We start from the raw sequence: 114,446 nt of genomic DNA, 5'->3' as shown, positions 1-114,446 counted from the left end.
GGTCTGCTCAATCGTCCATTCGATTTCGGCAGCGGCCGGACCGGCGCCCGCCATGCACCAGGCATGAGCCATGGCGCATGACGAGAGGAAAATGGCGGCCAGACAGAGCAGCGGGCGGTGGCGGAACCGGGTGCCCCCGGATCGGTCAAGGTGCCGGCCGGACCGGTGTTCAGAATAGGTATCCAACTGAAACGAATACCGATGTCTGGCTGCTTTCAGACTCTTCGTCAAGGGTGCCGATCGGGATACCCCAGCCGTATTCCTGGGTCTGGTTGCCGTCGACTTCGATTTTCACGTATTGCAGACCGAGTTCCATGTACAGGGCCGGGGTGAACGTGTATGTACCGGAAATGTCGAGCATGAAGGCGTCTCCATCCATATCGCCGGCGCTGATCTTGCCGCCGTATTCACGGAGCAGATGATGGTCGGTGTCCTCGGCCTCGACGATCGGCGAATAGGCGACACTGCCCTCGAGGGACAGATTGGGACCGACCTGCAGATCCGCCCCGAGCTTGAGATAGGGTATCGAGTAGGTCATGTCGTAGGTAATGCCGACCCGGCCGTCCCCGTAGTAGTCGAATCCTGGAAGTCCTGACGGTGAATTCTGGTACAGGGGTTTCGCCTCGTAATCGAAATCCTGATACAGATAGCCGACCCCGGCATACACTGCCAGCCCGTTGCGGCGGAGGAACGACCACTCGATATCGGCATCGAAGATGAAGGCGTCGAAACTGGAGATCTCCGATTCGGAGTAGATATCGAGGCGGGAAGGGTGCGCGGGGGTCATCCAGTCGGAATCTTCCATATCGTCGCCGGGGGTGCTCACGTCCTTTTTAATCGTGGCGTTGATGCGCCACTCGTCGTTGAAGGCGATCCGGCCGTCAATCCTGGCCAGCCAGAAATCAAGGGGCCAGACCAGTTCGCTGAGCGGGAAATAGCCCTGGTACACGACACCAGCGGGATCGACTACCGGGTAGCCAATCCGGTAGGTGGTGTCGCCGGACATCAATTCGGGGCCGATCGACAGCGAATAGTTCGCGGTATTGGCCGACGTCACCGGGGCCTGTGCGGGACTGCTTACCGGTCCTGCTCCAGCTCCCAGAACCGCACCGTCCGATGCGGTCGCCGTCCCTGCGCCGGCCGCCATAATCACCCCAAGTCCGAAGGCGATAATCCTGTTGTTCGTCAGCATTTGCATAGGTGGTTCCTCTGATTTTGTTGGGGTAGCGTTGTGAAGAGACGGTGGAAATCACGACCCCGCGCCCGCTCATTCCCGGTGGCGGAAATTCTGAATCGATCAACCTGAGAATATTCTAGCTACTTTTACCTATCCGGAAAAGGAAAAACCGGTCCAGTGATCGAGGCAGGATTGCCGTGATGGCCCGGTGTGGATGCAACTCTTTGTTGTCATTGGTAAATAAATGGTATGTCGATGAAATCAATCGATAGATTTCTCCGGCGGCGCCGATCAGGAATTTTCCTCGTGGCCGCTGTTGACCGACCTTACCCTGTCCTCCATCCTGCCGAGATTCCAGGTTCTGCGCAGCAGCTGAAGCCCGGTGTGGTTGGTCAGGTCGAGATGGATGGGGGTGATGGAGACGAGTCCCTTGCGGATGGCGGCGACATCGGTGTCTTCGCCATGGTCCCGGAGCGGGGTGCCGCCGCCGATCCAGTAGTGGCGTCGACCCCAGGGGTCGAAGGTCTCCTGGATGCTGTTCTCCCACAACCGCCTCCCCTGCCGGGTGATTTCCATTCCCGCGCACGCCTTTCCTGCCGGAATGTTGATATTGAGCAGGGTGTTGTCCGGCAGTCCGTCGGTCAGGACCGCTTCCGCCAGCATGATCGCGATACGCATGGCGAGGGAATAGTCGTACGGTGGTTCGCCGACCAGGGAGAACGCCACCGAGGGGATGCCGTACATTGTGCCCTCGATGGCGGCCGAGACCGTGCCGGAGTAGGAGATATCGTCGCCGAGGTTCGGTCCGGGGTTGATCCCCGACACCAGCAGATCGGGTTTTGTCTCGAGCAGCTTGCCGAGGCCGATCACGACACAGTCGGTCGGGGTCCCGTCGAGGGTATAGGTGTCCTGCCCCCGTCGGCGGATGCGCAGGGGACGATTCATCGTCAGGGCGTGGGAAACGGCGGAATTGTCGCGTTCCGGCGCGACCATGATCGTGCGGCCGACTGCGGTCATGGCGTCCCGCAGCGCCACGATGCCGGGACTGTCGATCCCGTCGTCGTTGGTGACCATGATCAAGGGCATGGCAGGTGTGATTGGCATGATTTGATACCCCCTTGTGGGGAGAAGGTTGTTCAGGACGTGGTGGCGGTGGCTTTCCTCGCCGCAACCTCGGCCTCGATGATCCGCCAGAATGACTGGACGACCGGGTTGCGCCGACTCCGGGCCAGGGTGCAGGCGCCGACACGGAACGGTTCGAGCTCCGGCGTGACCGCGAGGATGGCGACCTGGTCCTGCTGGGGACTCTTGTCGAGAACGAGCCGGGGAACGATGCCGACCCCGCAACCCATGCCTACCATGGCGATGATGGCCTCGTTGCCGGCTACCTGGGAATAGATGTTGGGCTGGATGCCCTTCTCGCTGAACCAGCGATCGGCCCGCTGCCGGCTCAGGCCGCGTTCGGCCACGATCAGCGGGGTCTGCTGCCAATCGATGGAACCATGGTCATAGACCACCGAATCCGGGAAATGACTGGGACGAATGAAGATCAGCGGGGTCCGGATAATCTCGATGAACTCCAAAGACTCCGGCAGGTGATCCGGCAGGGCGGCGATCGCGATGTCGGCCTCGCCGTTCTGCAGCTTGCCGATCGCCATCGCCGCATCGCCGGTCTGGAGGTGAATCAGGACCTCGGGGTGGGCCTTGCGGAAGCGGGAAAAAATGTCCGGGAGGATACTGAGAATGGCCGTCACCGAACAGTAGAGGGAGATCTCGCCGGCGAGGGTGTTGTTCCCGGCGAGACTGGCCTGCAGCTTGCTCCAGTGCTGGATCGCCTCTTCGGCATACTCCCGGAAGATCATGCCCGCCGGGGTGAGACTGACCGACCGTCGATCACGGAGCAGCAGCTGACGGCCCAACTCGTTCTCGAGGCGCTGAACGGTCCGGGTGAGGCCGGATGGCGTGATATTGCAGGCCTGGCTGGTCCGGCCGAAATGGAGCGAACGGGCCAGATGCCTGAAGATTTTCAGTTCATGAATATCCATCGGCGATGGGACGGGCAGGTGGGGATTTTCTGTTGCGAGAGATGCAATACAGTATCACGAACAAATCACTTGACGCAATAGATCTTTGCCAATATATCCTCTTGACAGGTATGATCCCTGGCAGTGACCGAAAATTATCCAAAAACGAGGAGATAAAAACATGAGTACCAACTATTTCAATACCCTGCCGCTGCGTCGGCAACTGGAGGAGCTGTCCCAGTGCCGGTTCATGGACGCCTCCGAGTTCAACGGCGTCGAGGCCTTGAAAGGAAAGAAGATTGTCATCGTCGGCTGTGGCGCCCAGGGGCTCAACCAGGGACTCAATCTCCGCGACAGCGGTCTCGATGTCGCCTATGCCCTGCGTGATAATGCAATTGCCGAAAAGCGGCAGTCGTGGAAGAACGCCACCGACAACAACTTCAAGGTCGGGACCTACCAGGAATTGATCCCGAAGGCCGATCTGGTGATCAACCTCACCCCCGACAAGCAGCACAGCAAGGTGATAGCGGCGGTCATGCCGCTGATGAAGAAGGGGGCCTGCCTGTCCTACTCGCACGGTTTCAACATCGTCGAGGAGGGGATGAAGATCCGCGACGACCTGACGGTCATCATGATGGCCCCGAAGGCCCCCGGGACCGAGGTCCGGGAGGAGTATAAACGCGGCTTCGGCGTGCCGACCCTGATTGCCGTCCATGGCGAGAACGATCCGCGGGGCGAGGGATGGGAACTGGCCAAAGCCTACTGCTGCGGTACCGGCGGCGACCGGGCCGGGGTCCTGCAATCGTCGTTTATCGCCGAGGTCAAGTCCGACCTCATGGGTGAGCAGACTATCCTCTGCGGTATGCTGCAGGCCGGTTCGCTGCTCTGCTACGACAAGATGATCGAAAAGGGCATCGATTCCGGCTATGCCTCGAAACTGGTGCAGAACGGCTGGGAGATCGTCACCGAGGCCCTGAAGCACGGCGGTATCACCAATATGATGGATCGTCTGTCGAACCCGGCGAAGATCAGTGCCTTCTACCTGGCCGAGGACCTCAAAGAGATTCTCAAGCCGTTGTTTGAGAAGCACATGGACGACATCATGTCGGGCAAATTTTCGAAGACGATGATGAAGGACTGGGACAACGACGACGTCAAACTGTTGAAATGGAGAAAAGAATCACGTGAAACCGCCTTCGAGAGGGCGGTCTCGATGACGACCGGCATCCCCGAGCAGGAGTACTTCGACCACGGCATCCTGATGATCGCCATGGTCAAGGCCGGTGTCGAGCTGGCCTTCGACACGATGGTCTCGGCTGGGATCAAGGAAGAGTCGGCGTATTACGAATCGCTCCACGAGGTGCCGCTGATCGCCAATACCATCGCCCGCAAAAAACTGTACGAAATGAACGTCGTCATCTCCGATACCGCCGAATACGGCAATTATCTGTTCGCCCATGCCGCGGTGCCGCTGCTGAAGGACTTCATGAAGACCCTCGACACCGATGTCATCGGCAGCGGTCTGGAGTTGCAGGACTGCGGAGTCGACAATATCGAACTGATCCAGGTCAATGAGGCGATCCGCTATACCACCGTCGAGGCCGTCGGCGAGGAACTGCGTTCGCATATGCGGTCGATGAAGTCGATCTTCTGACAACACGACAGTTTTTCACATCACCATCACTTGCTGATGCCCGGAAAAGGAGCCTGGATCCTTTCCGGGCATTTTTTTTGAGAGGAATTTGATTCCTTCAGCAAGTTGTTATGAAATTGTCAGATTGTTTCTCTATCCTCCCATGGTTTCAGGAGATAGATCTGAAGACGGGATATGCAGCTTCATTCTCGGATTCTCCTCTCATATTTCCTGAAATCCCTTCCTGGCCGGGATTGTGTGTAATGGGTGCGGTGCTGTAAACAAGGAGATCAATTCAGAGGACAATTTTATGAACAGAATGACGACGGTTGTTGCGATACTGCTTTCCCTGATGGTCGTATTCTCATTTTCTCCGGCAATGGCTGCGGGCAATGATGACAGGCAACAGGTGGCTACGGAGGAGGCAAAGCCGGAAGTTTCGGCCAAGATCAATATCAACACGGCGGATGTCGAGGCGCTGACGACAATACCCGGTATCGGGCCGAAGACCGCAGAGGCCATTGTCGCTTATCGCAACGACAAGGGACAGTTCAAGAAGGTTGATGACCTGATCGAGGTCAAAGGGATTGGAGAGAAAAAGCTGGAGCAGATCCGTCCCTACGTCCAGAATATCTAAGATTCTTCTGCCCCGGCGGATGGGGGCGGTCCTGTCCGTCGGGCTTGTATCGACTTCGACCCGTGTCGATTTCAAGGCTGTCAGCTCTGCGCCGGCGCCTTCCTGTGTCTTTCGGCTGCCAACGGCAGAGAAAGGCCCAGCCCTGCCGTAGATCAACCTGTCGCCATTCTGATCGGCTTGGCAGACGATGCGTCTTTCCGGCTGCATGATGATCACATCCGCAAAGGTCGTTTTCAACTCCCGCTTTACCACCAGCCGTCGGCAGTCGGTTTCGTCGGCAGCTCCCGATGACTGTTTTCTCACCGCAAGTATCACTCCTGACTGGTAGAAAGCCACACCGACTCCGGACGATGTTCCGGATTTCACCCACCGTCATTGCCGGAGCCAGGGCATTGCCTTCCGCTGATACAGGGTTGATATAATTTTGACGCTCTTTCGGCGCTATCAGGAAGTGTGCTATACTGGGGCAAGGGCCGGTAGAGGCCCGGTCGGTTGGAGACGAAAAGCGATCAACAGGGAGGCGATGTCCATGTCCTGTTTGCTATGGCGGTCGTGGCAGGAGGATGGAATCCGCAAACATGTGGGGGGGAGGATGGCGTATGGGTAAAAAAATTTCTGCGATCCTGGTGCCGACCGATTATTCCAACTGTACCGGTGAAGCAATCAGCTGGGCGGTGGCCCTCGCCGCACCGTTGAGTGCCGACCTCCTGCTTCTGCACGTCATTCGCCGTGAAACAGCCGATGAAATGCTTTCCATTCCCGGGATGTCATGGGAAATGATTGTGCGACAGGAGGAAAAGGCGCTGGTCGAGATGTTCAGGACCTGGATGACGGAAGAGGGAGAGATTTCTCTGTTGCGGGAAACGCTTGTCACCGTCGGCGAACCGGTGGAAAAGATTGTCACTACCGCCTTCGAACGGCAGGTGGATCTTATCGTCATACCGACTTACGGCCGCAAGGACTCTCCGGAGGAAGGCGTCAGTGTCAGCGATCGGGTGGTGCGGATGGCGACCTGCCCGGTGATGACGATCCAGGCAGCCTGCTGCGAGGACCCATGTTTCTGAGCGATCGATTTGAGCCGGGCTTATAGAGGCCCCCGCCCCCCTGTCGTCCCATCACCGCGTCTACAGGCATGACGATGGAAAACACGATCTTCGTCGTCGAAATCCATGGTTGATGGGAACCACCGTCGGCATCACTGTATTTAGCAAGAGCACACGTCAGGAGATACGGTCGGATAATCCGGAAGAAAATCTGACCTTACCCTCCGCTTCCTGTTGTCTGGCGCCGGCGAGACAGACATCCGGCCGATTGACCGTCACAACCGGGAGGGTCGCCGATAGAGCAATCCATCCGGGGCAATAACCTCGATACGCAGGTTGGGGAATGGAATTTCTGTGACCTGTGGACCGTTATGCGGTAAAAGATTATGTTCGACAACGCTTTCCTCGACGGCAAAATCGGGACCAGATCCTCTTCAGCGATGATGATTCTTCTCACAGCACTTTTGGGCAGTCTGTTAACGGCGCTCCAGGCCGTACTTATCCTTTTTACCGGTGATGCCATCTGCATCGGTGATGGCTGCAGGATCGTCGAAAACCTGACGACAGTTCCCCCGCTCGTCTTTCATCTTGCCGGCCTCGTTTTCTTTCAGGCCATTTTCTGGGGAATGCTGTTGGAGAAAAAAAATCCCGGCACGGTCATGAAGGCGATGAAGGTGGTCCTCCTTGCCGGCATGGCCTGTGAGGGAGTTCTTGTCTCCTTTCAGTTTTACATCTCGGAATCATTCTGTCTGTACTGCGTGGTGATTCTGGCGCTGATTGTTTTCCTGAACCTTGCGGTCGGGACCAGACAGGTCGGCACCGGTCTTTTGATATTAGCCAGCGTCTTCGTCGTTTTTTCCGGTCTGCAGTTCAAATCAGCCGCTGCCGGCCAGGCCGAGGACACCTCCCTGACGGCAGGGACGTACGGCTTGCGCCCAGGGACGGAGCCGGGACCGAAGATTTCCCTCTTTTTCTCCTCCTCTTGCCTGTACTGCGAGAAAATCATTGCGACCCTGAAGGAGCGGCATGGCTGCACGGTCCGCTTTCAACCGGTCGATCGCATCCCGGGATTCGATTTTCCCGGCCTGCAACCGGCCCCTTCCTATTCTCCGGAGGTCAACCGCAATTTCCTCCGGACACTCGACATCGACGAGATCCCTGTCCTGCTGGCGAAAGATGCCGACGGTATCCTGATCTTGAAAGGAGAAGGGCCGATTCGCGGCTATCTTGATCGGAACTGTCCGCAGGACCAGCCTGCTGACAATGCCGCCGGCTCTGCGCCGGGGATGACTGGTGAGCGATTCATCCCCCAACCGGCGGACGATTCCTGTTCCGCCTTCGACGGGTGTGAGGAGAGTACGTCACGTCAACCCGCCGGTACGGCCTGGTAGGCACTTCATAGATACTGGATACTCCCGGATCAGGTATGACCTACATTCTCGGCATGCTGGCCATCGCGGTCTTTGCCGTCACCGGCGTGGTCGCCGGCGGCAGAAAGGGCATGGATATTCTTACCATCGTCATCCTCGGCAATGTAACGGCTATTGGCGGCGGCACCTTGCGCGATATCATCCTCGATGTCAACCCGATCTACTGGATTGCCGATCTCACCTATCTCTGGGTGTCGACCGGCGCCTCCATCGCCGCGTTCTTTCTGGTTCCGAAAATAAGCAGAACCTTCCGGCTGCTCGAATATGCCGATGGGCTCGGATTGGCGATGTTTGCGGTGCTGGCGACCGAAAAAACATTGTTACTGGGATTTTCCGGTCCGGTGGCAGTACTGATGGGCATGATCACTGGCATCTCCGGCGGTATGCTGCGCGATATCCTGACGGCCCGGATGCCGCTGCTCTTCGGCCGTGAGCTCTATGCCACCCCGGTCATCGTCGGTTGCTCGTTGTATGTCGTCTGTCACGGCTCGGTTGGTGCCGGTTGGTATGATCAACTTTTTGCTATTTCAGTGATTTTCGCCTTCAGGGCCGCTGCCATCCGGTGGGGATTGTATTATCCCGGTTGGCTGACCTACACTGGAAACAGGTGAAAAATTCCTGCTTGTATTCTGAAAGACTATTTGTTAAAGGTTGAAATGGGCGTCACAGCCGGCTCGTAAAGGCGGGCCGGACCTCCGGCGCTTTTCCCTCCTCTGGTGCTTTGGGTGATACCTACGTCAGCCTGGCAGGTAGCAGACCGCGTAATCTTGTTATCCTTCGTCACCATTATGTGTTAGACGCGTCTCTTGCCGGCAGTCAGCTGTGAGCCGGCGTCAGACTCGAACGGACCCATTATCAGCATCATCTGTGAGAGCAAACATGACACTGACAATTACCGCCCAGACTATTTCAATCACATCGATCGAGCAACTCAACGAGCTCAGCGGCGAAAACGTGAAACTCTGCATGCAGTGTGCGACCTGCACCGGTATGTGTCCGATGACGGCGGAGATGGACCTTTCCCCCCGCACGGTCATGCACCTGGTTCAGTTCGGGATGCTGGACAGGCTCGGCGACAGCAATACCTGCTGGAAGTGTGCCTCCTGCCATGCCTGTACGGTGAAATGCCCGCGGGGTATCGATATCGCCAAGGTGATGGAGGCCCTCAGACAACATGTGCTGCGTACCAACAGGAACTATATCGAGCCATCGGCGCTGCCGGCGGAGAGGATCGCCGAACTTCCTCAGATCGCCTTGGTCGCCGCTTTCAGAAAACTGACGAGTTAAGGGAGACCCATGAAAATCAGCTATTATCCCGGATGTACCCTGAAATCCAAGGCCGCCAATCTCGAGGCGGCGGCGGTGGCCGCTCTCGCGACCCTCGGTATCGACGTGGAAGAGATCGACAGGTGGAACTGCTGCGGTGCGGTTTTTTCATTGACGGCCGATGACCTCATTCATCAGGTCGGACCGGTGCGTAACCTGGTCCGGGCGAAGGAACAGGGCGCGACGCAGCTGGTGACCCTGTGTTCGATGTGCTACAACACCCTTGCCCGGGCCAACCGGATCATGCGCGATGACGCGGTGAAACGGGACACCATCAACCGTTTCATGGACGAGGAGATCGATTACGCCGGCGAGGTGGAAGTTGTCCACTTGCTGACCTTTCTCGAGCGCGAGGTCGGCTGGCAGAAGATACGGGAGAAGGTCAAGGTACCCTTGGAGGGGCTGCGGGTGGCCCCATATTACGGTTGCACCCTGCAGCGCCCCGCCGATGTCGGTATCGAGCCGTTCGGCAGTTTCCATCTGATGACCGGGCTGCTCGAGGCCCTCGGGGCGACGGTGACACCGTTCGCTGCGGCCGACACATGTTGCGGTTCCTACCAGGTGCTGAACGGTGAGGCCGGGGCGAGGAGTACCGCGGCGGTCATTCTCGACAATGCGGCGGCCTCCGGAGCCGAGGCCCTGGCGACCAGCTGCCCGCTGTGCGAATACAACCTCGGCAAGCAGCAGGGACGGCTGCTGGAGGCGGGGCAGATCACCACGGCGGTGCCGACCTTCTATTTCACCCAGCTGCTGGCGGTGGCCCTGGGTGTGGCCCCGGAATCCTGTCTGTTCGATCTTAACTCTGCGGCATCGCTTGATCTGCTGAAAACCAAGAACTGCCTGGTCGCTGCCTGAGCGGCGTGACGCCGGTTTCCGGCAATACCGGGATATCATCGAGATACTGGAGAAACGACAATGTGTGACGCTGACAACACGACGACGAAGAAGACCATCCGTGTGGCGACCGGCGACCGGGCGATCCTGCCGGAAGGGGCGAAGACGATTCCGATCTACATCATGGGCAAGAAGTACGATGTGCCGGAGACCCTGACCATCATGAAGGCGATGGAGTTTGCCGGCTTCAAGTTCCTGCGCGGCGCCGGCTGCCGCGGCGGCATCTGCGGCGCCTGCCCGACCGTCTACCGGATGGCCGGCGACTACAAGCTCCACTACGGCCTGGCCTGCCAGACGGTGGTGGAGGCCAACATGTACCTGGCCCAGATCCCGTTCTTCCCGGCCAACCGCGCCGAATACAACATCGAGGAGATCGGCGGCGCCGCCGAGGCCATCCACGCCCTCTATCCCGAGCTGTTCCGCTGCGTCGCCTGCAACCTCTGTACCAAGGCCTGCCCGATGGATGTCGATGTCCTCGGCTACATCTCGGCGCTGAAGCAGGGCAACATCAAGAAGGCGGCGCAACTGTCCTTCGACTGCATCCAGTGCGGCCTCTGCGCCAGCCGCTGCATGGGCGAGATCCCGCAGTACCATATCGCCCAGCTGGCCCGCCGGGTCTACGGCCGCTACATCCAGCCGCGGGCCGAGCACCTGGCGAAGCGGGTGGAGGAAATCGAATCCGGCAAGTACGATGCCATGCTCCAGGACCTGAGTGCGATGAGCAAGGAGGAGCTGGAGAAATGTTATGTCGAGCGGGAACGGGAACCGGATATGACCGCCCCCGGCGCCTGGCAGCCCAAAGAGACCCGCTACCTGTAGAAGCACCGATAATCGTCTGGGATCAAGGAGAACGACAATGGCATATACCCCGGAAATGAAGGAACTGATCAAGAGAGTTGAGGCGACCCGTCCCGAACGGCTCGCCCGGGCCCGTCGCGGCGAGAACTATCCGGCCCTGACCATGGCCGAGCGCGAGGAGGTGCTGAGCAAATACCATCCCGACTACCAGTCCGACGCCAAGCGAACGGTCCAGGTCGGACCGAACAAGGGCGACACCTTCCAGGAAGGCGTGGCCCGGCTGCTGGAATCACGCTCCATCGTCAGACCGGACAAGGTCAACCTGAGCACGGTCGATTTCGACACCGACGTCCTGGTGCTCGGCGGCGGCGGGGCCGGGACTTCGGCGGCGATCATGGCCAGCCAGGGCGGTTGCCGGGTCATCATCGCCACCAAGCTGCGCCACGGCGATTCGAACACGATCATGGCCGAAGGCGGCATCCAGGGGGCGACCCAGGAGTGCGACTCGCCCTATTATCACTACCTCGACACCATCGGCGGCGGCCATTTCACCAACCAGCGCGACCTGGTGGCGGCCCTGGCCCACGATGCACCCTTGTCGATCGCCTGGCTCGAGAGCCTGGGGATGATCTTCAACAAGCTGCCCGACGGCCGGATGGACTCCCGCCACTTCGGCGGCTCCAGCCGCAAGCGGATGCAGTCGGCCGGCGACATGACCGGGGCCGAGATCATGCGGGTCATCCGCGACGAGGTCCGCAACCGCTCGAATCTGATCACCACCCTCGAGTTCCATCCGGCGGTGGAGCTGCTGCTCGACGAGGAGGGCAAGTGTGCCGGCGCCATCCTGATGAACATGGAGACCCGCGAGTTCTCCATCGTCCGGGCCAAGGCGGTGGTCATCGCCACCGGCGGCTTCGGCCGTCTCCATATCAAGGGCTTCGCCACCACCAATCACTACGGGGCGACGATGGACGGAGTGGTCATGGCCTACCGGGCCGGGGTCGGCAACAAATGCCTGCACTCGACCCAGTACCATCCCACCGGGGTCGCCTATCCCGAGCAGAACGTCGGTCTGCTGATCACCGAGAAGGTCCGCGGCCTCGGCGCCCACGTCCTCAACATCGACGGCGAGCAGTTCTGCTTCCCGCTCGAGCCGCGTGACGTCGAGTCGGCCGAGCTGATCCGCGAGGCGATGGATGTCGGCAAGGGCATCATCACCCCGACCGGCCGGGTCGGCCTCTGGCTCGACTCGCCGATGATCGAGGAGCTGCACGGACCGGGCACGGTCAAGAAGGAACTGCCGGCCAAGTTCATCCAGTTCGAGCGCCACGGCATCGACATCAGCAAGGAGCCGATGCTGGTCTACCCGACCCTGCACTACCAGAATGGCGGCATCAACGTCAACGGCGATTCCGAGACGATCATCCCCGGGCTGTACGGCGCCGGCGAGGCGATCGGCGGCGTCCACGGCGAGAACCGGCTGATGGGCAACAGTCTCCAGGACATCATCACCTTCGGCCGCCGGGCCGGACGGAATGCCGCCAGCTACATCCAGGGCGGCGTCACCCTCAAGGGGCTGACCCTCGACCATGTGGTCAAGTTCGAGAAGGAACTGGCCGAGGCCGGTATAGAGGACCCGGCGATCGCCCCGATCCTGCTGCCCGACTACGCCACCGAAGAGGTCGTCGAGCGGCGCTGGACCGAGGCCCTGACCGACCGGGCCGCCCTCCGCTGAACGGCGGCGGACAATCCGACATACGCAAAGCCGTCCCGCCGCCAGGCCGGACGGCTTTTCATTTTCAGGCTTCCGAGGAATCGGACTCGAATACCGCCCTCCGCTAATTTCTTGCCGATTTTCAGGACCTGTACTATACAGTACGAAGCTGGTAAACGGAGTTGATGGCGTACACGTTGTGCGGATCGTTCTATTTCAGAGGAGGAAATGACCATGCGATTGTTGAAACTGGCGGTTCCCCGGTGTCTGTTGTCTGTTGCTGTCCTGTTCGTCCTTGCCTTACCGTTGCAGGCCGCCGAACTGAAGATCGGCGTGATCCTGGCCGAGACCGGACCGGCCTCGCTGCTCGGCGGCCCGGGCGTTCGTTCGCTGCAGTTGCTGTCGGAAGAGATGAATGCCAGGGGAGGCATCCAGGGCAACCCCATCAAGCTGGTGATCCGGGACAGCGGCGGCAGTCCGGAGAAGGCGATCTCCTTTGCCAAACAGCTGATCGAAGAGGAACAGGTCTTCGCCATCATCGGTCCGTCGACCAGTGGTGAGACCCTGAAGATCAAGGACATCTGCGAGAAGGCCGGAACGATCCTGATCTCCTGCGCCTCGGCGGAGGTGATCATCAACCCGGTCGCCCGCTACGTCTTCAAGACCGCCCCCAACGACAGCCTGGCGGCGCGGCAGATCTACCAGACGATGCAGCAGAAGGGGATCAGCAAGGTGGCGGTGCTGGCCGGCAACGACGGCTTCGGCAACGCCGGCAAGGCCCAGCTGACCAAACTGGCGCCGGAATACGGGATCGAGATCCTCGCCACCGAGGTCTACGACAAGGATGCCAAGGATCTGAGTGCCGTTGTGGCCAAAATCAAGGCCATCGAGGGACTGCAGGCCGTCGTCAACTGGTCGATCGTTCCGGCCCAGTCGATCCTGGCCAAGAATATCCGCCAGGCCGGATGGGATATCCCGCTCTATCAGAGCCATGGTTTCGCCAATGTCAAGTATGTCGCGGTGGCTGGGGAAGCGGCGGAGGGGATCATCTTCCCGGCCAGCCGACTCATCGTCGCCGAGAGTCTGCCCGACGGCCCGCAGAAGGAGTTCCTGCTCAAGTACAAGCAGGGGTATGAGTCTCGGTTCAAAGAGGATATCAGCACCTTCGGCGGCCATTCCTACGACGCGTTGATGATTCTCGATCTGGCGATCGCCAAGGCGGGGATCGACAAGGCGAAGGTCAGGGACGCCATCGAGAACCTGACCGGCTATTTCGGCACTGCCGGCGAGTTCAACTTCTCGGCGCAGGACCATAGCGGCCTGCAGCAGGACGCCTTCACGATGATCACCGTCAAGGATGGGCGCTTCGTCCCGTATCAGGGCCAGTGATCATTGCCGTCGACGTTTGACAACAAACGGGAAGGGCTGTACGACGAAGGCCTTTCCCGTTTGCCGTTTGCAGATACCAACCCTGGTGCCGTGTCCCAATCCTCAGGATGACAATGGAATTCAACCCGATCGACATCTTCCTTCATCTCGACATCTACCTGGCGCAACTGGTGGACAGTTACGGCATCTGGGTCTATGCCATCCTCTTCGCCGTCATCTTCTGCGAGACCGGTCTGGTGGTGACCCCTTTTCTGCCTGGAGATTCGCTGCTGTTCGTCGCCGGCACCATCGCCGCCACCGGCGGCATGGACCTGCCGGTGCTGATCGTCTGCCTGATGGCCGCCGCCATCCTCGGCGATACCTGCAACTACTTCATCGGCCGGTTCATCGGCGAAAAACTTTTTGCCAATCCGCAATCGAAGATCTTTCGTCGCGATTATCTCGAACGGACTCATGCCTTCTACGCTCGTCATGGCGGCAAGACCGTGACGATGGCGCGCTTCGTTCCGATCGTCCGCACCTTCGCCCCCTTTGTCGCCGGGGTCGGGGTGATGCCGTATCTCCGCTTTCTTGCCTTCAGCGTCTTCGGCACCGTGCTCTGGGTCGGCGGACTGACGACTCTCGGCTATCTGTTCGGCAATGTAGAATTCATCAAGAAAAATCTGTCCGTCGTACTGATCGGCATCGTCGCCCTGTCGTTCATGCCGGCCGGCATCGAGTACCTGCGAGGTCGCCTGGCCCCGGCCGGCAGGGAATAGCTGGGACAGTACGCCATTGTACAGGAGGTACCCATGGATCGACCGTTGTTCATAGGCCTGGGAGAACTGCTCTGGGATGTCCTGCCCGGCGGTGACCAACTGGGCGGGGCGCCGGCCAATTTCAGCTACCATGCCGCCGCCCTCGGTGCGGTCAGTCTGCCGGTGTCGACGGTCGGGATGGACGAGCGCGGCGAGCGGGCCCTGCGGGAACTTGAGGACAAAGGGCTGTCGACCGTCGGTATCGCCGTCACCGATCGCTGTCCGACGGGGTATGTCGAGGCGATCGTCGATGATCGGGGCGTTGCGACCTATTTTTTCCCCGACGATGTCGCCTGGGATCATCTGGAGATCAACGAGGCGGCCCGGGATGCCGCGACCAGGGCGGCCGCGGTCTGTTTCGGCACCCTGTGCCAGCGTTCCGCCGATTCACGGCGGGTGATCGAAGATTTCCTCCGCCGGTTGCCGCCGGAGGCTGTCAAGGTCTTCGACGTCAACCTCCGTCAGCACTTCTATTCGCCGGAGATCGTGCGGACCTCCCTCGAACAGGCCGATATCGTCAAACTCAACGACGATGAGCTGGTGGTGTTGTCCGGTTATTTCCAGTTGACCGGCGACGCTTCGAATCAACTCCGGCAACTGCGGGAGCGATTCGGCCTGGAGCTGGCCATCCTCACCAGAGGGGGGCAAGGCAGCCTGCTGGTGAGTGCGACGGAAATTTCCGATCACCCGGGCATCACCGCCAGTCTTGTCGACACCATCGGGGCCGGCGACAGCTTCACCGCCATGGTGACCGTCGGCATTCTTCTCGGCCTGCCGCTGACCGAGATCAATGACCGGGCCAATCGTCTCGCCGCCTGGGTCTGCAGCCGGCCCGGGGCGATGCCGGCGATTCCGGCCGAGTTCCGCCTGATCGGCTGATCCTTTCCCTCCGTGAGGAGGGGATACCGTGATTGAACCGGAGATGCCATGGTCTGGGGCTTTATTCTCCATCTGCTCTACGGTCTCGCCTTTTTCACCCTGGGGGTGGCGATTTTCTCCCGGGATATCCGTTTGAGCGAGCTGGGAATCGCCAAAATCATCCGATTGCTGGCGCTATTCGGCATCATCCATGGTTTCCATGAGTGGCTGGAACTGCTGGAACTGCTGTTTCCGGCCATCGGCGACAGCACTTTCAAAACCTTCCGTCTTGCCGTCGTCAGCCTCTCGTTTCTGCCGCTCCTGTACTTCGGGATTTTTCTCAATTTCATCACCTTTCGCGGCGATCAGGCCCTGACGAACACCCCGCTTCTCGTCAAGGCGCTGGTCGGGACCCTTGCCCTGTCGATGCTCCTCTTCGCCGCCTACCTCGATCTCGGCAGCGGCAAAGACACCAGCACCAGAATCCTGGTGGCCTTTCCCGGCGCCCTGTTGTCGGGGATCGGCCTGGTCTGCTACTCCCGGACAGTGCGGGCTTTCTCCCACAGCACCGCGATCCATTTCATCCTCGCCGGCGGCTGCATGACCGGCTATGCCGTCGTCGCCGGTCTGGTGCCCTCCGACGTCGTGGTCCCGGTCGTCGGGGTCAAGATCATCCTTTTCAGGGGATTGTGCGCCTTTTTCATCATGTTTTTCACGATCAGGGCCCTGTCACTGTTCAATATCGAGCAGCGGGAGTTGATCAGGGAGCAGTTGCAGCGATTTTCCCAGTCGGAGAAATTGACCTCGATGGGAGTCATGGCGGCGGGGATCGCCCACGAGATCAACACCCCCCTGACCAATATCTCACTGAATATCGAGATGCTCAAGGATCTGGTGGGTGAAGACGGCCGGGTCGGCCGGAAAATCGCGGCCATCGAGCGCAATATCGATCGGGCGTCGCGGATCGCCAGGGAGCTGCTGCATTTCTCCAGGGAGAAGGAAACGACCCTCGAACCGATCAGCATCAACCAGATCCTGAGCAGTGCTCTCCACCTGCTCCAGCACCAGCGGCTTTCCTACATCATCCACCTCAAGCTGCAGGAGGTTCCTGCAGTGATGGGGATTCCATGGAAACTCGAGGAGGTGTTCGTCAATCTGCTTCTGAACAGCCTCGATGCCTGCGGCGAGGGGGACCGGATCGAGGTCACGACCGCAGTGGCAGGGAATCGGGTTATCATCGTCATCGCCGACAGCGGTCATGGTATCGGCGAGGAGCATCTGGCTAGGGTGTTCGATCCATTTTTCACCACGAAAGAAATCGGCAAGGGTACAGGCCTGGGCCTGTCGGTGTGCTATACTATAATCAAACAGCATGGAGGCGATATAAATTTGAAGAGCAGCGAGGAGAGGGGGACGCAGGTAACCGTCTCTTTCCCGGGAGTGGCCGATGATAACTGAAACAATCATGGTGATCGATGACGATCAGGACCTACGCGAGAGTATTGTCGAGATTCTTGAGGATGACGGTTACACGGTAACCGCCTGCGCAACGGCGGAGGCCGCTCTGCAGGTTCTTGCGGAAAAAACCCCCCGCCTGGTCCTGGTCGACAACATGATGCCGGGGATGGGAGGGATGGCCCTGCTGCCGTTGTTGAAAAGAGAATATCCGGCGACGAAAATCATCATGATCACCGCCTTCTCCACCGTCGACAATGCGGTGGCGGCGATGCGCGGCGGGGCGGACGATTACCTCAGCAAACCTTTCAGAAGGGACGATCTCTTGGTGGCTGTGCGCCGGGCGCTGGAGGTTCTGAAATTCGACCTGCAGCACGAGGAACCGTGCATGGACGAGGCCCTGACCTGCCTGTCCAATCCGATCAGGAGGCAGATCCTCGCCGCCTTGTCGGTCAATGGTCACATGCGGTTCATGGATATCACCCGCACCCTCGGAATCAGTGACCACACCAAGGTCAATTTCCACCTTAAAAATCTCAAGACCAACAATCTGATCAGCCAGAACCGGGAAAAAACGTATCGTTTGACACCGCAAGGTGAAAAAATCATCGATTGTCTGCACCTGCTGTCGAAAAGAATTTCATCGTAATTCAACCCGGTACGTTCCAGTTGTGAAGTACTGTTCACAAACAGCCTGTTGTCAGTAGGAATCATTATCTGGAATCATTGATGGCCGTTGCCTATAGTCCCATCATGGGAAGTGTTTTGAGTCCATAACGGACAAACCGCCAACAATGGAGGACAGTATGAACAAGATAGGGATACTGGCAATGGCCGGCGTGGTCGCTTTGGGGACATCGGCATATGCCGCTGACAACACGTTGATCAGCAGCAAGACCGGGTCACCGGTAGTATTGGACGGCAAGGCCGAAAAGGCCTGGGATGCGGCAGCACCATTCACCGTCACCCTCGATCAGCTGCCCTATGAGCCGAGCAACGGCTATCCGGGGATGACCAGCACCGAGGTGACAATCAAGTCCCTCTATGACGACCAGAACGTCTACTTTCTGATCAGCTACAAGGATCCGACCAAGAGCCTGGCCCGGTTCCCGTGGGTCAAGCAGGCCGACGGCTCCTGGAAGAAACTGGCCAACAAGGACAGCACCGGCCACGACAATACCTACTATGAAGACAAGCTGGCGATGTTCTGGAACATCAACACCAAGGGCTTCGAGACCGAAGGCTGCATGATCGCCTGCCATCTCGACGAGCCGGGCGACACGTCGCCGGGCCGCAAATATACCGCCTCGGCCGCCGAGACCATCGACATGTGGCACGCCAAGTTTGTCCGCACCATGCCGATGGGAATGTTCGACGACCAGTATGTCGACAACACTACCGATCCCAAGGCCAACGCGGGCTGGGGCCGGCGCAACGACACCGCCCCCAAGGGCGGCGGTTACAAGGACAACGCCAATGCCGACAAGACCGGTCCGGCTTTCATGAACAGCAATCCGAGCGCCGACGAGCAGTACTATGTGGTGCCGGATAAGAAAACCGCGTTCGTCGATACCTTTAAAACCGGCGACATCGTCCCCGGCATCGAGATTTCACCGCTGGTCGGCGGCCGGGCCGATGTCCTCGCTCGCAACCATTACGACAACGGGGTGTGGACTGTCGAGGTCATGCGGTCGCTGAAGACGGAAGGGGAGAATGTCGAGACCCAGGACGTCCAGTTCACCGACAGGAGCAAGAGCTATCCTTTCGGTATCGCAGTATTCGACAATTCCCAGATCAACCACCTCTACCACGAGGGCGTCTTCAACCTCATTTTCAAATAGGCTGCCGCTGGAAGGGCGATCCCGCCCCACCACTCGGTGCCCTGTTGAACGGCAAACGGCCGACATCCCCTGACAGGGATGTCGGCCGTTTGTTTTTGCAGCGAGATCCTCGTCCCCCGGTCAGCTCTTTGCCTTCCAGCCGCCGCCCAGGACCTTGTAGAGGTTGACCTTGTTCGCCAGCATCGCCAGGCGGATGACGACGACGCTCTGGCGGGCCCGGTAGAGCGAGCGCTGGGCGTCGAGCAGGACCAGGTAGCTGTCGACCCCCTGGTCGTAGCGCTCCCGGGCCAGGGCGTAGTAGGTCTGGTTGGCCTGCAGGCCCAGTTCCGCGGCCTGCAACTGCTCGGCGAAGGTGCCGATGCCGGCCAGCGCGTCGGCGGTCTCGCGGAAGGCGGTCTGGATGGCCTTCTCGTAACGGGTCACGGCGATCTCCTTGCGGATTTCGGCCAGGTCGAGCTGCGCCGACAGCCGGCCGCCGGTGAAGATCGGCAGGCGGATGGAGGGCGCAAACAACCAGGTGCCGGAGTCGCCGTCGAACAGGTCGGCGGCGTCGGCGCTCATCACGCCGGCGTCGGCGGTCAGGCTGATTGCCGGCAGAAAAGCGGCCCGGGCCGCGCCGATGCTGGCGTTGGCTGCCCGCAGCCCGTGCTCGGCGGCCATGATGTCCGGGCGCTGGAGGAGCAGGTCGGAATGCAGGCCGGACGGCACCGGCCCGAGCAGGGCCTGCTCGGCCAGGTCGGTGGAAGGGGGCAGGTCGCCCGGCAGCGGCCCGCCGGCCAGCAGGGTCAGCAGGTTCTCGTCCTGTTCCACCATGCGGCGGTACTGGGACAGGTTGGCGCGGGCCGTCTGCAGGCTGGTCTGGGCCTGGGCGAGGTCGATCCGGGTCGCCACGCCCTCCTCGAAGCGCCGCTTGATCAGGTCATAGGAGGCCTGCTCGGTGGCTGCGGTGTCCTCGGTGATGGCCAGCAGCTGCCGGTCGGCGAGCCAGGTGAGGTAGGCGCGCGCCACCTCGGCCACCAGGCTGATGTGGGCGCCGCGGCGGTTTTCCTCCATCGCCAGATATTCTTCCAGGGCCTGGTCGCGGAGGCTGCGGATGCGGCCGAAGAAGTCGAGTTCCCAGGCGGTGATTCCCACCGAGGCCGAATAGGCCTCGCCGGTGGCGTAGCCGCTCCCGCTCATGGTCCGCTGCTTGACGTAGCCACCGCCGCCGTTTACGGCCGGCAGCAGCGGCGCCCGCTGGATGCGGTACTGGGCCTGGTAGGCCTCGACGTTGAGGGCCGTCTCGCGCAGGTCGCGGTTGTTGGCCAGGGCCATGCCGATGATCGTCTGCAGCCGCGCGTCGGCAAAGAATTCCTGCCAGCCGAGGTCCGCAGCCTGCACCTCGGCCTGGCCAGCGACAGTTGTGCCGGGCAGGACCGCGGCGATCGGCGCCATCGGCCGGTTGAACCCGGGTGCCAGCGAGCAGCCGCCGAGGGCGAGCGCCAGCAGCAGGGCCACGGAAAGGGTACGTTTGTCGGTCTTCATGGACATCACTCCTTGGTGACGGCGGAGCTGCTGTCCGCCTCCCGCCGCCGGGGTTTGAAAATGCGCAGCACCACTACGAAAAAGAGCGGGATGAAGAGAATCGCCAGCACCGTGGCCAGGGTCATGCCGCCGAGGACGCCGGTGCCGATCGCGTGACGGCTGTTGGCGCCGGCGCCGGTGCTGATCGCCAGCGGCAGCACGCCGAGCATGAAGGCCAGCGAGGTCATCAGGATCGGCCGCAGCCGCTGGCGGGCGGCCCGCAGGGCGCTGTCGACCAGGTCGCGGCCGCGATCGTACCGCCGCTTGGCGAACTCGACGATGAGGATGGCGTTTTTGGCCGACAGGCCGATGGTGGTCAGCAGACCGACCTGGAAATAGACGTCGTTGGTCAGGCCGCGGGTGTACACGGCGGCCAGCGCCCCGAGGACGCCGATGGGCACGGCGAGGATGACCGAGAACGGCACCGACCAGCTTTCGTACAGGGCTGCCAGGCAGAGGAACACCACCAGGATGGAGATGGCGTAGAGGAACGGCGCCTGGGTGCCGGCCCGCATTTCCTGGAAGGAGGCCCCGGTCCACTCGTAGCCGAAGCCGGGGGGCAGTTGCGCCACGAGTTCGCCGATGGTCTTCATCGCATCGCCGCTGGACAGGCCTGGCGCCGCCTCGCCGACGATATTGATCGCCGGGTTGCCGTTGTAGCGCTCCAGCCGCGGCGAGCCGTAGCTCCAGTAGCCGCTGGCGAACGCGGAGAAGGGCACCATCTCGCCGCGGTCGTTGCGCACGTACCAGAGGTTGAGGTCTTCCGGATTCATCCGGAAGGGTGCGTCCGCCTGGACGTAGACCTTCTTCACCCGGCCCTGGTTGAGGAAGTCGTTGACGTACATCGAGCCCCAGGCCGTACCCAGGGTGGTGTTGATGTCGCTGACGGTGACGCCGAGCGCCATGGCCTTTTCATAATCCACGTCGACGTTGTACTCGGGGGCATCCTCCATGCCGTTGGGGCGGACCCGGGTCAGGCTCGGGTTCTGGGCCGCCATGCCGAGCAGCTGGTTGCGGGCTTCGACGAGTTTGTCATGGCCGAGGCCGGAGCGGTCCTGGAGGAAGAAGTCGAAGCCGGTGGAGGTGCCCAGGGCCGGGATCGGCGGGATGTTGAACGGGAAGACCATGGCCTCCTTGATCTGGGAGAAGGTGCCCATGGCCCGGCCGATGATCGCCTTGACCTCCTGGTCCGGCCGGGTGCGCTCGTCCCAGTGCTTGAGATCGACGAAGGCCATGCCCATGTTCTGGCCCATGCCGGCAAAGCTGAAGCCGGCGACGGTGAAGACGCCATCGATGTTCTCCTCCTCCGCAGCCTGGTAGTGGTCGCGGACCCGGTCCAGTACCCCCTGAGTGCGCTCGATGGTGGCGCCGGTGGGCAACTGCACCAGGGTGAGGAACACCCCCTGGTCCTCTTCAGGGATGAAACTGGTGGGCAGCTTGACGAAGAACCAGCCGACTACGAAAATCATCGCCAGGTAGATGATGCTGAAGCGGCCGGTACGCTTGAGCACGTAGCCGACGCAGTTGCGGTAGGTGTCGGCACCGCCCTCGAAGGTACGGTTGAACCAGCCGAAGAAGCCGCGCTTCTCCAGGTTGTGGCCCTTGGTCACCGGTTTGAGCAGGGTGGCGCAGAGGGCCGGGGTGAGGATCAGGGCGACCAGCACCGACAGCAGCATGGCCGAGACGATCGTCAGTGAGAACTGGCGGTAGATGGCGCCGGTGGAGCCGCCGAAGAAGGCCATCGGCACGAATACTGCGGAGAGCACCAGGGCGATGCCGATCAGGGCGCCGGTGATCTGGTCCATCGATTTGCGGGTGGCCTCGAGCGGCGACAACCCCTCCTCGGCCATGATCCGCTCGACGTTCTCGACGACGACGATGGCGTCGTCGACGAGCAGGCCGATGGCCAGCACCAGGCCGAACATGGTCAGGGTGTTGATCGAGAAGCCGAACAGCGCCATGATCGCGAAGGTGCCCAGGAGGACCACCGGCACGGCGATGGTGGGGATCAGCGTCGCCCGGAAATTCTGGAGGAACAGGTACATGACCAGGAAGACGAGGATGATCGCCTCGACCAGGGTCTTGACCACCTCCTTGATGGAGATGCGGATGAAGGTCGTCGTGTCGTAGGGGAAGATCACCTCCACGCCCGGCGGGAAATAGGGCTTCAGCTCCTTGATCTTGGCGTGAACGGCGTCCGAGGTCGCCAGGGCGTTGGCGCCGGTGGCGAGCATGATCGCCATGCCCGAAGAGGTCTGGCCGTTGAAGGTGGTCTCGGCGAAGTAGTTTTCGGCGCCGATCTCCACCCGGGCCACGTCCTTGAGTCGCACCTGGGAGCCGTCGGGGAGCACCCGGAGCATGATCTGGCTGAACTGCTCCGGCGAACTCATCATGGTCTGGGCCATCATCGAGTAGCTGAGCTGCTGGTCCGGCACCGAGGGCGAGCCGCCCAGTTCCCCCACTGCCACCTGGTTGTTCTGGGCACGGATGGCATTGGCCACATCCGTCGGAGTCAGCTGGAAGCTGTTGAGCTTGCCCGGGTCGAGCCAGATCCGCATCGCGTACTGGCCGCCGAACACCTGGATGGTGCCGACGCCGGGGGTGCGGCTGAGCGGGTCGCGCAGGGTGTTGACCATGAAGTCGGCGAGATCGTAGTTCTTTACGGTCGGGTCGGAGGAGATCAGACCGACGATCATCAGGAAGGTCGAGTTGGACTTGGCCACCTGCACGCCTTCCTTCTGCACCGCGTCGGGCAGCAGCTTCAGTGCCTGCTGGAGCTTGTTCTGCACCTGGACCTGGGCGATGTCCGGGTCGGTGCCGGCCTCGAAGAACAGGGTGATGGTGACGTTGCCGGTGGAGGAGCTTTCCGATTTCATGTAGAGGAAGTTGTCCAGACCGGTCAAGTTCTGCTCGATGATCTGGGTGACCGAGTTCTCGATGGTCTCGGCCGATGCCCCGGTGTACCTCGTGGTGATGCGCACCGAGGGCGGGGCGATTTCGGGGTACTGGGAAATCGGCAGTTCGACTACGGCGAGGGCGCCGGCGAGCATGATGACGATGGCGATGACCCAGGCGAAGATGGGCCGGTCGATGAAATAACGTGCCATGGCTTCTTACTCCGCCTTGTTCTGGGTTGCGGGCTGGCCGCCCTCGGCTGAAGCGGCGGAGGCGGCACCGGCCTCGACGGCCTTGACCGCCGCGCCGGGGCGGACCTTCTGCAGCCCGGCGACGATCACCCGGTCGCCGGCCTGCAGGCCGGATTCGACCACGATGCTGTCGCCGATGATCTGGCCGGTAACGAGCCGGCGCAGTTCGACCACGGATTCCTTGTTCACCACCAGGGCCTGGGCGATGCCCTTGATGTCGCGGGTGACGGCCACCTGCGGCGCGAGGATGGCGTCGGGTCGCTGGCCGCGCTCCAGTCGGGCGCGGACGAACATGCCGGGCAGCAGCACGTGGTCCGGGTTGGCGGTCAGCACCCGCAGAATCACCGTGCCGGTGGACATCGTGACGGTGACGTCGGCGAACTCGAGGGTGCCGGGATGGGGGTACTGCGACCCGTCCTCGAGGAGCACGCCCACCCGGGCCTTGCCCTCGGCGTCGACCTGCAGCTGACCGGAATCCACCTCTTTTTTGAGGCGCAGCATCTCGACGCTCGACTGGCTGACATCGATGTACATCGGGTCGAGCTGCTGGATGACGGCCAGGGCCGCAGGCTGCTGGGCGGTGACCAGGGCGCCCTCGGTCACCTCGGACTTGCCGATGCGGCCGCCGATCGGGGCAGTGATCCTGGTGTAGTCGAGGTTGATCCGGGTGGTCTCCAGGGCCGCTCTGGCGGCGGCGACTTCGGCCACCGTCTGTTTCCAGGCGGCTTCCGAATCCACCTGCTCCTGGGTGCTGACCGCCTGGGTACGGACGAGGGTCCGGAAGCGATCGGCCTTCAGCCGGGCCGAGTATTCCGCCGCCTCGGCCCTTGCCAATGCCGCCTTGGCACTGTCATAGGCGGCCTGGTAGGAAGCCGGATCGATCTGGTACAGCAGCTGCCCGGCCTTGACCTCGCTGCCCTCGGTGAACAGTCGTCGCTGGAGGATGCCGCCGACCTGGGGCCGGACCTCGGCGACCCGGAAGGCACTGGTTCGGCCCGGCAGCTCTTCGCTGAGGCTGACCGCCTGGGAGGCGACGGTGATCGTCTCGACCTCGATCGGACCGCCGGCGCCCATGGTCTGGGGGGGGTGCTTGCCATCCTTGCAGGCGCCGAGCAGCATGGCGGCAGCCAGGGCAAGGGCGATGAACGGTGCTATCTTGAGCGTGCTCATGGTTTTTGTCCTTGAATGTTGAAGGCGACCGGTGGCGGCGGGAAGACGATGCCGCGTCTCGAGCCTGGCCCGGTCGGTGATTGCACGTGCATGGTATGGTGGAAGCGCCTGGCCTCCGGTGCCCTAGCGCTTGATGGCATCCCAGCTGGCCTCCGCCGTTCTGTAGATCAGGTCGTCGTTCAGTTCGATGAAACCGAGGGTATGATCACGGGCCACCGACGCCAGTGTGCCGAAGAACAAGGCGAAGAGGATGGGGAGCGGCAGGTCCTTGATCATCCCTTCGGCAATGCCCTGCTCGAAGAGATTTTTCACTGTGTCACACCGCTGGTCGCTCGCCTTCTGGTTGAGGATCTTGTCGCGCCGCATGGCAACGCCATAGGGCGAATTGTAGAACTGTTCGAGGAACTTGAACTCCAGCGGGTTGTCGAGCAGAAAGCGCATCAGGCCGAAGAAGAAATGTTGGAATCGCTCCTTGAGCGACCGCTCAGCGGCATTCCGGACCATCAGTATCGGGTTCATCCGTTCTTCCAGTTCCCGGTGCACCTCCCGGATCAGCACGTCCTTGTCGGCGAAATAACGGTAGATGGTGCCGGTGCCGACCCCGGCCCGGACGGCGATCATTGCCGTCGGCGCCCCGTGGAAGCCGTTTTCGGCGATCAGTTCCATCGCGGCCTTGAGGATGGCTGATCGTTTGTCGGTAATTTCCTTGGTCATGGCGTGGGGTACCCGGAAAAGAAAATCGTGCGGAGTGAATGTTCAGTCCCCATCTACTCAAAGAACATCGATCTGTCAAATTTTTTTTATCGCCTGGAGGGCAGTGGCGGTCGGCGCCCGGTCGAGTATCAGGCGCCGGGCTGCCGGGAACCTGGAGTTCGCGGCGGCTGGCAGAACATTATGTTGCCCGCCGGGACACGATATGGTACGGGAGTGGATTGTCATCGACCGAGGGAAAAATTGGCTCGATGTGTAACGGTCAGTTCACTTTTTATTCGATATAACAAAATAATAGCCGACAAACCGGCCTCGGCGGCGGTCGACGGGAAACCAGCGGAACTAGGAGCGATCGCAATGATTCAAAAGACGATACAGGTGGATGAGAAGGTACCGATGCTGCAGGGGATTCCCCTGAGTTTCCAGCACCTTTTCGCGATGTTCGGGGCATCTGTGCTGGTGCCGACCCTGTTCAAAATCGACCCCGCCGTCGTCCTGCTGATGAACGGCGTCGGCACCCTGATCTACCTCATCCTCTGCAAGGGCCGGGCCCCGGCCTTTCTCGGTTCGAGCTTCGCCTTTCTGTCGCCGGTCTTCGTCGTCCTCGGGGCCGATCAGGGATTGTGGGCCGGCAACTATTCCTACGCCCTGGGCGGGTTCATCGTTTCCGGTTGCATCTTCATGGCCGTAGCCCTGATGGTCTGGAAGTTCGGCTCGGAGTGGATCGATTTCGTCCTGCCGCCGGCGACGATGGGCCCCATCGTCATGCTCATCGGTCTCGAACTGGCCGGGGTGGCGACCGGGATGGCCGGGATCATGCCGGATGCCAAAGGCGCCTACAATGTCGAGGCGATCATCGTCTCCATCGTCACCCTGCTCACGGTCGTTTTCGGTTCCCTGCTGTTCAGGGGGTTCATGGCGGCCATTCCGGTTCTGATCGGCATCGTCGTCGGCTATGCGGTCGCGGTGTTCATGGGGATGGTCAGCTTCGACGGGGTATCGAGCGCCGCGATCCTCGCCCTGCCGACCTTCTACACCCCGAAGTTTGACCTCAACATGATCCTGATCATCATTCCGGCCTCGCTGGTGGTGATCTCCGAACATATCGGCCACCTGGTGGTGACCGGCAACATCGTCGGCCGGGAACTGACCCGCGACCCGGGGCTCCATCGCTCGCTGATGGGCGACGGCGTGTCGACGGTGCTCTCCGGTTTCTTCGGCTCGGTGCCGACAACGACCTACGGCGAGAACATCGGGGTCATGGCGATCACCAGGGTCTATTCGGTCTGGATCATCGGCGGGGCGGCGGTCATCTCGATCCTTCTCGCCTTCATCGGCAAGCTGTCGGCGGTTATCCAGTCCATCCCGACTCCGGTCATGGGCGGCATCTCGATTCTCCTCTTCGGGGTCATCGCCGCCTCCGGCATCCGGATGCTGGTGGAAGCGAAGGTCGACTACTCCCGACCGATCAATCTCATCCTGACGGCCATTGTCCTGATCGTCGGGATCAGCGGGGCGGCCGTCAATCTCGGCAACGTCCAGCTCAAGGGCATGGCCCTGGCGACCGTAGCCGGCATGGCCCTTTCCCTCCTCTTTCATCTCCTCGAGCGGCTGGGTCTGGTCAACGCCGGGACAGATATTTGAGGAACAGCTGAGAGGAGCCGGTTGCCCAGGGGAGGGGCCTCTTCAGACGTCTGCAGTCGGCGGCCGCACCTCTCGCTGCGTGTCGATTGCGCCTGCCCTTCCGGCGGTTGCGGAACTGGCGGTGATGGCGATCAGGGCCTGGGCGAGCAGGGCGGCGATCGCGTTGATGACGATATCGCGAAGATCGCCGACCCGGTTGGGGCGCAGCCACTGGATCAGTTCATCGCCGGCACCGGCGAGGCACACCAGCATGAACGCCAGCAGGTGGCGGCGGACGCCGTGGAGGGAATTCGGCAGGGCCCGGCTGCAGAGAAGGCTGAGGATCCCGTACTGAAGGAGGTGGAAGCGTTCCTCCGGGATCTCCAGCCACACCAGGGCGAGACCATACCCGAGCAGGACAGGGAGGTAGGGCAAGACGGCAAGGGGGCGATGAGAGCGGTGGATAGTGAAGAGGATGACGCCCAGGATCACGACGAGACCGGTTGTCATTCCCAGGCCGAGACCGTCCCCGACGATCTGCCGCGCCAAGGTGGAGAGGTCGCGCATCCATCCCGAGGTGGCATAGATCAGCAGCACATAGGCAATGGCCAGGTACCGCATCGTCCTATTGTCCGACATGGTGCCATCCCCGGGCATCGATCCTGATCTCCAGGTCGCCCTGGAGGTCGGTCCGCCACACTTCGCCGCTGCTGGCCCGCACCAGTTCAAGGGCGGCGGGATCAACAACTGTGTCTTTGCCGGTGCTGATGACTGCGAGGGCCGGCCTGACGGCATCGAGCCAGGGGCCGAGACCGCCGGCATCCTTGGCGTGATGCGGAATCTTGACGATATCGGCCCGGAGCGCCCCGGGGCGGCGGGCGAGCGCCCGGCGTCCGCCGGCCTCGATATCGCCGGGCAGGAGCAGGCGCACCGATCCGACGGTTACGGCGAGGACGATCGAACCATCGTTGATCTTCTCCGGCCGCGATGTGGTCGAATCGGCGGCGAGTACGGACACCTCGATCTCCCCGCATCGCCATTTTGCCCCGGCCGCGAGGGGCTGATAAGGGAAGTGCCGGCGCCAGCGGCGGTAGTCGGCAAAGCCAGGTTCGCCGCCGTTGTCGCCGCCATTGTCGTGCACCATTGCGATTTCCAGAGATGTGGGCAGAGTCAGTACCCCGCCGAAGTGGTCAAGATGAGGGTGGGAGATGACCAGTTGATCGAGGCCCTCGACCCCGCGGCGCTCCAGGGCCTCGCCGATGCGGATGCCGCTGCCACGTGGGCCGGCGTCAACCAGCAGTGCACAGCGGCCGGCCTGGTGGAGCAGCACTGCGTCCTCCCCGCCCGCCCCGAAGAACGACACGGTGACGGGGACGCTCGGCTCGGCGGCGCCGACCGGCCGGGCCAGGCTGGCGGCCAGTACGGTGAGCAGGAGCAGGGACCGGCAAAGGATCATTGGCCGCGGGTGGCGGTACCGGATGGCGTGCATGAGTTGGGGCCAAAGTGGATGGGGATCGGGTAGATCGGAAACCTGTTTGCTCTCCAATCTACCCGAGCGGCGGCCGGCCGGCAAGTCGGGGGCGGGTGAAATCTATTGCCGGGAAGGGGACGATGCATTACCTTGAAGTACCGGGTCAGGGCGGAAAGCGTGTCTTTCCAGCCGTTGGCCAGGTATGCATGATCAAACACGCTGCCGCCGTGTTCGCAGCCGCTGCTTGATTTCATCATTTCATCCAGTGGCCTTGTCTGTCTTCATGCAGGAAGTGCAGGCTTTGGCACTCATTCATCACGTGTTTCCGGGAGATGGCGATGCCTGATGGCAGACAGGGGGGGCTCCGCTTCGGGCAGTGGTGGCAAGCCGCGCTGGTCCTGGTCTGCCTGCTGGTTCCGTTTCTGTCAACGGCCGGTGCCGCCGGCTCCGAGGACCAGTTCAAGATCGGCGTCCTGGCCATCAGGGGCAAGGAGCAATGCCTGAAAAGCTGGACGCCGACAGCCGACTACCTGAGTAAGCAGATCCCCGGTCATCGGTTTGTCATTGTCCCGCTGGAGCACACCCGGATCAATCCGACGGTGGAAAAGGCGGAGGTTGATTTCATCCTCACCAACTCGTCGTCCTATGTCGAACTCGAATATCTGTATGGCGCCAACAGGATTGCGACCCTGAAGGAGATGCGCCTCGGCGGTGTCTATTCCAGGTACGGCAGCGTCATCTTCACCCGCCGGGACCGCACCGACATCCGCCGCTTCATCGATCTGAGCGGCAAGGTCTTCATGGCGGTCTCCGAATCATCGCTCGGCGGCTGGCAGATGACGTGGCGGGAACTGCTCGAGAACGGCATCGATCCCGACAGGGATTTCCGGGCCCTCCGTTTCGGTGAGACTCACGACGAGGTCGTCGAGGCGGTGCTGGCCGGCAAGGCCGACGCCGGGACGGTGCGGACCAATACCCTCGAACAGATGGCGGCCGAAGGCAAGATATCGCTCGATGCCGTCTATGTCTTCCCGCGCCTGGGCCACCAGGAGGGCGAAGCGCCCTATTTGATTACGACGAGAGAATATCCGGACTGGCCGATGGCCAAGGTCAGGCAGACCCCCGACGAACTGGCGGAGAAGGTCGCCATCGCCCTGCTGCAGATGGAGGCCCACAATCCGGCGGCGGTGGCGGCGGGATGCGCCGGCTGGACCATCCCGCTCAATTACCAGCCGGTCCACGACCTCCTCAAATTCCTTCGTCTCGGTCCGTACAAGGATCTCGGCCGCATAACCGTCGGGGCGGTAATGCGGGCCTATATGTCATGGATCGTACCGCTCGCTGTTCTCTTTGTGCTGTCCCTCGTTCTGACGGCGCTGATCCTGCGGCTCAACCGCCGGCTGAAGGCTTCGCAGCTGATCTTGATGGAGGAGATCGAGGAGCATCGGCAGCTGGATGAGGAACTGCAGAAATCGAAAGAGCTGGCCGAGGCGGCGACGCAGGCCAAGAGCGAATTTCTCGCCAATATGAGCCATGAGATCCGCACGCCGATGAACGGCATCATCGCCGCCATCGATCTGGCCCTCAGCGAACAGGTGCCGAAGACGATCGAGAACTTTCTCCATATCGTCCAGAATTCCGCCTATTCACTGCTCGGCATCATCAACGACATCCTTGACTTCTCGAAGATCGAGGCCGGGCAGATGGAATTGAAGGACCGGATTTTCAGGCTTGATGAGGTCTTCGACCGGGTCATGGATGTCTTCGTCCACCAGGCGGGCGAGAAGGGGCTTGAGCTGCTCGTCGACATCGACAGGGACACTCCCCGTCTGCTGCTCGGCGATTCCCTGCGACTGCAGCAGATTCTCACCAACCTGGTCAGCAACGCCATCAAATTCACCCCTTCCGGCGGCAGCATCCTGGTCAGCGCCCAGGACGCGTCCTCAACACAGAGCGATCTCCCTCCCGACAGGGTCCTGCTCTCCTTTTCGGTCAAGGATACCGGCATGGGGATCCCGTCCAGTTATATGACGACGATTTTCCGTCCTTTCACCCAGGGCGATACCTCGTCGACGCGAAAATACGAGGGGACCGGGCTCGGGCTCAGCATCTGCAGCAAGTTCGTGACGATGATGAAGGGATCGATCGGCGTCGAGAGTACCCTCGGCAAGGGCAGCAATTTCTTTTTCACCGTCCAGCTCGGCCGGGCCGGCAGCCTGCCCGTCGCGAAATACGTTCTGCCTCCGGACATCCATGGTCTCAATGTCCTGGTGGTCGATGACCTTGCCGACAGCCGGATGATCATGAGCAAAATCCTCCAGTCCCTCGGCTTTAAGGTCGAGACCCTGCCTTCGGGCGTCGAGGCGCTGGAGCGTCTGTCTTCCTTGCGGATGAAACAGCAGCCGGTCGACCTGATCATGATGGACTGGCAGATGCCCGATCTCGATGGCATCGAGACGGCGAAGCGGATCAGGGGTGAGCTGCACCTCGATCTGCCGATCATCATCATGACCGCCTTCGCCAAGGATCTGCACCGGGAGGATGCCGAAAGGGCCGGTACCAACGGATTCCTGACCAAACCGATCTTCCAGTCGACCCTGTTCGATGCGATCATGGACGCCTTCGGCAAAGGAGGGGGGCGGAGCGAAGGGTCGAAGCATGACTTCACCACCCGCTCCTCGCTGTACAGCAAGCAGCTGCGGGGAATCAAGCTGCTCCTGGCGGAGGACAACCTGACCAACCAGATCGTGGCGACGGCGATCCTCGAAAAGGCGGAAATCGATGTCACCGTCGTCGACAACGGCGAACTGGCGGTGCAGGCGGTGCAGGAGAAAAGTTTCGACGGGGTGCTGATGGATATCCAGATGCCGAAGATGAACGGCTACGAGGCGACCCGGTTGATCAGGGAAATTCCCGGCTGTGCCAAGCTGCCGATTATCGCGATGACTGCCCATGCAATGAAGGGAGATGAGGAGAAGTGTCTCGAGGCCGGGATGGACGGCTACATCGCCAAACCGATCAACCAGGAACGGCTGTTTGCGACCCTCTCCCATCTGCTGCGAGGACACAAACGGGTGGCGGAGACGGTGCGGGGTGCCAAGGCCGATGCCGAGGCGGCAGGCGAGGCGATAACCGCGGCGGTGGTTGTCAAAGACGATGGGCCTGCGCTCGACCTGCCCGGCATCGATGTCCAGTCGGCGCTGGCGAACTCGGGTCTTGACCGCCGCACCTTCAGGACCATCCTGATCGGTTTCAACAACGACAACGGTTCCACCCGCCGGAAGATTGAGCAGGCGACGGCGGAAGGACGGCTTGACGACATCCTCCGTCTCGCCCATAGTCTCAAGGGCAGTGCCGGCAATATCGGCGCGGTCGCCCTGCAGACCGCCGCGGCCCGGGTCGAGGAAGAATGCCGGAAAGGTCTTGATGCCACCACGGCCCTGGCCCCGGATTTTGACGCCATGATCGGGGATCTGCTCGATTCCCTCGACCAGGTGCTCGGCTCGCTGCGCACCCTGGCGCCGGCTGAGGTTATCGTCGCGGCCACGGAGCCGCCCCCTGAACCTGGTGAAGATGCGAGCCGGATCTTTCGTGAAATGGAGGAGGCGATAGATCGGGCCGACCCCGAGGCGATCACCCAGGCCCTGCAGAGAATCCGCCGCCATGCCGCGGCCGGCACCCTGCCGCAGCCGGACCTGCTGTCGATCCTCGAGCACCAGATCGACCGCTACGATTATGATCAAGCCAAATCAACCCTGCAGCAGATGCAGCAACCAGGGGGAATGTGATGACACCGACGGAACGGCCCCTCGTCCTCATTGTCGATGACAATGCCACCAATATCGATCTGTTGGTCGGCAGTCTCAAGGATGACTACCGGCTCGGCATCGCCAAGAAGGGCAGCGCCGCCCTGGAGTATGTCGACAAGTTCCGTCCCGCCCTCATCCTGCTCGATATCATGATGCCGGAAATGGACGGCTACGAGGTCTGTTCGCGGCTCAAGGCCAACCCGGAGACCAGTTCGATCCCGGTCATCTTCCTCACCGCGATGCAGGATACCATCAACAAGACCCGGGGTTTCGAGGTCGGGGCGGTCGATTATATCACCAAGCCCTTTCATGTCGCCGAGGTCAAGGCCCGGATCCACACCCATATCTTCCTCGAGGAGATGAAGGCGCAGCTGCGGGCTCAGAACGCCATCCTCGAGCAGAAGGTGGAGGAAAAGACCGCCGAACTCCAGGAGATGCTGAACGGCAGCATCTGCAGCATGGCCCAGATGGTCGAGATCAGGGACCCTTACACCGCCGGCCACCAGCAACGGGTGGCCCTGCTGGCCTGCGCCATTGCCGAGAAGATGGGGCTGTCGGCGCATATCATCGAAGGGATCCGCATCGCCGGCATCCTTCACGATGTCGGCAAGATCCGTATCCCGGTGTCGATCCTCAGCCGGGCCGGAGAATTGCTCGACGCCGAGTACGAAGTCATCAAGATCCACCCCCAGATCAGCTTTGAAATCCTCAAAAACATCCCCTTCCCGTGGCCGGTGGCGCACATGGTCTTCCAGCACCATGAGCGTCTCGACGGCTCCGGCTATCCTCTCGGACTCAAGGGCGACGATATCCTGCTCGAAGCACGGATCCTGGCGGTGGCCGACGTGGTCGAGGCCAAGAGTTCCTTCCGGCCGTATCGTCCGGCGCTGGGCATCGAGGCCGCCCTGGACGAGGTCCGGCAGCATCGGGGTGTTCTCTACGACAGCGATGCCGTCGATTTCTGTGTCGATCTGTTCACCAACCAGAAATTCGCCTTCGATTATACCATCGGCGGGTCGGGAACGATCTTCTGTGTCGCCTCGCCGAAAACCCTGCAGTCGAGCATGGCCGCGTCGCCGAAACGCTGTTAGAGCCCGACCTTTGCGCCGAGCTTGACCGTTGCGATGAGTTGATACGCCTCTGCGCTGCTGGCCATTTCGCCTTGGCGAACTTCAGCTCAGATGCGGCTGAAAAGCCTTGCAACGGCTTCGCGATAACTACCGCGAGCACACAACGCACCTGCTGTACCAGCGGCTCATGGAAAAGAGACGACGAGCCCCGAGACTCAAAGCCTACGCTCGGCAAGCGGCGTCAGGGTGCCGCTGTCAAGGTGGAGCCGTTCACCGATAGCGCCGACGGTCTGTTGCTCGGATTCCCACAGCACCAGCATCACCAGATACTGCGGGAACGTGAGTCCGAGTTCGGCCAGCAGCGGCCGGTACTGGCGGGTAACGAGGTTCGATGCGGCATAGAGAGCGAAACACACCTGCCGGTCGAGCGACATCAGGTCGTCACACACAGGGGGCGCTTTATTCTCTGGCATTTTGGGTCTCGGTCGGGAAAGTCGGCGGCGGGACTATTGCGTCAGTTCGATTACGACCTTGCCGAAATGCGCTCCCGACTCAAGGTGGCGGAACGCTTCCTGCGCCTCGGCAAACGGGAATACGCGATCGACCACCGGCTTCATGCCGGTTCCAGCGACCAGCCCCGCTGCTTGCTCCAACATGGCTCGGCTGCCGACGTAGATGCCGATCATGCGCTTGGCACCGAGCGTCAGGGTCATCGGATTGACCTCGCCACCGAAGCCGCTGACGCCCCCGATGACGGCGATGGTCCCGCCCACGGCGGTGGATGCGACAGAGCGGGTAACGGTTCCCTGCCCGCCTACCTCCAGCACCAGATCGACTCCCTCGCCGCCAGTTTGGTTTAGCACCTCGTCCTGCCATTCGGGGGTCGCACGGTAGTTGATCGTCACATCCGCACCCAGGGCGCGGGCGCGCGCCAGCTTCTCATCGCTGGACGATGTGACGATCACCCGCAGGCCTGCAGCCTTTGCCAGCTGCAGACCCAGGATTGAAACACCACCGGTGCCAAGCAGGAGAACAGTATCGCCGGGGCGAACGTCGGATGACTCGAAGATCGCATTCCACGCGGTGACGCCTGCACACGGGAGGGTCGACGCCTCGACGTATCCAAGCTGGTCCGGGATCTTGGCGAGGGTTTCCTCATGCAGCGTGACTTCTTCGGCCAGCATACCGTCGACGTCGCCACCGAGCGAGTTCCGGACCTTGCTTCGATCAGGCCCACCTTCGAGCCAATGGGGGAAGAAGGACGCCGCCACCCGGTCGCCCGGCTTGACCCGGCGGACCATCGAACCGACAGCGATGACATCTCCCGCGCCATCGGAACAGGGAATGACCGGGCGATCTACCTTCGTCGGATCCATCCCCTTGGCGACCACCAGATCGCGATAATTTAGCGACACAGCACGCACCCTGACGCGTACTTCGTAGGGCTCGAGCGGGCGCTCGACGATGTCTTCCAACTGCAGTCCGTCGATTTGCCCGCCATGCGAGATCCGATAAGCCTTCATGGTCACTCCTTAAAGTTGCCAGTCAACGCGCGCTCCATCCACAAGCGGGGGCGCCTCGCGGCCTGATTGTACACAAATAGATTACGCGCAATTAAATCGGGCTTCAAGTGCTCGAACGATGGTCGGTCCAGCGGTGGGGGAGCATCGGCCGCTTCGCCAAACGATGTCGTAAGCACGCTTCGATCAGCCGGCGGTTTCGCTTGGCTGCGGCCTTGGCTGACGCCTTGCCTTCGGTGGAGATCGTTATTTTCGGCAGTCGCTTCCGTGGCGGTAAGCTTCCAGGGCATCAGCGTCGGCTAATGCAGCACCGGGCAGCTTGCTCGGGCGTCGGTAGCACCTGCAAAGAACAAGAAGAGGATCGGTGGCCCGCGCCAGGGTGGCGGTACCCCACCGGTTTCTAACCTGCAGTTCAAGCGGACCGTCCCGAAGCGGGCCGGCCGCTTAACTGCACGAGATCGCTCACTGATGCGTCGCTCCCCGGCGCACCGCCTCGGCGAGGGGGCGGTACTGCAGCTGGTAGAACATGTGCAGGTAGCGGGCGGTCTCCTCTCTTTCCAGATTGCTCATATATTTCCAGAATCCGTAGATCCGGGACAGTGTCATCATCCGTTCCGCGTACTGCTTCCAGGTGTAATGGGTCTTGACCCGGGCCAGCGCCCCGAGCGACAGTCGTTGCCACTCCTGCGGATCGGCATCGCAGGTTTCGAGGAAATCGGCAATCTGCGCCGCACAGGAATCACCGTCGTTGGGATCGATATGGAAACCGGAGACGTTATGGCGGATGATCTCCAGCGGGCCGCCGTATCTGGTCGCAAAAGTCGGCAGTCCCGAGGACATCGCCTCGATGATTGTCAGGCCGAAGGCCTCGAACAGGGCAGGCTGAACGAAAATTCCACGCAGGTCGGCGATGTAGCGGTACATTTCGCCGGACAAGTTTTTTTCCATATGCAGTCCCAGCCAGCGGATTTGACCGTCGAGCTGGTGCCGGTCGATCAGTTCGTGCATGAGCCGGATCTGTTCCTGCTCCTCGTGGTCGCGCGACTCCTCGGCGGTCATATAGCCGCCGATCACCACCAGGTTGGCGAGCCCGCGCAGCCGCTCGGAGCGGCCGTACCAGTCGACCAGGCCGGTGAGGTTCTTGATCCGGTCGAGGCGGGCCATGGAAAAGATCACCGGTTTCTCCCTCTTCACCAGGACCCCGCGGGCGCAGGGGTGGGGACCGCCGAACAACAGCTCTTCGATCTCCGGATGGAGAGAACTCAACCGCCGATCCTCTTCGCTGTGGGAAAAATAGACCCCGGCATTGGCGCCCGGCGAGACGATGTTGAATTTCGGATCGAAGAGGTTGATGCCGTCGATCACCCGGAACAGCCCGGGCATGGTGAAGGAACGATAGCTCTCGTATTGGCCGATCGAGTCCGCGGTGCCGACGATCTCCTGGTAGGTGCTGGTGATGATGAAGTCGGCGGTGTTCATCGCGATCAGATCGGCGGTGTACTGACAGGAAAAATGGTACTGGTCGTCGTTTTCATGCCAGTACAGGTCGGAGTGAAGATACTTCGTTTTTTCGAGGGCATGGGCGATATTGCACTGGGTGATGCCGAGGCGCTGGCTGAGCAGGGAGGCGACCAGGTTGCCGTCGGAATAGTTGCCGATGATCAGGTCGGGCCGACCGCCCAGTTCCGCCAGGGCCTCCCGTTCGGCATGTCCGGCGAAGTCTTCGAGATACGGCCAGATTTCGAAACGGGAGATCCAGTGGCGGATGATCTCGCCGTTTTCCTTGTGGAACGGTACCCGGAGAATCCAGGTGTTGCTGCAGCCGTTGACCTTTTCGAGGCGCTGGCCGCAGGTCGTGCCCTCGGCGTCCGGGATGAGGCGGGTGAGGATGAGGATCTTCGGTTCGACGATGACACCCTGCCGGGCCAGCCGTTCCCGCATCTCATGTTCCAGTGCCCGCACCTGGTCGAGGATATAGACGACCTGACCGCCGGTGTCCGGCAGGCCGAGGACATTGTGCTGGCCGAAATAGCCGTGCGGCGAGACTACCAGCAGCCGTGAGATCATCGGGATGCGGGCCAGGAAGGCCTCGAGGTTTCCCGGCGATGGCGCTTCGAGCAGATCGAGAAGGAGGTTCATCGTCTCGGCCACCCGTTCGGCGCAATCGCCCCAACCGGGGGAAAACCCCATTCGCGAGAGGGCATCGGCAAACTTTTCGAGAGGGGTCTGGCCGTCGAGTTTGTCAACCCACCCCAGTGCCTTGCGCAGGCCTTCCCGCAGGGCCGTCACCGAATTGAAATCGCCGTGAATCATCAGCGTTTTGCCGTCGATGGAATGGACCTTGAGAAAATTCAGCAGGCGCACCTCTCCTTCGTGAACTCTTTGAAACAGCGTGCTCGAGAGCTGACGATTAAGAAACATCACCCCCTGGCCGATCGTTCTGGCCTCCTTCAACCGGGGGAAGTCTCTGCCGAAGGGACCGAAATCGATTTCGAGCACAGGATGTCCATCATCAGCGGGGAGGACCTGAGCCTCCTTGAAGCGCAGAAATTCGCTGATGTCTATCTCCTCAGGCACCACATGTTCGATATGCATCCGCACAAAGCGCCACTCGGCGATCCGCCCTCGCACCGAAAAATAGGCCCAGGGCTGGTTGAAGACCCCTTCCTGGAGATGGAAGACAAAGGTCTGGAGGCAGGAGTCGGGCAGGTTGCGATCGCTCTCGTCGCCCATCTGCCGGAATTCCTGACGCAGGTCGGAAGGAAGGAGGAACAGGCGGTTGCAGCCGAAGCACCGCCGCAGAAAAGTATAGACGGAATCTCGGTTCTCTCGTGTGAATTGGATCAGTTCTTCGATCATGACGTCAGAAACCTTTGTGGATGGCTGGAACCGCCGAATTGATAATGGGCGATTCCTTCGAGAATCCCCCGCGCATAGTGATCGGAGGCGAAATAGACCTGATGTCGCCCCTTGAGCGATCTGATCTCGGGGCTGTGGTTGCCGACGATGACCCCGAGGGTGTCGCCGAGCATCATCTCTATGTCGTTGCCGGAGTCGCCGGCGACGAGAAAGGAGTTGAGCGGCAGGCCCCACTTGTAGGCGAGGTAGCGGATGGCCTGCCCCTTTGAGGCGCGCACCGGCAGGATATCGAGATAGGCCTGGTGCGAGTAGATCAGGTTGGCGCGCAGGTTGAGGCGCTGGAGATAGGCGCCGACCTGGTCTATGGGCGGCATCAGCTCGGGGATGACATTGTAACTGATCTTGAACTGACGCTGGTTCTCCTTCTGCTGCAAGGTAATGCCGGGGATGGCGGTCATCGCTTCGGCCAGGGCGTCGCGTCGCCACTGGTGGCGAATGAGTTTGGCCCAGCCGGGATCGGCACGGAGGTCGGGTCCATAGGCGATCTCCGTGCCGACCGAGGTGATCACCACATCCGGCATCGGCACCCGCCAGTCGCGCAACGTTCGGACCGTGCCGGCCAGGCTGCGCCCGGTCGCGACCCCGAAGGCGACCCGTCCCGCACGGACCTGCAGCCACTCGATCAGTTGCTCCAGGCCCTCCTGATCGCCGATCAGGGTGTTGTCGATATCGCTGATCAGCGCCTGTCTGGCCAGCGGCAGTGCCGACCGGCGGTCATGGGCGAAGGTCGCCAGCTGGCGGCGGAACCGCTTGCGATCCTTGCGCAGCACCCGCCGGACAGCATTGAGGTACTGGGCGACATGTCCGGCCCAGGTATAGTGCCGTTTGACGCCGAGAATACCGCTGCGGGCCCAGGTTCTCCAGGCCTTGCGGTCGCTGAGGACCGTTTTCAGGGCGAGGGCGATGCCCTCGGGCTTCAGGGGATCGATCAGCAGACCGTTGCGGCAGTTGCCGATGATGTCGATAGGACCGCCGTCTTCGGTGGCGACGATCGGCAGACCGCTGGCTGCGGCCTCGATCAGGGTGAGGCCGAAGGGCTCGGTGAGGGCCGGGTTGACGAATACCCCGCGCCGTCTGGCGGCGAGGCGATAGAGGTCGGGGATGTCCTCCATTCGATGGTGTTTGGGTATGGCGACCTTGCCCCACAGGTCGTAGCGGTCGATCGCCAGCAACAGATCCGCCAGCACCTGCTGCTGGGCGGCCTCCATGGTCTGGATATCGTCGCGGTTGCCGGCGATGATCACCAGATTGGCCATCTCCTGCAGATCCGCGTCCTCGCCATAGGCGGTGAGCAGGCGGTGCAGATTTTTTTTCGTTTCCGGTCTGCAGATCGCGAGGATACAGGGTTTTTCCGGGATATCAAGGAAACGGTCGACCATCCGGCAGACCGTTTCGGAGATCGGTCGCCGACCCGGCGCTGAAAACCGCGTGGTGTCGGTGCCGGGGGGAATGACGCTGGCCCGTTTGGCATCGAAATTGATATAATCGCCATACTGGGTGACAATCTCCTGGCGGGTGCTGGCGACGATCAGCGAGGCATGGCTGAGCACCTCCTCCTCGGCGGCAAGACGCTGGGCAAAGTTGAACTGACGTTCCAGCGAACTCTTCTTTCTCCCCGACTGAAGCAGCCGCTGCAGTTTGCCGCGGCCAAGCGAATGGCCGGTATGGATCTGGGGGATGCCGAGCAGCCGTGACAGCTGCGTGCCGACGTAGCCGGCATCGGCATAATGGGAGTGGATGACGTCCGGCAGCTTCTCCTGGGAACGGAGGTGGTGCAGACAGCGGTCGACCAGGTGATCGAGGTGCTTCCACAGAACTTCCTTGCGCAGGTAGCGTTTCGGACCGAATGGCAGACGCACGATCCGTGCCCTCGGCCCCAGCTTTTCTTCAGGCTGGGCATAATCGGACGAGACCTCCCGATCGTCGATCAGCCGGGTCAGCAGATCGACCCACTCGACATTCGGGTTGCGGCCGAGGGCTCGGGCCAGTTCGACGACGTAGGTGACCTGGCCGCCGGTATCGGCGTCCCGGCCAAGCTCCAGGTCGTGGCCTCGGACGAGGCCATGGATGCTCAGCATCAAAATATGCAGGGGTGGCTTGTCCATAGTGACCTCCATTGTGCAGGTCCATAACGCCGGATCGTCCGCAATGGGAATACCGCTGGTGATGGGGCGACTGGCCAGTGCTGCGGGACGGCGGGACGACCGGAATCATGGACTGCCTGTTCGCTGTATGGCAGTTGAGTGTGACGGACGCCGAGGCGGATAGCCGGCAACGGCCGGACACCCGTTACCGGTTGTGGTGCCGGACGATGCGCGGGTATGCAAAAACTGCATGCCAGGGGTGTTCTCGCCGGGCATGCAGGATTGTCGTGTCAGAGAAAAAACTCAGCCTGCGCTTGAGACAACAGGTTGATTATCAAACTAATTTATTATAAAAATTGCATAATTGCAAGACGATGCTGCAATATATCAAATATCAATTGTAATAACAAGTATATGTCTCGGCAAGGAGAGGTCCGGCTGATCCCGGAGGGTGGAAAAATCAAACATTAAATATTCAAAATTATTGAATATGGCAAGCGGTCGAGGGGGCGACTTTTCGCCTGTATTCAGCCCCCTTGCCGGTCGTTTCCGGTTTTCTAGCTCTTTTCCGGGTACATGGTCGTGAAGGTTTTTTCCGATTCGGCGGTGCCGATCATGATCATCTCATCGTCGGTCTGCAACGGTTCGTTCGGGTCGGGGTTGATCAGCATGCGTTCCTGACGCCGGACGGCAATGACACTGCAGCCGGTGTTCTCGCGAATGCCGCTGTCGATGAGGGTTTTTCCGACAAGGTGGAGATGGACCTTGTGACGGAAAATATTCAACCCCTCGGTCAGCATCAGCACCTTGCCGGGGGAGAGGAGATTGATGATGGTGTTGGCCGCCATCGACGCATGGGACATGACCAGGTCGGCGCCGGCGGCGTGGAGGATGTTGATGTTGCGGTCGAGGTTGGAGCGGCAGATGATCTGGATGTCGGGCCGCAGGCGCCGGCAGTAGATCGTCAGGTAGATGTTCATCTCGTCACTGTGGGTCGTGATGAACACCGAGGGGGCATCGGCGATGCCGGCCCTGCCCAGGACTCCGTGATCGGCGGCGCTGCCGACGATGGTGTTGTCGACGCCTTCGATGATCCGGGGGTTCTTGTCGATGATGCGGTAGGCGATTCCTTCCTCCTGGAGGGCGATGGCCGCCGCCTTGCCGACCCGACCGCCGCCGAGGATCAGGACCGGGGCGTTGACGGGATGCGTCTCTTCGACGTAATTGTCATAGGCCGCCAGCTGTTCCTCGGAACCGGCGAAGACCAGGACGGTGCTCGATTCGATGCGGGTCTCCGGCCTGGGCAGGCTGAATTGGCCGCGATTCCACAGGCCGACGACGTTGACCCCGAGTTTCTGGCGCAGGCTCAGTTCCCTGATGGTCCTGCCCACCAGCCGGGTGCGCATCGCCGGGGCCGCGGCGATGACCAGGTCCTCATAGCGGTAGGTGATATTGGCGAGTGTCCGCCGACCGAGAGTGCGCCGGGCCAGGGACTGGCCGAGCATGTTCATGAACTGGAAGACGTGGCTGCAGCCGGCCAGGGCCAGGATATCGATGGAGTCGTCGAGGTCGGCGTTGGCGGCGATTGGTACGTTCGGGGCGATGCTGCGGACGATGAAGGTGATGCTGGTGTTTTTCATATCGTCGTTGACCGCCACCACCAGCGCCGCCTCATTGACGCGGGCGCGGAGGTAGGTGTCAGGGTCGTCCAGTTCGCCGACGAGGACCTGCAGGCCCTGGTCCACCAGGTCGAGGGCCTGCTGCACCTCCGGAATGAGGATGACGTAGTCGTGCCCGTACTGACGGAGGCGGCCGATGAGGGCGATGGTGATCGGGTCGTAGCCGGTGATGATGACATGGTTGGCGAAATTCTCCGGCAACTGCCGGGGAGCCCGGGATTTGGACTGGGCCTCGAGCCAGGGGGCATAGAAGAACTGGATGAAGGTGAAGGGCAGCATGATCAGCAGGAAGACGATGCCGGAGAGGAGAACGATGATGGAGAAGATCTTGCCGATGTCGCTCTCGAAGGTGATATCGCCGAATCCCAGGGTCGACATGACCGTCAGGGTCCAGTAGAAGCCGGTGATGATCGAGTAGTAACGGCCTTCGATGTTCATGATGACATGAAAGAGAAGGCTGTACGCCACGATGAACAGGCCGAGCAGGAAGAGGAATTCGAACAGGGTGCGGATATTGCGCCGGGTCCGCCGGTTCTGCATCAGATAGATGATCTGGGACGGGAGATATTTCATGGTCGCATGGTCTCGTCATGAGCCGCTTGGCGGAAGGATTCGGGCAGGCTGGGATGCTTGGGCAAAGGAATGAATGAGAAGAGGCTTTCGATTAATTGCTGCCAGCACATTGATTTCAGCGGCGTATGGTGGAAATTTGAATTCTGTCGTCATAATATGAAGAATACTCTTCTCAATGCCAAATTCAAGCTGCAGGGATAATCCGCTGCAATCGGCTCGAGATGCACAGGCTATGGCAAGTATTCATGCAATCGGGCGCACCGTCAAGGCTATTGTCGTCATTGCCGGTGCCTGTCGTGGTAAGATATGTACCGATACATATGAAGAATGATCTTCAACGAGGAGACGAAGGAAATGGAAAAGATGCATGTGCGCGACCTTATGGTTCCGGTTGACAGGTTTCCGAAGATTTCCTACCGTACGAGTTTTTATGAGGCGGTCAGAGCCCTGGAGGCCGCTCAGCAAAAATACATGACCGGGGAGGCCAGGCAAAGAATCCTTCTGGTGGAGGACGATGATCACAGGATCATCGGCAAACTCAGCCCCATCGATCTGCTGCGCGGACTGGAGACCAACTACAGCCGGATCGTTGCCGAGAACACCCTCTCCCGCTTCGGGTTCACCAATATCTGGAAAACCATCCAGGAGGACTACAATCTCTGGGGAAATCCTTTCCACGACCTGTGCCGCAAAGCGGCGCAGGTTCAGGTCAAAGATTTCCTCAAGGGCCCATCCGAAGGACAGACCGTGGCGGTTGATGACCTCATGGCCAAGTGCTTCCACCTGTTCGTGATGAATCGCCATGACTCGCTGTTTGTCGTTGACGGCGATCAGATCGTCGGGCTGCTGCGGTTTTCCGATGTCTACCAGGAGGTTTCGAAAACCATGAAGGAATGCCATATCGACACGGTACCCAAATAGGCGCCGGTCCGGTTCGAACAAGTTCCGAGTCCGGTCGATGAGTTCAGGCGCCGCATTGATACACGGCGCTTTTACCGTCGGGAGCGGTCTGCCGTCCCCCGGTGGTCTCTCTTCCGATTTCTGTCTTGATCCCGATCTGGCCCTCAACCGGGAAATAGAATCAAGCTGACCGATATGAATAATAAAAATGAAGAGTTTCGGAATGTATCCAAGCCGCATGCATTGCCGATCGATGCGATTCTGGCGGATCTCCGCAGCGATCGTGATGGTCTGTCCTCGGATGCGGCGGCCAGGCGGCTTGAACGTCTGGGGCCCAACAGGCTGCCGGAGCCCCCGAAAGAAGGACAGTTGAAACGATTTTTCAAGCACTTTCACGACACCCTCATTTATATCCTCATTGCAGCCGGAGCGGTCACCGCCGTCCTCGGCCACTGGGTGGACACCGGTGTGATACTCGGGGTCGTGGTCATCAATGCGATTATCGGTTTCATCCAGGAAGGCAAAGCCGAACAGGCCCTGGAAGGACTCCGCAAGATGCTCTCGTTGCAGGCTCATGCCCTGCGTGACGGAGAATGGCGGGAGACCGACGCCGAACAGCTGGTGCCGGGGGATATCGTCCGCCTGCGCTCCGGGGATCGTGTGCCCGCCGATCTGCGCCTCATGGAGGCGATCAACCTCCGCATCGAGGAATCGGCCCTGACCGGGGAGTCTATGCCGACGGCGAAAAACACCGAGGCGGTGAGGGACGATGCCGGTGTCGGCGACCGGTCGTGCATGGCCTTCTCCGGCACCCTGGTCGCCGCCGGCCGGGGCACGGGGGTTGTGGTTGCCACCGGGGCACAGACGGAACTGGGCAAGATCGACAGGATGATCTCAGAGGTGCAGACCCTGGCAACCCCTCTCACCCGGCAGATGGATAAGTTCGGCCGGACACTTTCCATTGTGATTGTCGGGATGGCCGCCCTGATGTTTCTGACCGGTTGGGTTCTGCACGATTTTTCCCTGGACGAGTTGTTCATTGCCGCCATCGGTTTTGCCGTGGCGGCGATTCCGGAAGGTCTGCCGGCGATCCTGACGATAACTCTGGCGATCGGAGTGCAGCGGATGGCCCGCCGTAAGGCAATCACCCGCAAACTCAATGCCGTCGAGACCCTCGGCTCGGTGACGGTGATCTGCTCCGACAAGACCGGGACGCTGACGCGCAACGAAATGACCGTGGTCCATCTGGTGACCGGGGATGGCCGATATGACGCGGAGGGAAGCGGCTACGCCCCCCGGGGCGGCATTCACCGGGAAGGACGGCAGGTAACAATCGCCGACCATGAGGATCTGCGACGGCTGGTGGAGATTTTTGCCGTCTGCAACGACTCGGCCATTGTCGAGGACAACGGCCAGTGGCGGGTCATCGGCGAACCCACCGAGGGTGCCTTGAAGACATTGGCGAAAAAAGCGGGTTTTTCGGACAAAGGGTACCAGCGCCTGGCCGTTATTCCCTTCGAGTCGGAAAATAAGTTCATGGCCACCCTGACCCGCAGTTCCGGCAAGGGCACCCGCATTCTGATGAAGGGGGCGCCGGACCGGTTGCTTGACCGTTGTGCACGCCAGGCGGGCAAAAATGGCCGGGAGGAGCCGCTCGATCGGTCGTTCTGGGAAGAGCAGGTCGATGCCCTGGGCGCCAGGGGGCTGCGTGTTCTTGCCGCGGCGATCCGGGAGGTCGAGGAGGAGAAAGACGAGTTGGCGATGGAGGATCTTGACCGCGAAATGGTATTTGCCGGGCTGGTCGGGATCATCGACCCGCCGCGGCCCGAGGCCATCGCCGCCATCAAGACCTGCCGACAGGCCGGCATCCGGGTCATCATGATTACCGGCGACCATGCCGGCACTGCCGCCGCCATCGGTCAGGACATGGGAATCGGCAGCGGCCGGGAGGCAGTCACCGGAGACGCCATCGAGGCGGCCTCCGATGAGGAATTGGGACGGATGGCGGGTGAGAGCGACATCTTTGCCCGGACATCGCCCGGCCATAAACTGCGGCTTGTTCAGGCGCTGCAGGCCAGAGGGGAGGTGGTCGCCATGACCGGCGACGGGGTCAATGACGCGCCGGCGCTGAAACAGGCGGACGTTGGGATCGCCATGGGCATCAAAGGTACCGAGGCGACCAAGGGGGCGGCCGACATCGTCCTGAGCGACGATAATTTTGCCACCATTGAGCGGGCCGTGCAGGAAGGCCGGACGATCTACGACAATCTGCGCAAAGCCGTTGTCTTTATCCTGCCGACCAATGGCGCCGAAGGCCTGGTGGTTCTCGTGGCGGTGGTATTCGGCCTGGAATTGCCTCTGACACCGGTGCAGATCCTCTGGGTGAATATGGTTACCGCTGTAACCCTGGCTCTGGCCCTGGCCTTTGAGCCTTCGGAGCCCGGACTGATGTCCCGACCGCCGCGAAAAACGGATGCCCCCATACTGGACGCTTTGTTCCTGTGGCGCATTGCTTTTGTTTCAACCATGATTGGCCTGGCCACGATCGCCGTCTTTATCGTCCAGCGACGTCTTGGTATGGATTTGCCGGCGGCACGCACCCTGGCCGTCAACACCCTGGTGTTCGGGCAACTGTTTTACCTGTTTAATAGCCGTTTCCTGCACGAATCAAGTCTGGGATTTTCGCGGCTCTTCGCCAATCGGGTGGCATGGCTGATGGCCGGCGTGTTGACGATGCTCCAGATGGTCTTCGTCTATGCGCCCTTCATGCATTCCTGGTTCGGCTCGGCCTCTCAGTCGCTCCGTTATTGGCCGGTCCCTCTCGGTATTGGCCTTTCCGTCTTTCTGGCTGTGGAAGCGGAGAAGGCTCTGTTGTCCCGCAGGACATGAGGCGATTATTGTAATATCCCGGGGAAATGGGTATTCCTGTGCAGGAATATGCCGTTTTCTCTGTTCCCGGAAAGGAGCCCCGCCTTTATTGGGTGCTGTGAATACATGACTCTTCGTGATGGGTTAACCAGGCCATGAATCTGCTGTTCATTGTTCTCCTTCCCTTTGCCGGCGCCCTGCTGCCGCCGCTTGCCGGGCGACTGGGCCGCGAGGCGGCGGCCTGGACGGCGGCCATCGTCCCGGTGCTGGCCCTGCTGCTGGCGCTGGAGCCGTTGCTGGCCGCCTTTGCCGGGGCGCCGATGACGGTGGGTCGGGCATGGCTGCCGCAGGCCGGTGTTGACCTCATCCTGCGGATGGATGGCCTCGCCGGCCTGTTCATCCTGCTGATCCTGGGCATCGGCCTGTTGATCATCCTCTATGCCAACTACTATCTGGCGGAGGATGATTCTCCCGGCCGTTTTTTCGCCTTGCTGCTGCTGTTCATGGGGGCCATGGTCGGTATTGTCCTGTCCGATCACCTGCTGCAGCTCCTGGTTTTCTGGGAATTGACCTCCCTCAGTTCATTCCTGCTGATCGGCTTCCGCCATCGCAGCGTCGAGGCCCGACAGGGGGCAAAGATGGCGCTGGCGGTCACCGGCGCCGGCGGGCTGGCGCTGCTCGCCGGCTTCCTGCTGCTCGGCCGGATCACCGGCAGCTACCAGATCTCGACCATTCTCGGCATGGGCGACATCATCCGCGCCCATCCCCTCTATGTCCCGACCCTGCTGCTGATCCTCCTCGGCGCCTTCACCAAATCGGCCCAGTTTCCGTTTCATTTCTGGCTCCCCCAGGCGATGGCGGCGCCGACTCCGGTCAGCGCCTATCTCCATTCCGCCACCATGGTCAAGGCCGGGGTCTTCCTGCTGGCCCGGCTCTTCCCGGCCCTGTCCGGCACCGATCCCTGGTTTTTCCTGGTCGGCGGCACCGGCCTCTTGACTCTGGTGTATGGGGCCTATTCCGCCCTGTTCAAACATGACCTCAAGGGGCTGCTGGCCTATTCGACCATCAGTCATCTCGGCCTGATCGTCCTGCTGTTCGGGATCGACACCCCGCTGGCGGCGGTGGCCGCGGTCTTCCACATCATCAATCACGCCACCTTCAAGGCCTCGTTGTTCATGGCCGCCGGCATCATCGACCACGAGACCGGCACCCGCGACATGCGCCGGATCAACGGCCTGTGGAAGTACATGCCGATCTCCGGCACGCTGGCGATGGTCGCCGCCGCGGCGATGGCCGGGGTACCGTTGCTCAACGGCTTCATGTCCAAGGAGATGTTCTTCGCCGAGACCTTTCACCTTGCCGTTCTCGGCTCCTTTTCCTGGTTCCTGCCGGTGGCGGCGACCGGGGCCGGCATCCTGGCCGTCGCCTACTCGGCCCGTTTCATCCACGATGTCTTCTTCAACGGCGAGCCGGTCAACCTGCCGAAGTACCCGCCGCACGAGGCGCCCCGCTACATGATCCTGCCGGTGGCGGTCCTGGTCGGCCAGTGCCTGATCGTCGGGGTCTTTCCCACCCTCACGGTCGCCCCTTTCCTGGCCCTGGCCTCGGCCGCCGTGCTCAACGGGCCATTGCCGGCCTACAACCTGGCGGTCTGGCACGGTTTCAACGCCCCCTTCATCATGAGCCTGGTGGCGATGTTCGGCGGCATCCTTCTCTACAGCCGCCGCCATGCCCTCTTTGCCCTGCATGACCGGCTGTTCTGGGGGATCGAGGCCCATCTCCTTTACCGGCGGGTCGTTCATCGCCTGATCGACGGGGCGCGGATGGCGACGGAGGCCATCGACAATGGTTCCCTCCAGCGCTCGGTCGCCCTGTTGCTGCTGGCTGCCGGTCTGGCGGTCCTCCTGCCGCTGGCAAGCGGCGATTCGGCTCTCGCCGGAGATCTGCCGATCTCCGCCGTTGATCCCGTCACCCTGCTCGGGGCGCTGCTGATGATGGCGGCGGCCCTGGCGACCGTATTCTTTCACCGGCAGCGGCTGATCGCCCTGATCGTCCTCAGCGTCGTCGGCCTGCTGGCGGTTCTGACCTTCGTCCGTTTCTCCGCCCCCGATCTGGCCCTGACCCAGCTGGCGGTGGAGGTCGTCACGATCATGCTGCTGCTGCTGGCCCTCTACTTCCTGCCCCAGCAGGACCGGCCGGAATCGCCGGGCTGGCGCCGCGGCCGCGACCTGCTGCTGGCCCTGGCCGTCGGCGGTGGCTGCGGCCTGGTGACCTGGGCGATCCTCACCCGGCCCGCCACCACGATCGCCGACTATTACCTGGCCAACAGCCTGCCGGGCGGCGGCGGGGCCAATGTGGTCAATGTCATCCTCGTCGATTTCCGCGGTTTCGACACCCTCGGTGAGATCACCGTGCTGGCGATCGCCGCCATCGCCATCTACGCCCTGCTTGACCGGCTCTGCCTGGCTCCCGGCACCCTGTACGGCGTGCGACCGCGCTGGGCCTTCGAGCGTCATTCCCTGGTCCTGGCCCAGATCACCCGCTTCCTGCTGCCGCTGGCCCTGATGGTGGCGATCTATTTCTTTCTCCGCGGCCACAACGCCCCCGGCGGCGGTTTCATTGCCGGGCTGATTACCGCCATCGCCCTGATCCTGCAGTACATGGCCAGCGGTATTACCTGGACCCAGATGCAATGGCATCAGCATTTTCATAAGGTCATCGCCTGGGGCGTCCTGCTTGCCGCCGCCACCGGCCTCGGCAGCTGGCTCTTTGACCGGCCCTTCCTGACCTCCGCCTTCGGCCATTACGATCTGCCGCTGATTGGCGAGATCGAACTGGCCACGGCGATGCTCTTTGACCTCGGCGTCTATCTGACGGTCGTCGGGGTGGTGATGCTGATCCTCGCCACTCTCGCCCTGCTGAGCCGGCGCTGCGTTGAAACCGGGAGGTGCAACTGATGGAAATGCTCGCCTCCCTGGTCGTTGCCGTCCTCTTTGCCTGTGGTGCCTACCTCGTCCTGCGGGCCCGCACCTTCCCGGTGGCGATCGGCCTGGCCCTGCTGTCCTACGGCGTCAATCTCTTCCTGTTCTTCACCGGTCGTCTGGTGACCGGCGCTCCACCGCTGGCGGGCGGTGCTGCCGCCACCGCCGACCCGCTGCCCCAGGCCCTGGTGCTGACCGCCATCGTCATCGGTTTCGGTATGACCGCCTTTGTCGTCGCCCTGTCCCTGCGGGCCCGCGGCGAGCTCGGCAACGACCACGTCGATGGCGCGGGAGAAGAGCGATGAGCCACTGGATCATGGCGCCCCTGCTCCTGCCGCTGCTGGCGGGGATGGTCAACCTGCTGCTGGTTCGGCACGGTCCCGGCCCTCAGCGCCTGGTGTCCCTGCTGACGACCGCGGCCCTGCTGCCTGTGGCAATCCTGCTCCTGCTCCGGGCCGACAGCGGCGAGATCGTTCTCTACCAGCTGGGGAACTGGCCGGCGCCGTTTGGCATCAGCCTTGTCCTCGACCGCCTGAGCGCCATGCTCCTGGTGCTCACCGCCTTGCTGGCCCTGCCGGCCCTGGTCGCCGCCACCGCCGGCGACGACCGGCGCGGGGAGAATTTCCATGTCCTCTTTCCCCTGCAGCTTTTCGGGATCAACGGCGCCTTCCTGACCGGCGACCTGTTCAACCTCTTCGTCTTTTTCGAGGTCATGCTGATCGCCTCCTACGGCCTGGCCCTCCACGGCGGCGGTCGCGACCGGGTTCGCGCCGGCCTGCACTATGTGGTTCTCAACCTGATCGGCTCGAGTCTGTTTCTCGTCGCCATCGGCACCCTCTACGGGATCGCCGGCACCTTGAACATGGCCGACCTGGCGATCTATACGACCACTGCGGCGGTGGAACAGACGCCCCTGCTGCGGGCGGCCGCCCTGCTGCTGCTGACCGTTTTCGCCCTCAAGGCGGCGGTCCTGCCCCTCCATCTCTGGCTGCCGGCCCTCTACAGCGCCGGCATTGCCCCGGTGGCCGCACTGTTTGCGATCATGACCAAGGTCGGGGTCTATGCCATTCTCCGTACCTTCACCCTGATCCTGCCGGTGACCGGGCCTGGAGCCGATGTGGCGGCAGTGCTGCCGGCGGTCGCCCTGCTGACGATTGCCCTCGGGGCCCTCGGGGCCCTCGGCGCTCATCGCCTGACGGTGCTGATCGCCTATCTGGTGGTCGTGTCGGTGGGGACCCTGCTGGCCGGGATCTCGCTGTTCACTGTCCCCGGCCTCACCGCCGCCCTCTTCTATCTCCCCCATACGACCCTGATCACGGCCGGCCTGTTCCTGCTTGCCGCCCTGATTGCCGGTCGGCGCGGGGCGGTGGGCGATCAGCTGCAAGCGGTGGCGGTCAATCCCGGCAACCTGCTCGGCGGCCTCTTCTTTCTCGCTGCCATTGCCGTCGCCGGCATGCCGCCCCTGGGCGGGTTTCTCGGCAAGCTGCTGCTGCTGCAGGCCGTGCCGCCGCCGCAGGCTCCCTGGCTGTGGACCGTGGTGCTGGTCGGCGGCCTCGCCGCCATCGTGGCCCTGAGCCGGGCCGGCAGCTCCCTGTTCTGGCGGACGGAGGGCGAAGGAGTCGCCGGGACCGGTCTTCCCTTGCCTCTTCTGACCTCGACCGTGCTGTTGCTGGCGCTGACCGTGGCGCTGACGGTCTGGGCCGCGCCGCTCACCCGTTATGCCGAGGCCACCGCCACCCAGCTGCTGCGACCGCAGGAAACCGTTGAGGCCGTGCTCGGCCGGGAGGCAGGCCGATGAAACGCTGGCTGCCCCAACCGCTGTTCAGCCTGAGCCTCTGGGGGGTCTGGCTGCTCCTCGGCAACACCCTGGCGCCGGGACAGATCCTGCTCGGCGGCCTGCTCGCCCTGGCGCTGCCGCTCTTCACGGTGCGCTTCTGGCCCGACCGGCCACGTCTGCGCCGGCCGCTGCGGATCCTGACCTATATCCTGATGCTGCTCTGGGATATCACCGTCGCCAACCTGACTGTGGCCCGCCTGATCCTTCATCCGACCCGGAAGCTGCGGCCGGCCTTTATCCGTCTGCCGCTTGATCTGGGCAACGATTTCGCCATCGTCGTCCTGACCAATACCATATCCCTGACGCCGGGCACGGTCTCGGCCGATCTCAGTCTCGACCGGCGCTCGCTGTTGATCCACGCCCTCGACGTCGACGATGTCGAGCAGACCATCGCCCGGATAAAACACCGCTACGAGCGGCCCCTGCAGGAGATCTTCGCATGCTGAACCTTGCCGTGATCATCGCCTTTGTCTGCATCGCCGTCGCCCTTCTCCTCAATTTCTGGCGTCTGATCCGTGGTCCCAGCCTGCCGGACCGCATCCTGGCGCTCGATACCATGTATATCAACACGGTCGCCCTGCTCGTCCTCTTCGGCATTTACCAGGGCCTTACCGTCTTTTTCGAGGCGGCCCTGATCATCGCCCTGATGGGTTTCGTCAGCACCGTCGCCCTGTGCAAGTACCTGCTGCGCGGCGACATCATCGAATAGGGAGAACCCGCCATGCTCGATCTGCTCACCTCCTTTTTCCTGGTCGTCGGCGGCCTTTTCGCCCTGATCGGCTCCATCGGCCTGGCCCGGCTCCCCGATCTGTTCATGCGCCTGCACGGTCCCACCAAGGCCACGACTCTCGGGGTCGGCGGCATCCTCATCGCCTCGATGCTCCACTTCAGCAGCCTCGACAGCGGCCTCAGTCTCCACGAGCTGTTGGTCGCCCTCTTCCTGCTGATCACCGCGCCGGTCAGCGCCCACCTCATTGCCCGCACCATGATCCATCTGCGCGGCGGCACCGGGACCGTCGTCGATGAGAGGGAAGCAGGACCGCAGCAAGGCGGCACGGATCAGCGATGAGCGGCGGGATCGTTATCAACGCCTTCGGCGGTCTAGCCATTTTCCTGCTGGCGATGCTGATGATGACCGAAGGCCTGACAATCTTCGCCGGAAGCGGCCTCAAACAGCTGCTGGGCCGCTGGACCTCGACGCCGCTGCGCGGTGTCGCCGCCGGCATCCTGGTGACCGGACTGGTACAGTCGTCCAGCGCGGTGACGGTGGCCACCCTCGGCTTCGTCAACGCCGGGGTGCTGACCCTGCGCCAGGCGCTGGGGGTGATCTTCGGCACCAACGTCGGCACGACGATGACCGCCTGGATGGTCAGCCTTCTGGGATTCGGCTTCAAGATCGAATCGTTTGCCCTGCCTATCCTCACCCTGGGAGTGATCCTCCGGTTGATCGCTCCGCGCCGTCGGTGGAAGGGTCTCGGCAAGGCCCTGGCCGGCTTCGGCCTGTTTTTTCTCGGGCTGGCAATTCTCAAGGAGGCGTTTGCCGAGCTGGCCCATACCTACAGTGCCGAGGTGGCCGGCGGGACGATCGCCGGTGGCCCGCTCGCCCTCCTGCTTGTCGGTTTCGTCGCCACTGTGCTGACCCAGTCGTCGAGCGCCGCCATCGCCATCATCCTCACTGCCGCGGCCGGCGGTGTGATTGGTCTCGACATGGCGGGCGCAGCCGTCATCGGCGCCAATCTGGGGACGACCTCCACCGCAGCGGTGGCCGTCTTCAAGGCGACTCCCGCCGCGAAGCGACTGGCCCTTGGCCATATCTTCTTCAATGCGGTTACAGGCGTTGTCGCCCTGTTGCTGCTCCCCGCTTTTCTGTGGCTGATCGGTGAACTGGCCGAAATGCTCGGTATGCACAATGGCGCTGCGACGAAACTGGCCCTGTTCCATACCGTTTTCAACGTTCTCGGGGTCTTTCTGATGCTGCCGCTGACCGGTTTGCTGGCGAAACTGCTGGAGCGATTGTTCCAGAGCGTGGAGGAGGATATCGGTCGACCGCGTCATCTCGATTCGACCCTGGCGGCGACGCCGGCCCTGGCCGTCGCGGCGCTGCACGAGGAACTGCAGCGTCTGCTGGGCATCGTCACCGGCATTCTGCACTCGGCCCTTTCCGGGGCTGCCAGGACCCCGGATCTGGAGAAGCAGGCTGATGCCGTACATACCCTTACCGAGGCCATTGCCGGTTTTGTTGCCAGCCTGCGGGCCGATGCCATGACCCAGCAGGCAGCCGGTGAAATGGCCGATGCCCTGTATGCCGCCCGTCACTTCCGGGAGGCCGCCCGGCTGGCACCGAGCATGCGCCTCCTGGTCAAACAGGCGGGCAGGCTGGAAGATTCCGCGGCAGGTCAACCGCTGCAGCAGGTCCTGGCGCTGGCCGGGGACTGTATCAGCGAGGCTCCTGCCGCCGAACAGACGACTTCGTCGGATACACGTCTGGACGAGTTGCGCTGGATCAGTCGACAGGCTCGGAAAGGACTTTTGGATACGGCGCTCCACCGGCAGTTGAGTGTCGATGGCCTCGATATTGTCCTGGAGGCCCTCTACTCGACCAGACGCGCCCTCGAGCAGCTGATCAAGGGAAGACTTCTGGCTCGGGGCTGGCAAAAAACGGAGATAGGCGCGGAAAAAGGCGAGCGGCAGGAACAGATTGCCGCCCAAGTCAAGGCCGAATGAGCGGCCCCGGCCGATGCAGGTACAAGTACCACTGTTCCGGTCAATGGGTGTGGCACTATAGAGGAAGGAATCGGGCAGGCACGGCAGATTCCTGAGGGATCCAAGACGATGGCAAAAACGATGACACGATCCGGCCATGATCGGCGCGACGGCGCCCATTTCGCCCGCTACACCCTGATCGGCTTTTTCACTGTCGCCCCGCTGTGGGTGACCTGGCTGGTCTTCGATTTTCTGCTCGGTATCCTGGCCGGTGCCGGCACGCCGCTGCTACTGGGGTCTGCCCGCATCGTCGGGCCTTTCTCGGCGACCCTGGCCGACTGGTTGCGCGACACCTCCTTCCAGCGACTGGTTGCGGTCATCATGACCCTGGCCCTGTTTTATGGCATCGGCCTGTTTGCCTCCTTTGTCGTCGGCCGCCGCCTGATCGAGCTGTTCGAGGCCATCCTCGCCCGCCTGCCGCTGGTGCAGACGATCTACGGCGCCACCAAACGCTTCCTCCAGACCCTGCGCCAGCCGCCGGTAAGCGGTCAGCGCGTCGTCCTGATCAGTTTCCCGACTCCGGAAATGAAGGCCGTCGGCTTCGTCACCAGGATCATCCGCGACGAAGCCAGCGGCTGTGAACTGGCTGCGGTCTACGTGCCGACCTCGCCCAACCCGACCTCCGGCTATATCGAGATCGTGCCGATGAGCGAAGTCGTCCAGACCGACTGGAGCATAGAGGAGGCGATGAACTTTGTCATGACCGGCGGCACCAACGCCCCGGACAGCATCCGTTTCACCTCCAAGGATGCAGGGGGAAAAGACGGCAAGACCGATATTCCGGGATGACCGACGGCCCCGGCTGTTTGCCGGAGAGTGCGCTGAAGGGAGGGGAGATGATAGAGTTGATCAAAAAATTCGAGAAGGCCCTTATTTTCTCGCTGGTGGTGATGATGGCGATCGTCCTGTTGCTGGCGACGATCGAACTCGGCTGGATCATCGTCAAGGACATCGTCACGCCGCCGGTGTTTCTGCTCGAGATCGACGAGCTGATCGAGATCTTCGGCCTGTTCATGCTGGTGCTGATCGGCATCGAACTGCTCGAGACCATCATCAGGACATATCTCGACAGGAGCACCGAACACGTGACGATCGTTATCGCCGTCGCCCTGATTGCCATCTCCCGGAAAGTCATCGTCCTCGGCAAGCAGGAGTTCACCGGAGACATCCTCCTGGGCATCGCCGCCGTGATCATTGCCCTGGCAGGAGGCTATTATCTCATCAGGCGCCGTTCCGGAACGTTCGGAGAAGACGGCGAATGAGATTTTTCACCACTCCGTCCCGCTTGTGAAGATCCCTTTTTTCCTCTCCATTCTGATCAAATAACGGCAGTCGACCTGTCCTGCCGATGCCGTCGGTTTCGGCAGGGGTTGCCGGTTCCATTCGTCCTTCGCAATAATAGCGGCGGAACAGTCAGTCATGTATTACAATGTGGTATATCCCGTAGGGGAGGATGACCCCGAGAAACCGTGAGGCTGCCATGACTCGGACCAGATATGACATTGTCCTTTCTCTTTCCGCGCTGCTGCTTTGCCTGCTTTTCTTCCCTGCTGCTGCCGCTGAATCGTCAACGGCAGGGGATGAAGACGATCTTGAGCGCCTGGTTGTGTTAGCCCTGGCGAACAATCCCGCGATCGACGCCTCGGAAGAGCGGTGGCGGATGGCCGTTCACCGGGTCGCCCAGGCCGGAGTCCTCCCCGATCCGATGCTGATGCTGCAGCTCCAGAACGGCCTGGTCCGCGATCCCCTCGACCTGAACCGCGATCCCGGCACTGCCACGGTCATCGGCCTCAGCCAGACCGTGCCCTTCTTCGGCAAGCGCGGCCTGCAGCGGCAGGGGGCCGAGCGTGCGGCCGAGGTCGAACGCTGGCAGGTCGAGGAACGGCGGATCGCGCTGCGGCGGATGGTCAAGGAGACCTGGTACCGCATCTACGCGGTCGATCGGGGGCTCGACGTGGTGGTGAAGAACATTGCCGCCCTCGACGACCTGGTGCGTTTTTCCGAGACGATGTACGGGGTGGGCCAGGGACTGCAGCAGGATGTCCTCAAGGCCCAGCTGCAACGCTCGAAGATGGAGGAGATGCGTATCGATCTCCAGCAGAGGCGCCGTTCGCTGGCCGCCGCCCTCAACAGTCTGCTCTACCGCCCGGTCGAAGCGAGTCTGCCGGCGCCGCCGCTCCTGGCGATAAAGGCGGTGGCGGTGACCCAGGCCGAACTCGAGCAACTGGCCGACGCCCATCGGCCGGCCCTCAAGGCCCTGACCGCCCAGGTCGACAAGGCCGATATCAGCCGGGCCCTGGCCGACAAGGAGTTTCTGCCCGATTTCACCCTGTCCCTGGAATACATGCTGCTCGAAGAGGCAATGGGGAGCGAGGGCGACGACATGTACACCGCGTCGGTCTCCTTCAACCTGCCGGTGCAGCGGGCCCGCCGGCGTGCCATGGTCGCCGAGGCCGGGGCCGAGGGCCGGATGGTGCTGGCCGAGCGCGAGGTCCTGCGCAACCGGATCCGCCAGGGGGTGGCCGATGGTCTGGCCGCCCTCGACCGCAATCGCCGCCTGGCCGAACTCTACGACCAGGGGCTCATTCCCCAGGCGACCGCCGCCCTCGAGGTGAGCCTCGCCGCCTATCGGGTCGGCAGAACCGATTTCATGACGGTGCTCGACAGCCGGATGGCCCTGTTCAACCTGGAACGGGAATACCACGACGCGGTGGCGGAACACCGGACGCAGCTGGCGGTGCTCGAAGGTCTGGTCGGCACGCCACTGCCTCGAGACGGACAATGAGGGGGATCGATTGAAGATACTGAAAATCTTAGTACTGATCGTCGTCGTGATCGTCGCCGCCACCGGCGGCTATCAGCTCGGAGTCCAGCGGCAGCACGACCATGAGCAACCGGGGCCGGGCCAGGGTGCAACGGTGGAGCAGAAGCAGCAGTATACCTGCAGCATGCACCCGTTCATCATCCGCGATGCGCCGGGCAACTGCCCGATCTGCGGCATGGCCCTCGTGCCGCTGAAACCCGGCGCCGGCGGGGCCGCGGTCACTGAAGATGAAAGCGGCGCCGGCATCATCAGCATCGACCCGACGACCGCCCAGAACATGGGGGTGCGAACCGAGGCCGTCAGCCGCCGCAAGCTGGTCAAAACGGTCCGCACCGTCGGGCTGCTGACCTATGCGGAGGGGCGGCAGTTTTCGGTCAACAGCAAGATCGAGGGCTGGATCGAAAAGCTCTATGTCAACCAGGAAGGGCAGACCGTCAAAAAGGGCCAGCCGCTGCTGGCGATCTACAGCCCCGAGCTGGTGGCGGCGCAGCAGGAATACCTGCTGGCCCTGGACCACCGCCGCAGGCTGGCCGGCAGTCCCGTCCCCGGCATCGCCGCGAGTGCCGAGCGGCTCCTGGCGGCCGCCCGCACCCGCCTGCAGTACTGGGATATCAGCCCCGGCCAGATCAAGGCGATCGAGCAGGCTGGCCGGATCACCAAGACCCTGACCCTGTTCAGCCCCCACAGCGGGATCGTGACGGGGAAGAAGGCCCTTCAGGGGATGCGGGTCATGGCCGGCGAAGAGCTGCTGCAGATCGCCGATATCTCCACGGTCTGGATCAACGCCGAGATCTACGAACACGAACTGCCGTGGGTCAGGGTCGGACAGAGAGTCAGGGTCGAACTGCCCTTTGCCGCCGGCCGGACCTACGAAGCGAAGATCGCCTACATCTATCCCTACCTCAACAACGACACCCGGACCGCCCGGGCCCGGATCGAGCTGGCCAATCCCGGGCTGGAGCTCAAACCCGACATGTATGCCAATGTCAGCATCGATACGGCGGCGGTCGACGGGGCCCTGGCCGTCCCGGTCAACGCCGTCCTCAGCTCCGGCAAGGGCCGGACGGTGTTCGTCGCTCGCGGCGACGGCCGGTTCGAGCCGCGGCCGGTGACCAGCGGGCTGAGCGACGACAATGGCTATATCCAGATCCTGTCCGGTCTCGAGGAGGGCGAGGCGGTGGTGGTCTCGGCCCAGTTCATGCTCGATTCCGAGAGCACCCTGCGCGAGGCCCTGCAGAAGATGACGGCGCCGCCAGGGGTGGAGGGCCGGCCGGCCGAGACCGGCAAGGCGTCCGGCGCCCCGGCCGATGGCAAGGGGACGCAATCCCTCGACGACCTGTTCAAGTAATCCGCTGTCAACCCCTGGCCCGGAGACCGCCATGCTGGAAAAGATCATCGACTGGTCGCTGCGCAACACCTTCATGGTCATCCTGCTGACCCTGTTCCTGGTCATCGGCGGGATCTATGCGCTGAGGAACACCCCGGTCGATGCGGTCCCCGACCTCTCCGACGTCCAGGTGATCGTCTTCACCGAATACCCGGGCCAGGCCCCGCAGGTCGTCGAGGACCAGGTCACCTACCCGCTGACCACCCAGATGTTGGCGGTGCCGGGGGCCAAGGTCGTGCGCGGCTACTCCTTTTTCGGCAGCAGCTTCGTCTATATCATCTTCGAGGACGGCACCGACATGTACTGGGCCCGGTCCCGGGTCCTCGAGTACCTCAACTACGTCTCGGGCCGTCTGCCGCAGGGGGTGACGCCGGTCCTCGGCCCCGATGCCACCGGGGTCGGCTGGATCTATGAATACATCATCGAGAGCGATCGCCACAACCTCCAGGAGCTGCGCTCGATCCAGGACTGGTACCTGCGCTACGAACTGACCTCGGTGGAGGGGGTCAGTGAGGTCGCCAGCCTCGGCGGCTTCGTCAAGCAGTACCAGGTGGCGGTCGATCCCAACAAGCTGGTGGCCTACGACATCCCGCTCACCGAACTGATGACGGCGATCAAAAAGGCCAACCTCGACGTCGGCGGCGGCGCCATCGAAATGGGCGAGACCGAGTTCGTGGTCCGCAGCCACGGCTATATCCGTTCCCTTCAAGACCTGGGGAACATCGTGGTGACCAGCACCACGGAGGGGACGCCGGTGCTGGTCAAACACCTGGCCGAGGTCCGGCTCGGGCCGGAGATGCGGCGGGGGGTGGCCGAGTGGAACGGCGAGGGCGAGGCGGTCGGCGGCATCGTCGTCATGCGCTTCGGCGAAAACGCCCTCGCCACCATCGCGCGGGTCAAGGACAAGCTGGAAAGCCTGAAGGCCGGCCTGCCGCCAGGGGTGACGATCAGGACCGCCTATGACCGTTCCGGCCTGATACAGCGGGCCATCGCCACCCTGAAGGAGAAACTGCTCGAGGAGAGCATCGTCGTCGCCCTCGTCACCATGCTGTTTCTCTTCCACCTGCCGAGCGCCCTGGTGGCGATCATCACCCTGCCGGTGGCCATCCTGATGGCCTTCATGGTCATGTACGCCCAGGGGATCAACGCCAACATCATGAGCCTCGGCGGCATCGCCATCGCCATCGGGGCGATGATCGACGCCGCCATCATCATGATCGAGAACGCCCACAAGCACCTGGAGCGCGATCGCGGCAGAAAACCGCACTGGCAGATCATCCGTGATGCCGCCGTCGAGGTCGGGCCGACCCTGTTCTACTCCCTCTTGGTGATCACCGTCTCGTTCGTGCCGGTCTTCACCTTGACCGAACAGGCGGGGCGGCTGTTCAAGCCGCTGGCCTTCACCAAAACCTATGCGATGGGCGCCGCCGCCTTTCTCTCGATCACCCTGGTGCCGGTGCTGATGGGCTGGTTCATCCGCGGCCGGATCCGGCCGGAACACGCCAACCCCCTCAACCGCCTGCTGATCAGGATCTACCATCCACTGGTCGATCTGGTCCTGCGCTGGCGCAAGCTGACCCTGGCGGCGGCCGTGGCGGCGATGCTGTCGATGGCCTGGCCGCTGTCGCAGATGGGCTCGGAATTCATGCCGGCGCTCTACGAGGGTGACCTCCTCTACATGCCGACGACTCTGCCGGGGCTGTCGGTGACGAAGGCCAAGGAAATCCTGCAGCAGACCGACCGGATCATCCGCTCGTTCCCGGAGGTGGAGCATGTCTTCGGCAAGATCGGCCGGGCCGAGACCGCCACCGATCCGGCGCCGATGATGATGATCGAGACGACCATCACGTTGAGGCCCGAGAGCGAGTGGCGGACGGTGGCGGCGATGCGCTTTTATTCAAACTGGCCGGACGGTCTCGAGGTTGTCAAGAAACCGCTGCGCCGGTTGTGGCCGGAACAGCGGCCGATCACGGTCGAGCAGCTCACCGACGAGCTCAACCGCGCCATCCAGTTCCCGGGGCTGACCAACGCCTGGACCATGCCGATCAAGACCCGGATCGACATGCTGTCGACCGGGATCAAGACCCCGGTCGGGATCAAGGTCATGGGCGACGATCTGGCGACCCTGAGCCGGCTCGGCGAGGAGGTCGAGGCGGTGGTGCGGACGGTGCCGGGGACCCTCTCCGCCATCGCCGAGCGGGTGGTCGGCGGCCGCTATCTCGATATCGACATCGACCGGCTGCAGGCGGCCCGCTACGGCATCAACATCGGCGACATCCAGGAGATCATTCAGACCGCGGTCGGCGGGATGGCGATCACCGAGACCGTCGAGGGTCTCGAGCGCTATACCGTCAATCTCCGCTATGACCGCGATTTTCGCAGCGATATCGACTCGTTGCAACGGGTGCTGGTGCCCGGAGGGGGCGGGCGTCATATTCCCCTGGGGCAGCTGGCGACGGTATCGGTCAGCAACGATCCGGACAGCATCAAGACCGAGAACTCGCGGCGGACCGCCTGGGTCTACGTCGACATCGTCGACATCGATGTCGGCACCTACGTCAAAAACGCCCGTCAGGCAGTGGCGCAGCAGGTCAAACTGCCCCAGGGCTACAACATCGTCTGGAGCGGCCAGTACGAGTACATGGAGCAGGCCCGGGCCCGGCTGCTGGTCATCATCCCGCTGACGGTGCTGATCATCTTCGTCATCATCTTCACCAGCACCAAGAGCCTGGTCAAGACGGCGATCGTCTTTCTCGCCGTGCCGTTCTCGCTGGTCGGGGCCTTCTGGCTTCTCTACCTGCTCGACTACAACACCTCGATCGCCGTCTGGGTCGGGATCATCGCCCTGGCCGGCCTCGACGCCGAGACCGGCGTGGTGATGCTGCTCTACCTCGATCTGGCCCATAAGCAGTGGCGGGAGAAGGGGAGGATGCTGACTCACGGCGACCTGGCGCAGGCGATCCACCACGGAGCGGTCAAGCGCATCCGCCCCAAGATCATGACGATCGCCGTCATCATCGCCGGTCTGCTGCCGATCATGTGGAGCCACGGCACCGGCGCCGATGTCATGAAACGGATCGCCGCGCCGATGGTCGGCGGAGTCGTTACCTCGGGCATCATGGAGCTGCTGGTCTATCCGGTGATCTTCTTTATCTGGCGCAGCCGGCAGTTGCAGAAGGATTCGGCCCCGACCAGTTCCGGAGAGATCGAGGAACAATGAACACCAACGAACGATAAGGAGACGACAATGAAAACGAAGATTGCTGCAATCCTTGCAACCCTGCTGCTGGCCCTGCCTCTTGGGGCGCTTGCCGCCTCCCAAGAGCACGGCGGTCACGGGACGATGAAAGCGAAGCCGGCCACCCCGCCGGGCGACATGAAGATGGACGGCATGAACATGGGCGGCGAGATGACCATGCTGGGGGAGACGACCGTCGACGGGGTCAAGGCCATGGCCCATCTCAACGATGTCGGGGCGGCGATGGCCAGGATGGGGATGCAGGAAAACTACCATCTGATGGTCATGTTCAGCGACGGCGCCACCGGTGCCGCCATCGCCGAAGGGACGGCGGCGCTGAAGGTCACCGATCCGGCCGGCCGGGAGACCGGGCCGATGGAGATGATGGCGATGGCGGGCCAGTTCGGGGTCGACCTCGCCCTCACCGAAAAGGGGGGATACCGGTTTGTCGTCGGCACCAGACTGGCCGACGGCAAGACCCGCCAGTTCCAGTTTCAGTATACGGTGCAGTAGATCGCAGCCGGAAAAAGGGCGTAACCGCTGCGGTCGTCGAGGACCGGTGACGGCAGTCGTCGCCCGGCGTTCGGTCGTGGCGCCGATCACTCAGCGATCACCAGCCCTCCGGAGAAATCGGCCGGTTATCAACAGCAGGTCCACCACGCATTCCTGTTGACACAGGTGTGGAGAAATGGGTATTTTTCGCACCTCGTGCACCACCCATCAACCACGCATCCGGAGAAAAATATATGTGGAAAAATATTGTCGCCGCTCCCGCTGATTCGATTCTCGGTCTGACCGAGGCCTTCCGCAACGATCCGAACCCGCAGAAGGTCAATCTCGGCGTCGGAGTCTACAAGGACGATGCGGGCAAGACCCCGATTCTCGCCTGTGTCAAGGCGGCTGAGAAGCTCCTGCTGGAGCGGGAGACTACCAAGTCGTATCTGCCGATATCCGGCGACCCGGTCTATGCCGCCTGCGTTCAGAAACTGCTGTTCGGCGAGGACGGCGAGGTCGTGGCGAACAGACGGGCGGCCACCGTCCATGCCCCGGGCGGTACTGGAGCCTTGCGGGTCGGCGCCGATCTGCTGAAGAAGTTCATGCCGAAGGCCACGGTCTGGCTCAGCAGCCCGACCTGGGCCAACCACAAGGGGGTCTTCGCCACCGCCGGCTTCCCGTTAAGTGAGTATGCCTACTACGATCCGGCCACCAAAGATGTCGACTTCGCCGGTCTGACCAGGGATCTGCAGGCGATCCCGGCCGGTGACATCGTCCTGTTCCACACCTGCTGCCACAACCCGAGCGGGGTCGATCTCGACCAGGGCCAGTGGCGGGAGATCGTCGAGATCGCCCGGGAGCGAGGCTGGCTCCCGTTTCTTGATTTTGCCTATCAGGGCTTCGGCATCGGGGTGGAAGAGGACCGTTACGCTGTCGAGCAGTTTGCCGCCAGCGGCCTCGATTTCCTGGTCGCCAGCTCGTTTTCCAAGAACTTCGGCCTCTACAACGAGCGGACTGGGGCCCTGACCGTTGTCAGCCCCACCGCCGCGGAATCGACGGTGGCCATGAGCCACCTGAAGACGGTGGTGCGGGTGATCTACTCCAATCCGCCGGCCCACGGCGGCCTGGTCACCGCCACCATCCTCAGCGATCCGGACCTGCACCGGCAATGGCTCGGCGAACTGGCGGCGATGCGGGAGCGGATCGTGGCGATGCGCTCCGCCCTCGTCGACGGCCTCAATGCCCGCGGCGTCGCCGGCGATTTCTCCTATATCAAGCGGCAGCGGGGGATGTTCTCGTTCAGCGGCCTGTCCGACGCAACGGTGGCCTGGCTGCGCCAGCACAGGAACATCTACGTGGTCGGCGGCGGCCGCATCAACCTGGCCGGCCTGACCTCGAAAAATATCGATTACGTCTGCGACGCGATCGCCGAGGCGCTGCGGTCCTGAGTGTGTACCGGCGCGAGCCGGGACATCATTGCCAGCGGAGTCGGCTGTCGCCGTCTCCGCCTCCTCTCGATCGGCAGGCGCTGTCGTTCCCTGCCGGGTTTCCGACGACTGAGGAGGACCTTCCCCGATGCACCCCACCACCCCCCCTGAACGGCCGGCGCCCCCAGCCACCGGCAACGGCACCCGCTGGCTGTCCTTTGGCGGCAGCCTGGCGGTCACGATCCTGGTCTTTCTGTGGATCGGCCGGGATATCGAGGCGATCGATGTCGTCGATGCGATCACCGCCATCGCCCCGCCGGAGATCCTGCTGTTCTTCGTCAGTTCCCTGTTCATGAGCATCTGCCGGTCCTGGCGCCTGCTGCTGCTGCTCGAACCGGTCGGCTACCGCCCGGGCCGGCTGGCGATGCTGCTGACGGTCCTGGTCCGCAATCTCTTCGCCGATCTGCTGCCGGCCCGGCTTGGCGGCCTGATCTACCTCTGGCTGTGCCGGACCCGGTTGGGGGTGAGTCTGGACGCTGCATCGTCGAGCATGGCCATCGCCTTCGTCTTCGACATGATCGCGGTGGCGCCGCTGTTGATCGTTGTTGGTCTGGTGATCGCCGGTGAACTCGGCATCGCCGGGATCCTGATCTGGGCCTTCGGCCTGACCATTGCCGGCGGGGCGCTGGTCGCCCTGCTCCTCCTCGCCCCATTGGCGGATTACGCCGCCCGCCTGATCCCGCGGCTGCCGCTGCTGCCCGAGCGGGCCAAGAGCGGCCTGGCCGCCTTTGCCGCCTCGGTTGCCGAGGATGTCCGGGTCACCCGGCGGGCCGGGATCCTGCTGCCGGTGGTGGTTCTGTCGGTTCTCGTCCGCCTCGCCAAATACACCGCCATGTACTTTCTGCTGCTGGGAATTGTCATGCCGATGGGCTTCGGCCTGGCCGAGCTGCCGCCGCACAAGGGGCTGGTGGGCCTGATCGCCCCGGAAATCGCCGCGTCGCTGCCGATCAGCGGCATCGGCGGGTTCGGCGCCTACGAGGGGACCTGGGCGGTCGCCTTCCACTTCCTCGGCCTGCCGGAGGCGATGGCCAAGCTGACCGGCGTCGCCCACCACCTCTTCACCCAGGCCTACGGCGCCGGGATCGGTCTGACGGCGCTGCTGGTGCTCTTTCTCCCCTTTTTCCGGGCAGAGGAGCCGCGGCCGGCGACGGCGGTCTCCACCACCCGGCGCTGGCTGCAGCTGGCGGCAGCGGTGGCGGTGTGGCTGGGGATTTCGACGGCGGTGGTGCTGGTAGGTGATGTCCTGGTGGCCAACGGCAACGCGGCGCAGAAGGGAGACCTGGCCTTTACCGCGGAAGAGACCGAGGGGCGACGGCACCTGCCGAGTCTGCCGCCCGGTCGCCTGCTCTTCGACTCCAACCGCTCCGGCAGTTTCGGCATTTATACCCAGGATCTCGATGGCCGCAGGGTCAACAAGGTGGTCGATACTCCCGCCGAGGAGATGTACCCGGACATCGATCCGACCGGCCGCTGGGTGGTTTATGCCCGGGCCCGCAGCACCAACCTCAGGGCCCCGGCCGAGATCCGGATCTGCCGTCTCGACGGCTCGGACGACCGGCTGCTGCTTGCCAACGCCACCTTCCCCTCCTTCACCGCCGACGGCCGGGCGGTGATCGCCGAACGGGAGCGGCGCCAAATCATCCGGGTCGATATCGCCGGCGGCAAGGAGGAGGAGATCTTCCCCCGCGGCCAGGGTCCGTTTGCCCGGGCCCAGATTGCCAAACCCCGGATCTCCCCGGACGGCCAGTGGGTGGCCTTCACCAGCGACCGGCCGCGGCGCTGGACCGCCTGGGCGGTGCGGCTGCAGGATGGTCGGGCGGTGGAACTGGGCGAGGGCTGCCAACCGGCATGGTCGACCGATCCCGATGTGGTGTACCACGTCGCCACCGCGGGGATGCAGGAACGGACCGGCATTGTTCGGACGACGCTGCCGTCGGGACGGGCGAAAACGGTACTCGACCGCGATGCCCCTCGCGGCCACGAGTACTTCCCGGCGATCGCGGGCGGGCGCTACATCTTCTACGGTGCCAGCCGCCCCGGCGAGCACGACCACGACTCGGCCAACTACCAGCTCTATGTCCACGACCTCAAGGAGGGCTGGACCGCCCGCCTGACTCGCGACGGCTTCACCAACCGCTGGCCGCAGTTCGTGCCGGAACGTTGAAGCCAGTCGTCCCGCAATCGGAAGCGTATCGGTAGGAGAGGTAGATCTATCCTATCCGCAGAGCTCCTGCTCGGTACGGCTGATGATCTCCTCCTGGTGGTGGCGGTCGAGGTCGACGAAGTAGTCGCTGTAGCCGGCCACCCGCACCAGCAGGTTGCGGTAGTCGTCGGGGTGCTGCTGCGCCTGGCGCAGGGTGGCGCTGTCGACGACGTTGAACTGGATGTGGTGGCCGCCGAGCCGGAAATAGGTGCGGATCAGGGCCCCGAGGTTGTCGAGATCCTTCTCCGATGCCAGCACGCTCGGGAGGAAGCGCTGGTTGAGCAGGGTGCCGCCGGAGCGGATCTGGTCCATCTTCGAGAGCGACTTTATGACTGCGGTCGGGCCGTGGCGATCGGCGCCCTGCGACGGTGAGGTCCCGTCCGATTCCGGCAGGTTGGCGAGGCGGCCGTTGGGAGTGGCCCCGAGCATCCGCCCGAAGTAGACGTGGCAGGTCGTCGACAGCATGTTGAGGTGATATACACCGCCCTTGGTGTTGGGGCGGCCGTCGATGGCGGTGAAGAGGCTGGCGTAGACCCGCCGCATCAGGTCGTCGGCGCGGTCGTCGTCGTTGCCGAAGAAGGGGGTGCGGTTCCACAGCCGCAGGCGCAGGGCCTCGTGGTCCCGGAAATTGGCGGCCAGGGCGGCGAGGAGCTGGTCCATCGCCACCGTCCCGCTGTCGTAGACATGGGTCTTGAGCGCCGACAGCGAGTCGGTCACCGTGCCGATGCCGCAGCACTGGATGTAGGTGGTGTTGTAGCGCGGCCCGCCGTCGTAGTAGTCGCGGCCCTTGGCGATGCAGTCATGGATGACGGTCGACAGGAAGGGGGCCGGCGAGTACTTGGCGTACATCCGTTCGATGTAGTTGTTGACCCTGATCTTGAGATCGACGATGTGATCGAGCTGGCGGACGAAGGCGGCGTAGAGCGCGTCGAAGTCGGCGAAGGCGCGCGGATCGCCGGTGGCGATGCCGACCCTGGCGCCGGAGAGCGGGTCGACGCCGTCGTTCAGGGTCAGCTCGAGGATCTTCGGCACGTTGAGGTAGCCGGTGAGGATGTAGGCCTCCTTGCCGAAGGCGCCGGTCTCGATGCAGCCGCTGGTGCCGCCCTCGCGGGCGTCTTCGACCGTCTTGCCGACCCGGATCTGCTCCATGATCACGGCGTCGGTGTTGAATACCGAGGGATAGCCGTAGCCCCGGCGGATGACCCGGGCGGCGGCCTTGAGAAAGCGCTCCGGGGTCCTGCCGCTGATGTGGACGCTCGGCTGGGGCTGGAGCAGGTGCAACTCGTCGGCGACCTCGAGGGCGATATAGGAGACCTCGCCGACGCCGTCGCTGCCGTCGGTCTTCAGGCCGCCGAGGTTGATCTGGGTGAAGTCGTTGTAGGTCCCGCTCTCCCTGGCGGTGACCCCGACCTTGGGCGGGGCGGTGTGGTTGTTGACCTTGATCCACAGGCAGGAGAGCAGCTCCTTGGCCTTGTCGCGGTCGAGGCTGCCGTCGGCCAGGCCTTGGTCGTAGAAGGGCTGGAGATGCTGGTCGAGGTGGCCGGGGGTCATCGCATCCCAGCCGTTGAGCTCGGTGATGATGCCGAGGTGGACGAACCAGTACATCTGCAACGCCTCGTGAAAGGTCTGCGGCCTTTCCGCCGGGACCCGGCGGCAGACCGCGGCGATCGCCATGAGCTCGTCGCGGCGCTGCCGGTCGGTCTCGTCGGCGGCCACCTTTTCGGCCAGGTCGGCATGGCGACGGGCGAAGATCATCGCCGCCTCGCAGGCGATGTCCATCGCCTGCAGTTGTTCGGCCTGGTCGGCGGCGGTCGGGTCGGCGAGATAGTCGAGAGTTTCCAGCCGCCGGGCGATCCGCTCCCGGCAATCGCGCAGGCCGGTGCGGTAGATGGTGCCGTCGAGGGCGGTATGGCCGGGGGCCCGCTGCTCCATGAACTCGGTAAACAGCCCGGCCTCGTAAGCCGCCCGCCACTGTGCCGGCACCTGGCGGAAGATCCGGTCGCGCATCGACCGTCCCTGCCAGTAGGGGATGACGATCTCCTCGTACGTGCGGATGTCCTCCTCCGCCACCCGGTAGCTGGTCATCTCCCGGTCGTTCAAGATGTGCAGGTCCTCGGTCGAGTGACAGGTCAGCTCGGGGAAGGTCGGTACCGCCTTGGGGGCCGGCCCGCGTTCGCCGACGATCAGCTCGTCGTCGCCGATAAAGATGGTCTTGTGTTCGCACAGGTACTTGAAGCACAGGGCCCGCAGCACCGGCAGCGGGTGTTTGCCGCTGTGTTCCTGGTAGAAGCGGGTCTCCAGCACCGCCCGCTCGATGGAGATGGATGGTCTGGCCTCGAAACTGCGGCGGCGCAGCCGTTCGATCCTGCTGTTCATGTCAACCTCCGATACTGGCCTGAAATCCGGCATCCCTGATGATGCCGAGAAGTGTGGTTGTGTGGTTGCGGTCCGGCGCCGTCAGCGCCGCGCCGGGATAATTCATGCCCAGTTTGCGGTATTTGGCCCGACCGCTGTCGTGGTAGGGCAGCAGGTCGATGCCGGTGATGCCGGGCAGATCGTGAAGAAAGGCGAGGATCGCCCGGATATCATCCTCGCCGTCGTTGATCCCGGCGATCAGCGGGATGCGGACCCGCACCCGGTGATCGGCGCGGCAAAGGGCGGCGAGGTTGGCGAGGATCAGGGCGTTGTCGACGCCGGTGTAGCGCCGGTGCCTGGCGCTGTCCATCATTTTGAGATCGTAGAGGAAGAGGTCGGTTGCGGCGGCGATCTCGAGCACGGTGGCGGTGGGGGCGAAACCGGTGGTGTCGACCGTCCGGTGGATCTGCCGGCGGCCGCACTCCTGCAGCAGTTCCAGGAGGAAGTCGGGCTGCAGCAGCGGTTCACCGCCGGAAAACGTTACCCCGCCGCCGGAGGTGTCATGGAAAGGACGGTCCTTCTCGATCTCCATCATCACCGCCGCTACCGAGGTCCGCCGGCCGGTGGCCTCGTGGGCCAAGGCCGGGCAGATCTCGACGCAGCGGCCGCAGGCGGTGCAGCGGGCCGGATCGCGGTCGATACTGCCGGCAGGGCCGATTGCCAGGGCCTGCTGCGGGCAGGCGATGACGCACTCGCCGCAGGCAATGCACCGTTCTTTTAAGGCAACGATTTCGATCCCCGGTGATACACCTTCCGGGTTGTGGCACCAGAGGCAGGAGAGCGGGCAGCCCTTGAGAAAGACCGTCGTCCGAATCTGTGGCCCGTCATGGAGGGCGTACCTCTTGACGGCAAAAATGGTGGGAATATTGTGGTGCATCGGCTATTGTAACAACAATTCTTATTGCTGAACAATTGTTTATCGACAGTCAACGTTGAATTTGGAGGGGGTGGGCATTGGTGCTGAGAGGAACGCAGTGGAAAACGCCATTTCGCTCGATCGTGACCGACGAACGTCCTTCCTCCCGCAATCCGTATCCAGTATAACCTGAACAACTGCATCTCTGAATTGCAATTCCACAGTTTTCGATACGACTCAATCGCCTTCAGTAAGGAGAAATGACATGCACCTGCTCATCGTTCTGGGAAGTCCGCGCAAAAACGGCAACAGCGAGATCCTCGCCCAACACGTGGCCAAGGGGATGGAGGACGGCGGCGGCACGGTTGAATATATCCGCCTCGGCGGTCTCACGATCTCCCCCTGCCAGGGCTGCGGCGGCTGCGAGAAGACCGGCGAGTGCGTCATCAAGGACGACATGGGGGCGATCTATGAACGGGCTGATGCCGCCGATCGGATCCTCGTTGCCAGTCCGGTCTATTTCTATGCCCTGACCGCCCAGACCAAGGCGTTCATCGACCGGTTCCAGGCCCGCTGGTCGAGGCGCTACCTGCTCGACAACAGGTTCCGGATGGAGGAGGGGCGTAAGGGTTACCTGTTGTCGGTCGCCGCCACCAAGGGGGCGAAGGTCTTCGACTGCAGCCTGCTGACCATGCGATATTTCTATGAGGCCATGGATATGGCCTTTGCCGATTCCTTTCTGCTCAAGGGGGTCGATCAGCGCGGCGCGGTCCGTAATTTCCCGGAGGAACTGGTCAGAGCCGAGGCCTTCGGCCGGGACATCGCCATCGGCGCACATTGATCGAGGCGGCAGTCTGAACGTCCCCGACGCCGACCGCCTGGCCGATTTCAATGCGATCTTCAAGCAGATGTGGAGATGATGGGGAAGGAAGGGAAGATATCCGGCGTCTAGGTTCCCGGAACACCGGTGCCGATTTCGCGGCCGGTATTCCGGGACGTCATGCCACTGCCGGCGTGGCGATTACCAGCCGAGTGTCAGGTAGTTGTGGATCGAGTCGGCGGCCTGGCGTCCGGCTCCCATCGCCAGGATGACCGTGGCGGCGCCGGTGACGATGTCGCCGCCGGCCCAGACACCCTTCTTCGTTGTTTTGCCGGTGGCGGGATCGGTGACGACATAGCCCCATTTGTTCAGTTGCATGTCCGATGTCTCGCTGGTCAGGAGCGGATTGGCCCCGGAACCGACGGCGACGATGCAGAGGTCGCAGTCGACCTGGAACTCCGAACCCTTGATCGGCACCGGTCGCCGCCGGCCGGAGGCATCCGGTTCACCCAGTTCCATGCGCAGGCACTCCATCCCGGTGAGTCTGCCCTTTTCATTGCCGAGGTAGCGCGTGGGGTTGGTGAGCAGGCACATCTCGATCCCTTCCTCTTCGGCATGGTGGATTTCAGCCTTTCTGGCCGGCATCTCATCGCGGGAGCGGCGATAGACGATCTTCACCGTCTCAGCCCCGAGCCGCATCGCCGTTCGCGCCGAATCCATGGCCACGTTGCCGGCCCCGAGGACCACGACGTTTTTGCCGTGCGGGATCGGGGTGTCGACATCGGGGAACTGGTAGGCCTTCATCAGGTTGGCGCGGGTCAGGTACTCGTTGGCCGAGAGGATGCCGACGAGGTTCTCGCCGGGCAGGTTCATGAATTTCGGCAGACCGGCGCCGACGCCGACGTAGATCGCCTCATAGCCTTCGGCGAACAGCTCGTCGAGGGATACGGTCCGACCGACGACGGCATTGCACTCGACCTTGACTCCCAGCCGCTCCAGGAAGTTGACCTCCTGGGCCACGATCGCCTTGGGCAGGCGGAATTCAGGGATGCCGTAGACCAGGACGCCGCCGGGTTTGTGGAAGGCTTCGTAGATCGTGACGTCATGGCCTTTGACGATCAGGTCGCCGGCCACGGTCAGACCCGAGGGGCCGGATCCGACCACCGCCACTTTTTTGCCGGTGGAAGGCTGTTTGGGCGGCAGTTCGCCGGTGCCGTGCTCGCGCTCATAATCGGCGCAGAAGCGTTCGAGGTTGCCGATGGCGACGGGCTGCCCCTTCTTGCCGACGATACACTGCCCTTCGCACTGGATTTCCTGCGGGCAGACCCGGCCGCAGACGGCGGGCAGGGCGTTCATCTTCCAGAGATGGCGGATAGCGCCGCTCATATCGCCCTGGACGATGAGATCGATAAAGCCGGGGATGTCGACTCCGACCGGACAGCCGGTGACGCAGCCCGGTTTTTTGCACTGCAGGCACCTGGCCGCCTCTTCCTGGGCCATCTTCATGGTATAGCCGGTCGGAACCTCGAGAAAATTACGGGCTCTGACCTTCGGTTCCTGTTCGGGCATCGGTACCCGGGGGTTTTTCTGGGTTTTTCCTGCAATATCCGCCATTTTATCCTCCATGGATAGACTCGCCTCGGCGAGAATTCTAGTCGTGGTATGCGTTGTTGATCATGACCTTGCGGGCAAACAGGTCCTATTTGGCGTCGCGAATCGTGCAATAATGCTGGTGGCTATCCCGCTCATCTTCCTGATAGGCCTGAAGGCGCATCATCAGCTCGTCGAAATCGACCTGGTGTCCGTCGAATTCCGGGCCATCGACGCAGGCGAATTTGGTCTCGCCGCCAATGGTCACCCGGCAGCCGCCGCACATTCCGGTGCCGTCGACCATGATCGGGTTGAGGCTGACCATCGTCGGGACGTTGTAGTCCTTCGTGATCTTGCTCACCGCCTTCATCATCGGCACCGGGCCGATCGCCACCACCAGTTTGACGTCGCCGGCGTCGAGCACTTCCTGCATGACCTGGGTGACGAAGCCGTGATGGCCGTAGGTGCCGTCATCGGTGCAGACCCGCAGGTCGTGGGACGCCTTCTTCATTTCATCCTCGAGGATCAGCAGGTCCTTGGTTCGGGCCCCGATGATGCAGGTGACATCGTTGCCGATCTCCTTGAGTCCGCGGGTGATCGGATGGAGCACGGCGACGCCGGTACCGCCGCCGACGCAGATGACCTTGCCGACCTTTTCCAGATGGGTCGCCTTGCCCAGGGGGCCGATGACGTCCTGGTAGCTGTCGCCGACCTGCAGATCGCGGAAGAGGGCGGTCGATTTGCCGACCACCATGTAAATGATGGTGATCGTACCCTTCTCCGGATCGGAGTCGGCCATCGTCAGGGGAATCCGTTCCCCGTTCTCGTTGGCCTTCAGGATGACGAACTGTCCCGGACGAGCTTTTTTGGCGATAAGCGGGGCCTCAATTTCGTTGAGTATTACTGTTCCACCGGTCATCTCCTGGCGTCTCACGATTTTGAACATTTTTTCCTCCGTGAAAGAGTACATGGTATGTGTCGCGTGTATCGACTGCTTCGAATCCAGTTTTCAATTCCGCAGGTAAGCATATGTTCGAATTTAAATCAACTACAGATTATGGCGCGGAGGAAAGACCAGGCGGAATCTTTGACGGTCATATATTCTGATGAAATACGATATGTTGCCGGATAAGCAATCGTTGTGCGCCTTGTGCATTTTATGCGCAGAGAACCGCCCAGAGCCGCGACAGTTCGACGATGAGAATAGTTCCCCAGAGGAGGATGCTGATGCCGGCCGCGGCAGCCGATATATCCTTGATAACCTTGATTTTGTGGTTCTCGTGGGTTTCGATGAAGTCGCACAGGGCCTCGATGGCGCTGTTGAACATCTCGGCGATCAGCATCAGTGCGGTTGCTGCCATGATCAGCAGGAAATCGATCCATTGCCGGAGCAGGAAGCAGGCAACGAGGGTGCTGATCGATAGCAATACCTTATAAGAAACACTGAAATCATAGCGGATGGCATATCGCAGGCCGGAGATGCAGACCATGATCTTGCGTATCGGGTGATACCCTTTTTCGCCGGTGCCGAGGAACTTGTTGCGCATGGTTGCAGGTCGAGGAGGAGGTTTGTCGGTTAGCCCTGTCTTGGGTCCTTGTTCCGTGTGTGCAATGGGAGATGCAGGAGAGATTTCTGCACCAGCATGACGATGATGATCGCCACGACCAATCCGCCGATGACATCCGTGGGGTAGTGGACCTGGAGGTAGATGCGCGAATAGCCGACCCCGGCCACGATCAGCATGCCGCACAGAGCCGTCGGCAGGGACAGGCGCGGCGGCAGTCGGCGGATCGCGATCAAGGCGAGGACCATAAAGAACGCCGTCGCCTGGGCCGTGTGAGCGCTTGGGAACGACCAGTCGGGAGGCATCGATATCGGCAGACCCGGGGCCTCCGGGCGAGGGCGGCGGACGGCGAGTTTGATGAGATGGACGGCAATGGTAGTGACCGGCAGGCTGATACCGAGCAGCGCAGCATCGCTTGACCTTCCCGCCATAAGCAGTAGCAGCGTGAGCAGGGCCGTTGACGGCAGGAGGACGTACAGTGAGCCGAGCCAGGTTACGGCGGTGAAGAAGGAGTCCATCAAGATCCAGGGAAAAGGGGGCTGCGTATAGTGTTTACGCTACTATTGAAAGGAGGGAATGTCAAGGCGGGGCAGAGCGATGCCGCATCGCCCTGTGGCCGACAGCTTCGTCCGATCAAAAGTCATTAAAATGGACAGTTAGCGGTTGTGTATGGATGGAGAGGCAAGGCGAGTTGTGCGATTGTGTCATGGGTGGATGGGAGGAGGGAAATATTCATGTATCTTTTCTTTTTCTTTGAAAATTTTTTACGGATAGGTAAAATTGTGCTGGGATAACCGGGATGGTATCTCAAAAACCGTTTATAGAACAATGCACAAAGGAGTTAGAAGATGGCTGAAGGTACAGTGAAGTGGTTTAATGATGCGAAGGGGTTTGGTTTTATCGAGCAAGATGGGGGAAAGGATATCTTCGTTCATTACTCTGCGATCAAATCTGAAGGGTTCAAATCGCTCGAGGAAGGCGCTCGTGTCAGTTTCGATATCGTCCAGGGACCAAAGGGCCCTGCCGCTGACAATGTCGTAAAGATCAAAGGGAAATAGTCTTCTCCAGGCTTCTCTGCTGCCGGAGCTGGAGCGGAATTCATCTCCGATCAGGCGTCATGGAATTGGCGATCGGTCTCCTTCCATGACGCCTTTTTTTTGTCGGCGATTCTCCGCGTTCGCAGGAGAGGGTGCCGCACTTCCGGGTTTTGCGGAAATGCTTTCAATATGGGCGGGGAACTGAAAAAAATTCTCAGGGGCCATCTGGCGCCGGAGGAGTTGGCGATACTCGTTCAGTCGTATGATGTTGTCGGCGATATCGCCATCATCGTCATCCCGGATGGGTTGCTTGGCAAAAAGGGACTCATTGCCGGGGCCATCCTCAATCTGCATCGCCACATCAAGGTCGTCGCCCGGCGGGCTGGGGTCTATGACGGTGAATTTCGAACCCTGCCGTTGGAGATCATCGGCGGAGAAGATCGCAAGGAAACGCTTCACCGGGAAAACGGGGTGCGTCTGCTGGTCAATCCGGAGGCCGTCTATTATTCCGTCCGCAGCGGCAATGAGCGCCAGCGCATCGCCGCGCTGGTACAACCGGGTGAGCGAGTCCTGGTGTTTTTTTCCGGAATAGGCCCGTACCCGCTGGTCATCGGCCGAATCCAGCCGCAGTGCCGGGTTATTGGTATAGAGAAAAGCCCGATCGCCCATGCCTACGCCGTGAAGAATCTTCTGTACAACCGGAAGATCACCAATGTCCGGTTGTACGAGGGCGATGTCAGGGCGGTCGCGCCGCAATTGAACATGACCTTCGACCGGGTCGTCATGCCCCTGCCGAAATCGGCCGAGGCCTTTCTTCATTCCGCTCTTGACTCCCTGCAGTGCCAGGGACGGCTGCACTTCTACGATATGCAGGAGAAGGGCGGTTTCGCCGCATCGATCGAAAAGGTCGAGGAAATCTGCCGGCAACGGGGCAGGTCCCTGGTGTCGGCAACAGTGACTGTCTGCGGCCACTGCACCCCGCGGCTGTACCGGATCTGCGTCGACGCCGTGATCGACTGAACCTCAGGCCAGCCACATCTCATACAGCGTGAGCAGGATCTCGATGACGATCAGGAGCAAGATATACCACTCGACCCGCAGCGAGCGCTTGTTCTGCAGGAGGCCGAAGAGGGTTTCGGCGGTGCGCGACACCAGTTCAAGCTTGCGTTCGATCGCCCGTTATCTTTCCCGCAGTTCGTAGTTGTCCTCAAGGTCGGCATACAGCCGCTCCTACTGGGGCAGGCCCCAGAGGAGATCCGGCTTTTCGCTGATTTCGACCCTTTCGACCATTCGTACCTGAATCATCAGGACATCGCCGATATGACTGAGCAGGCTGCGGCTCTGATGGCGAGCGGCGAAGTGGTGAGACGACGGGGGCGCGGAACGACTGGAGATCAAGGCGATTGCCGAGATACAGCGCCCTGCCGGTGAACTGGTTGCGCCCATGCAAGGGAAAGTCCGCCATGTCCTGAGCCTCCGCTGCTGGTGTTGGGAGCAAGTGATTTGCAATTGGACTATTATGTCACAGGTCTGACGAAGTGGCACCTTCCCACTGGTCGCGGACTCCGCCGTTATGATGAATTGTATTGTAGATCGAATGGGTTATGGTATAGTTGTCGAAGAATGAGGCGGCGATATCCGATCGGAAGGGCTGTCGCTATACCGATGTAACTGCCGCCGGCCCGCATGCAGGTGGGCTTTTCATATGTCGTTGATGCTGTTCGATGAACCGGAATCGCTGCGGCAGTTGCGTTCCTTCCCACCGGGGACTGCCGGTTTCGGTCTAAATCAACCAACCGAGGCTGGCTGCGGATTGATACCATGCAGGGAAGAAGACCAATGGCCCTGCATCCCCACCAAAAAACGAAGACTGAACGAAGAGGAGCAACATGCACGTCACATTTCATGGAGCGACACGGGAGGTTACCGGTTCTTTTCATACCCTGACCACCGACAATGACAAGATTCTGCTCGACTGCGGTATGTTCCAGGGCAGAAGGAAAGAAAGCGATGAAAAAAACCGGGTTCTCGAGGTCGATCCCCAGGCGATCACCAATGTCGTGCTGTCCCACGCCCATATCGATCACTCGGGACGCCTGCCGATGCTGACCGGCAGGGGGTTCAAGGGCCGGGTCTTCTGCACCAGGGCCACGGCCGATGCCTGCGCCTACCTGTTGCGGGATTCGGCCAAGATACAGGAAGGCGATGCCGCCTACCTCAACTACAAGACCGCCCGCAACTTCCTCGCCAAAGTCAGGGCGGGCAATGTCGAGGCCAGGCTGTCAAAGGCCGAGATGCATGAGATCGGCCTGACCCTGAAGACGGAGAACCAGTACCTCAACGTCCCGCTGATCGAAAAAATCCTGCGCACCAACCATCTCGAGATCATCGAACCGCTCTACTCGATTCAGGCCGCCGAGGAGGTCCTGGAGTATTTCGAGGGTGTGCCGTATCGTCATCCTGTCGTCGTCGGCCGGGACCTGACCTGCACGCTCTATGATGCCGGGCACATCCTCGGTTCGGCCATCGTCGTCCTCCAGCGCGGGACCGGCGCCCAGCGGCGCACCCTCATGTTCTCCGGCGATCTCGGCCGATTCGGCAAACCGATCATCGAGGACCCGACGCTGCAGTTTGCCGAGGAGCACCGCGATATCGATCTGCTGATCATGGAGAGCACCTACGGCGATCGCCTCCACGATCCGGTTGTCGATATGAAGCCAGCGCTCCGTCGCATCGTTCAGGAGACGTATGCGCGGGGCGGTTCGGTCCTGGTACCGGCCTTTGCCTTCGGCCGGACCCAGGAACTGATCTATTTTCTCCATGAGCTCTACATGGAAGGGCAACTGCCCAAGATCCCGGTCTATATCGACAGTCCGCTGGCCACCGACATCACCCACGTCTTCGGCGAACACCCGGAGACCTACGATAGCGACACCCACCGGACCTTCCTGCAGAACGGCCGCAACCCCTTCAGTTTCGAGGATCTCAAATTCATCCATACGGTGGAGGATTCGATGGCGCTCAACCGCGATGAGCGGCCGCATATCGTCCTCTCCGGTTCGGGAATGTGCGAGGGTGGGCGCATCCTCCATCACCTGCGGCACAAGATCCACGATGAACGCAATACGGTGCTGATTGTCGGCTACATGGGGCAGAACACCCTGGGGCGGCGGATCCAGGAACTGGGGCAGGCCTATGAGCAGGGAGGCCGCAAGGGGCCGGCGCCGATCCTCACCTTTTACAACAAGGAGTACCCGCTGCGGGCCAGAGTCCAGACCGTCGGCGGCTTCAGTGCCCATGGCGACCGCGATGAAATGACCCGGCTGGTCAGAGATTCGAATCTGCGCATCAAGAAGATCGCCCTGGTCCACGGCGAGGAGGAGCAGTCGCTGGCCTTCGCCACCTATCTCCGTGAACAGGGGTTCGACGTTACCGTTCCCTGTCATGGTCAGAGCATCAGCATCAACTGATCGGTAGAAAACCGGATGAAAGAGGGTCCGTGCAGACCGTGAGCCGGTTTCTGGCACTGCGCAGGCTGGTGACCTGACCGGGTTTGCCGGCATGATGGAGGTCGGGGAGCGGGTTGCGGGGTGGCGGGGGAGGAGTTTTGACAGACGGGCTTTTGCTCTTGACTTTGCCGGTCTGAGCATATATTAATGGCTCATCCGTTGTCCCGGGGATGTGCGCACGGGAAAACGGCAAGGGTCGGGATGTGGCTCAGTCTGGTAGAGCACAGCGTTCGGGACGCTGGAGTCGGAGGTTCAAATCCTCTCATCCCGACCAGTCAGATATGCAAGCCCTGGTACATATTGAATCATATGTACCAGGGCTTTTTTTGTATGAGGTGTCCTTGGAGCAACGGTCAGGATGCCGCAGGCCGGTCCTCTTTCAGCAGTTCCCGGCCGTTGCCTGCCAATGACCGAACGGAATATGAGGCGGCATGGCTTCAAGGTGCGGTTCCGATCGCCGTGGTTCCCAGAGGCGGTCGCGGTGCCGCCGGGTGATAGTGAACGAAGACCCGGCGCATGAAGTCGATCTGGTGGAGAAGGATCATTTCGATCCGGCAGGCGATCCGGTCGCCCTCGGCCACTGTGATATCGGGGGCGACGCCGACGGTGATGTTGATCACCAGGTAGGGGCCGAAGCGGTGGCCATGGATGTCCTCGATATATTCAATGCCCGGGACATCCTGGAGAAGGTCTGCGATCTGCCGGCTCAGGTCCTTGCCGGGGAGGGTGTCCATCAGGTCGGCGCTGGCCTGGCGGATGATCTCTATTCCGGTTTTCAGAATGATCAGCGCGACCAGGCCGCCGGCGAGGGGATCGATCCAGAGAAAGCCCATCCGGCCGAAGACGATGCCGATCGTGGCGGCGAGGGCGGAAAAGATGTCGTTGCGGTGGTCGGCGGCGAGGGCGATGACCGCGGTGTTCCGGGTCTGGTCGCCGACCCTTTTGGTCCACAGGGCCAGGGCGATCTTGACGATGACGGTCGCCCCGGCGATCCACAGGGCCAGGCGGGAGGCGCCGAGGAAATCGCTCTGACCGCGGTGGAGTTCGTAGATGTTGTCGATTGCCGACCAGAAGATCGAGATGGCGGTGGTGATGACAAAGGCGCCGATCACGACCGCGGCGATCGATTCGAGCCGGTCGTGGCCATAGGGATGTTCACGGTCGGCCGGTTTGCCGGAGAGGCGCATGAAGATGCTGACGACCACCCCGTAGGCGACATCGGAGGTCGAATTGATGCCGTCGGCGAGCAGGGCCGGGCTGTGGCCGACGATGCCGATGCCGGTCTTCAGCACGGCCAGGACGGCGTTGGTCGCCAGGCCGAGGTGGACGGCGAACATCCCCTGCTGCTGTCGGTTGCCTGTGCCCATGCCCCTCCAGTCGCTGTTGTCGCCTGATGGTATTGGAACCGTCTCCGATTGGCCCGGCGAATCTGCCTGTTGGAATTGTAGGTGTTGTCAGGGGATGATTATAGTGACAGCGGTATTGGTTGACAAGGCGAAAGAACCTGGGTGCGGCCGGACTGCCATTCCCCCGGAGCAATGAGGAGTGGCCGGTGCAAAGGCGCCAACCCGGCATCAGGCCGTTGCCTTGAAGCGCAAGGGTTGGTTGGGATCTTGTCAGACGATCGTTCTTTGGGTAAATACCAGGGAGGAGGGCGTCGGCCGACCATTGATCGCCTGTGCGTTTATCTCCCCGAACCGCTCCGCCGCCGGAGATTCCATGGCCGAATATTCGCAGAAGAACTATCCCCTGATCCGCTCGACCTTCTTTCAATCCAATTGTGGTGACCGGCTTGATGCCGCTGTGGTCCGGACCGGTCGCTGAGGCGGATTCCGGGCGCGAGGCCTGAGGATGCAAATCTTTTCCCTGCAACGCTTCGATCCAGTCCCGGACACCGCCAGCCTCCGTGTGGCGATCACGGGGACGGCCCGGCGCCGGGACAACATCCTCTCCCTGGATTATCTGGTCACTGGGGGATTCGGCGGGCTTGCGGTGCCCGAAGCGAGGGGACCTTGTCGCCGTCGGCACGAATTGTGGCGGCACACCTGTTTCGAGTGCTTCATCGCGATACAGGAGGCGGAGGAGTACTGGGAGGTCAACCTCGCCCCGAATGGCGACTGGAATGTCTACCATTTCGACCGGTACCGCACCGGCATGGCCGAGGTCACGGCCATCAGCCGCCTGCCCTCGATGATCGATACCGATGGCGACGGGATCCGGGTCGGGATGACCATCGATCTCTCCCCGATCATCCGGGAGGAAGTCGCCCTTGAGGTTGGAATCACTGCTGTTCTTGAACACCGTCACGGTGCGTTGTCGTACTGGGCCCTTCGGCACCGGGGCACAAAGGCCGATTTTCACCACCGTGCCGGTTTCGGGTTGGCCCTATGATGAGTAAAGATATTGATCACATGGAGGAAAAATGAAAAAGATCACCCTTATCGCCTATGATGGCGAACTTACCTGCTTCGCCCATGTCATGCTGTATGCCCTCGATTTTCACGGCAAGGGGTATGATGTCAAGGTCGTCATCGAAGGGGCGGCGACCAGGCTCATTCCCGAACTGGCCCGTCCCGGGACGCCTTTCGCCAGTCTCTACAAGGAGATGATCGACAAGCGTCTGCTGGCCTGCGTCTGTGAGTCCTGTTCGGTGAAGATGGGTGCCTTCAATAGTGCCCAGGAGCAGGGTCTCCCCATCGACGGTGAGATGAAAGGGCATCCGTCACTGGAGCGTTTTGTCAGCGATGGGTATGAAATCATTACATTCTGACATTAATCGCGAGTGGCGATGGAAGGAGGGGAAATGAAGGATCCGCTGCAGCACTACTGGCAGTTGCGCCTGCAGGAAGTCAAAGAGCGGTTGATTGCCAACAACTTTGCGGCCGTCGTCGTCGATACGGCCGCCGCTGCCGGGAGAGTGGTCCGCGATGATATCCTCCCGGCGAGCGCGGCCCGGGTCGTCTCCTATGGCGGCTCGATGACCCTGAAGGCCGCCGGTCTCCATGATTTCCTGAACCGTGGCGATTGCGGTTACGAGGTCATCCGTCCGGATGAGCCGGAGATACCGGCGGCCGAAAAATTCGAGCGCCGCCGCCGGGCCCTGCTCGCCGACCTCTATTGCAGCGGCGTCAACGCGGTCACCGAGGCCGGGCATCTGGTCAATCTCGATATGATCGGCAACCGGGTCGCGGCGATCACCTTTGGACCGAAGGAGGTCGTCGTCCTCGTCGGCCGCAACAAGATCGTCCCCGATCTCGAGGCTGCGATGCGGCGCATCAAGAACTATGCCGCACCGGTCAACGCGATGCGGCTCGACTGCAGGACTCCCTGTGTCGAAACCGCCCGGTGCGCCGACTGCCGGAGCCCGGGGCGGATCTGCAACAGCTGGATCATCACCGAAAGATCCTATCCCAAGGGACGGATCACGGTCGTGCTGATCAACGCCGACCTCGGCCTGTAACGGCCGGGAGATCTCGTTGCCGACAGCCAGGCATCCGGGCATGGACCCTGAAAAATCGCCCTTCCCCTCCCACCCGGTGGAACTGCTCGCCCCGGCCCGGGACCTCGACTGCGGCATCGCCGCCATCGATCATGGGGCCGACGCCGTCTATATCGGGGCGCCGCGATACAGCGCCCGGGCCGCCGCCGGCAATGACCTCGCCGTCATCGAGCGGCTGGCGCGTTACGCCCACCGCTATTTCGCCCGGGTATATGTCGCCCTCAACACCCTCCTCACCGATGCCGAACTTCAGGAGGCTGCCGCCCTTGCCCATGACGTGTGGAATGCCGGCGCCGATGCCCTGATCATTCAGGATATGGGTCTGCTGGAGTGCGACCTGCCGCCGATCGCGCTCCACGCTTCGACCCAGACCGACAACCGGACGGTCGACAAGGTGCGGTTCCTGCAACAGGTCGGTTTTTCCCAGGTCGTCCTGGCCCGGGAACTCAGCCTCGCCGAAATCGGCGCGATCCGGGCCGCCACCACGATCCCCCTCGAATGTTTCGTCCATGGCGCCCTCTGTGTCTGCTACAGCGGCAGATGCTACATCAGCGACAAGGTTCTCGGCCGCAGCGCCAACCGCGGCGAGTGCGCCCAGTTCTGCCGTCATCGCTACAGTCTTCGGGACGGCAGCGGGAAAAAGCTGGGCCGGGATCGCTATTTCCTCTCCCTCAAGGATCTCGACCTGTCGCAGCACCTTCGCGAGCTGCTGGCGGCCGGGGTCAGTTCGTTCAAGATCGAGGGGCGACTCAAGGATGAACGCTATGTCAAAAACGTCACCGCCGCCTACCGGCTGATCCTCGACCGGCTGCTCGAAGCCGACGGCGACCGGCGCCGCTCCTCCTCCGGCCGCTGCCGCTTCGATTTCGTTCCCGATCCGATCAGGACCTTCAGCCGCAGCGGGACCGATTATTTTCTGGTCGATCGCCGCAATCGTCCGGGATCGATCGATAGCCCGAAAGCCACCGGGCAGCCGGTCGGCACCGTCGACAAGGTCGAGCGCCAGTATTTCACCATCGACACGGAGATGGAGATCAACAATGGTGACGGTCTCTGCTTTTTCGACCGGCAGGGGACATTGGTCGGCATGAAGGCCAACCGCGTCGAGGGGTCCAGGATTTATCCGCAGGAGATGGCGGCGATCGAACCGGGGACCAGGATCTATCGCAACTTTGACAGTGCCTTCACCCGCCGGCTGGCGGCCAGCAGAGACTGCCGGAAGATCGGGATCGATCTCCGGGTCGAGGAGACGGCAACCGGGCTCCGCTGCGTTGTCTTCGATGAGGATGGCTGCACCACGACCGTTGCGATGCCTCTGGAGAAGATTGCAGCAATAGCCCCCGGCCGGATCGACGAGGTTGTCAGGCGGCAGATGGGGAAAAGCGGCGGCACGGTCTTTTCCGTCCGGCACGTCGCTGTCGCCGTCGATTCATCGATTCATGTCCCGGCGGCGGCCCTCAACGACCTGCGGCGCACGGCCCTGGCTTCCCATGTCGAGACCCGTCTGGCCCGCCACCAGCGGCCGACCAGGAAGAAGGAGGTCGGCACGGCGGTCTGGCCGGCTGCAGAAACGGCTTCTCTGGCCAATATCACCAACGAGCGGGCGCGGTGTTTCTATCGCCGCCATGGCGTCACCACCTTTCCCCCGTCCGCCGCCGCTCTGGAAATGGCGGACGATGCTCCCCTGATGACCTGCCGCTACTGCCTCAAGCGGCAGCTCGGCATCTGCCCGAAGGACAACAAGGACAATGCGGAGATCCCTGAACCGCTGACCCTTTGCGACAATACCGGCTGTTATGAGTTGCGGTTCGACTGCGGCCGTTGCGAAATGCTGGTGCTGCAGTCGAAAAAAGCCTCCCCGTGAGGCGGGGAAGGCATTGATCTTCCGGCCGGGGTATGCTGTACTGAAGCTGGATGTCGATGACCTGTTGCGGCGATCGGCTCACTGGCCGTCAGCGCCGTCCGCCGCTGACGGGAGGGCCGGGGGAGAGTGCAATATCCCCTGCCGGGCAGGGGATGACGCCTCGTGCCCTCATCCCATCCCTGTTCCCGGTTGCGTGATGTCTGTTCTTGATTATCGTTGTAAGATCAACACATGTTGCGGTCAATACAGCGGGGCTGCGGACAGCCCGAGGATGTGCTATGGAATACAAGGATTATTACAAGACCCTCAATGTTGCCAAGGATGCTTCGGCGGAGGAGATCAAGCGGGCCTATCGTCGGCTGGCCCGCAAGTACCATCCCGATGTCAGCAAGGACAAGGATGCCGAAGCCCGCTTCAAGGAGATCAACGAGGCCTATGAAGTCCTGAAGGACGAGGAGAAGCGCAAGGCCTACGACAGTTTCGGCGCCAACTGGAAGGCCGGCCAGGATTTTCGCCCGCCCCCCGATTGGGAGGAGCGGTTCCGGAGCGGCGGCTTCAGTACCGGCGGGGCCTCAACACACCAGTTCAGCGACTTTTTCGAGTCCTTGTTCGGGGGCGGCCGGGGCAGGCAGGCCCCGGAGGGCTTCTCGTTTTTCGACCAGGGATTCCAGGATATCGGCCGCGACCTCCACGCGCAGATATCGATCTCGCTTGAAGACAGTTATTTCGGGGCAAAAAAGACGATCACCCTGAACCGGACGGTCGATGAGGGGGGCGGCCGCATCAGTGTCCAGCCCCAATCGCTGCAGGTCACGATTCCGAAGGGAGTCATCGAAGGACAGCAGATCCGCCTCGAAGGCCAGGGCGAGGCGGGAGCGGCGAGGGGGATGGCGCATGGCAATCTCTTCCTTGAGATCGTCTTCCTGCCGCACCCGGTTTTCACGGTCGTCAAGCGGGATATCTATCTCACCCTGCCGGTTACCCCGTGGGAGGCGGCGCTGGGTGCGACCATTGCCGTGCCGACGCTGGGCGGCAAGGTCGATCTGAAACTGCCCGCCAACTCCCAGAACGGTCAGAAATTACGCCTCAAGGGTCGAGGGCTGTGCTCGAAATACCAGATCGGCAACCAGTATGTGACCCTGGCCGTTCATGTCCCTGAGGCCCGGACGGCCGAACAGAAGGAACTGTACAGGCGGATGGCGCAACTGATGCCCTTCAATCCCCGGTCCGGACTGGGAGGATAAGCCATGATGGAAAAATACTGTATCACAGTTCTGGACGAAGACATGACCTGGGGTTTCAGCGAAATCTGCACCATTTGCCGGGTCGATCATGAACTGGTCTTCGAGATGGTCAACGAGGGCGTCCTGACCCCGGAAGGCCCGTCGCCTGAAACGTGGCGCTTCGATGCCATGGCGATCAAACGGATCCAGGTGACCTGCCGGCTGCAGCACGATCTCGGCGTCAACCTGCCGGGGGCCGCCCTGGCCCTCGATCTGCTCGATGAGCTGGAAGAACTGCGCAGCCGGCTCCGGCAGATGACCTGACCTGATGCGGATCGGGACGGGATCAGCACTGTCTCCGGCGGAGTGCCGGCATGTGCCGATGCTGTCAATCGATTGTCGCGAATGGGTAATTGTATAATATTTATTGGAGAAAAATTTTATGGTTACATCTATCATCCTGATGAATGTCGAGCGGTCGAAGATCAATGAAGTGGCACAGCAGCTGGCCGATACGGAAGGCGTCTCCGAGGTCTTTTCGGTGAGTGGCACCTACGACCTGGTCGCCATCTGCCGTGTTCCCACCAACGACGACCTTTCCGAGCTCGTCACCAGAGGGCTGCTGACGATCGACGCCATCCTCAAGACCGAGACCATGCTTGCCTTCAAGGCCTTCTCCCGCCATGACCTCGAGACCATGTTCACAATCGGGCTGGATGGAATCTGAAGGGGGCCTTCAGGCCGAGCCTGAAGATGCCTGCTGCTGCTGCGGTGGCGTCGCGGCCGTCGATCGCAGAAAGGGCCGTTCGATGTAGGTATAGGTGAAGGCGGCGAGGCCATAGGTGGCGAGGCCGGCGAGGACGAACATCGGCAGGCCGCTCAGGCGGACCCCGAAATAGTCCTGGAACTCGGTCCTGATGAAGTTCAGCAGGGTCGGATGCAACAGGTAGTAGCTGAAGCCGACGAGGCCGACGGCGCGCAGTGGAAGAAAGCTCATGATCCGGCTCAACAGGGTGTTGTTGGCCAGGACCAGCAGCAGGATGAACAGCCCGGCGGCGAAGCCGAAAGTGCCGGGATTCTTCAGGGCATTGACGTGGGCCCACGCCGGGACCAGCCGTGCCGACAGGACCAGCAGCAGGGCCAGCAGGATCAACCCCGCCAGCGAACAGAACCGCCGGACATGGGTCCGGTCCAGTTTCAGAAACAGGCGGTTGCTCCCCAGCCAGTGATACAGGTAGGCGAACATCATGCCGGAGAGGAAGATGCCGATCATCGGTTCCAGTTTCTTGCCGTAGCCATAGAGCGAGATGAAGCGGGTGGACATGTACCTGTTCGCCACGACCAGCAGCAGCAGGAGGAAGAACACGGCCAGCAGCCGGTTGCCGCGGCACAGCAGATAGATGGCGGCGACGACCAGCGGCAGGACGAGGTAGAAAAACATCTCCTGCGGCAGGGTCCAGAGATGCCCATCACCCTGCAGGAAGAGAATGTGGCGGATGAACTGGTCGGTCTTGCCGCTGAACATCAGGGAGGCCGCGAGAACCGCATAGTACATCGGCAGAATCCGTTTCATCCGGCGGACAAGATAGGTGGCCATGAAACGGGGCGACACGGCCCGGGACGGTTCTGTGATGAACGGCGCCGCCAGGAGAAAACCGCTCAGGCAGAAGAAGAGCCAGACGCCGAGGGAGCCGATCCCCCGCAGTAAGCCGGTGTGCTCCGCCAGTACCATCAGCGCCGCGACTCCCCGGACGCCGTCGAGAGACCCGAGATGCAGGCCGATCGAAGATGATTTGCCCTGCAGGTCGGCGATGGCCGGGAATGCTGCAAGGTTGGCGTGGGAGAGGAGGAGGAGAAAGGCCAGGGCATAGACTGCCGGCAGGAAGGTGCCGACCATCGCATTCTCTTCCCGCAGTTTCCCCTTGAGGACAATGTGCGGGTCGACTCCTGTCGTGTGAACCAGCACATGATCGCCTTCGAGAGTGTAGGACTCTATACCGTTGGCCGGGGTGAAGCCGTCGAAGATCTGCCGGGCATCGAAGGTCCTGGCGCCGCCGAAATGACTTTTCAATCTCAGGCTGTACAGTTTGACCTGCCCTCCCTGTCCTCCGAGATCGATGCGGATCTTTCTCGCCACCCCATCGGTCAGGTCGATCTGTTTTTTCTCCCTGAGGCCGGGGGTGAAGGCCTCGGAGCTCTGGCGGTGCTCCTCCCTGAAGGTTGCGGCGCTGCTGGCGTAGTAGATGTCGATGACGTCGGGATGGTCGAAATCGGCGTCGACGGTCGCCGAAAAATAACTGGAAAGGGCGATATAGGAGAGGATCTGCCTGATCAGCAGGAAGAAGAGCAGCGCCGCGGCGATCTTCCACAGAGGGTGGGACCGGTTGATCTGCATAGTGTCGGAATGGGTGGCTGATCCACGTACATTCATGGCCTCCGGACCCGGGGATGGAGGGCCATGAACGGGAAACCGGCTAAAACAGCGTCGAGCCCAGGGAGCGCAGCTTTTCGATCTGTTCCTTCGCGGTCCTGGCCAGGTCATCGACCTGATGCTGCGATTGCGGACTGGTCTTGAAGGTCGGTTTCTGCAGCAGGGCGTAAATGATGTCGACGGCGTCATCGACGGTCATCATGCTGATATTGATGACCATGTCATACAGGCGGCTGTCCCACGGGTCCATGCCGTAGACCTGAATTCCCCATTTACGGCGTTCCTCGTCGTCTTTTTTGAGGACGTAGAGGGCCTCTTCGGCGGAGATATTTTCCCTCGACATCTCTTCCTTGACGCGGGTCTTGATGTCGGCGTTGATCCTGATCTTCAGGACGTGCGGGATGTCGCGGAGAAAGAAATGGCCGGCCAGGCCGTGATAGACCAGATTGTCCTTGCGGGCATGGTCGAGGAGGGCGGAGCGGTAGTATTTTACATACCGCTCGGAACCGCCCCAGAACCTCTCCAGCACCTTCGGGCAGTCATTGAGGGCGCGAACCAGTTTGATTTCCGGGATGTTGAATTCTTCCGAGGCCTCGAGCAGGACATCGCGCGAGATGCACTGGTAACCCATCTTGGCGGCCAGCCTCTCGGCCACCTCCTTGCCCCTGCTATATGATCCCCTGGTGATGGTGACGATCGACATGTATTTCTCCTTGGGTCGAATGGCGAAGATTGAGCCGCCCGGTTGTCGTCATGCGGGGAACGGTCCTGACAACGATGAGGCTCGAACGCGGTGACAAATATCGGCCATAGTCATAAGAGGCAAAATGCGGCCTGTCAATAAAAAGGAAGATCGGTACTTTCTTGTTCCGGCTTTTGTCTTCCGGTCGCCATCTCAAGAGGTGCAGAGTATGGAATTTCGATCGAAAAGAAAATCGAAACGGTGAATTTCAGGCGGAATATGGTATTTTTTTCGACGGATCGGTCGGGAAGAGATCCAGGCGAGCACGGATGTGCGGGGAGGGGGCCGGATTTTCCGGTCCTCAAGGCAGAGAATACAACGAAGGGCGTGAGGATAGATGAAACAACTGTTATCGCTGATCGAGAGAATCGCTACCCGGGTCAACGTCAATCTGGAGGAGTTCGGCTTTGATGTCGGGCCGTTCATCAATGCCTCCGCCAATCTGGCGAATATGCTGGACTACTATGCCTCCTACGCGGTGACGTCGCAACATCCGCTGCGGCTTCAGTTCAGCAATTCCAACATTGCCGCCAGCTATTTCCTCGGCAAGTGTATCGTCAACCGCTCCGTCGTCTACAAGAGCGATGTCCGGGGCGACGAACTGAAAAGAAAAGGCGAGGCGATCGTCTTCGGCTCGAAGGAACTGCCGCTGGTGGAGGACGAGGTCATCATCATCAGGGACAGTTTCCTGTTCCGCACCCTGATCCACAGCAAGTCCCACAACCTCGAGACCCCGGAGGAGTTTTTCATCCGCAACACGGTCGCCGGCCATTTTTCCAATATTCATGGCGCGACCATGGAGGGGTGCTACATCGGGGTATTCGCCACGGTCGATCACATGTCGCTGCATTCCTGCATTATCGGCGAGTTTTCCTACGTCCAGGCGGAGGAGTTGTTCCACCGGGCGATCAAGCCGGGCACGGTGTGGATCGCCAACGATGCCTTTTCCTTCCAGTACACCTATCCCGAGGAGGTGCTGAAGCGCTACGTGGCGATGGATGAAGCGTGGAAACCGGTGGGGCTGCTGATCGATTTCGTCGAAAGCCGCAAGACCGATTTCGAGCGCCTGTTCGAGCAGGTCAACATGGATGCCCTCGACACCCCGCAGAGTTCGACCGTCAACCGCTTCGCCCTGATCAAGGGCAAGACCCGGATCGGCAAAAACGTCCTGATCTGCCAGAGGGCCTATCTCGAGAATGCCGAGATGGGCGTCGGTTCCAACGCCCAGGAGAATACCTACATCATCGACTCGACCCTCTCCGGGTACAACGTCACCGCCCATGGGGCGAAGATCATCCACTCCACCTTAGGCGAGAAGATCTTCGTTGCCTTCAACTGCTTTCTCAACGGCAAGACGGAGGCCCGGATCGAGATCGGCGCGGGCTGCATCATCATGCCGCACACCATCATCGATGCGGTCGAGCCGATCACCATACCGGCCAACCGCCTGGTCTGGGGGTTCATCGGGTCGCAGCAGGACCTGCAGACGAATTCGATCGCCCTTGACGATCTCGCCAAACAGACCGAGGTGGCCCTCGGCAACATGACGTTCCATGGCGACGGCCATGCCTTTGTCGAGGCCTTCCGCAAGCGGTTCGAGCATATTCTCGAACTGAACGGCGCTTATTACGCCAAGGGCCGCAACCGGGGCCATGCCCAGAGCGACCAGAGTGCGTCCTTCAATATGATCCAGCCGTACCGTACCGGCCCCAACCGGGGGATCTATCCGACGATCACCATTGAACCATGAGGCAGCGCCGCGGGTCCAGCCCGGCGCTGCAGGTGGAAGAATCGGCAACCGCCCGGCGGCAGGTCATTGCGCCGGACGATATGAAGATGGTATGCTGCCTGCCGCATTGTTTGATAGGCATGATGGTGCAGGACCTGCCTGCGCAACCGACAAGAATACGAGAGAGGTCCCCAGGGATACAGCAAATCGCTCCTTGATGGAGTTTCCAATGATTGGCCATCGCCGGTTCCGGCCTGGTTTCAGGAGAAGTTCGGAGCGGCCGTTTAATGGATGACAACGACGATTGTGCAATGACCAACCACGAATGAGAGTGTGCAATGAATACTACATCGAGAGAGCCGGAAATTGTCCGTGATATCGGAGAGTTCAAAATCCAGGGGCTGGCTATCCCGTACCCCGAGTTCGTTCCCAGATTATATAATCTCTGTCTGTCACTCGGGTTCAGGAGAGGCTATATCATGCCCTCCCGGGCCTTCTGCTCCGACGAAAACCAGGGCTTCCCCATCATCCTGCTGACCAAACACTTCGGCACCTTTCCCTTCAACCACGGGCGGGTCGGCGGGATCATCGCCACCGATCGCCATGGTCCGCATGCCCACCACGGCGAGGATTCGGTCATCGTCCAGGCCAGTCATGTCGGCTACGACCCGAAAACCGGGATCTACGGCACCTGCGAGCGGCCGAAGACGGAAGGCAACTGCCTCACCCCGTCGTGCGGCAAGATCACCCACGCCATCGCCCCCTATCTCGAGCAGTACCAGTTCGCCCAGAAACGGATCTTTCTCAGCAGAGACGCAAGTGGCCGGTGCCTGATCACCGCCAAGGATTCATTCATCGACTTCGCCACCAAACCGGTGACCGACGGGCTGGTGCTACGGCTCCGGGATGTTGCCAAAATCAGTGACGACGGCCGGATCGTCCCGGTCGCCACCCACAGCACCTCCCATTCCTACGAGGTCTCCGACAGTTTCCGGGAGCGTCTCGACAAAGAAGGCTACGTCTGGAAAGGCGGGACCGGAGAGACGATGGGGGAACTGCTGACTTCCGATCTCTTCTACTTCCGCGAAGATCTCCATGAAACGGACGAATCGATCCTGCTCGAGCGCAACCTGATCGAGTTCATGCCGATCATCGTCACCCATAAGAGCCCGGCGATGAAGGCGGCCAAGATCAATATCCAGATGGAGTTCGCCCGCACGGTCGAGTCGATCCGCCGCGGCACCGAATACAACGGCAAGAACCTGCTTTACATTGCCGGGCTGAATGTCGATATCTCGACGTACGAAACCTTCCCGTCGACGACCTATTTCGTTCCCTGGGCGGCCCATATCCAGCTGAAGGACGCCTGCCCGATCTCCGGCGGGATGCATCCTCTGGAGCAGGACGAACTGTTCGCCAAACTGATGGAACAGGAAATGACCAACCCGGATCAGACCGATCTCAAGGAACAGATCATCCGCATGATCTTTTCACCCCGCTTCGATATCCGCACTCCTCGCTAGCCTCTTCAACCTGCGACGGCCGGGACCTCAATGGCCGGTCGTCGCCGGTCGTCACCGACGGCATATATTCATGCAAATTTATCGATTTACTGTATAGTTGCAGGTCGGCCTTTTTTCGAAAAGCCGGAGCTTTTTGCTTGACGCGGTGATGGTTGGATAAGTATACAGTCATGATTTTGCAGCGCCAACCATGGGCCGGAATCCGATCTTGAGTGTTTTCTCCCCCATAGCTGACGATGACGAAGAGGGTTGCCTCTCTTGCGCCACAACAGAACGACTCAAAAGTCGAATACAGTGAGTTGACCTGGATTACACCGCTTTTGCAGTCCTGGCTCCAGTCATGCAGTGAAGGGATGTCTCGAGATACTCTTATTTCCAAGGGGATCGATGGATACTCTTTTTTATGCACTGGCGGTAATTCTGGCGGGAGGCATCCTGCCGCTGCTGCTGTATCGGCAATTCAAGGTCATGAAGGCGGCAGCCGTCATCGCCACCGTCGTCGGTTCCATGCTCGGGTTGATGGCGCTCACGCCGGCACTGCAGGACACCGGCCCGCCAACGACGACCTGGGCCTGGCAGCAATTTCTCACCCTGACGTTTTCGATCGACTCCCTTTCCGTATTCTTTCTCGTTCCCATCTTTCTCATCTGTCCGCTGGCCGCGCTCTATGGGTTCCATTATATGGACAAATCCGAGGAGGCGTGGCGGATCGCCGTCAATTACTGCTGTCTGTCGCTGCTGATCGTGTCGATGGTGCTGGTGGTCTGCGCCGATTCGCTGATCACCTTCGCCCTGGCCTGGGAGGTGATGTCGCTGACCTCGTATTTCCTCGTCGTTCATGAATTTCACAAAAAAGAGACGAGGGCCGCCGGCTATCTTTATTTCGTCTTCGCCCAGGCCGGCGCCATGTGTATCTTTGCCGCCTTCGGTCTGATCTACAGCGTCACCGGCAGTTTTTCCTTCGACGGTCTCGACCAGCTGTCCTCCCCGCTCAAGCTGGCGGTCTTTATCCTGACCCTTCTCGGCTTTGGTTCAAAGGCGGGGATATTTCCCCTCCATATCTGGCTGCCGCACGCCCACCCGGCCGCCCCCAGCCATATCTCGGCGGTCATGTCGGGGGTGATGATCAAGATGGGGATCTACGGCATCTTCCGGTTCTACACGCTTCTGGGCGACACCTCAATGCTGCCTGGCCAGATCATCCTTGCCGTCGGTATGGCGTCAGGGGTCCTGGGGGTCGTCTATGCCCTCGGCAAACATGACATCAAACGCCTGCTGGCCTATCACAGTGTCGAGAACATCGGCATCATCCTGATCGGCGCCGGTCTGGGAATGATCGGGGTGGCGACCGGCAATGCGACCATGGCGATCTTCGGCTTTGCCGGCAGCCTGCTCCATGTCCTCAACCATTCGATCTTCAAATCGCTGCTCTTCATGGGGGCCGGGGCCGTCCTCCAGAAGACCAGGACCCGACACGTCGACGAGCTTGGCGGGCTGATCAAGCGGATGCCGACCACCGGCCGGACCTTTCTGGTCGGTTCCATCTCGATCTCCGGCCTGCCGCCGTTCAACGGCTTCATCAGTGAATTCCTGATCTACTTTGCCGCCTTCCAGGGGCTGACGCTGCCCGGCATTTCCTTTCTCTTCGCCAGCCTGGCGATCATCTCCCTGGCGGTGATCGGCGGTCTGGCGGCCGCCTGCTTCACCAAGGTCGTCGGCATCGTCTTCCTCGGCGAACCGAGATCGGAGGCTGCGGCCCGGGCCTCCGAGGTTCAGGCGTCGATGACCTTGCCGCTGCTGCTGCTCGCCGTGCTCTGCCTCGTCATCGGCATCTTTCCGGCACCCTTCGTGGAGCTGGCCTTTTTCGGCCTCCGCGATATGGCGATGATCGGGGCGATCGAACCCGGAACCGGGCAGGTGCTGATAAGCAACCTGGCGTTTGCCGCCCGGCTCTTCCTCGGCATTCTGCTCGGCGTCACTCTGCTGCGCCGGGTGCTGTACGCCGGAAAGGAGATCGCCAGCGGGCCGACCTGGGGCTGCGGCTTTACCCAGCCCAATGTCCGGATGCAGTACACCGGCACCTCCTACGCGATGAGCATCGTCGAGTTTTTTCAACCTTTCGTCAGTATACGGACGGTGTATTCGGGAATCCGCCGGATCTTCCCCGGAGCGACGACCTATGAGACCAGGGTTGATGATATAGCCGAAATCGGCATGCACCGGTATCTTCTCCAGCCTCTGGTCAAGATTCTCGACAGGTTGCGCTGGATCCAGCATGGTCACATCCAGCTCTATATCGGCTATATCGTCCTGACCATCGTGGTGCTGCTGCTTGTCTTCTGAGGCGACAAGCGGTCTGGCCATCCATCGCAGGCAGAGGTAGGAATGGAATCACTTCTTTCGTTTATGTTGGCGCTGCTGCTGGCGCCGCTCTTCCCCGGGATCATCAACAGGACCAAGGCCTTCGTCGCCGGCAAGCAGGGGCCGCCGCTGCTGATGAAGTACTACACCCTGGCCAAGCTGTGCCGTAAGGGATCGGTCTACAGTACCAGTTCGAGCTTTGTCTTCAAGATGGGGCCGACCGTATCGTTCACCGCCGCCCTGATGCCGCTGCTCTTCATCCCGCTGGCGGGGACGGCCCCGCTCTTCTCCTTTCACGGCGATGTCATCGTCCTGTTCTACATCATGGGGATCGGCCGGTTCTTCACGATCGCCGCCGCCCTCGACACCGCCTCGCCCTTCGAGGGGATGGGAGCGGCCCGCGAGGCCTTCTTCTCGACCCTGGCCGAGGCCACGATCTTCGCCGTGCTGATCCTGTTCTACCGGGTCAGCGGTTCGCTCAGCCTTGCCGACTATTTCCATGGCGAAAACGCGGTTTCGCTTGCCGGCCCGACCGGAGCCCTGCTGCTGTTCGTCATCGTCGCGATGTTCATGGTGCTGCTGACCGAGAACTCGCGGGTGCCGGTCGACGATCCCCAGACCCACCTCGAACTGACGATGATCCACGAGGTCATGATCCTTGACCACAGTGGTCCCGACCTCGCCCTGATCGAGCTGGGGGCCTTCTTCAAGCTGCTGTTCTATTCCGTGTTCATCACCCATCTGCTCCAGCCTCCGGTTCCGGCCGGCATCCTCGTCAACGGTCTGCTGTTCTACGGGATTCTGACCCTGGTCTATGTCGCCGTCGGCGTTACCGAATCGACGATGGCCCGATTCAAGATGAACCTGGTGCCCAAGTACATCCTGACCTCCTTCACCCTGGTGTTTTTCGCCGCCATTCTGACGATGGGCTTCATGCAATGATCAATCTCTCCGACGCCATTCTGGTTCTGATCCTGCTGTCCGTGCTGATTTCGCTCGAGTCCAACCGCATGATGACCCTGGTGAAGATCATGGGATTACAGGGGGTCATGGTGTCGCTGGTGCCGTTGTTTCTCGAACAGCACCAGGCCATCGGCAGCGGCGGGATCATCTTCTTCCAGATCATGATCCTGATCAAGGGCCTGCTGATCCCCGGCCTTCTGTATTTCGCCGTTCAACGGGTGGCGATCAAGCGCGAGGTCGAGCCGCTGATCGGCTATCATGCCTCGCTGTTCTTCGGCCTGATCATGATCCTGGTCTCCCTCTTCATCACCGAGAAACTGCAGCTGACCCTGCCGGGCGGCCATTCGCTGCTGCTGATCACCGCGATCACCACCCTCGGCGCCGGCCTGTTCCTGATGATGTCGCGGACCAAGGCGATCACCCAGGTCATCGGCTATCTGATGCTGGAAAACGGCATCTACCTGATCGGCACCGCCCTGACCAAACAGAGCCATACCCGCTATGTCGTCGAGTTCGGGGTTCTGCTCGATGTGCTGGTGGGGGTGATGATCATGGGCATCATCCTCAACAATATCAACCGCGCCTTCGATGATGTCGACACTGCCCTTCTTGGGCGTTTAAAGGACTGAGAATATGCTGGAATTTGTCTTTCTGCTGCCGATCGTCATGGGGGGGGCGGCGTTTTTCCTGCCGGTCTCTCTCGGCCGGGGCATCCTGATCGTCGCCGCCCTGCTCCATCTGCAGCTGACGGTGATGGGCTGGCTGGGCAAACTCGACCCCTATTTCCCCGACTATTTCTCCTCCTCGCCGGAGGGGCTGCTGGTCCTCCTCGTCACCTCCTTCATCTTCCTGTTCATCTCGATCTACGCCATCTCCTACATGAACGAGACCGAGATGCAGAGCGAGCACATCTTTATCAGCTGCATGCTGCTGTTTCTCGGGACGATGAGCATGGTGACCCTGGCCGATCACCCGATCGTCCTGTGGATCGCGATCGAGGCGACGACCCTGGTCAGTGCGCCGCTGATCTTCATCAACCGCTCGAAGGAGGCCCTCGAGGCCACCTGGAAATATGTCCTGATCTGTTCGGTGGGGATCGCCCTCGCCCTGCTCGGCTGTTTTTTCATCACCCTGGCGATGGACATCAAGGAGATCGATGCGCCGTTGACCTTCTCCTCGCTCAATGCGGTGGCCGGCCAGCTCGACCCGATCTGGCTGAAGGCCGGCTTCATCTTCATCATGATCGGTTTCGGCACCAAGATGGGTCTGGCGCCGATGCATACCTGGCTGCCCGACGCCCACAGCCAGGCGCCGAGCCCGGCTTCGGCCCTGCTGTCCGGGGCCCTGCTGAACTGCGCCTTCCTCGGAATCTACAAGGTCCATGTCCTGATGCACGTCGCCGGTCTGGGTGCGTATTCGAGCAATATCCTGATCGGCTTCGGCCTGGTGTCGATGTTCGTCGCCGGGATCTTCATCCTCAACCAGCCCGACTACAAGCGGCTGCTCGCCTACTCGAGCGTCGAGAACATGGGGGTCATCGCCATCGGCGTCGGCATCGGCGGGATCGCCCTGTACGGCGCAATCCTCCACCTGATCCACCACTCGCTGATCAAGTCGTCGCTGTTCCTTTCGGCCGGCAATATCCTGCTCGGCTTCGGTTCCCGGCTGGTCAAGAAGACCGGCAATCTCGCCCGGCTCTTCCCCAAAACCTTTGTCGCCTTCTTCGCCGGTTTTGCCGGGGTGTCCGGTTTCCCCCCCTTCGGTATCTTCATCAGCGAACTGTTGATCATCATGGGGGCCTTCCAAAGGGGACGATTCGTCGTCCTCGCCGGCTTCATCTTCTGCCTCACCCTCGTGTTCGCCGGGGCGGCGCGGATCGTCATGCGGATCTCGTTTGCCAATGCCGGTGAGGACGTTCTCGTCGAAGAGCGGATGTTGCGGATCATTCCTTCCTATGTCCTCCTCCTGACCTCCATCGGGCTGTTCCTGTGGATGCCGGAGACCATATTTGAGGTCATCATCGATACAATCAAGGTACTCGGAGGGAGCGTCAATGGATAACCTCCTGCAGATAGCCAACGGCGAGGTCGTCAGGCGGGCCGACATCCCGGACGTCAGTGTCGAGACCTTCGGGATGACCCTCGCCGAATTTGTCAGGAACGGCGGTTTCGTGGTGCAGTTCTTCGCCTTCGCTGAAAACGGGATCACCAGACTGCTGGCCGTCGTGCGCAACGACAGGCTGTATGTGACCAGCTGTGTGGTCGGGGCTGAATTTCCGTCGCTGACCGGCTGGGTCAGTGAGAAATTTCACATGTTCGAGCGGGAGATCGCCGAGCAGTACGGCATCCGTCCGACCGCCCACCCGTGGCTGAAGATGGTGCGCTATCACCGCAACTACAGCGGCGCCGACGATGTCTTCGGCAACGATTACGGCGGAGAGGAGATCCCGGGGAAATACGGCTGCTTCACGGTCGAAGGCGAGGCGATTCATGAGGTGGCGGTCGGGCCGGTCCATGCCGGCATCATCGAGCCGGGCCATTTCCGCTTCCAATGCGCCGGCGAGGAGGTGCTCCATCTCGAAATCCAGCTCGGCTATCAGCATCGCGGGGTCGAGAGGCTGCTGCCGACGGTGCCGCAGCGGCGGCTGCCGATCATCTGCGAGGCGATCGCCGGCGACACGGCGATCGGCCACAACCTCTGCTGCTGCCAGGCGCTCGAGGCCCTGGCCGGGCTGACGGTCGATGTCGGCGCCAGGATTGTACGGACCATCGCCCTCGAACTGGAGCGGATCGCCAACCATCTCGGCGACCTCGGGGCCCTGAGCGGCGATGTCGCCTTCAATCCGCCGGCCGCCTATTTCGGGCGGATGCGCGGCGATTTCCTCAACCTGCTGCAGGTCCTGTGCGGCAACCGTTTCGGCAAGGGGCTGGTCCGGCCGGGCGGGGTGGCCTTTGTCATGGGGGATGAGCAGAGAAAGCTGATCGCCGCCAAGCTTGAAGAGATCACCCCGCAGGTCAAGAATGTCTGCGACCTGCTGTTTTCCGCCCATACCGTTCAGGCCCGGTTTGAGAATACCGGGATCGTCAGCCGGGAGATGGCCGAGGACCTGGGGCTCGTCGGCTATGCCGGCAGGGCCTGTGGTCTCCCCTATGACGCGCGGGTCGCCTTTCCAAGCGAATGCTATGCCGAACTGCCGCACAACACCAATCAGATGACGAGCGGCGACGTCTACAGCCGGGCCACCGTCCGGCGCGAGGAGATAATGCATTCGCTCGCCCTGATCGAACTGCTGCTGCAGCGCCCGGAAACGACGGCCAAGGCGATGATGATGGAGGAGCGCCGGCTCGCCGCCGATTCGCTGGTCGTCACCATCAACGAGGGCTGGCGGGGCGAGATCGCGCACTGCGTCCTGACCGGGGCCGACGGCGCCATCGTCCGCTACAAGGTCAAGGACCCGTCGTTCCACAACTGGACCGGTCTGGCGATGTCGTTGCGGAACCAGGGCATCTCCGACTTTCCGCTGTGCAACAAGAGCTACAATCTTTCCTACTGCGGCTTCGACCTGTGATGGCAGACGGTTCGCCGCTCGAGGATGACCGCGCTCCGGCGCGATAGAAGGGTATTGCCATGTTGAAGATCATCAAAAACAGACTGGATCAAGGCTATAGAACCTCGTCCTACCCGAAGCAGCCGATCGCCCTGTACGAGCGCTTCCGCGGCCGGCCGCAGATCAACCGGCAGTGCGATCCGGCCCTGATCCGCCAGTGCGCCGAGGCCTGTCCGCAGGAGGCGATCGACGCCGCCAGCGGCGCCATCGACCTGGGCCGCTGCACCTTCTGCGGTCTGTGCGAGATGCAGTCGCAGGGAAAGTTCGTTCAATTTTCCCAGAACTTCGAGCTGGGCGTCGCCACCAGGGCCGATCTGATCACCGATGGCAGCTACGCCGATCTGGCCGGTCATGCCAAACAGCACTTCAAAAAGCTCTTCGGCCGGTCGCTGCAGCTGCGCCAGGTTTCGGCCGCCGGCTGCAACGCCTGTGAGGCCGACACCAACGTCCTCAACACCCCGTTCTTCGACCTGTCCCGCTTCGGCATCGACTTCGTCGCCTCGCCGCGCCATGCCGACGGCATCCATGTGACCGGGCCGATTTCCCGCAACATGAAAGCGGCGCTGCTGACGACATATGAGGCCGTGCCATCGCCGAAGGTCGTCATTGCCAGCGGCGCCTGCTCGATTTCAGGAGGGCCGTTCTACGGCAGCGATGAGATTGTCGGCGATCTCAACGAGCTGCTCCCTGTCGATCTCTATATCCCCGGCTGCCCGCCTCATCCGCTGACCACCCTCCATGCCCTGCTGACTTTTTTTAAATAAGCGTCAGGCCGCCCGGCCACTTCAGGCGGGGTAAATCGAATAGAAAGATCTCGGCCGAAGTCCCCGGTCAGTTGAATTGCGCTGCAAATAGCGGTAGGGTGACGGAGACGGCCTCGGTTGTCGCTCGGCTGCCACCGGCGGCATCGGCGCTTGCCGCCATCTCCTGCCGGAAGCGCCGTGGGTCCCTGCCGGGACGGAAAACCTCAAGACGTGTGAACATCGAGAACACCTCATGTTGGACGGATCGGATTCATGCCGCGGCGGAGTGTGCCGGTCGGCCGCCGTCAGCCCTCAGCCGGCGGCGCCGGTCGTGACGAGCCATTGTCAGGGCGATACCCGGATAGATTGCCTGTGCCGGGGCGCGGCCACCTATGCGAAGGTCAGCTATCCCCAGCAGTACGGGATCTATGCCGAGATTGAGACCGCCGCTGCCGTCATGCGCTTCAACCCCGGCGGCGAGATCGTTTATCTCCGGGGCAAGGGCAGGGACTGGCCGCATCCCCAGGAGTGGCTCAAGCGGACCATCGGCGACGACTGGATCTATTACTCGACCGGCGGGTATTCGGGGGTGGTCGAGGCGATCGGTGAATACTACCTGCCCAACACCCCCTACCCCACCAATTCCCTGCTCGGCGGTCATCCCTTCGAGCTGGATGCCGTCACCCGGTTGATCGAATCCTGGCCTGCGCTGTTGGCCGAGGCGACGGCCCGTCTGCTGCCTCAGGCGCCGGCTGCGGTCCGGGATTTTCTGGCCCGAGCCGGTGGCTGCGACCCGGCTGTCCTGCGGCAGCGGGCCGAGGAGCTGTTTGCCATCATCGGCGGGCGGGTGACGGTGCTGCCGCCGGATGCCCGGCATGTCGATTATGATCTGGTGCCGCTGCATATCAGCGAGGGCTGCCTCTACAAATGCCGGTTCTGCCGGGTCAAGACCGAGCGGCCGTACCGGGACCGGGAGTGGGATGAGGTCGAGCGCCAGATCGCGGCCCTGCGGCGCTGGTTCGGCGGCAACACCGTCAACTGCAACTCGCTGTTTCTCGGTGAGCATGATGCCCTGGCGGCAGATCCGGAGCTGATCATCGCCGCCATTGTCCGGGCCCGGGAGGAACTGGGCCTCGGCGATTCGGTGATGACAGGCGGCAACGTCTTTCTGTTCGGCAGTGTCGATTCGCTGCTGCACGCCCCGTCGCGCCTGTTCGCCGAACTCGAGCGGCTGCCCTGTTCGGTCTATATCAATATCGGCCTGGAATCAGTCGATCAGGAAACACTCGACAAGCTCGGTAAACCGCTGGCCGCCGCCAGGGTGGTGGAGGCCTTTCACCGGATGCAGGAGATCAACGGCAATTTCGAGCGGATCGAGATCACGGCCAATTTCGTCATGGACGATCTGGCCGCCGGCCATCTGCCGGCCATGCTGCAGTTGCTTCGGGACGGCGTTTCAAGGCGCCGCCCCAAGGGCAGTATCTACCTCTCGCCATTGCGGATCGGTCGCCCTTCGCGGTCGCTGGTGATGGATTTCTACCGCCTCAAGACCCTCAGCCGTCTGCCGACCTTTCTCTATATCATCCAGCGGCTGTAAGTCAGCGGACCCGGGACGCAGGAAATTGTATGCGAATAATTCTCATTACCCTTGATTCCGTTCCACGAACGCGATATATCAGAGTGTGTTTGCAGGAGCTGATCAACACAGGTGAATCATTGCCGATCGGGATCGATCGTTCGTCCCTTCGGCACGGGATGGTCAACACGGGGCGGTCATGAATATGTCCATCACAGGCCTTTATCGCTTCTATCGTGACGGGTTCCGGTCGATGACCGTCGGCAGGACCCTGTGGAAGATTATCCTGATCAAACTCTTTGTCATGTTCGCGATTCTCAAGCTCTTCTTTTTCCAGGATTATCTCGGAAGTAATTTTTCGACGGACGAAGAGCGCGCCGACCATGTGCTTCAACAGATTACAGGGCCGGCGGAAAACAATCACTAGAGGAGGGGAGGTGTATGTTTGATCTGCAGATGGTGGACTGGGCCAGGGCGCAATTCGCGTTGACGGCCATGTATCACTGGTTGTTTGTGCCGCTGACGCTCGGCCTGTCGTTTCTCTGTGCCTTCTTCGAGACAATCTATGTCCGCACCGGCAGGGAGGAGTGGAAAAACCTCACCAGATTCTGGATGACGCTGTTCGGCATCAACTTCGCGATCGGTGTCGCCACCGGCATCATCCTCGAATTCGAGTTCGGCACCAACTGGTCGAACTACTCCTGGATGGTCGGCGACATCTTCGGGGCGCCGCTGGCGATCGAGGGCATCGTCGCCTTCTTCCTCGAGGCGACCTTCTTTGCCGTGATGTTCTTCGGCTGGGATCGGGTCTCGAAAAACTTCCATCTCTTCTCCACCTGGATGGTGGCAATCGGCTCCAATCTCTCGGCCTTGTGGATCCTGGTTGCCAATGGCTGGATGCAGTACCCGATCGGCATGGCCTTCAACCCCGATACCGTCCGCTTCGAGATGGAGAATTTCTGGGCCGTCCTGTTCTCGCCGGTGGCGTTGGCCAAGTTCACCCATACCACCAGCTCGAGCTTCATTGTCGGCTCCTTCTTCGTCATCGCCGTGTCGTCCTGGTACCTGCTCAAGGGCCGCCATATCGAGATGGCCAAGAAATCGATCATCGTCGCCTCGGTCTTCGGCCTGCTGTCGGCGACCTATGCCGCCTGGACCGGTGACGAGTCGGCCTATAGCAACGCCTCGACCCAGCCGATGAAACTTGCCGCCTATGAAGGGCTCTATGACGGCGAAAAGAACGCCGGCATCGTCGCCCTCGGGGTCGTCAACCCCGCCAAGCAGCCCGGCGATCAGCAGCAACCCTTTCTTTTTGAGATCAAGATCCCCGGTCTCCTGTCGCTGCTGGCCAACCGTGAACTCGGGTCCTTCGTCCCCGGCATCAACGATCTGGTCTACGGCAACGAACAGGAGGGCATCACCAGCGTCGCCGCCAGGATGGAGAAGGGCAGGGAGGCGATCAGCGACCTCGCCGCCTACAAGACCGCGAAAAGGGCCGGTGACGCCACGGCCGCCGAGATCTCCCTGGCCCGGTTCAACACTAACCGCGATTCTCTCGGCTACGGCTACCTGGAAAGCCCGGAGCAGACCGTGCCGTCGGTGGCCATCACCTTCTATGCCTTCCATATCATGGTGTTTTTCGGGACATTCTTCCTCCTCCTCTTCCTCCTCTTCCTGATTTTTTCGGTCAAGGACACGCTGGCCGGCAAGCGGGGACTGCTGATGCTCGGGGTGGGCTCCTTTTTCCTGGCGATGATCGCCTCCCAGAGCGGCTGGGTCGTCGCCGAGGTCGGCCGGCAACCGTGGGCGATCCAGGGCCTGCTGCCGGTCAACGTCGCCACGACCGATATCGGCACCGGCAGCGTCCAGGCAACCTTCTTCATGTTCCTGGCGGTCTTCACCCTGCTGCTGGCCGCCGAGATCAAAATCATGCTGAAACAGATTAAAATCGGACCGGAGGGCCTGTGATATGTTCGGGAATCTTGATATTATAACGCTGCAGCAGATCTGGTGGCTGCTGGCGAGCGTGGTCGGCTCGCTCTTTCTCTTTCTGACGTTCGTCCAGGGCGGACAGACCCTGCTGTGGCAGGTCAGCGCCGACGAGGAGGAAAAATCGCTGATCATCAATTCGCTCGGCCGCAAATGGGAGTTGACCTTTACGACCCTGGTCCTGTTCGGCGGGGCCCTGTTCGCCGCCTTCCCCAAATTCTACGCCACCAGTTTCGGCGGGGCCTACTGGGTGTGGATCCTGATCCTGTTCACCTTCATCGTCCAGGCGGTCAGCTACGAGTACCGCACCAAGCCCGACAACCTCCTCGGCTCCAGGGTCTATGAACTGTTCCTGTTCATCAACGGCTCGGTCGGCATCCTGCTGATCGGCGCTGCGGTCGGCACCTTTTTCACCGGCTCGAACTTCACCCTCAACGAATACAATCAGGTGCGCTGGACCCACCCGCTGCGGGGACTGGAAGCGGCCTTCTCCCTCTTCAATCTCTCGCTTGGCCTCTTTCTTGTTTTCAACGCCCGGGTCCTCGGGGCGATGTATCTGGTCAGCAGCATCGATTTCAGCGAACGTCCCCGGTTTGAGGCCAAGGTGCGGCGCGCCTGCCTCGTCAACCTGATCTGCGCCCTGCCGTTTCTCCTCTATGTCCTGGTCAGTCTGCTGCTGATGGATGGTTTCGGCTTCGACCAGGCCGGCGTCGTATCGCTGGTCGCCGGCAAGTACCTGGCGAACCTGCTGGCAATGCCGGTCGTGCTGGGCCTGCTGCTGCTTGGCCTGGTCCTGGTGATCTGGGGCGTGGTGTCGATCAGCCTCCTCAATGGCCGCCGGGGCATCTGGTACGGCGGACTCGGTACGGTACTGGTCGGTCTGGCGGTGTTCTTCACCGCCGGCTACAACAACACCGCCTTCTACCCGTCGAAGGTCGATCTCCAGTCAAGCCTGACGATCTACAACGCCTCGTCGAGCCACTATACGCTGACGGCGATGACCTATGTCGCCCTCGTCATTCCGCTGGTGCTCCTCTATATCGCCTGGGTCTGGCGGCTGATGGACGCGAAACGGATCTCGACGCAGGATATCGAGGGCCGAAAGGCATACTGATCCGGACCTGAATCGATAAACCCCGGTAGCAAGGAGAATCATATGACAGCACTGTTGCTTGGCGGCTGGGTCGCCCTGATCTTCGTTTCCTATAGACTGTCGGTGTCGATGCTGAAAAAGGCCGGCAAGTTCTGAGCAATGCAGGTCACGGAGTCCTCGAAAAGGAATTCGATTTCCTGCACAAACCCTTCACCAGGAGAGATCCGGCGGCCGGAAGCGGCATAGCGCTGGCATGAGGCCGACCAGGGAGACCGACCGGACATGACCGACAGCACCGTTCCCTCTTACGTGTATACCTGCACCGAGTACCGGCAGGAGATGATCCTCCTCGCCCTGCGGCGCAAACTCCTCCTCCCCGATCTGTCGGAGGAGGAGCGCCGGCAGCTGGCCGAGGAAATCACCCGCATGGAACGGGAGTTGGGGATGTGAGACGGCGGTGATCGTCTTGTTGCCGCTTCATTGGTCGTCGAGGTGATGCAGCAGGATCCGCCGCACCTCCTCGATGGTCTCCGGCCGCTCCTGGCAGCTGTGGCCGGAGCGAACGATGAATTCCGATTCCATGCCGTCGAGATGGGCGCTGCGGTAGGTCACCACCCCGTCGTCGCCGTCGGGCGGCTGGGCCCCGGGATCGTCGATGGCGATGATCGAGTGGCCCTTGACCCCTGCCGCCAGCGGTGTTTCGGCGATGGCCAGGAGCAGGGGATCGTCCGGTGACATCGAGTCGACGCTGGTGGGGATCTTGCCCTGCCAGTGATGGCGGACGTTGTCGGAGAGGAAGCTGTAGATCCCGCCCAGCCCTTTGACCAGGTCGACCGGGAGGGTGATGACCCGGTGCACGAGGTTGCGGGCGAAGTTCCGGCTCAGGTAGCTGCCCCGGTGCGGCGTCGAGATGAAGATCAGCCGTTTGACCGAGGGCAGCGGTGTAATGACCATATTGTCCCTGATCATCTCCTTGTTTTCCCTGTTTGTTCTCAGCTCCTCGATTTTTCCCTTGATGGTCGCCGTCACCAGCCGGTCGCCGGTGTCGATTGCCGTCAACTTGGCGAGCAGGCCGCCCTGGCTGTGGCCGATAACGACCATCCGCTGCATCGCCGCTGAGTTGCTGTCGGGGTCGAGCTTCTCAGTTTCCTCCGCGATCGCCCGGCGCAGGTCGAGGGCGGAGACGGTGATCAGGCGGCTGCTGTTGTAAAAGAAGTACCAGAACTGGTAGCGGCGGCCGAGGATCGGATCGCCGCTCAGGGTGTTGATCATCTCCGCCCACCACACCGGGCTGCTCAGTGTGCCGTGGACGAAGATCACCGGGATACGGTCCGGCTGGTAAGGCTGGAAGCGGTACAGCCGACTCGGAACGTCGTGCAAGCGGCCGAGAAAGGCATCGATCCCGAACGACCAGATCTCCTCCTCGGCCAGTTTGTAGGCGGTGGTGATGCTGGTGTCCTTTTCCAGCGGCACCTCGCGACCGCCGACGGCGACCGTGTTGTCCTCGTAGGCCGAGTGCAGTTCCAGCGTCGCCTGGACGGTGCCGTTGCCGAGCTGGAGGATGTCGCCTTCCAGACGCAGGAAGGCGGTGGTCGGGAGCGCCTGGCTGCCGAAGAGGTTTTCCCTGGCCGAGCGTCGCACCGCGATCAGCGGCACGCCGAGGCCGTCGCTCCGGTTGCGGACGCTCAGACCGCGGATGGCATAGCCGTCGGCGGCCTCAAAGCGGGTGAACTGGCTGAAGTCCCAGGGGAGGTGGTCGTGGTTGACCGTGATCGCGATACTGCCCACCGGCAACTGTCGGGTTTCGTTCCTGAGTTCGATCCTGCCGGCTTCACCGGTCTTCAGTCCCTGCCACAGTGACAGATTGTAGAGGTCGATGGCGGACTGGAGGCGGCGGTCAAAGAGGTTGGGAGCGGGTTCCAGGCCGGGATCAAGGATGGCGCGGTAGGCATAGACGGCGGCGAGGAGAAAGCAGTCCGGCGCCCGGCGCCGCTCTCCGGCAGCGCCACTGCGCGTCAGGCGCTCGGCTTCGATATAGGCCAGTTCGGCGAGGGCGAAGAGGATGTCCCGCCGTTTGTCCTCCAAGGCCCTGGCGTGGAGGATGCGGATGGCCGCTGCCGGATCGGTCTGGTAGTGCGCGGTGAGGTTGAAGCGATGGAGGATGACGACCGTCGCGGCACTGGCGCCGTCGCCGCCGAGCGGACTGGCGGTGCTGCTGCGGTAGGCCTCGCGGGGATCGAGCCGCCTGACCCCGATCGGGGTGCTGCAGCCGGCAAGCAGCAGCGACAGCGCCAGGATGAGGGCGATGGCTCGGGCGTAAGCGGACATCTCGGGGTTCAAGACAACAGCCGGCTGATCAGTGGCCAGCTCAGTTGCAGCACTACCAGGGCATAGCCGCCGGCGACGACGTCATCCATCATGATGCCGATGCCGCCGTGGATCCGCCGGTCGAACCATGAGACCGGAAAGGGCTTGGCGATATCGAAGATCCGGAACAGGATGAAGCCGAGCAGCCAGGCGGCGGGATGATCCGGGGCCAGGGTCAGGGTGATGAACATCCCGAGGATCTCGTCGATGACGATGGCGCCGGCGTCGGGGTGGTCGAGGATCTTTTCGGCCGAGCCGGCGGCGAAGAAGCCGACGACGAAGAGCGCCGCCAGGACCGCGAGGTACGGCGCGAGCGCCAGATCTTTCACCAGCAGCCAGGGGAGCAGGGCGAAAAGCGACCCCCAGGTGCCGGGGGCCTTCGGCAGCAGGCCGACGTAGCCGCCGGTGGCCACGGCCATGATCAGCCGGTTCATCGCGGCTTTTCCTCCCCCGCCCGCAGAACTTCGCGGTAGACCTCCGGCAGCGGCACCTGGTGATCGGCGGCGATCCGGCGGCATTCCTCGTATTCCGGGCAGATCTCCGCCCCGGAGGGACGCATCACCCGCTTGGCGGCGACGCTGCCCCAGCGGGTGGCGACCATCACCGGTTCGCGCCCCAGGGTCAGCCGCTCCTCCGTCCGGAAGCGCAGGCCGATGGCAGTGGTCTCGGAGAGGATGGCGGCCTTGATCACGTCCCCGTGAACGGGATCGCAGATGACCTGGAGGCGGAAGGCCGGGCGGCCCTTCTTCATCTGGATCGGGGCGATGTTGACATCGAGGGCGCCGGAGGCCAGCAGCAGTTCACTGAGGTAGGGAAAACCTTCGGGGCTCCAGTCGTCGAGGTTGGTTTCGATGATCTCCACCCGCTGCGCTTCCGCCACCGGCCGCTGGGTGCCGACGATCAGCCGCAGCAGGTTGGGACGGTTCCCGGCCAGGGGCCGGCTGCCGGCGCCGCAGCCGGTGGCGGCGATGGTCATTGGCGGCATCGGCCCGAAACCGGTGGCCAGGGATTTGAGCAGGGCGGCCCCGGTCGGGGTCACCGTTTCGGTGGTGCAGTCTATGCCGTAGACCGGCACCTGCCGCAGTAGTTCGCAGACTGCCGGGGCCGGCAGCGGCAGGCGGCCGTGGGCGCAGTCGATGAAGCCGTGACCTAAGGGGACGGGTGAGGAAACAAGTTCGCCGATCCCGAGATGGTGGAGGCCGATCATTGCCCCGACGACATCGACGACCGTATCGACGGCGCCGATCTCGTGGAAATGGACCGTGTCGATCGACGTCCCGTGGACTTTGGCCTCGGCCTCGGCCAGCAGGTGGAAGACCCGGCCGGCAGGAGCGGTGATTTCCGCGGCCAGGCCGCTGCGGTGAAGGATGGCGAGGAGATCGGCCAAGGTGCGCAGCGGCTGATCGCCCCCGCCGCCAACCTGAACCCGGACAGCACGCAGGCCCTGCTGCCGCGTCGTCTGGATGTCGAGGTCGACGGGGCCGAGGCCCAGCCGGTCCACACCCCGGCGCAGGACTTCGGGCGGCAGGCCGGCGTCGATCAGGGCGGCAAGCACCATGTCGCCGCTGATGCCGGCGAAACAGTCGAGGTAGGCGATGGTGGCGGTCGGGGGCATGGTCGACCGCTGCTCAGGGCGCAAGGAGCGTGCCGGGGGTGAGCGGATGGCCGCAGAGAAAGGCCGAGACGGCCATCCGTTTGCGCCCTTCCGGCTGGATCTCCCGGATCAGCAGCAGGTTGTAGCCGGTGGCGATCAGCAGCCCCTCTTTGGTGGCGGCGACGACGGTGCCCGGGGCCGCCTCGCTGTCCTTGTGGATGACCTCGGGCGAGAACAGATTGCAACGCTGGTCGCCGATCCGGCAGGAGGCGGCGGGCCAGGGGTCGAGACCGCGGATCAGGCAGTGCAGCCGCTCGGCGGGCAGGCTCCAGTCGATGATGCCGTCTTCTTTCTTCAGCATCGGCGCGGCAGTGGCGCGGCTGTGGTCCTGGGGGGTCGGCGGCAGGTTCCCGGCCTTGAGCCGGTCGATCGCCCGTCGCAGGGTGCGGCCGCCGAGCTCGGCCAGCTTGACGAACAGGCTGCCGGCGGTCTCGTCCGGATCGGCGGTCATGGCTTCGGCCAGCAGGATGTCGCCGGTGTCCATCCCCTCGTCCATCTGGATGATCGTCACCCCGACCTCCCGGTCGCCGTTGATGATCGCCCACTGGACCGGCGCGGCGCCCCGGTGGCGGGGCAGCAGCGAGCCATGGACGTTGATCGCCCCGAAGGGAGCGAGGTGGAGCAGGGAAGGCGGCAGGATGCGGCCGTAGGCGGCGACGACGACCAGATCGGGGTTGAAGGCCAGGAGCTCGTCGCGGAAGGCCTCGGTGCGGATCTTCAACGGCTGCAGCACCGGGATGCCGTGCGCCGCGGCGAGGGTCTTGACCGGCGGCGGGCTGAGTTTCTTGCCCCGGCCTTTCGGCCGGTCCGGTTGGCTGATGACGGCGACGACCTCATCGGGGCCGTCCAGCAGCGCCTGCAGGCTGGCGACGGCGAAATCGGGCGTGCCCATGAAGACCACCCGGAGCGGCGGCGTCGTGGTCATTTCAGGTCTGTTCCTCGGCATGCCATTTTTTTACCTTCTTCTTGTACAGGGCCCGTTTCAGCGGACTGAGGTGATCGAGAAAGAGGATGCCGTTGATGTGGTCGATCTCGTGCTGGAGGACGACGGCGAAACGGTTATCGGTCTCCAGTTCGTGGCGGTTGCCGGCGAGGTCCTGGTAGCTGACGGCGATCTTTCTGGAGCGCTTGACCTTCGAGGTCAGGCCGGGAACGCTGAGGCAGCCTTCCTCGTCGAGCTGGTGGCCTTCCTTGACGGTGATCTCGGGGTTGACCATGGCCATATAGTCGCGCACGCCCCCTTTCTCTTTGGTCATGTCGACCACGATCAGCTTCAGCGGCTCGCCGATCTGCGGTGCGGCCAGACCTATGCCCGGCGCATCGTACATCGTTTCGGCCATGTCTTCGACCAGTCGCTGCAGGTTGTCATCGAAAATCGTCACCGCCCTGGTCTCCTGGCGGAGGACCGGGGCCGGATATTCAAAAATTTTGCGGATACTCATGGTACGGGTCCTGACGGATAGAACGGGTTGGTTCACCCGGCCGGTGACGGCAATGTCGGGCCGGGAAATTAACGGGCATGTCGGGTCGGGGTGAGGTCAATCCCCCGCTAATGTACCACAGGAGGATGTTTTCCGCCACGGCCTATACGTTAAGCACAACGGCGGGAAAGTACAGCTCCTGGGATAGCGGCAGTGCAGGTTCCTCAGCCTGCGGTGCTGCGGCCGTTCAGGAGCTCGGCCAACTGCTCGTGACGATAGTCGAAGATGCGATCCAGGGTCCGGCGGATGTACAGCGGGTGGAGCAGGCGGCCCAGCGGTCCGAAAGGCGGCTGGTAACAGATTCGGTCGAGCATCCGGACGCCGCCGTCTGCCGGTTCGATCTCGTGATAATGGTGCCAGAAGCGATAGGGACCGAGACGCTGCTCGTCGACGAAGGAGCGGCCGGGGCGGACATGTTTGATTTCGGTGATCCAGGCGTGGGTGCCGAGGAACGGGATGGCGATGCGATACTCTATGATCAGACCGTCATGCATGATCTCCGGCACCTCGGTGACGATGCGAAAGCGCAGATCGGGCGGGGTGATCCGGTCGAGATTGGCCGGGTTCTGGAGAAAGGCCCAGACCTCTGCGGTCGGGGCGGCGAGCCGCTGCCGGCGGACAAGGGTGTACATGATCAGTGCTCCTGCGTATCGGACAGTATTCTGCGGCTTCGCCTCAGCAGGCCTGGCCCCAGACCATGAAGACCGGATCGCTGTACATCAACTCCTGATGGGGGTCGTCATCCGGCCGCGGCAGTCCTCGGCGGCTCAGGGTCGAGAGGCCGGAAAAACCGCCATTCGCCGCCAGCAGGTCGGTGACCAGGCCAAGCCGCTCGAATTCGTGCAGCTCGGTCCAGATCCGGATGGCCTTGGGCGGGAACCAGCGGTTGGAAAAGGCGATCGCCACCAGGCCGCCGGGGCGCAGCACCCGGCGGATCTCGGCCACGACGGCGTGCGGTGCGGTCAGGTACTCGATCGACGCGGTGCAGATCACCGCGTCGAAAGCGGCGTCGGCGAAGGGCAGCCGCGGGGTGGCGTTGAGGTCATGGGCCAGTGTTTCGCCGGCCCGGCGGTTGCGCCGCAGTTCCTCGTCATTCAGCCCCAGCACCGTCAGGCCGCCCAGCGCCAGGTCGTCGGGCAGGTGCGAATCCCAACTGCCCATCAGGTCGAGTACCCTGGCCCCGGCGGGGATCAGCCGGCCGTAGTTGCCGGTGATCTCCCGGCGGGCGCTGGAGTCGAGATGCTGCACCAGCCGTGGCTGGCGATAGAAGGTATCGTCCGGCCGTTCATCGATGCGCTGCAGATCTTCGAGGGTGAGGTCGGCGACCACCCCGGTACCGATCGGCGCCTGCATCCCCGGGCCGCCGGCACTGGCCCGTTCGAGCCAGTCCTCACAGCGGCCGCCCCGTTCTTTGCCGACGGCGTGGATGGCCCGGACGGTAGCCTGCAGTCGCAGATCACGTCCGGCCAGGGGATGGTTGAGGTCGAACAGCAGGCGGTCGCCCTCGGTGCCGAGATAACGGCAGGGGGCGGTCGAGACCCGGAAGACGCCGTCGACACCCTCCAGCATGCCCTGCGGGTAAAACCTGCCCCGGCGGAGAACGACGTCGTTGCCGAAGCGATCGTGGCTGCGGAACTGCTTCGGTCGGATGGAGATCAGGTTTTTCCGGTTATAGGGCTGGGAGAAGCGGTTGGCGGGAATATCGACGATGGCCTGTCCGCCCACGCCCTGGCCATACAGATTCTGGACCAGCCTCGGGTCGATGACGTCCCGCCAGAAACTGACCGGGTCGGCCCAGGTGCGGTCCTGGTGATCTATGCCCTGGTCGTGCCAGGTGATGGTGAACTCGATGACCGCCCTGCTGTTCCGGTCGATACGCTGCATGGTTGACCTCGATGGGAAAGGGTGTTGAGGTATTTGAATTGGTGTGCTCCGGCGCCGGAGGATGATGCGGGTGCCGGCGCCGGTCGCCTTCGCCCGTCAGAAATTGAAGATCCGTGGAAATACCTTCGTTCCCGCCAGGTTGCCGGTGTCGGCCTCGAGGGAGACGATGATTCCGGGGTTGACCTCGCGATCATGATCCTCCGGAAACCCAACCTGAGGAGCGATTTCCAGTACCAGCCAGTCCCGCAGGAAACGCTGACGGTAGCGCACCCGGAACTGCAGGTCGGTCATCTCGTAGGAATCTTCGGTGTCGAAATAGTTGCCGATCTCATAGCGCAGGGCCTTTTCATCGTTGATTTTCTGGAACATGGCGAAGACCAGGGAATGGGGCAGACCGTCCTCTTCGACATGCCAGGTGACGGTGGCCTTGGTCCTGAAGATCCACTTCTCGCCCAGCGGGCGCCAGATTTCGTAGGAGATTTTGTCTTCCCACTCATCGTCGGTGTAGTAATTCAGGCGATTGACCAGGCGCCCTTGCCACGAGTCGAGGTCGTGGGAACGGCGATAGCGGATGCCGGCGTACAGATAGTCGAAAGAGGCGCCGAGGGTTGCCGATATGTTTTCCAATGGGCTCTCGCGGAGAAAATACTGGAGCGCCGCACTGATCTCACGATTTTCCGCCCCCTGATGACGGGGAAGGGCCGAGATGGGGTTGTCGTCGGCGCTGAACTCCTCGTCGTCGGCGGCGGTGATGAGGATATTGAGTTTTTTGTTGAGATTGGGCAGATGGATCCTGCCGCTGATCTTCGGCTTGATTTCGAACTCCTCGAATCTCGTGTAGCCGCTGCTCAGTTCGAAGCGGATCCGGGTCCGGTTCTCTTCTTGACTGATGGCTTCATCGTAAAAAAACTGGTCGAGCCATTGGGCGGCGTCAACGACCGCCACCGAGGTGCGCTGTTGGGCGCTATCGAACAGTGTCGGTTCCTGTCCCGCCGTCGGGTCGGTGGTCTGGGCCGTTGCGGGTTCGGTAATGAACGGAATCAGGCCACAGAGTATCAGGAGGGAGAGCGCCGGCGGTTTCGGTGAAATTCGCCGCAGAAGGGTGGTCCAGTCCAGGGTACATCTGTGCAGCCTTGGCATGTCTTTTTCCTTGTCGGTGGGATAGGTCGTTTCCGTCTCGGCTCAATATAGTGCAAAAGTGTGGGCGATACCACTGCCGGAAGAAGAATACCGCGTCGAGTCACATCCGGATGTCAGGGGAACATCACGATACCAGGGGCATGTCGGGGTGGCGGCGATCGCGGCGGGATATGGCTGTTTTCGGTAGAGGAACAGTTGCCTTTTCCCGACGCTGTCTCGGCAGGAAGTGGGGAACGAGGCAGAAGGGGTGCGGGCTGGATTCAATGAACCATGGGAGTGGAATGAAAAACACCATACCGGCGGGTGTTCTCGCCGGTATGGTGGTGAGAGGAGTACTGCCTGTTACGGCCTGATGATCTCGCAGTCGCACTCGGCGTCTTCGATATTGAGCAGCAGGAACTTGACGTTGTAGCCGTTCTTGATCAGCTGCTGGTAGGCCATGTCGGCCCGGGCGCCGGTGCTGCAGTGGATGAAGATCTGCTTGTCCTTCGGCAGTTCGTTCATCCGTTTGGTGAGTTCGTCGAGCGGGATGTTGATGGTGTTCTTGAAGAGCCCGAGCTCGGCGACTTCCTCCTTGGTGCGGGCATCGACGACGACGGTATTGGGGATCTGGCCTTCGGTGGCCTTCTTGAAGTCGGCGACCGATACCTCACCCTTGCCGAGTTTGCGCTGCCAGTTGATCTCGGTGGAGAGGATCGGGCCCTTGACAAGCTTGCCGCCGTTTTCGACCCAGCCCTGGAAATTGCCTCTCACCGCCGCCACGAAATTGAAGCCGTCGTCGCGCATTTCGTTGATGGCCGTCGTCACTTCCTCCAGGTCGTCGCTGTAGAGTATGACCGGGGCGTTGCGGGGGATATCGTCAAGCCTGTCCTCGAGTTTGAAATAAGGGATGGAGACGGCCCGCGGGATCCGGCCGGCGACAACCTTGTCCCGGGAGCGGATATCGATGAGGACGACGTTGCCGTTGGTGACGAAGTCATAGGTTGCAAATGTCGGCAGGCCCGATTTGGCCCAGGCCGGCTCGCCGTCGAGGTAGACACGGATGTTGGTGTAGCCGAGTTTTTTCGCCAGACCGGCGTTTTTGGTCGACATGCCTCACGTGGGGCCTCCGCAGTAGAAGACCAGCAGCTTGTCCTTCTCCTTGGGCAGGCCGGCGGCCATGTCCTTGGCCATCCTGTCGACGGAGAGCGAGATCGCCCCGGGCAGGTGCGACTGGGCATAGCGGGCTTCCGGGCGGGCGTCGTACAATGCGATGTCGGCATTCTTCTCCACCAGTCCCCGCAGCTCGGCGGTCTTGATCTCGGTGACGCCCTCGGGCAGCTTGGCCAGGTTGGGCTTGATCGAAACCGCGAACGCCTGACCGTCGCGCATCTCGTAGGTGATGGTGACCGAGTCGCCCTTCTTGGCGTATTCGGTGCCCTTGGTCTTGCCGTCGAACAGGACCATCATCGTTTCGGCCTTACCTTCGGGGCCGACGGCGATGGAAATGGTCTTGGCCTTGTTCGAGACGTCACCGATGATGCCCTTGTAATTTTTGACCTCTTTGGCGGCAATGGCTGCTTCCTTGACGGATGCAGCCGAGACGGCAGGCGATGCCGCCGTACCGGTGGGCTTCTGTTCGGCGCAACCTGCCATCACGAATGACAGCAGTAACAGAACAAAGGCCAGTTTTCGTAATGAAGCTGGTCTGTACATGGTCTCCTCCTCTTGGGTGAAAGTTGGTAACTGCTCTAATTGTAGAATAATATATAATGCTTTAATGCTCTGTCAAAGGATTATTTGATAAATGGAATCTTTCTCATTGGAATAACCGGCGCTGATCCGGGCGGTTCCTGCCGGGCACGGTGGAGCGACGGCGAGCCGCATACGGCGGGCTGAAGAGAGGGCGCGAAGGTTGTCTTTCCGGAGAAAGTACGGTAGGCTGCGGCGGACAATTGACCGGAGGACAAGGCCGGTGTGGACAACCATCTTCGTTTCGTGCCCGTATGATCGAACTTCAGAGTGTACTTTTATTCGGTGGCAGTTATCTGCTCGGAGCAGTGCCGTTCGGGCTGATCATCAGCAGGATGGCAGGCGTTGATGTCCGCCTGGAGGGAAGCCGCAATATCGGCGCGACCAATGTCGGGCGGGTTGTCGGTAAAAAACTGGGGGCCCTGACCCTTCTCTGTGACGGATTGAAAGGATTCCTGCCGATGCTGGCGGCCGCCCGCCTGCTGCCGGCGTCGGAACAGAAGGAGATCGTGGTCTGCCTCTGCGGCGCCCTGGCCGTTATCGGCCACATGTTCTCGATCTATCTTGGCTTCAAAGGAGGGAAGGGGGTGGCGACGAGCCTCGGCGTCTTTCTCTTCCTGTCGCCGGGGGCGACCGGCATCAGTCTGGCTGTCTTTATCGCCGCGGTCGGGCTGACCGGCTTCGTTTCGGTCGGATCACTGCTGGCCGCCGGACTGATCCCGCTCTGGCTCTGGCTGCTGGGGCAATCCTCGACGGTGATCCTGACGGCGACGGTCGTGGCGCTCCTGATCTGGGTCAAGCATCATGAAAATATCGCCCGCCTGCTGCAGGGTCAGGAAAAGAGCTGGAAGACCGGGAAAAAGAAGGGTTGATTGTGTGAAAATTCAGCAAAGCCGGCAGAAAGCGGCTGGAGGATTTACTTCACGGATTGCGTCTCTCTCTCGGCGATAACCTGAGTGAACAGATCGCAGTATTCCTTGATCAACTGTTTGCGTTGTGCCGGCTCGAGCCGGAAATAGATCGGGCTGAGCATCAGTATCCGGATTGCCTGTCTGGGCGTCATGACCGGTTCCTTTCGTGGTGAGGTGTGGCTTTCAACTCTCGAAAGACCATAAACCGTTTCAATTATATTGAAACAGTAACAATTCGATAACAGGAAAGCAACGGATTCCTCATGATCCGGGCCGAATCCGTGACATTCGCGGCCAGCGGGGCGTCGAAAGGCACCTTTGCCGTGCCGCCCGCCTCCCGATCGATCCGGCTGGGCCCTCCAGTTGATCGATAGTTGTCAGACCCCCTTGACTTTCCATGGAAAAAACACGATCATTAAAAAGTTGGCTGTAATCAGAGATCGGATGGATGATGGCGACGTGCCTGTACTTTTGTCTGTAAACTCCTTCATCGGCTGCGGCAAGATAGCTGGATGGAGTGACTTTATCGCATCCCGCACAGCGGGGAAAGCAGAGGAGGCGGATATGAAGTGGTTGAAGCGTGGCGGAGTCGTTGTTGCGGTCGGATTGTTGCTTGTGTCAGGTGGTGTGGCCCGGGGTGAGACACTCACCGAGGCCATCTCCGAAATCATACAATCCAACCCCGAAGTAAAGGCTCAGAGTTATAACAGATTCTGATTACCATCGAACTTCAGCCAGCTTGAGCAGGCGCTGCGGGACCGGCTGAGTTTGTAAGGCTATATAGGTTAACCGATCAACCATTGTAT

Annotated in this window: 98 protein-coding genes, 1 tRNA gene and 1 pseudogene (1 of these 100 running past the window's edge); 62 read left to right on the top strand and 38 right to left on the bottom strand. The window is 61.8% G+C overall.

From position 1 onward, the window contains the following. The 4 genes from HNQ81_RS05780 to ilvY form a co-directional block, all read right to left on the bottom strand. Positions 1-186 carry the 5' portion of a hypothetical protein gene (locus HNQ81_RS05780; RefSeq protein WP_183349248.1) on the bottom strand. The gene continues 588 nt to the left of window position 1, outside the view, so 186 of the gene's 774 nt are visible here — the first part of the coding sequence; it begins with the start codon at positions 184-186; its stop codon lies beyond the left edge, outside the window. Then, entirely contained in the window at positions 170-1,198 is a 1,029-nt protein-coding gene (locus HNQ81_RS05775; protein ID WP_183349246.1) for an omptin family outer membrane protease, read from the bottom strand. The genes HNQ81_RS05780 and HNQ81_RS05775 overlap by 17 nt, the downstream gene beginning before the upstream one ends. A 270-nt stretch (positions 1,199-1,468) precedes the next feature. After that, complete coding sequence (gene surE, locus HNQ81_RS05770) at positions 1,469-2,281, bottom strand: 5'/3'-nucleotidase SurE (RefSeq protein WP_240191651.1); 813 nt, start codon at positions 2,279-2,281, stop codon at positions 1,469-1,471. Between the two features lie 32 nt (positions 2,282-2,313). Next, a complete protein-coding gene (ilvY, locus tag HNQ81_RS05765) occupies positions 2,314-3,222 on the bottom strand; it encodes an HTH-type transcriptional activator IlvY (protein ID WP_183349243.1) in 909 nt (302 codons plus the stop codon). Positions 3,223-3,382: 160 nt separating this feature from the next. On the opposite strand from ilvY, the gene ilvC reads away from it, so the two are divergent. From ilvC to HNQ81_RS05690, 15 genes are all read left to right on the top strand, one after another. Further along, complete coding sequence (gene ilvC / locus HNQ81_RS05760; RefSeq protein WP_183349241.1) at positions 3,383-4,855, top strand: ketol-acid reductoisomerase; 1,473 nt, start codon at positions 3,383-3,385, stop codon at positions 4,853-4,855. A gap of 289 nt (positions 4,856-5,144) precedes the next feature. After that, positions 5,145-5,471, top strand: coding sequence for a ComEA family DNA-binding protein (locus tag HNQ81_RS05755; RefSeq protein WP_183349240.1), 327 nt, complete (start codon positions 5,145-5,147; stop codon positions 5,469-5,471). A gap of 599 nt (positions 5,472-6,070) precedes the next feature. Continuing rightward, positions 6,071-6,535 carry a universal stress protein gene (locus HNQ81_RS05750; protein WP_183349239.1) on the top strand — a complete coding sequence of 155 codons (465 nt, stop codon included), beginning with the start codon at positions 6,071-6,073 and terminating at the stop codon, positions 6,533-6,535. Between the two features lie 365 nt (positions 6,536-6,900). Then, positions 6,901-7,905 carry a vitamin K epoxide reductase family protein gene (locus HNQ81_RS05745; protein WP_183349238.1) on the top strand — a complete coding sequence of 335 codons (1,005 nt, stop codon included), beginning with the start codon at positions 6,901-6,903 and terminating at the stop codon, positions 7,903-7,905. 35 nt (positions 7,906-7,940) lie between these two features. Continuing rightward, positions 7,941-8,555 (top strand): trimeric intracellular cation channel family protein, encoded by a 615-nt coding sequence (locus HNQ81_RS05740; RefSeq protein WP_183349237.1) that lies wholly within the window; start codon positions 7,941-7,943, stop codon positions 8,553-8,555. Positions 8,556-8,823: 268 nt separating this feature from the next. Then, positions 8,824-9,231, top strand: a complete 408-nt coding sequence (locus tag HNQ81_RS05735) for a 4Fe-4S dicluster domain-containing protein (RefSeq protein ID WP_183349236.1) — start codon at positions 8,824-8,826, stop codon at positions 9,229-9,231. A 9-nt stretch (positions 9,232-9,240) separates the two neighbouring features. After that, entirely contained in the window at positions 9,241-10,125 is an 885-nt protein-coding gene (locus HNQ81_RS05730) for a heterodisulfide reductase-related iron-sulfur binding cluster (RefSeq protein ID WP_183349234.1), read from the top strand. A 60-nt stretch (positions 10,126-10,185) separates the two neighbouring features. After that, positions 10,186-10,983, top strand: a complete 798-nt coding sequence (locus HNQ81_RS05725) for a 2Fe-2S iron-sulfur cluster binding domain-containing protein (RefSeq protein ID WP_183349232.1) — start codon at positions 10,186-10,188, stop codon at positions 10,981-10,983. A 37-nt stretch (positions 10,984-11,020) separates the two neighbouring features. Next, complete coding sequence (locus HNQ81_RS05720) at positions 11,021-12,697, top strand: FAD-binding protein (RefSeq protein WP_183349230.1); 1,677 nt, start codon at positions 11,021-11,023, stop codon at positions 12,695-12,697. Positions 12,698-12,904: 207 nt separating this feature from the next. After that, on the top strand, positions 12,905-14,065 hold the full coding sequence (locus tag HNQ81_RS05715) for an ABC transporter substrate-binding protein (RefSeq protein ID WP_240191652.1): 1,161 nt from the start codon (positions 12,905-12,907) through the stop codon (positions 14,063-14,065). 113 nt (positions 14,066-14,178) lie between these two features. After that, positions 14,179-14,823: a DedA family protein gene (locus HNQ81_RS05710; protein WP_183349228.1), complete on the top strand. Its 645-nt coding sequence runs from the start codon at positions 14,179-14,181 to the stop codon at positions 14,821-14,823. A 33-nt stretch (positions 14,824-14,856) separates the two neighbouring features. After that, positions 14,857-15,741 (top strand): PfkB family carbohydrate kinase, encoded by an 885-nt coding sequence (locus HNQ81_RS05705; RefSeq protein WP_183349226.1) that lies wholly within the window; start codon positions 14,857-14,859, stop codon positions 15,739-15,741. A gap of 48 nt (positions 15,742-15,789) precedes the next feature. Then, the gene (locus tag HNQ81_RS05700; protein ID WP_183349224.1) at positions 15,790-17,178 is read left to right on the top strand and encodes a sensor histidine kinase; all 1,389 of its coding nucleotides are present in this window, start codon (positions 15,790-15,792) and stop codon (positions 17,176-17,178) included. Continuing rightward, the gene (locus tag HNQ81_RS05695) at positions 17,168-17,824 is read left to right on the top strand and encodes a response regulator (protein WP_183349222.1); all 657 of its coding nucleotides are present in this window, start codon (positions 17,168-17,170) and stop codon (positions 17,822-17,824) included. Before HNQ81_RS05700 ends, HNQ81_RS05695 begins: the two co-directional genes overlap by 11 nt. 157 nt (positions 17,825-17,981) lie before the next feature. Beyond that, the gene (locus tag HNQ81_RS05690) at positions 17,982-19,016 is read left to right on the top strand and encodes an ethylbenzene dehydrogenase-related protein (protein WP_183349220.1); all 1,035 of its coding nucleotides are present in this window, start codon (positions 17,982-17,984) and stop codon (positions 19,014-19,016) included. Positions 19,017-19,136: 120 nt separating this feature from the next. Here HNQ81_RS05690 and HNQ81_RS05685 read toward each other — a convergent pair whose 3' ends face one another. The 4 genes from HNQ81_RS05685 to HNQ81_RS05670 all read right to left on the bottom strand — a co-directional run bounded on the left by HNQ81_RS05685 (position 19,137) and on the right by HNQ81_RS05670 (position 25,609). Then, complete coding sequence (locus tag HNQ81_RS05685; RefSeq protein ID WP_183349218.1) at positions 19,137-20,540, bottom strand: efflux transporter outer membrane subunit; 1,404 nt, start codon at positions 20,538-20,540, stop codon at positions 19,137-19,139. A gap of 5 nt (positions 20,541-20,545) precedes the next feature. Then, positions 20,546-23,686 (bottom strand): efflux RND transporter permease subunit, encoded by a 3,141-nt coding sequence (locus HNQ81_RS05680; RefSeq protein ID WP_183349216.1) that lies wholly within the window; start codon positions 23,684-23,686, stop codon positions 20,546-20,548. Positions 23,687-23,692: 6 nt separating this feature from the next. Then, positions 23,693-24,895, bottom strand: a complete 1,203-nt coding sequence (locus tag HNQ81_RS05675; protein WP_183349214.1) for an efflux RND transporter periplasmic adaptor subunit — start codon at positions 24,893-24,895, stop codon at positions 23,693-23,695. A 123-nt stretch (positions 24,896-25,018) separates the two neighbouring features. After that, positions 25,019-25,609, bottom strand: coding sequence for a TetR/AcrR family transcriptional regulator (locus HNQ81_RS05670; RefSeq protein ID WP_183349212.1), 591 nt, complete (start codon positions 25,607-25,609; stop codon positions 25,019-25,021). 354 nt (positions 25,610-25,963) lie between these two features. Between HNQ81_RS05670 and uraA the strand changes: the two genes are divergently transcribed. Then, positions 25,964-27,250, top strand: a complete 1,287-nt coding sequence (uraA, locus tag HNQ81_RS05665) for a uracil permease (protein ID WP_183349210.1) — start codon at positions 25,964-25,966, stop codon at positions 27,248-27,250. Positions 27,251-27,292: 42 nt separating this feature from the next. Here the strand turns inward: uraA and HNQ81_RS05660 are convergent, their stop codons facing one another. Continuing rightward, positions 27,293-27,868, bottom strand: coding sequence for a VanZ family protein (locus HNQ81_RS05660; RefSeq protein ID WP_183349208.1), 576 nt, complete (start codon positions 27,866-27,868; stop codon positions 27,293-27,295). Then, positions 27,855-28,718 (bottom strand): ComEC/Rec2 family competence protein, encoded by an 864-nt coding sequence (locus HNQ81_RS05655; protein WP_183349205.1) that lies wholly within the window; start codon positions 28,716-28,718, stop codon positions 27,855-27,857. The genes HNQ81_RS05660 and HNQ81_RS05655 overlap by 14 nt, the downstream gene beginning before the upstream one ends. Before the next feature lie 320 nt (positions 28,719-29,038). Here HNQ81_RS05655 and HNQ81_RS05650 point away from each other — a divergent pair, with 320 nt between their 5' ends. Next, positions 29,039-32,488, top strand: coding sequence for a response regulator (locus HNQ81_RS05650; RefSeq protein WP_183349203.1), 3,450 nt, complete (start codon positions 29,039-29,041; stop codon positions 32,486-32,488). Further along, positions 32,488-33,600, top strand: coding sequence for an HD-GYP domain-containing protein (locus tag HNQ81_RS05645; protein WP_183349202.1), 1,113 nt, complete (start codon positions 32,488-32,490; stop codon positions 33,598-33,600). Before HNQ81_RS05650 ends, HNQ81_RS05645 begins: the two co-directional genes overlap by 1 nt. Positions 33,601-33,803: 203 nt before the next feature. On the opposite strand, the pseudogene HNQ81_RS05640 reads toward HNQ81_RS05645, so the two are convergent. The 5 genes and pseudogenes from HNQ81_RS05640 to HNQ81_RS05620 form a co-directional block, all read right to left on the bottom strand. Then, positions 33,804-34,052 (bottom strand): annotated as a pseudogene (locus HNQ81_RS05640) (MarR family winged helix-turn-helix transcriptional regulator); the annotation flags it as partial. A 33-nt stretch (positions 34,053-34,085) separates the two neighbouring features. Continuing rightward, positions 34,086-35,102 (bottom strand): zinc-dependent alcohol dehydrogenase family protein, encoded by a 1,017-nt coding sequence (locus HNQ81_RS05635; RefSeq protein WP_183349200.1) that lies wholly within the window; start codon positions 35,100-35,102, stop codon positions 34,086-34,088. Between the two features lie 459 nt (positions 35,103-35,561). Beyond that, positions 35,562-37,958 (bottom strand): sucrose synthase, encoded by a 2,397-nt coding sequence (locus HNQ81_RS05630; protein WP_183349199.1) that lies wholly within the window; start codon positions 37,956-37,958, stop codon positions 35,562-35,564. After that, the gene (locus HNQ81_RS05625) at positions 37,955-40,123 is read right to left on the bottom strand and encodes an HAD-IIB family hydrolase (protein WP_205240184.1); all 2,169 of its coding nucleotides are present in this window, start codon (positions 40,121-40,123) and stop codon (positions 37,955-37,957) included. Before HNQ81_RS05625 ends, HNQ81_RS05630 begins: the two co-directional genes overlap by 4 nt. 536 nt (positions 40,124-40,659) lie before the next feature. After that, positions 40,660-42,354 (bottom strand): potassium channel family protein, encoded by a 1,695-nt coding sequence (locus HNQ81_RS05620; RefSeq protein WP_183349197.1) that lies wholly within the window; start codon positions 42,352-42,354, stop codon positions 40,660-40,662. 354 nt (positions 42,355-42,708) lie between these two features. Here HNQ81_RS05620 and HNQ81_RS05615 point away from each other — a divergent pair, with 354 nt between their 5' ends. The 17 genes from HNQ81_RS05615 (at position 42,709) to HNQ81_RS05535 (ending at position 65,298) form a co-directional block, all read left to right on the top strand. Then, a complete protein-coding gene (locus HNQ81_RS05615) occupies positions 42,709-43,275 on the top strand; it encodes a CBS domain-containing protein (protein ID WP_183349195.1) in 567 nt (188 codons plus the stop codon). A gap of 174 nt (positions 43,276-43,449) precedes the next feature. After that, the gene (locus HNQ81_RS05610; protein ID WP_183349186.1) at positions 43,450-46,143 is read left to right on the top strand and encodes a cation-transporting P-type ATPase; all 2,694 of its coding nucleotides are present in this window, start codon (positions 43,450-43,452) and stop codon (positions 46,141-46,143) included. Between the two features lie 134 nt (positions 46,144-46,277). Continuing rightward, a complete protein-coding gene (locus tag HNQ81_RS05605; protein ID WP_183349184.1) occupies positions 46,278-49,079 on the top strand; it encodes a monovalent cation/H+ antiporter subunit A in 2,802 nt (933 codons plus the stop codon). Next, positions 49,079-49,408 carry a Na+/H+ antiporter subunit C gene (locus tag HNQ81_RS05600; RefSeq protein WP_183349182.1) on the top strand — a complete coding sequence of 110 codons (330 nt, stop codon included), beginning with the start codon at positions 49,079-49,081 and terminating at the stop codon, positions 49,406-49,408. The genes HNQ81_RS05605 and HNQ81_RS05600 overlap by 1 nt, the downstream gene beginning before the upstream one ends. Continuing rightward, positions 49,405-50,901, top strand: coding sequence for a monovalent cation/H+ antiporter subunit D (locus HNQ81_RS05595; protein ID WP_183349180.1), 1,497 nt, complete (start codon positions 49,405-49,407; stop codon positions 50,899-50,901). Before HNQ81_RS05600 ends, HNQ81_RS05595 begins: the two co-directional genes overlap by 4 nt. Next, a complete protein-coding gene (locus HNQ81_RS05590) occupies positions 50,898-51,386 on the top strand; it encodes a Na+/H+ antiporter subunit E (RefSeq protein WP_183349178.1) in 489 nt (162 codons plus the stop codon). The genes HNQ81_RS05595 and HNQ81_RS05590 overlap by 4 nt, the downstream gene beginning before the upstream one ends. After that, entirely contained in the window at positions 51,380-51,649 is a 270-nt protein-coding gene (locus HNQ81_RS05585) for a K+/H+ antiporter subunit F (protein WP_183349176.1), read from the top strand. The genes HNQ81_RS05590 and HNQ81_RS05585 overlap by 7 nt, the downstream gene beginning before the upstream one ends. Before the next feature lie 12 nt (positions 51,650-51,661). Continuing rightward, positions 51,662-52,009: a Na+/H+ antiporter subunit G gene (locus tag HNQ81_RS05580; RefSeq protein ID WP_183349174.1), complete on the top strand. Its 348-nt coding sequence runs from the start codon at positions 51,662-51,664 to the stop codon at positions 52,007-52,009. Then, positions 52,006-53,664 (top strand): Na/Pi cotransporter family protein, encoded by a 1,659-nt coding sequence (locus HNQ81_RS05575; RefSeq protein WP_183349172.1) that lies wholly within the window; start codon positions 52,006-52,008, stop codon positions 53,662-53,664. Before HNQ81_RS05580 ends, HNQ81_RS05575 begins: the two co-directional genes overlap by 4 nt. Positions 53,665-53,772: 108 nt before the next feature. Further along, positions 53,773-54,492 carry a DUF502 domain-containing protein gene (locus HNQ81_RS05570; RefSeq protein ID WP_205240185.1) on the top strand — a complete coding sequence of 240 codons (720 nt, stop codon included), beginning with the start codon at positions 53,773-53,775 and terminating at the stop codon, positions 54,490-54,492. A gap of 47 nt (positions 54,493-54,539) precedes the next feature. Continuing rightward, complete coding sequence (locus tag HNQ81_RS05565) at positions 54,540-54,965, top strand: phosphate-starvation-inducible PsiE family protein (RefSeq protein ID WP_183349170.1); 426 nt, start codon at positions 54,540-54,542, stop codon at positions 54,963-54,965. Between the two features lie 218 nt (positions 54,966-55,183). Continuing rightward, positions 55,184-56,488 carry a TolC family protein gene (locus tag HNQ81_RS05560; protein WP_183349168.1) on the top strand — a complete coding sequence of 435 codons (1,305 nt, stop codon included), beginning with the start codon at positions 55,184-55,186 and terminating at the stop codon, positions 56,486-56,488. A gap of 10 nt (positions 56,489-56,498) precedes the next feature. Next, the gene (locus HNQ81_RS05555) at positions 56,499-57,875 is read left to right on the top strand and encodes an efflux RND transporter periplasmic adaptor subunit (protein ID WP_183349166.1); all 1,377 of its coding nucleotides are present in this window, start codon (positions 56,499-56,501) and stop codon (positions 57,873-57,875) included. Positions 57,876-57,906: 31 nt separating this feature from the next. Further along, positions 57,907-61,134, top strand: a complete 3,228-nt coding sequence (locus tag HNQ81_RS05550; protein WP_183349164.1) for an efflux RND transporter permease subunit — start codon at positions 57,907-57,909, stop codon at positions 61,132-61,134. A gap of 27 nt (positions 61,135-61,161) precedes the next feature. Beyond that, positions 61,162-61,665 (top strand): hypothetical protein, encoded by a 504-nt coding sequence (locus HNQ81_RS05545; RefSeq protein ID WP_183349162.1) that lies wholly within the window; start codon positions 61,162-61,164, stop codon positions 61,663-61,665. A 233-nt stretch (positions 61,666-61,898) separates the two neighbouring features. After that, entirely contained in the window at positions 61,899-63,095 is a 1,197-nt protein-coding gene (locus HNQ81_RS05540; protein ID WP_183349160.1) for an amino acid aminotransferase, read from the top strand. A gap of 127 nt (positions 63,096-63,222) precedes the next feature. Continuing rightward, positions 63,223-65,298 carry a lysylphosphatidylglycerol synthase domain-containing protein gene (locus HNQ81_RS05535; RefSeq protein WP_183349158.1) on the top strand — a complete coding sequence of 692 codons (2,076 nt, stop codon included), beginning with the start codon at positions 63,223-63,225 and terminating at the stop codon, positions 65,296-65,298. Between the two features lie 51 nt (positions 65,299-65,349). Here the strand turns inward: HNQ81_RS05535 and hypD are convergent, their stop codons facing one another. After that, complete coding sequence (gene hypD, locus HNQ81_RS05530) at positions 65,350-67,713, bottom strand: trans-4-hydroxy-L-proline dehydratase (protein WP_183349156.1); 2,364 nt, start codon at positions 67,711-67,713, stop codon at positions 65,350-65,352. A 1-nt stretch (position 67,714) separates the two neighbouring features. Next, entirely contained in the window at positions 67,715-68,629 is a 915-nt protein-coding gene (locus HNQ81_RS05525) for a glycyl-radical enzyme activating protein (protein WP_183349154.1), read from the bottom strand. 244 nt (positions 68,630-68,873) lie between these two features. Here HNQ81_RS05525 and HNQ81_RS05520 point away from each other — a divergent pair, with 244 nt between their 5' ends. Next, the gene (locus tag HNQ81_RS05520) at positions 68,874-69,449 is read left to right on the top strand and encodes a flavodoxin family protein (RefSeq protein ID WP_183349152.1); all 576 of its coding nucleotides are present in this window, start codon (positions 68,874-68,876) and stop codon (positions 69,447-69,449) included. Between the two features lie 180 nt (positions 69,450-69,629). On the opposite strand, the gene gltA is transcribed toward HNQ81_RS05520, so the two are convergent. The 4 genes from gltA to HNQ81_RS05500 all read right to left on the bottom strand — a co-directional run bounded on the left by gltA (position 69,630) and on the right by HNQ81_RS05500 (position 73,101). Beyond that, entirely contained in the window at positions 69,630-71,042 is a 1,413-nt protein-coding gene (gene gltA / locus HNQ81_RS05515; protein WP_183349150.1) for an NADPH-dependent glutamate synthase, read from the bottom strand. A gap of 85 nt (positions 71,043-71,127) precedes the next feature. Beyond that, positions 71,128-71,964, bottom strand: coding sequence for a sulfide/dihydroorotate dehydrogenase-like FAD/NAD-binding protein (locus tag HNQ81_RS05510; protein ID WP_183349148.1), 837 nt, complete (start codon positions 71,962-71,964; stop codon positions 71,128-71,130). A gap of 211 nt (positions 71,965-72,175) precedes the next feature. Next, positions 72,176-72,565, bottom strand: coding sequence for a diacylglycerol kinase (locus HNQ81_RS05505; RefSeq protein ID WP_183349146.1), 390 nt, complete (start codon positions 72,563-72,565; stop codon positions 72,176-72,178). A gap of 29 nt (positions 72,566-72,594) precedes the next feature. Next, complete coding sequence (locus tag HNQ81_RS05500; protein ID WP_183349145.1) at positions 72,595-73,101, bottom strand: phosphatase PAP2 family protein; 507 nt, start codon at positions 73,099-73,101, stop codon at positions 72,595-72,597. A 330-nt stretch (positions 73,102-73,431) separates the two neighbouring features. Here HNQ81_RS05500 and HNQ81_RS05495 point away from each other — a divergent pair, with 330 nt between their 5' ends. Together HNQ81_RS05495 and HNQ81_RS05490 are read left to right on the top strand one after the other, a co-directional pair. Continuing rightward, the gene (locus HNQ81_RS05495; RefSeq protein WP_035226363.1) at positions 73,432-73,641 is read left to right on the top strand and encodes a cold-shock protein; all 210 of its coding nucleotides are present in this window, start codon (positions 73,432-73,434) and stop codon (positions 73,639-73,641) included. A 168-nt stretch (positions 73,642-73,809) separates the two neighbouring features. Beyond that, positions 73,810-74,640: a class I SAM-dependent methyltransferase gene (locus HNQ81_RS05490; protein ID WP_183349144.1), complete on the top strand. Its 831-nt coding sequence runs from the start codon at positions 73,810-73,812 to the stop codon at positions 74,638-74,640. 3 nt (positions 74,641-74,643) lie between these two features. Here HNQ81_RS05490 and HNQ81_RS17775 read toward each other — a convergent pair whose 3' ends face one another. Together HNQ81_RS17775 and HNQ81_RS05485 are read right to left on the bottom strand one after the other, a co-directional pair. Beyond that, complete coding sequence (locus tag HNQ81_RS17775; RefSeq protein WP_275888848.1) at positions 74,644-74,772, bottom strand: hypothetical protein; 129 nt, start codon at positions 74,770-74,772, stop codon at positions 74,644-74,646. A 78-nt stretch (positions 74,773-74,850) separates the two neighbouring features. Next, positions 74,851-75,066 (bottom strand): hypothetical protein, encoded by a 216-nt coding sequence (locus tag HNQ81_RS05485; protein ID WP_183349143.1) that lies wholly within the window; start codon positions 75,064-75,066, stop codon positions 74,851-74,853. Between the two features lie 443 nt (positions 75,067-75,509). Here HNQ81_RS05485 and HNQ81_RS05480 point away from each other — a divergent pair, with 443 nt between their 5' ends. Further along, positions 75,510-77,090 (top strand): MBL fold metallo-hydrolase RNA specificity domain-containing protein, encoded by a 1,581-nt coding sequence (locus HNQ81_RS05480; RefSeq protein ID WP_183349142.1) that lies wholly within the window; start codon positions 75,510-75,512, stop codon positions 77,088-77,090. Between the two features lie 236 nt (positions 77,091-77,326). Continuing rightward, positions 77,327-77,403 (top strand) — tRNA-Pro (locus HNQ81_RS05475). 163 nt (positions 77,404-77,566) lie between these two features. Here the strand turns inward: HNQ81_RS05475 and HNQ81_RS05470 are convergent. After that, positions 77,567-78,496 (bottom strand): cation diffusion facilitator family transporter, encoded by a 930-nt coding sequence (locus HNQ81_RS05470; RefSeq protein WP_183349141.1) that lies wholly within the window; start codon positions 78,494-78,496, stop codon positions 77,567-77,569. Positions 78,497-78,980: 484 nt separating this feature from the next. Between HNQ81_RS05470 and HNQ81_RS05465 the strand changes: the two genes are divergently transcribed. The 7 genes from HNQ81_RS05465 to HNQ81_RS05435 all read left to right on the top strand — a co-directional run bounded on the left by HNQ81_RS05465 (position 78,981) and on the right by HNQ81_RS05435 (position 84,442). Then, a complete protein-coding gene (locus tag HNQ81_RS05465) occupies positions 78,981-79,520 on the top strand; it encodes a DOMON-like domain-containing protein (protein ID WP_183349140.1) in 540 nt (179 codons plus the stop codon). Positions 79,521-79,551: 31 nt separating this feature from the next. After that, on the top strand, positions 79,552-79,899 hold the full coding sequence (locus HNQ81_RS05460) for a DsrE family protein (protein ID WP_183349139.1): 348 nt from the start codon (positions 79,552-79,554) through the stop codon (positions 79,897-79,899). Positions 79,900-79,932: 33 nt separating this feature from the next. Next, positions 79,933-80,589 (top strand): lactate utilization protein, encoded by a 657-nt coding sequence (locus HNQ81_RS05455; protein WP_183349137.1) that lies wholly within the window; start codon positions 79,933-79,935, stop codon positions 80,587-80,589. Positions 80,590-80,629: 40 nt separating this feature from the next. Beyond that, positions 80,630-82,492: a peptidase U32 family protein gene (locus HNQ81_RS05450; RefSeq protein WP_183349135.1), complete on the top strand. Its 1,863-nt coding sequence runs from the start codon at positions 80,630-80,632 to the stop codon at positions 82,490-82,492. Positions 82,493-82,770: 278 nt separating this feature from the next. Further along, complete coding sequence (locus tag HNQ81_RS05445; protein ID WP_183349133.1) at positions 82,771-83,736, top strand: DnaJ C-terminal domain-containing protein; 966 nt, start codon at positions 82,771-82,773, stop codon at positions 83,734-83,736. 3 nt (positions 83,737-83,739) lie between these two features. After that, a complete protein-coding gene (locus HNQ81_RS05440; protein WP_205240291.1) occupies positions 83,740-84,039 on the top strand; it encodes a chaperone modulator CbpM in 300 nt (99 codons plus the stop codon). 118 nt (positions 84,040-84,157) lie between these two features. Next, on the top strand, positions 84,158-84,442 hold the full coding sequence (locus HNQ81_RS05435) for an Lrp/AsnC family transcriptional regulator (RefSeq protein WP_183349131.1): 285 nt from the start codon (positions 84,158-84,160) through the stop codon (positions 84,440-84,442). 9 nt (positions 84,443-84,451) lie between these two features. Here HNQ81_RS05435 and HNQ81_RS05430 read toward each other — a convergent pair whose 3' ends face one another. Together HNQ81_RS05430 and HNQ81_RS05425 are read right to left on the bottom strand one after the other, a co-directional pair. Continuing rightward, the gene (locus HNQ81_RS05430; protein WP_183349129.1) at positions 84,452-86,146 is read right to left on the bottom strand and encodes an acyltransferase family protein; all 1,695 of its coding nucleotides are present in this window, start codon (positions 86,144-86,146) and stop codon (positions 84,452-84,454) included. A gap of 43 nt (positions 86,147-86,189) precedes the next feature. Further along, positions 86,190-86,849, bottom strand: a complete 660-nt coding sequence (locus HNQ81_RS05425) for a cytidylate kinase-like family protein (protein WP_183349127.1) — start codon at positions 86,847-86,849, stop codon at positions 86,190-86,192. A 376-nt stretch (positions 86,850-87,225) separates the two neighbouring features. Between HNQ81_RS05425 and HNQ81_RS05420 the strand changes: the two genes are divergently transcribed. The 8 genes from HNQ81_RS05420 (at position 87,226) to HNQ81_RS05385 (ending at position 97,835) form a co-directional block, all read left to right on the top strand. After that, a complete protein-coding gene (locus HNQ81_RS05420; protein WP_183349126.1) occupies positions 87,226-88,638 on the top strand; it encodes a transferase in 1,413 nt (470 codons plus the stop codon). Positions 88,639-88,955: 317 nt separating this feature from the next. After that, entirely contained in the window at positions 88,956-90,140 is a 1,185-nt protein-coding gene (locus tag HNQ81_RS05415; protein ID WP_183349124.1) for a hypothetical protein, read from the top strand. Between the two features lie 387 nt (positions 90,141-90,527). Beyond that, entirely contained in the window at positions 90,528-92,483 is a 1,956-nt protein-coding gene (locus tag HNQ81_RS05410; RefSeq protein ID WP_183349122.1) for a proton-conducting transporter transmembrane domain-containing protein, read from the top strand. Between the two features lie 42 nt (positions 92,484-92,525). Continuing rightward, positions 92,526-93,443, top strand: a complete 918-nt coding sequence (locus HNQ81_RS05405; protein ID WP_183349120.1) for a respiratory chain complex I subunit 1 family protein — start codon at positions 92,526-92,528, stop codon at positions 93,441-93,443. Then, positions 93,440-94,093 carry a hydrogenase gene (locus HNQ81_RS05400; protein WP_183349118.1) on the top strand — a complete coding sequence of 218 codons (654 nt, stop codon included), beginning with the start codon at positions 93,440-93,442 and terminating at the stop codon, positions 94,091-94,093. Before HNQ81_RS05405 ends, HNQ81_RS05400 begins: the two co-directional genes overlap by 4 nt. Positions 94,094-94,097: 4 nt before the next feature. After that, positions 94,098-95,525, top strand: a complete 1,428-nt coding sequence (locus HNQ81_RS05395; RefSeq protein WP_183349116.1) for a proton-conducting transporter transmembrane domain-containing protein — start codon at positions 94,098-94,100, stop codon at positions 95,523-95,525. Beyond that, entirely contained in the window at positions 95,518-97,032 is a 1,515-nt protein-coding gene (locus tag HNQ81_RS05390) for a hydrogenase large subunit (protein WP_183349114.1), read from the top strand. Before HNQ81_RS05395 ends, HNQ81_RS05390 begins: the two co-directional genes overlap by 8 nt. A 59-nt stretch (positions 97,033-97,091) precedes the next feature. Beyond that, complete coding sequence (locus HNQ81_RS05385) at positions 97,092-97,835, top strand: NADH-quinone oxidoreductase subunit B family protein (protein ID WP_183349112.1); 744 nt, start codon at positions 97,092-97,094, stop codon at positions 97,833-97,835. Between the two features lie 67 nt (positions 97,836-97,902). On the opposite strand, the gene HNQ81_RS05380 is transcribed toward HNQ81_RS05385, so the two are convergent. Next, positions 97,903-98,055, bottom strand: coding sequence for a hypothetical protein (locus tag HNQ81_RS05380; protein WP_183349110.1), 153 nt, complete (start codon positions 98,053-98,055; stop codon positions 97,903-97,905). Positions 98,056-98,067: 12 nt separating this feature from the next. Here HNQ81_RS05380 and HNQ81_RS05375 point away from each other — a divergent pair, with 12 nt between their 5' ends. The 5 genes from HNQ81_RS05375 to HNQ81_RS05355 all read left to right on the top strand — a co-directional run bounded on the left by HNQ81_RS05375 (position 98,068) and on the right by HNQ81_RS05355 (position 102,922). Further along, positions 98,068-99,411 (top strand): radical SAM protein, encoded by a 1,344-nt coding sequence (locus HNQ81_RS05375; RefSeq protein WP_183349108.1) that lies wholly within the window; start codon positions 98,068-98,070, stop codon positions 99,409-99,411. A 184-nt stretch (positions 99,412-99,595) separates the two neighbouring features. Continuing rightward, on the top strand, positions 99,596-99,817 hold the full coding sequence (locus HNQ81_RS05370) for a DUF4492 domain-containing protein (RefSeq protein WP_240191766.1): 222 nt from the start codon (positions 99,596-99,598) through the stop codon (positions 99,815-99,817). A 14-nt stretch (positions 99,818-99,831) separates the two neighbouring features. Next, positions 99,832-101,358: a cytochrome ubiquinol oxidase subunit I gene (locus HNQ81_RS05365; protein ID WP_183349104.1), complete on the top strand. Its 1,527-nt coding sequence runs from the start codon at positions 99,832-99,834 to the stop codon at positions 101,356-101,358. A 1-nt stretch (position 101,359) separates the two neighbouring features. Next, positions 101,360-102,493 (top strand): cytochrome d ubiquinol oxidase subunit II, encoded by a 1,134-nt coding sequence (cydB, locus tag HNQ81_RS05360; protein WP_183349102.1) that lies wholly within the window; start codon positions 101,360-101,362, stop codon positions 102,491-102,493. A gap of 261 nt (positions 102,494-102,754) precedes the next feature. Next, entirely contained in the window at positions 102,755-102,922 is a 168-nt protein-coding gene (locus HNQ81_RS05355; RefSeq protein ID WP_183349100.1) for a hypothetical protein, read from the top strand. 27 nt (positions 102,923-102,949) lie between these two features. Here the strand turns inward: HNQ81_RS05355 and HNQ81_RS05350 are convergent, their stop codons facing one another. The 10 genes from HNQ81_RS05350 to HNQ81_RS05305 form a co-directional block, all read right to left on the bottom strand. Next, positions 102,950-104,800: an esterase/lipase family protein gene (locus tag HNQ81_RS05350; RefSeq protein WP_183349098.1), complete on the bottom strand. Its 1,851-nt coding sequence runs from the start codon at positions 104,798-104,800 to the stop codon at positions 102,950-102,952. Between the two features lie 8 nt (positions 104,801-104,808). Further along, positions 104,809-105,273: a phosphatidylglycerophosphatase A family protein gene (locus HNQ81_RS05345; protein WP_183349096.1), complete on the bottom strand. Its 465-nt coding sequence runs from the start codon at positions 105,271-105,273 to the stop codon at positions 104,809-104,811. After that, entirely contained in the window at positions 105,270-106,454 is a 1,185-nt protein-coding gene (gene larC / locus HNQ81_RS05340; protein ID WP_183349094.1) for a nickel pincer cofactor biosynthesis protein LarC, read from the bottom strand. The genes HNQ81_RS05345 and larC overlap by 4 nt, the downstream gene beginning before the upstream one ends. Positions 106,455-106,467: 13 nt before the next feature. Further along, entirely contained in the window at positions 106,468-107,418 is a 951-nt protein-coding gene (gene fmt / locus HNQ81_RS05335) for a methionyl-tRNA formyltransferase (RefSeq protein WP_183349087.1), read from the bottom strand. Position 107,419: 1 nt separating this feature from the next. Further along, positions 107,420-107,935 (bottom strand): peptide deformylase, encoded by a 516-nt coding sequence (gene def, locus HNQ81_RS05330; protein WP_183349086.1) that lies wholly within the window; start codon positions 107,933-107,935, stop codon positions 107,420-107,422. A gap of 203 nt (positions 107,936-108,138) precedes the next feature. Continuing rightward, positions 108,139-108,606 (bottom strand): SRPBCC family protein, encoded by a 468-nt coding sequence (locus tag HNQ81_RS05325; RefSeq protein ID WP_183349085.1) that lies wholly within the window; start codon positions 108,604-108,606, stop codon positions 108,139-108,141. 43 nt (positions 108,607-108,649) lie between these two features. Continuing rightward, on the bottom strand, positions 108,650-109,858 hold the full coding sequence (locus tag HNQ81_RS05320) for a methyltransferase domain-containing protein (RefSeq protein WP_183349084.1): 1,209 nt from the start codon (positions 109,856-109,858) through the stop codon (positions 108,650-108,652). A gap of 96 nt (positions 109,859-109,954) precedes the next feature. Then, on the bottom strand, positions 109,955-110,998 hold the full coding sequence (locus HNQ81_RS05315) for a hypothetical protein (protein WP_183349083.1): 1,044 nt from the start codon (positions 110,996-110,998) through the stop codon (positions 109,955-109,957). Positions 110,999-111,340: 342 nt separating this feature from the next. Next, the gene (locus tag HNQ81_RS05310) at positions 111,341-112,090 is read right to left on the bottom strand and encodes a rhodanese-like domain-containing protein (protein ID WP_183349081.1); all 750 of its coding nucleotides are present in this window, start codon (positions 112,088-112,090) and stop codon (positions 111,341-111,343) included. A gap of 3 nt (positions 112,091-112,093) precedes the next feature. Beyond that, positions 112,094-112,693: a rhodanese-like domain-containing protein gene (locus HNQ81_RS05305; RefSeq protein WP_183349079.1), complete on the bottom strand. Its 600-nt coding sequence runs from the start codon at positions 112,691-112,693 to the stop codon at positions 112,094-112,096. A 290-nt stretch (positions 112,694-112,983) separates the two neighbouring features. On the opposite strand from HNQ81_RS05305, the gene plsY reads away from it, so the two are divergent. Next, positions 112,984-113,601 (top strand): glycerol-3-phosphate 1-O-acyltransferase PlsY, encoded by a 618-nt coding sequence (plsY, locus tag HNQ81_RS05300; protein WP_183349077.1) that lies wholly within the window; start codon positions 112,984-112,986, stop codon positions 113,599-113,601. A gap of 44 nt (positions 113,602-113,645) precedes the next feature. Here plsY and HNQ81_RS05295 read toward each other — a convergent pair whose 3' ends face one another. Beyond that, the gene (locus HNQ81_RS05295) at positions 113,646-113,792 is read right to left on the bottom strand and encodes a hypothetical protein (RefSeq protein ID WP_183349075.1); all 147 of its coding nucleotides are present in this window, start codon (positions 113,790-113,792) and stop codon (positions 113,646-113,648) included. A 292-nt stretch (positions 113,793-114,084) separates the two neighbouring features. Between HNQ81_RS05295 and HNQ81_RS05290 the strand changes: the two genes are divergently transcribed. Next, a complete protein-coding gene (locus HNQ81_RS05290) occupies positions 114,085-114,357 on the top strand; it encodes a hypothetical protein (protein WP_183349073.1) in 273 nt (90 codons plus the stop codon). The last annotated feature ends 89 nt before the right edge of the window (positions 114,358-114,446 follow it).

Source organism: Desulfoprunum benzoelyticum, from assembly GCF_014201505.1.
GTDB lineage: Bacteria > Desulfobacterota > Desulfobulbia > Desulfobulbales > Desulfocapsaceae > Desulfoprunum > Desulfoprunum benzoelyticum.
Note: the sequence above shows the minus strand (reverse complement) of the source record. Positions and strands in the feature narration are given on the sequence as shown.

What these genes read in the sequence shown, in the direction of transcription:
- HNQ81_RS05420 (WP_183349126.1), top strand. Translation starts at nt 87,226, where the DNA reads ATGAAACAACTGTTATCGCTGATCGAGAGAATCGCTACCCGGGTCAAC.
- HNQ81_RS05735 (WP_183349236.1), top strand. Translation starts at nt 8,824, where the DNA reads ATGACACTGACAATTACCGCCCAGACTATTTCAATCACATCGATCGAG.
- hypD (WP_183349156.1), bottom strand. Translation starts at nt 67,713, where the DNA reads ATGAACAGCAGGATCGAACGGCTGCGCCGCCGCAGTTTCGAGGCCAGA.
- HNQ81_RS05425 (WP_183349127.1), bottom strand. Translation starts at nt 86,849, where the DNA reads ATGTCGATCGTCACCATCACCAGGGGATCATATAGCAGGGGCAAGGAG.
- HNQ81_RS05725 (WP_183349232.1), top strand. Translation starts at nt 10,186, where the DNA reads ATGTGTGACGCTGACAACACGACGACGAAGAAGACCATCCGTGTGGCG.
- HNQ81_RS05590 (WP_183349178.1), top strand. Translation starts at nt 50,898, where the DNA reads ATGAAACGCTGGCTGCCCCAACCGCTGTTCAGCCTGAGCCTCTGGGGG.
- larC (WP_183349094.1), bottom strand. Translation starts at nt 106,454, where the DNA reads ATGCCCCCGACCGCCACCATCGCCTACCTCGACTGTTTCGCCGGCATC.
- HNQ81_RS05500 (WP_183349145.1), bottom strand. Translation starts at nt 73,101, where the DNA reads ATGGACTCCTTCTTCACCGCCGTAACCTGGCTCGGCTCACTGTACGTC.
- HNQ81_RS05740 (WP_183349237.1), top strand. Translation starts at nt 7,941, where the DNA reads ATGACCTACATTCTCGGCATGCTGGCCATCGCGGTCTTTGCCGTCACC.
- HNQ81_RS05695 (WP_183349222.1), top strand. Translation starts at nt 17,168, where the DNA reads ATGATAACTGAAACAATCATGGTGATCGATGACGATCAGGACCTACGC.
- HNQ81_RS05490 (WP_183349144.1), top strand. Translation starts at nt 73,810, where the DNA reads ATGGGCGGGGAACTGAAAAAAATTCTCAGGGGCCATCTGGCGCCGGAG.
- HNQ81_RS05670 (WP_183349212.1), bottom strand. Translation starts at nt 25,609, where the DNA reads ATGACCAAGGAAATTACCGACAAACGATCAGCCATCCTCAAGGCCGCG.
- HNQ81_RS05600 (WP_183349182.1), top strand. Translation starts at nt 49,079, where the DNA reads ATGGAAATGCTCGCCTCCCTGGTCGTTGCCGTCCTCTTTGCCTGTGGT.
- HNQ81_RS05710 (WP_183349228.1), top strand. Translation starts at nt 14,179, where the DNA reads ATGGAATTCAACCCGATCGACATCTTCCTTCATCTCGACATCTACCTG.
- HNQ81_RS05350 (WP_183349098.1), bottom strand. Translation starts at nt 104,800, where the DNA reads ATGTCCGCTTACGCCCGAGCCATCGCCCTCATCCTGGCGCTGTCGCTG.
- HNQ81_RS05385 (WP_183349112.1), top strand. Translation starts at nt 97,092, where the DNA reads ATGTTGAAGATCATCAAAAACAGACTGGATCAAGGCTATAGAACCTCG.
- HNQ81_RS05345 (WP_183349096.1), bottom strand. Translation starts at nt 105,273, where the DNA reads ATGAACCGGCTGATCATGGCCGTGGCCACCGGCGGCTACGTCGGCCTG.
- HNQ81_RS05510 (WP_183349148.1), bottom strand. Translation starts at nt 71,964, where the DNA reads ATGTTCAAAATCGTGAGACGCCAGGAGATGACCGGTGGAACAGTAATA.
- HNQ81_RS05470 (WP_183349141.1), bottom strand. Translation starts at nt 78,496, where the DNA reads ATGGGCACAGGCAACCGACAGCAGCAGGGGATGTTCGCCGTCCACCTC.
- HNQ81_RS05445 (WP_183349133.1), top strand. Translation starts at nt 82,771, where the DNA reads ATGGAATACAAGGATTATTACAAGACCCTCAATGTTGCCAAGGATGCT.
- HNQ81_RS05485 (WP_183349143.1), bottom strand. Translation starts at nt 75,066, where the DNA reads ATGGGCGCAACCAGTTCACCGGCAGGGCGCTGTATCTCGGCAATCGCC.
- HNQ81_RS05730 (WP_183349234.1), top strand. Translation starts at nt 9,241, where the DNA reads ATGAAAATCAGCTATTATCCCGGATGTACCCTGAAATCCAAGGCCGCC.
- HNQ81_RS05455 (WP_183349137.1), top strand. Translation starts at nt 79,933, where the DNA reads ATGAAGGATCCGCTGCAGCACTACTGGCAGTTGCGCCTGCAGGAAGTC.
- HNQ81_RS05720 (WP_183349230.1), top strand. Translation starts at nt 11,021, where the DNA reads ATGGCATATACCCCGGAAATGAAGGAACTGATCAAGAGAGTTGAGGCG.
- HNQ81_RS05605 (WP_183349184.1), top strand. Translation starts at nt 46,278, where the DNA reads ATGAATCTGCTGTTCATTGTTCTCCTTCCCTTTGCCGGCGCCCTGCTG.
- HNQ81_RS05655 (WP_183349205.1), bottom strand. Translation starts at nt 28,718, where the DNA reads ATGCACGCCATCCGGTACCGCCACCCGCGGCCAATGATCCTTTGCCGG.
- HNQ81_RS05540 (WP_183349160.1), top strand. Translation starts at nt 61,899, where the DNA reads ATGTGGAAAAATATTGTCGCCGCTCCCGCTGATTCGATTCTCGGTCTG.
- HNQ81_RS05390 (WP_183349114.1), top strand. Translation starts at nt 95,518, where the DNA reads ATGGATAACCTCCTGCAGATAGCCAACGGCGAGGTCGTCAGGCGGGCC.
- HNQ81_RS05615 (WP_183349195.1), top strand. Translation starts at nt 42,709, where the DNA reads ATGGAAAAGATGCATGTGCGCGACCTTATGGTTCCGGTTGACAGGTTT.
- HNQ81_RS05495 (WP_035226363.1), top strand. Translation starts at nt 73,432, where the DNA reads ATGGCTGAAGGTACAGTGAAGTGGTTTAATGATGCGAAGGGGTTTGGT.
- HNQ81_RS05435 (WP_183349131.1), top strand. Translation starts at nt 84,158, where the DNA reads ATGGTTACATCTATCATCCTGATGAATGTCGAGCGGTCGAAGATCAAT.
- HNQ81_RS05645 (WP_183349202.1), top strand. Translation starts at nt 32,488, where the DNA reads ATGACACCGACGGAACGGCCCCTCGTCCTCATTGTCGATGACAATGCC.
- HNQ81_RS05685 (WP_183349218.1), bottom strand. Translation starts at nt 20,540, where the DNA reads ATGAAGACCGACAAACGTACCCTTTCCGTGGCCCTGCTGCTGGCGCTC.
- ilvC (WP_183349241.1), top strand. Translation starts at nt 3,383, where the DNA reads ATGAGTACCAACTATTTCAATACCCTGCCGCTGCGTCGGCAACTGGAG.
- HNQ81_RS05400 (WP_183349118.1), top strand. Translation starts at nt 93,440, where the DNA reads ATGATCAATCTCTCCGACGCCATTCTGGTTCTGATCCTGCTGTCCGTG.
- HNQ81_RS05405 (WP_183349120.1), top strand. Translation starts at nt 92,526, where the DNA reads ATGGAATCACTTCTTTCGTTTATGTTGGCGCTGCTGCTGGCGCCGCTC.
- plsY (WP_183349077.1), top strand. Translation starts at nt 112,984, where the DNA reads ATGATCGAACTTCAGAGTGTACTTTTATTCGGTGGCAGTTATCTGCTC.
- HNQ81_RS05460 (WP_183349139.1), top strand. Translation starts at nt 79,552, where the DNA reads ATGAAAAAGATCACCCTTATCGCCTATGATGGCGAACTTACCTGCTTC.
- HNQ81_RS05705 (WP_183349226.1), top strand. Translation starts at nt 14,857, where the DNA reads ATGGATCGACCGTTGTTCATAGGCCTGGGAGAACTGCTCTGGGATGTC.
- HNQ81_RS05630 (WP_183349199.1), bottom strand. Translation starts at nt 37,958, where the DNA reads ATGATCGAAGAACTGATCCAATTCACACGAGAGAACCGAGATTCCGTC.
- HNQ81_RS05585 (WP_183349176.1), top strand. Translation starts at nt 51,380, where the DNA reads ATGCTGAACCTTGCCGTGATCATCGCCTTTGTCTGCATCGCCGTCGCC.
- HNQ81_RS05620 (WP_183349197.1), bottom strand. Translation starts at nt 42,354, where the DNA reads ATGAAATATCTCCCGTCCCAGATCATCTATCTGATGCAGAACCGGCGG.
- HNQ81_RS05625 (WP_205240184.1), bottom strand. Translation starts at nt 40,123, where the DNA reads ATGGACAAGCCACCCCTGCATATTTTGATGCTGAGCATCCATGGCCTC.
- HNQ81_RS05680 (WP_183349216.1), bottom strand. Translation starts at nt 23,686, where the DNA reads ATGGCACGTTATTTCATCGACCGGCCCATCTTCGCCTGGGTCATCGCC.
- HNQ81_RS05410 (WP_183349122.1), top strand. Translation starts at nt 90,528, where the DNA reads ATGGATACTCTTTTTTATGCACTGGCGGTAATTCTGGCGGGAGGCATC.
- HNQ81_RS05440 (WP_205240291.1), top strand. Translation starts at nt 83,740, where the DNA reads ATGATGGAAAAATACTGTATCACAGTTCTGGACGAAGACATGACCTGG.
- HNQ81_RS05310 (WP_183349081.1), bottom strand. Translation starts at nt 112,090, where the DNA reads ATGTCGACCAAAAACGCCGGTCTGGCGAAAAAACTCGGCTACACCAAC.
- HNQ81_RS05395 (WP_183349116.1), top strand. Translation starts at nt 94,098, where the DNA reads ATGCTGGAATTTGTCTTTCTGCTGCCGATCGTCATGGGGGGGGCGGCG.
- HNQ81_RS05370 (WP_240191766.1), top strand. Translation starts at nt 99,596, where the DNA reads ATGTCCATCACAGGCCTTTATCGCTTCTATCGTGACGGGTTCCGGTCG.
- gltA (WP_183349150.1), bottom strand. Translation starts at nt 71,042, where the DNA reads ATGGCGGATATTGCAGGAAAAACCCAGAAAAACCCCCGGGTACCGATG.
- HNQ81_RS05690 (WP_183349220.1), top strand. Translation starts at nt 17,982, where the DNA reads ATGAACAAGATAGGGATACTGGCAATGGCCGGCGTGGTCGCTTTGGGG.
- HNQ81_RS05450 (WP_183349135.1), top strand. Translation starts at nt 80,630, where the DNA reads ATGGACCCTGAAAAATCGCCCTTCCCCTCCCACCCGGTGGAACTGCTC.
- HNQ81_RS05295 (WP_183349075.1), bottom strand. Translation starts at nt 113,792, where the DNA reads ATGACGCCCAGACAGGCAATCCGGATACTGATGCTCAGCCCGATCTAT.
- HNQ81_RS05660 (WP_183349208.1), bottom strand. Translation starts at nt 27,868, where the DNA reads ATGTCGGACAATAGGACGATGCGGTACCTGGCCATTGCCTATGTGCTG.
- HNQ81_RS05325 (WP_183349085.1), bottom strand. Translation starts at nt 108,606, where the DNA reads ATGTACACCCTTGTCCGCCGGCAGCGGCTCGCCGCCCCGACCGCAGAG.
- HNQ81_RS05750 (WP_183349239.1), top strand. Translation starts at nt 6,071, where the DNA reads ATGGGTAAAAAAATTTCTGCGATCCTGGTGCCGACCGATTATTCCAAC.
- HNQ81_RS05650 (WP_183349203.1), top strand. Translation starts at nt 29,039, where the DNA reads ATGCCTGATGGCAGACAGGGGGGGCTCCGCTTCGGGCAGTGGTGGCAA.
- HNQ81_RS05480 (WP_183349142.1), top strand. Translation starts at nt 75,510, where the DNA reads ATGCACGTCACATTTCATGGAGCGACACGGGAGGTTACCGGTTCTTTT.
- HNQ81_RS05465 (WP_183349140.1), top strand. Translation starts at nt 78,981, where the DNA reads ATGCAAATCTTTTCCCTGCAACGCTTCGATCCAGTCCCGGACACCGCC.
- HNQ81_RS05315 (WP_183349083.1), bottom strand. Translation starts at nt 110,998, where the DNA reads ATGCCAAGGCTGCACAGATGTACCCTGGACTGGACCACCCTTCTGCGG.
- HNQ81_RS05755 (WP_183349240.1), top strand. Translation starts at nt 5,145, where the DNA reads ATGAACAGAATGACGACGGTTGTTGCGATACTGCTTTCCCTGATGGTC.
- HNQ81_RS05415 (WP_183349124.1), top strand. Translation starts at nt 88,956, where the DNA reads ATGAATACTACATCGAGAGAGCCGGAAATTGTCCGTGATATCGGAGAG.
- HNQ81_RS05520 (WP_183349152.1), top strand. Translation starts at nt 68,874, where the DNA reads ATGCACCTGCTCATCGTTCTGGGAAGTCCGCGCAAAAACGGCAACAGC.
- HNQ81_RS05595 (WP_183349180.1), top strand. Translation starts at nt 49,405, where the DNA reads ATGAGCCACTGGATCATGGCGCCCCTGCTCCTGCCGCTGCTGGCGGGG.
- HNQ81_RS05550 (WP_183349164.1), top strand. Translation starts at nt 57,907, where the DNA reads ATGCTGGAAAAGATCATCGACTGGTCGCTGCGCAACACCTTCATGGTC.
- HNQ81_RS05610 (WP_183349186.1), top strand. Translation starts at nt 43,450, where the DNA reads ATGAATAATAAAAATGAAGAGTTTCGGAATGTATCCAAGCCGCATGCA.
- HNQ81_RS05525 (WP_183349154.1), bottom strand. Translation starts at nt 68,629, where the DNA reads ATGCACCACAATATTCCCACCATTTTTGCCGTCAAGAGGTACGCCCTC.
- ilvY (WP_183349243.1), bottom strand. Translation starts at nt 3,222, where the DNA reads ATGGATATTCATGAACTGAAAATCTTCAGGCATCTGGCCCGTTCGCTC.
- HNQ81_RS05560 (WP_183349168.1), top strand. Translation starts at nt 55,184, where the DNA reads ATGACTCGGACCAGATATGACATTGTCCTTTCTCTTTCCGCGCTGCTG.
- surE (WP_240191651.1), bottom strand. Translation starts at nt 2,281, where the DNA reads ATGCCAATCACACCTGCCATGCCCTTGATCATGGTCACCAACGACGAC.
- HNQ81_RS05745 (WP_183349238.1), top strand. Translation starts at nt 6,901, where the DNA reads ATGTTCGACAACGCTTTCCTCGACGGCAAAATCGGGACCAGATCCTCT.
- HNQ81_RS05305 (WP_183349079.1), bottom strand. Translation starts at nt 112,693, where the DNA reads ATGTACAGACCAGCTTCATTACGAAAACTGGCCTTTGTTCTGTTACTG.
- HNQ81_RS05535 (WP_183349158.1), top strand. Translation starts at nt 63,223, where the DNA reads ATGCACCCCACCACCCCCCCTGAACGGCCGGCGCCCCCAGCCACCGGC.
- HNQ81_RS05290 (WP_183349073.1), top strand. Translation starts at nt 114,085, where the DNA reads ATGGATGATGGCGACGTGCCTGTACTTTTGTCTGTAAACTCCTTCATC.
- HNQ81_RS05570 (WP_205240185.1), top strand. Translation starts at nt 53,773, where the DNA reads ATGGCAAAAACGATGACACGATCCGGCCATGATCGGCGCGACGGCGCC.
- HNQ81_RS05775 (WP_183349246.1), bottom strand. Translation starts at nt 1,198, where the DNA reads ATGCAAATGCTGACGAACAACAGGATTATCGCCTTCGGACTTGGGGTG.
- HNQ81_RS05575 (WP_183349172.1), top strand. Translation starts at nt 52,006, where the DNA reads ATGAGCGGCGGGATCGTTATCAACGCCTTCGGCGGTCTAGCCATTTTC.
- uraA (WP_183349210.1), top strand. Translation starts at nt 25,964, where the DNA reads ATGATTCAAAAGACGATACAGGTGGATGAGAAGGTACCGATGCTGCAG.
- def (WP_183349086.1), bottom strand. Translation starts at nt 107,935, where the DNA reads ATGAGTATCCGCAAAATTTTTGAATATCCGGCCCCGGTCCTCCGCCAG.
- fmt (WP_183349087.1), bottom strand. Translation starts at nt 107,418, where the DNA reads ATGACCACGACGCCGCCGCTCCGGGTGGTCTTCATGGGCACGCCCGAT.
- HNQ81_RS05700 (WP_183349224.1), top strand. Translation starts at nt 15,790, where the DNA reads ATGGTCTGGGGCTTTATTCTCCATCTGCTCTACGGTCTCGCCTTTTTC.
- HNQ81_RS05545 (WP_183349162.1), top strand. Translation starts at nt 61,162, where the DNA reads ATGAAAACGAAGATTGCTGCAATCCTTGCAACCCTGCTGCTGGCCCTG.
- cydB (WP_183349102.1), top strand. Translation starts at nt 101,360, where the DNA reads ATGTTCGGGAATCTTGATATTATAACGCTGCAGCAGATCTGGTGGCTG.
- HNQ81_RS05505 (WP_183349146.1), bottom strand. Translation starts at nt 72,565, where the DNA reads ATGCGCAACAAGTTCCTCGGCACCGGCGAAAAAGGGTATCACCCGATA.
- HNQ81_RS05355 (WP_183349100.1), top strand. Translation starts at nt 102,755, where the DNA reads ATGACCGACAGCACCGTTCCCTCTTACGTGTATACCTGCACCGAGTAC.
- HNQ81_RS05430 (WP_183349129.1), bottom strand. Translation starts at nt 86,146, where the DNA reads ATGAATGTACGTGGATCAGCCACCCATTCCGACACTATGCAGATCAAC.
- HNQ81_RS05380 (WP_183349110.1), bottom strand. Translation starts at nt 98,055, where the DNA reads ATGTTCACACGTCTTGAGGTTTTCCGTCCCGGCAGGGACCCACGGCGC.
- HNQ81_RS05580 (WP_183349174.1), top strand. Translation starts at nt 51,662, where the DNA reads ATGCTCGATCTGCTCACCTCCTTTTTCCTGGTCGTCGGCGGCCTTTTC.
- HNQ81_RS05675 (WP_183349214.1), bottom strand. Translation starts at nt 24,895, where the DNA reads ATGAGCACGCTCAAGATAGCACCGTTCATCGCCCTTGCCCTGGCTGCC.
- HNQ81_RS05365 (WP_183349104.1), top strand. Translation starts at nt 99,832, where the DNA reads ATGTTTGATCTGCAGATGGTGGACTGGGCCAGGGCGCAATTCGCGTTG.
- HNQ81_RS05715 (WP_240191652.1), top strand. Translation starts at nt 12,905, where the DNA reads ATGACCATGCGATTGTTGAAACTGGCGGTTCCCCGGTGTCTGTTGTCT.
- HNQ81_RS05375 (WP_183349108.1), top strand. Translation starts at nt 98,068, where the DNA reads ATGTTGGACGGATCGGATTCATGCCGCGGCGGAGTGTGCCGGTCGGCC.
- HNQ81_RS05565 (WP_183349170.1), top strand. Translation starts at nt 54,540, where the DNA reads ATGATAGAGTTGATCAAAAAATTCGAGAAGGCCCTTATTTTCTCGCTG.
- HNQ81_RS05320 (WP_183349084.1), bottom strand. Translation starts at nt 109,858, where the DNA reads ATGCAGCGTATCGACCGGAACAGCAGGGCGGTCATCGAGTTCACCATC.
- HNQ81_RS05635 (WP_183349200.1), bottom strand. Translation starts at nt 35,102, where the DNA reads ATGAAGGCTTATCGGATCTCGCATGGCGGGCAAATCGACGGACTGCAG.